This window comes from Bartonella sp. CL434QHHD (assembly GCF_042195145.1).
GTDB lineage: Bacteria > Pseudomonadota > Alphaproteobacteria > Rhizobiales > Rhizobiaceae > Bartonella.
The window spans coordinates 1-115343 of the sequence record NZ_JBHINT010000044.1 but is presented as its reverse complement, the minus strand read 5'-3'; the positions used below and the strand labels follow the sequence as shown (position 1 = coordinate 115343).

Genomic DNA, 115343 nt, shown 5'->3' with positions numbered 1-115343 from the left:
TTGCTCATTTGGAGGGACTTTGTCATATTTATATTGATAAATCGGCAGATTTAGATATGGCACGCAATATTGTTTTAAATGCAAAGCTGCGGCGAACAGGGATATGCGGTGCTGTTGAGACAGTTCTCATTGACGGCCAAGCATTAAAAAAATTTCTTCCTGTTTTAACTGCTTTACAGGAAAAGGGGTGTGAAATTCGTGCCACAGAAGATATTGTTTTTCTTATGCCAGATGTCAAATTAGCTTCTGAAGAAGATTGGTCGCATGAATATCTTGATGCTATTCTTTCTGTTAAAACGGTTGAGGGTGTTGAGGGAGCCATTTCTCATATCAAGCGTTATTCATCAGGACATACGGAATCGATTATTGCTGAGGATTTGGAAGTGGTGAAGAATTTTTTTAATCATTTAGATTCAGCTATTTTATTACACAATGCATCTACACAATTTGCTGATGGAGGTGAATTTGGTTTTGGAATGGAAATTGGTATCGCAACAGGAAAAATGCATGCACGTGGTCCCATAGGTGTTGGACAGCTAACATCATTTCAATATCACGTTAAAGGAAATGGTCAGGTTAGAGCTTGAGAACACCATTTTTTCCATGGAAAAATTGTATGCCACATGTTGAAAGATCTAATGTTGTGGGTCTTTTTGGTGGTTCCTTTAATCCACCGCATGCGGGGCATCTTCTTGTTGCAAAAATTGCCATTCGGCGTTTGCATCTTGATCAGTTATGGTGGATGATCACTCCAGGAAATCCTTTAAAGGATTGTACACAGTTGCCCTCTTTAGAGGAGAGAATGCAATTAAGTTTTAAACTTATTGACCATCCAAAAATTCGCTTAACAGGTTTTGAACAGGCTATAGGGAGCAAAGTATCAGTAGATACGATTTTTCATATTCTTACCCATTACAGTGGCGTAAATTTTGTATGGATTATGGGGGCAGATAGTTTTGCGACGATACATCAATGGTATCGATGGCATGATATCGTCTCTATGCTTCCTATTGCGATTATTGATCGTCCTTTAGGCAATCGGTCAGCACTTTCTTCTCCTATGGCACATATTTATCGCCGTTTTCGTTTGGATGAGAGAGAAAGTAAGCGATTACCTTTTATCAAGCCACCAGTTTGGACTTATTTGCATGGACCTTTATCTTTTCAATCTTCAACAAACCTTCGTTTGAAGAAGAATGATTTTTCTTGAACATTTCATAAGATTCTGCTTCTCTTTAGAGAAGTCTCTTTTTTAGATTCCACAACGATAAGAAAGGATATTGATCTGAAAAACGTTGCACACAAACACTCTTACGATATTATGCCTTCAAAAGAAAAAAAAGTTTTTTCTGTTAGTGAGAGTCTTGAAGTTATTCTCAAGAGTTTAGAAGATACAAAAGCAGAAGATATTGTTGCTATTGATATTCGAGGGAAGTCATCTTTGGCTGATTATATGGTCATAGCTTCAGCAAATTCGCAGCGTCATGTATCGTCTGTTGCTGATCATTTATTACATACTTGGAAAGATAGTGGGCAGGGGCTTGCGCGTGTAGAAGGGCTTGCTGGAGGTGACTGGGTATTGATTGATACAGGTGATATTATCACTCATCTTTTTCGTCCAGAAATTCGTCTTTTTTATAATTTAGAAAAAATATGGATGACGCCGGATTTAAACGATACAGCTTTGCTTCTCTTCGGAGATCATTAAAATGCAAATTTCTATTTTTGCAGTTGGTCGTATGAAAAGTGGGGCGGAGCAAAAATTAGTTCAGCATTATTTGGATCGTTTTTCTAAAATTTCTGGAGATGTAGGCTTTCATTTAAAAAAGTTACAAGAGATACCAGAAAGTCGTGCTCAAACAGTTTGTCAACGTATGGAGGAAGAGGGGAGAAAACTTATTGAATTTTTACCTGAAAAATGTCGATTAATTGTGTTAGATGAGCGTGGAGAATCGATTTCGTCAATTTCTTTTTCTGAAAAATTGAGGTGTTATCGTGATGAGGGCATTCGAGATGTCGTCATTGCTTTGGGAGGACCTGATGGGCATAATGAACAAATAAAGAAGCGTGCTGATTTTCTTTTATCTTTTGGTTTGATGACGTGGCCACATCAAATTGCACGTATTCTTCTTACAGAACAACTTTACCGCGCTGTAACAATTGAAAATAACCATCCGTATCATCGTTTTTAATATTTTTGTGCAATTTTTAGCACTTATTTATATGTTTATTAATATTGTTTTAGCTGACACCATTTAAAGCATCTCTAATGTATACGATGAGGTGTCATGGTTTTTGCAAATGAAAAAGCTTCTTCATAGAAAGATGCTATATTTATATGAGGAGTGCGTCATATTTGTCATTCTGCTCTTGAGTATGTTTTTTTGCTTTTCTGTATCGCGTGCGGAAGATACAATGAGGAGTACGGAAGTACATAAAGAATTGGGAGAAATTCGCCAAAATATTTCACTTTCGCGTGAGCGTGTTGCTTTTCTTATGCATCAAGTTGAGCATTTAAAAAAAGATCAACGTGTTTTGAGTGATGCACTCATAAAAGCGGCTAAAGAAGAACGTATAGTAGCAGATGATATTGCTAAAAGGGAAGAAAAGCTTAAAAAAATGATAGAAAAGCGGGTACAAGTCTATCAAAGTTTAAAAAATCGTCGTGCTGAATTTGCGGAAGTTCTTGCAATTTTGGAGCGTATGGGATTGAATCCGCCTCCTGCTCTTATGATACAGCCAGAGGACGCGTTGGCTTCTATACGTAGTTCTGTTTTATTAGGTACTGTTATTCCTCAGATGCAGGAGAAAACACGAGATTTAACAGAAAAACTCAAGGAGTTGACCAATTTGAGTAATTCCATTACTACGGAATATAAGGCATTAAAGACAAAACTGCAAAATCAAGCAGAGCAGCGAAAACGTCTAGAGCTTTTATTAGACCAAAAAAACAAACTACAAAAAAAATCAGAAAAAGAACTTACAGAACAGCAACAAAAAAATATTGCTCTTGCTAAAAAAGCGCAGTCTTTGGAAGAATTGATTTTAGAGCTCGATCGTCAGTCAAAACTTAACTCTGATGCATCAGTACAGGTACGGAAAAGTTTGCAATTGTTAGAACAGTCCAATTTTGAAAGCCGAAAAGGTTCTTTACTTTTTCCTGTTTCAGGAAAAAGAATACATCACTCTAACAAAAGTTCGCAGATTACGCGCTTTGGTGAAACGATAGAAACAGAGGCAGGAGCTGTTGTTATATCACCTGTGGATGCTTTTGTTGCTTTTGCAGGGCCATTTCGTTCTTATGGACAGTTAATCATTCTCAATGTTGGAAATGGTTATCATATCATTCTTACTGGAATGTCGAGAATTAATGTGAAACAGGGGCAATTTGTTCTTTCAGGTGAGCCTCTGGGTATAATGGAGATGCAATTTATTTCAAACAGTGTTGCATTGGATATAGGAAAAACTTCTCCAATGCTTTACATTGAGTTTAGAAAGCAGGGAAAACCTGTAAATCCAACTCCTTGGTGGCAGACTGAAAAAATAAGAAGGAGCCAAAATGATTCGTAAAGTTATTCTTTTGGTCGCTGGGGTATTGCTCGGCGCCTGTTCAATGATTATGGTGCAGTCTGTTGCTGCGAATAATGAAGATAATGCATATAAAAAGCTAGCTATATTTGGCGATGTTTTTGAGCGTGTGCGTATGCAATACGTTACAGTTCCAGATGATAAAAAGCTTATTGAAAATGCTATCAATGGCATGCTCACATCACTGGACCCTCATTCATCTTATTTGAATGCTGAAGAAGCCAAGGATATGCGGGATTCTACGAAAGGAGAGTTCGGAGGTCTTGGTATTGAGGTCACTATGGAAAAAAACTTAATTAAAGTTGTTTCACCAATGGATGATACTCCCGCTTCAAAAGCAGGTATTCTAGCAGGAGACCTTATTTCAAAAATTGATGATGTACAAACGAATGGTCAAACATTGAATGAAGCTGTTAATAAGATGCGAGGTGCTCCTGGAACGCCAATTACCTTAACAATTATTCGTTCTGGCGTTGATAAGCCATTTGAAGTGAAGATTATTCGTGATATTATCAAAGTAAAAGCGGTGAAATATCGGGTTGAGGGTGATATTGGATATTTAAGAGTTATCCAGTTTTCTGAGCAGACATTGAATAATCTTCTGGCGGCAATTAAAGATATCCAATCTAAAATTCCTGAAGATAAGCTAAAAGGTTACGTCCTTGATTTGCGGCTTAATCCGGGTGGGCTTTTAGATCAAGCTGTTAATGTTTCGAGTGCTTTTCTCAATAAAGGTGAAATTGTGTCGACTCGTGGGCGCAAAAAGAGTGATGTGACAAGATTTGATGCGAAGCCAGGTGATGTCATCAATGGAAAACCGCTCATTGTCCTTATTAATGGTGGTTCGGCAAGTGCTTCTGAAATTGTTGCGGGTGCATTACAAGATCATCGTCGTGCAACAATTTTAGGGACGCAGTCTTTTGGTAAAGGATCTGTTCAAACAATTATTCCTTTGGGTGAAAATGGGGCTTTACGCTTAACAACAGCACTTTATTACACGCCATCTGGCACTTCTATTCAAGGAACAGGGATCACGCCTGATATTATTGTAGAGCAACCACTCCCTGAAAAATATAAGGGTTATGATGTAAAAGTTGGTGAGTCTGCATTAAAAGGACATATCAAAGGAAAACGAGAGAGTAATAAAGGATCTGGTTCAGCTGCTTTTGTTCCCAAAGACCCTAAAGATGATATCCAGTTGAATGAGGCTTATAAATTGTTACGAGGTGAAATGGCAAATGCAGCATTTCCACCAGATCCCAATAAGGATGTGTTAAAGTGAGAATTGATATCTATAGCTTGCGATTTTGAGGAATATTAAATGGATGCAGGTATTAATTTGAAGGTTCTTCCATATCGCAAATGTGTTGGGATTGTTATCTTTAATCATGACGGTAAAGTGTGGGTTGGGCGTCGTTTAATGATGCCCATTCATGCAGATATTGAAATATCTCATCGTTGGCAGCTTCCTCAAGGAGGGATTGATGAAGATGAAAAACCATTAGATGCAGCATATCGTGAACTTTATGAAGAAACGGGTATTCGATCTGTGAAGTTGATTAAAGAAGCACAAAATTGGTTCCATTATGATTTTCCACAAGAACTTATTGGGTGCACATTAACAAATAAATATCGTGGGCAAATACAAAAATGGTTTGCTTTCCAGTTTACAGGAAAGCTTTCTGAAATTGCGATTAATCCGCCACCAGATGGCAATAAAGCGGAATTCGATCAATGGAAATGGATTGATCTAGAAACCCTTCCGTTGATTGCTGTTTCTTTTAAAAAGCACGTTTATACGAAAGTTGTCAGCGAATTTCGAGGTAGCCTTAGACCATTATAAAAGCTATATGATTACGAGAAAGCTTTTTTTATTAAGATGCTTTATATTATAATAAATAATAAACATGTTTCTCTTTTATGTAAAGAACAGGAATATAAAATGAAAAAGTTATTTAATTTACTTATAGTTTTTACTCTCTTGAGTATTTCATCTGTTGCATTTGCAACAAGTTCAAAACCTCCTGCATCAAAAGATGCGGCAGCGACATTGCCAAATGGAGCTTCTTCTTTGACTGAAACCTACGGTTTGTGGACTATTAACTGTGGTATACAAGAAGGGAAAAGAATTTGTTTTATGCACCGTCAAGAAGTGAATGAGCAGGGGCGTGTTGTTGTGGCTATGGGCCTTACTCTCGATGCTGAGGGTGTTGTATCTGGTAATTTAACAGTTCCTTTTGGCATTTTGGTTTCTAAGCCTGTTCGTTTACAAGTTGATGAGGGAAAAGCTGTTATCGAAACCGGTATCCGGACTTGTGTACCAGCAGGTTGTGTGGTTCCTGTCGTTTTTGACAAAAATCACGTAGCAGCTTTACGTTCTGGAAAACAGTTAAAGTTGGCGATGACAATTGCTGCTGCAGGTGAACCAGCTTTGAATGATTTATTTGTTCAGCTAGATGGTTTTAGCAGTGCTCTTAATCGTTTGACTGCTTTGCAGAAATAATTTTAAAACTAAAAGCGGCCTTTAAAAGGCCGTTTTTAGTTTGTTTGTTTTTTATATATTAATAATTAAGACGATGAGATTTAAGATTAATCCTATAAGGGATATTCAGATTTTTTGCCGTTTCTTCTATTGTATGTTCTATTTTTAATTTTGATATTTGTTTTCTAACTGCATCGTCATTAAATAGAGAGATGAAGAATTTAGATATCTGGTTTTTATTCAAGAAAAAAGAGTATTGAAATATAAAACCATTTTTTGATACACAGACCTGCTTTAATGAAGGTTTTCTATACGCTCTTCTGTTTCCTTGATTGAAAGGGATGACGCATGATTTATGCATTGCTTCGAACGATTGATTTGATTTTTGAGATTTATATTGATATTTTAATCGCTAGTGTCATTTTTTCTTGGCTTTATGTCTTTAATATCATAAATTCACGCAATCGCTTTGTTGTTTTGATAGGAAGCTTTCTAGATCGTCTTACAAATCCCGTTCTAAGCCGTATCCGGAAAATTTTACCAAATTTGGGAACGATTGATATTTCACCTATTGTAGTGTTCATTATTATATATTTTATTCGTACTTTTATGTGGCGCGTTTACGCAAACATGTATGTATAGAAATATTACTTGAGGCGAATACATGTTTTATCAAGTTGATAAAAATAACTTGATTTTGTTTGTATATCTCATTCCCAAATCGTCCGTTGACAAAATAATAGGGATTGAATGTAGGGATGGTGAGAAACAATATCTGGTTATACGCCTTCGTGCTGTTCCTGAAGATGGAAAAGCGAATAAAGCTCTCATTAAATTTCTTGCCAAGCAATGGAGAATACCATCTTCTTCTATTTCTCTGAAAAACGGTGCAATATCTCGCTACAAACAACTTTACTTTTCAACACATTTAGAAGAGCTAAAGCAGATATGGCAATCCTTTAGAGATTGCATCTCGTAGAAAAAATAAAGAATAAAGCCTATTTTTAAATAGGCTTTATTTTATTAAAATCGTTATATTTTTTTATTGCGCTCAACAGCTTGCTTAATTAATTCATGCGCAAAGTTTTTATCACGCCATCCTTCAATTTTAGCCCATTTTCCAGGTTCCAGATCTTTGTAATGCTTGAAGAAATGTTCAATTTGTTTGAGTGTAATCTCGGGTAGATCTGTATAGTCATGAATATTGATATAGCGTTTTGTTAATTTTGTAGTGGGAATGGCAATAATTTTTTCATCTTTACCACCATCATCTTCCATCATTAGAGCTCCGATGGGGCGAACATTGATAACACAACCAGGCATAAGTGGACGGGTATTACAGATAAGGACATCAATAGGATCACCATCATCTGAAAGCGTATGAGGGACAAAACCGTAATTTCCAGGATAAACCATTGATGTATGAAGAAAACGGTCAACAAATAATGCACCAGACTTTTTATCCATCTCATATTTTATTGGTTGCCCACCAAGGGAGACTTCCACAATAACGTTAATATCTTCTGGTGGATTTTTGCCTACGGGTATTTCCTTAATATTCATAGAGACATCCTTTCTGGAATATAGTGAGGCTCAATACAATTAAATATTTTATAAATATTTTACCAAAGAGATTATGAAATTAACTTGAAATTGATGTACGTGTTTTTTCAAAACGTTTACGTTCATTAGGATCAAGATAGAGTTTGCGGAGACGAATATTTTTAGGGGTTACCTCCACAAGTTCATCATCTTGTATCCACGATAAGGCACGTTCTAATGTCATTTTAATGGGAGGCGTTAACTTTACGGCCTCATCTTTTCCAGAAGCGCGCATATTGGTGAGTTTTTTCCCTTTTAAGACATTGACTTCTAAGTCATTATCTCGTGAGTGGATGCCAATAATCATACCTTGATAGACTTTCACACCCGCATCGATGATCATAGGACCACGATCTTCAAGATTAAAAAGAGCATAAGCGACAGATTCACCGTTGTCATTTGAAATCATAACACCATTAACACGACCAGCAATGTCTCCTTTATAAGGTTCATAAGCATGGAAAAGGCGATTCATAATTGCTGTACCACGTGTGTCCGTTAAAAGTTCAGATTGATAACCAATGAGTCCTCGGGTTGGTGCATAAAAGACAAGGCGGACACGATTACCTCCAGAAGGACGTAATTCCACCATTTCGCCTTTACGTTCAGACATTTTTTGTACAACAGTACCGGAATATTCTTCATCAACATCGATAACAACTTCTTCGATTGGCTCAAGAGTTATTCCATTTTCATCTTTTTGCATAACAACACGTGGGCGTGAAACACTAAGTTCAAATCCTTCACGGCGCATATTTTCAATGAGAACTGCAAGCTGTAATTCTCCTCGTCCTGAAACGTAGAAAGAATCTTTATCGGCTGATTCTTCAATTTTAAGAGCGACATTGCCTTCTGCTTCTTTTAACAATCGGTCACGAATGACACGGCTTGTTACTTTATCGCCTTCAGTTCCAGCAAGGGGACTATCGTTGACGAGAAAACTCATAGTAACAGTAGGAGGATCAATTGGTTGGGCAGTAAGGGGTTCATTGACAGTAGGATCACAGAAAGTATCAGCTACGGTACCTTTTTGCAGACCTGCAATCGCAACAATATCACCAGCACTTCCTTCTTCAATAGGTTGCCGTTCTAAGCCACGAAACGCTAAAATTTTTGAAATACGCCCAGTTTCTAAAAGTTTTCCATCTTGTCCAAGAACTTTGACATTTTGATTGGGTTTTAGACAGCCAGAATGAATCCGCCCTGTAATAATTCGTCCCAAAAACGGATCCGCTTCAAGAATAGTTCCAATCATGCGAAACGGTCCTTCTGCTACACTAGGAGAAGGGACATGCTGCGTCACAAGATCAAATAAAGGACCTAATCCATGATCTTTTGGTCCTTCAGGGGCTTCAGCCATCCATCCATCGCGTCCAGATCCATAAAGAATAGGAAAATCAAGCTGTTCATCGGTTGCATCAAGAGCAGCGAAAAGGTCAAAAACCTCATTAATGACTTCATCAACGCGTGCATCCGGTCGGTCAATTTTATTAATAGCAACAATAGGGCGCAATCCTACTTTCAATGCTTTGCCAACAACAAATTTTGTTTGTGGCATTGGTCCTTCAGCAGCATCAACAAGTACAATGGCTCCATCAACCATATTGAGGATGCGTTCAACTTCTCCACCAAAGTCGGCGTGTCCTGGTGTATCAACAATATTAATTCGAGTATCTTTCCAAACAACAGATGTCACTTTCGCTAGGATTGTAATTCCGCGTTCTTTCTCAATATCGTTTGAATCCATCATACGTTCGCTTGTACGCTGATTATCACGGAAGTTTCCTGATTGCTTGAGAAGTCCGTCTACAAGCGTTGTTTTCCCATGGTCAACGTGGGCAATGATGGCAATGTTACGCAATTGCATAAATTTTCTTCTTTTCGTTTAATGAAATTTCATTTGAGGCAAAGTCTTTACATTCTTTGCCTGACTATTAAAAAAACCTTTTACATGTTTTTTTATAGTTTTGGAAGATGGAGGCAATATTTTTATGACAAAACTATTTATCCAAGTCTTTAAGGCTCTATTAAGCTTCAATTGCTGGAGCTTCGTAAAAGGATTTTTATAGTGCGTATGTTCTATTCTCGAGCTAAGAATTATCCAAAAAATCACCGTCAACTTGATTTCTATCAATATGACACAAGGAGTTTATATAAGCTCTTGTAAGAGTAAGTAAGTATAAAGCTAGCCATATTATTGTTGTTGTTTTGCAAAGAGATTAATAAAAATCCGGAATATCTCTCAATCCATAGCCAATTTATTGACAACTGTACAACATTCTTATTCTAAATAAAGCTTTTTCTTATTCTATAACTTGTCAATCAAAATCCAGATCTAATGCAACCGTGTATTTGAGGTAAATATTGAGATGATTAAGAATTTTATAAGAAGTTCTAGCTTTTGTATGCCAGATTGGGGCAAGAGTTATATCTGTTTGATTTATTTATGAACCCGGAATACAGTCTTATTTAGAAAGAATATGAAGGCATCCAAAGAAAATTTCCATCTTTGCCGTTAATCCAATTTATGCTTTCAAAGGCATCTAAAGTAATATCTTTTAAACCATGGAGATAGTGCTTTGCCCCTCACACTTTTGTTAATCGTATTCTCTAATAGGAGCATGCTTTTCATGCCAAACAGAACACTTTAAACAGAATATACTTGTTGTTGCATATTCATGTACTTAAGAGAGATTGCTTAACGTATACTACATCCATTCCATGATAGGCTCATAAATGATATAATATACGCGAATAGTATACTATTAACGCCTTTGTGAAAAAATATAAAACTGTTGAGCATTATCATTATCATTCTTTCTCAGCTGTCAATATTGCGCCAGTTTTTGCTACGAGAAAGAAGATATAAGAAGTATTTTATTTTTTCTTGAATAGTTTTTAGCCATACACCGATCTCGTTTGTGACTGGCAAGAAGATGACTTTAATCGATTTAATATGAGAAGCTTTATGATGAGGTAAATTTACGTTATTCGGAGCTGTTATTCAAAAAAAATAATAAATTATCTATGGAGCGGTGCGCTAGAAAATAAATAATAAAGCTTATTCTCTTATGGAAAGAATCTTAGGTTACATGACAAGATCTTTCCATAAGTAAGAGTTTTTACTTTACATGTTTAAAGAAGAGTTCCTGACAAAATGAGGGAAGCTACAGAAAAATAGATTATAATGCCCATGACATCTACTAAAGTTGCCACAAAAGGAGCAGAAGCACTTGCTGGATCAAATTTTAAACCTTTAAGAATAAAAGGCAACATAGATCCAGAAAGAGAACCAAAGGTAACGATTCCAACTAAAGCTGTACCCACTGTTGTCGAAATAGCAATCCAATGTTGTCCATAGTCGTAGATACCCAGTTTTTGCCAAAGAGCAATGCGCGTAACACCAATAATTCCTAGTAAGAGACCAAGGGATAGTCCTGTTGGAATTTCACGAATGATCACTTTCCACCAGTCTTTCAACGTGAGTTCACGTAAAGCCAATGCACGGATAATAAGGGATGTAGCCTGTGAGCCGGAATTTCCTCCTGAGCTCATAATGAGAGGTATGAACAGTGTAAGAATAATCGCTTTTTCGAGTTCTGTTTCGAAATGTTGCATAGCGCTTGCTGTCAGCATTTCACCGATAAAGAGTAAAGCGAGCCATCCGCCACGTTTTTTCATCATTTCAGGAAACTTAATTTGCATATAGGGCTTATTAAGCGCTTCCATACCCCCAAATTTATAGGCATCTTCATTCATCTCATCGACCATAGTATCAAGCACGTCATCAACGGTTACAATGCCAATGACATGGTTACTTTCATCAACTACAGGCACAGAGAGAAGATCATGGCGCTGGAAAAGGCGTGCGATATCTTCATGATGTGTGAAGGGCGATATTGTAATGGGCGAGTCATGGGTAGGGACATTAAGAATTAGTTCATCAGGTGAGGCAAGAATAAGGTTACGCAGGGAAACAGCTTTGAGAAGAGTACCTGTTTTAGGGTCAATTACATAGCTGGTATAAACTGTTTCACGTGTTCGCTCGACCTCACGGATGTGATCCAAAGTTTTTTGTATGGTCCAGTTTGAAGGAACGGCTATAAATTCTGTTGTCATCAGTGCCCCTGCTGTATGGTCAGGATAACTGGTGAGTTTTTTAAGTTCAGCGCGCGTTAAGGGGTTAAGCAAGGCATAAAGTCGTGTGCGGGTTTCTTTATCCATTTCTTGAAAGACGTCTGCAGCAGCATCGGCAGACATGCCATCAAGAATTTCAACAGCACGATTTATAGGGAGAAGTTCTAGGATGGCAGCAGGTTGCTCAAGCTCTGGTTTATCAAAAAGTTCGATAACATAATCAAGAGGCAGAAGACTAAGAATAGTTACACGTTCCATGCTATCGAGGTCATTTATGATATCAATAGAGTCTGCAAAATGCTGGTTCTTTAACTTTTCAGCAAGAGCTTCAGGAGAAAAATTTTTGAAGTCGAAGGCCATTTTGATTTCAGTCATGATAAAGTACCTCCTGAAGAGTTGGAGAGTTATAAATCTAGATAATAGATGAGATAAAAACAAAAGTTTATGGAAGATTTTAAAAAAAACTCCCCAGCTATATTCCCAATTGTTAATATTTGAAGTAAAGTCAAGGGTAAAATATAAGTTATAAACAAGTTTCTGAATCACTAAAACGAGAATACAGCTTAATTTGAGGATAATATAAAAGCGTAAATGTAAAAATCAGTTCTGATTTTTACCATCATTTCTTTAATGCAGTTTTGTGATTTTCAAAAGAATCTACAGCAATATTTTGTAAAGAGTGGAGATTATGCCTTTCTCCAAGTGTTTTTGTTAATATGCAATTCTATTGTGATGTGTGAGCGAATAATCTTTATTGCTTCAATATAATATGGTTTAAAATGAAAGAACTTTGCGATTTTCAGGTTTTTTATTCAATAGCGTTTTGAAAGGTAGTTTTGAAACTCACGAGATAGTTTTAGTATGTTATCAATTTGTGTCGTAAAGATAATTGTTACAGTTTAAATTTATAATGGAGACATAAAGTATTATGGCAAAAGAAGCAGTGCTGGAGTGGAAGGGATTTTCATGTCTTCCTGATTTTTCTTCTATAAGTGATGAAGATTTTAAACCCGCTTTTGAACAGGCTCTTCAAGAAGCCGAAGAAGAACTAGAGGCGATTGCGATGGTGCAAGAACCACCAACGCTTGAGAATTTTTTACAGCCTTTTGAGCTTTGCGGCAAAGCGCTTGATCGTGTCTGTTCAATATTTTTCTTACGCACCAGTGCTCATACGAATGTATTAATTCAACAGCTAGAGCAAGAGTTCGTTGTAAAACTTTCTCGTTATTCTTCAAAAATGATGATGGATGCGCGGATATTTGCGAAAATAGATATGCTTTATAAACAGTCGCAGCTGGGCACATTTGAGAGTGAAACAACACGTGTTCTTGAATTATGGTGGAAAAAGTTTGTTTGTCATGGGGCAAAACTCGATGAAAAAGCTAAGAAACGGCTTTTGGAAATTAATGAAAGACTTGCTTTTTTAAATGCTACTTTTGGACAAAATGTCTTAAATGATGAAGCTGAATGGATTCTATTTTTAAAACAAACAGACTTATCTGGTTTACCGCAAGATCTCATTGCTTCAATGAAGGAAATTGCGTGTGAAAGAGGCAATGAAGAAGCGTATGCATTAACACTAGCACGTTCGATTGTTGAACCTTTTTTAAAATTCTCTGATCGTCGTGATTTGCGTGAGGTTGCATTCCAAGCTTGGGCTAAACGTGGTGAAAATAATAACAAGAATGATAATAAAACAATTATTGTAGAGATTGTTGCGCTTCGAGATGAGCAGGCTAAATTATTGGGATATAAATCTTTCGCAGATTTGAAGCTCGATAATACTATGGCTAAAAGTGTTGATTCCGTTATGGATTTGCTTATGCCTGTATGGGAGCGCGCAAGAGCGAAAGCTTCTACTGAGCAAATTGACTTACAAAATTTTGCCAACAATCAGGGCTGCAATGAATCTTTAGCTGCTTGGGATTGGCGTTATTATGCTGAAAAACTTCGTACTGAAAAACTTTCTTTCGATAGCGCGGAGATTAAATATTATTTTCAGCTTGATCGTATGATTAAAGCGGCTTTTAGGGTAGCAGAAAAACTCTTTGGCATTACATTTGAAGAAAAAAACGCTGTTACACTTTGGCATCCTGATGCACGTTTGTGGGAAGTAAAAAAGTCTGATGGAAGTCTACTTGGGCATTTTATTGGTGATTATTTTGCGCGTTCTTCAAAACGCTCCGGTGCGTGGATGAGTAGTTTGCAATCACAACATAAATTGGATGGCGGACAAAAGCCTATTATCTACAATGTTTGTAATTTTGCTAAACCGCCCAAAGGAGAAGTTGCTCTTTTATCACTTGATGATGCACGTACGCTTTTCCACGAATTTGGACATGCATTGCATGGTTTGCTTTCTGATGTCACATGGCCATCTGTGTCGGGAACATCTGTTGCACGTGATTTTGTTGAGCTACCTTCTCAACTTTACGAACATTGGTTAACCGTGCCAGAGATATTAAAATCTTATGCTATACATACAAAAACAGGCCATCCTATGCCACAAGAGTTGATAGATAAAGTTTTAGTAGCACAGACATTTAATGCAGGATTTTCTGCCGTTGAATTTATCTCATCAGCTTTAGTGGATATGGCTTTTCATCAAGGCGAAACAGTCACTGATCCAACAGTGTTTGAACGCCAAGAATTAGAAAAGCTGCAAATGCCTGACACAATTATTATGCGTCATCGTCCCCCACATTTTATGCATGTGTTTGCAGGGGATGGTTATGCATCTGGTTACTATTCTTATATGTGGTCGGAAGTTCTTGATGCAGATGCTTTTCAGGCTTTTGAAGAAACGGGAGATGTTTTTAATTCAGAGCTCGCTGATCTTTTAAAGCGTTGTATTTACTCCGCTGGAGGAAGTCGTGATCCAGAGGAGCTTTATAAAGCTTTTCGGGGACGGATGCCTTTACCAGAGGCAATGATTAACAAACGTGGACTATAAGATATAACGGTATGGTTAACACCATGCCGTTTTCATATTATTCGAAAGGTGCAGTTGCGAGTTATGCAAATTTCCTCTTCATTATAGCTCTGTAAACAGAGTTTTTTATCTTATTCGCTTTTTGTTTATAGAGGAAAACAGATTTTGTATTTTAAATAGACATTATGGGAAAGAAAAATCATCAGCTCGATCTTTTTGATGCCCATTTGGTGGAAACCATGATTTTTTTATAAAACTTGACTTTCTTTTGCCTAAAAGGTGAGTGTTTTGTTGTGCCATATCATCGAGGCTCATTGGAAGCTGACGCATAATTTTACTCCGCTCTTGATTCTCTGATTCTTGTATAAGTTTTTGAATAGCTTGATCGGTTGAGTAAGGATTTCCATGAGAAAAGGCATAAAAATTTAAAATATTTTTCAATGGCTTTTCTAAATAAGAGGCAAGTTTTTTCTTTCCTTCAGGGGTGAAATGCATGCCATTATTGGTGCGTAATTTGGTTATTTTCCCATTAATATCATAGCCTGAAAAAGAAAAATTTCCTTCTTCATCACTAAAGCCGCTCCAGATATCGAGAAAATACCCTCCTGCTGTTTCTGTTTCTTGTTGATAGAGCGCATTAAAAATTTTTATTTTTTGTGTCAAAAGATCATTTTCAAAAGAAGGTTGACCTATCCATATCCATGGTTTTCCAGAGGCATGAAGACTTTCAGCAATTTCGATAATTCTTTGTTTGTAGATGCGCATCCATTCTGACTGATCTGTGTTAATCATGTTATGAGAGTCTGTGATGGGTTGATTATCATTTGCACCGATCATCATGATAATAACATCGGGATTATTTTGATCAATGAGTTTAGAAATATTGCCTTGCCAAGAATAATAATCCGTTCGAACTAAGCCGGAAGCTGGTATTGTGTTGTTCATGATAACGATATCGCTATTATTTATAAAAGACTTCTTAAGTGCATCGGCAACAGCAGAAGCTGCAAAATCCCCTATGACAAGAACGCGCTTTGCATTCTCATTTTTTAGCTTTTGTATGTTTTTTTGTGTTATGATCTTTTTTTGCGGCTTGTCTATTTTTTGTTCTATAATTTGCGGTGGCTGCTGTGTCTGTTTGTTTTGTTGTGACAACCATTTGAAGAAGTTCGTTGCTTTACTTGGGGATGGCTGTAAGATCCCCACAATAGAAAGTGAAAACAACAATAATGTCAAGTATATCAGGCGAAAAGAAGACAAAAATTTAGTCTCCCTTATTGTTTGCGAAGGAGAAAAAGCACTTGAGATGATGGATATCCATTTGCTTTTAGACCGTGACGCAGTTGAAAAGCTTTAATTGCTTTGCGAGAAGCTGTTCCGATTTTTCCATCAACATTCCCTTTATAATAGCCCAGTGCACTTAAGCGAGATTGTAGTTCTTTACATTCCTGGAAAGTAAGAGGTTGAAAAGGTCTTTGCCAATCATTTACCAATCCAGGATGTCCAGCAATGCGATCAGCAAGAAGGCCAACAGCAAACGCATAACGATCTGCATTATTATAATGTTTCAGAACAAAGAAATTTTTTGTGACTAAAAATATAGGTCCTTTTGCTCCATCTGGATATTTTAATATTGCTTGTTCAGCTGATGTAGGAAGAGGGTGCCCATTTGCGTGTTTTACACCTAATTTTTTCCATTGTTCAAAGGAATACCAGCCTTCAGGAAGGTTTTTCCCCTGCGGCACTTTTACCTCTACTCCCCAAATAAGATTAGGTTGCCAGCCATTTTTGTGGAGAAGGTTAGCAGCAGTAGCCAGAGCATCTGGAACAGAGTTCCAGATATCACGCCGTCCATCTTGGTCCATATCAACTGCATAGGCGAGATAACTGCTTGGAATAAATTGTGTATGCCCCAATGCACCGGCCCAAGATCCAGTGAGTTGAGAGCGTTTAATTTCGCCACTTTGTAGAATTTTCATAGCAGCAATCAGCTGTGTATATGCATATTTTGCACGTTTTTTATCAGCATAGGCTAAAGTTGCAAGAGAGCGAATGGTATCACGCATTACACTTTTATTGGCTAAAACCTTCCCATAGTTGCTTTCCATTGACCAAATAGCAAGCAGAATATTGCGATCAACACCAAAACGTTTTTCAATTTGAAGAAGCCATTTGTTCCATTTTTGAGTTTGGCGCCGTCCTTCCTCAATTGCAATATCATGGACACGATTATCGAAATAGTTCCATGAAGGAGCAACAAATTCCGGTTGGTATGCGGCACTTTTTAGAACTTCTGGATCAATGGCATTAACACCTTTAAACGCCATATGAAACGTAGAAGGGGTAATATTGTGAGCAATAGCTATTTTTTTAAATTCTTTAATCCAGTGTTTAAATCCGCTATCAGCATATGAAAGGGATATAAAAAACATAAAAAAAGCAGAAAAAATAACGGCAGAGACAGTGAAAAGAGTTCTCCAAGTTATTGACTTCTCTAAAAAGAGAGTCTTCAATTCTGTTTTTTGCATTTTGAAATCCCCATTAATATTCAATTCATTAGATGTGCAATAACTTTATTTTGTATTTAGTTTAATCGATAATATGATCAAGAAGAGGAAAAAACTGAAATAAATAATTCGTTTTAATCCTTTCAATAAATTCTCAGACTCTTTTTACATTTTTAATTGCCCATTATAATGATAATCAAAACAATAAGATATCTTTTTTACCATTTCGTAAAAACATATGATAAATAAAACAAAAAAGTTATATGAATTCATTGAGGAGGGTGAGTGTGCGTAAAATCCGGAAAGCAGTATTCCCAGTAGCAGGTCTTGGTACGCGTTTCCTTCCTGCGACAAAAACGATTCCTAAAGAAATGCTAACAGTTGTTGATAAACCTGTTATTCAATATGTTGTGGATGAGGCGAGGGAAGCTGGTATTGAGCATTTTATTTTTGTGACTGGACGTAACAAAGCAGTCATTGAGGATTATTTTGATGCGCAAGTTGAATTATACACGACACTTGCTGAATGTGGAAAGAAAGAAGATCTTGCAAATTTATACCGTTTACAGCCATTACCAGGGTCAACTTCTTTCACTCGGCAACAGCAACCTTTGGGATTAGGGCATGCTCTTTGGTGTGCGCGTGAATTAGTTGCAGGGGAACCTTTTGCTTTGTTATTACCCGATATGTTGATACAGGCGAAAAATGGCTGTCTTTCTGAGATGATTAGTCTTTATGGAAAGGTGGGTGGGGGAAATATTATAGCAGTTCAGGAATGCGATCCTAGAGAAACACATAAATATGGTATTGTTGGGAAAGGCAAACAGATTGCAAATGGTTTTGAAATCACAAAAATGGTAGAGAAACCAGTACAAGGAACGGCACCATCAAATTTGTACATCAATGGACGTTATATTTTGCAGCCAGAAATTTTTAATATTCTTTCTACTCAAGAACGGGGAACAGGAAATGAAATTCAATTAACAGATGCTATGATACGGCTTTCAAATGAGCAAGATTTTTGGGGTTTGCAAGTAAAAGGGCGCACTTTTGATTGCGGTTCTAAAGCTGGTTTTATTGAAGCCAACGTTGCATTTTCTTTGGCACGCGCTGATATGCACAGCCACGTTTCTGCCTCATTGAAAAATTTACTGGAAACCATTAATGTTGAAAAATAATATAGATCTCTCACTTAATTTTATTGATCGAATTTGATTATGATAATACCGTCTCCTCATATGGCTTTGCAGGGTGCTGTTGTATCAGCGCTTAAAACACTTGCCAGTGAAAAGCAGGGGCTTGAAGCCCTTGAAAAAGCTCTTCTGGAAAGTCTTTCTTCTTCTTTTGAAGCGGCTGTTCAAACTATTAGAAATGCTCGTGGACATGTGGTCATTACTGGTCTTGGAAAAAGTGGTCATATAGGGACAAAAATTGCAGCAACCTTAGCCTCAACTGGAACACCTGCCTTTTTTGTTCACGCTGCAGAAGCCAATCATGGTGATCTTGGTATGATTGGATCTGATGATGTTATTCTTGCTTTATCATGGTCTGGTGAAACTCAAGAGTTAAGTGGTATTATGAGTTATGCGGCGCGTTTTCGTATTCCCCTTATTGCGATGACATCAAGTAAGCACTCTGTGTTAGGACGACAAGCTGATATTGTGCTATTATTACCAAAGATAGAAGAGGCTTGCCCCCATGGTTTAGCCCCTACAACTTCAACAATTATGCAATTGGCAATGGGAGATGCATTAGCGGTTTCTCTTTTAGAAATGCGTGGTTTTACCGCAACGGATTTCAAAATATATCATCCTGGTGGTTCTCTTGGTGCAAGCCTTAAATACGTGTGTGATATTATGCATGAGGGTGATAATATTCCTTTGGTAATGCAGGGAACATCTATGACTGAAGCGATGAATGTTTTGGTGGAAAAACATTTTGGTTGTGTTGGTGTTGTGAATCAAGAAGGTGAACTAATCGGAATTGTAACTGATGGCGACCTTGCACGTAACATTCATTTTAATTTATCAAAATTTAATGTTGACGAGGTGATGACCAAAGCTCCTAAAGTTGTAAAGCCAAATACACTTGTTGGTGCAGCAACAGCTTTTATTAATGATCATCAGATTGGTGCATTTTTCGTGGTTGAAGATAAAAAACCGATAGGAATTGTCCATTTTCATGATCTTTTGCGCATTGGCGCTGCTTAGATTAAGCTTCCTTATCAAATAAAATGTTATTTTAGGTTGAAATAGATTGCAGGATACAAAGTTATAATTTTATTGTGAGGTGGCTTTACTGATATTTTGTGGAAGAAAATGATTATTTTACGCATTTCATAATGTTTAGAAAATTCTCAGGGTAAAGATTATACCAGCCTCTTTGCGTATTTTAGAGAGGATTTTCTATCAGGAGGAGAACGGATCGCCTCCTGCTTAATGTGTGTGCTCCCTCTGTTCTTAAGAGAGGTTTCCCTTGTACTTTGTTTAAGATTTCCGCTTAAGGAAAAACTGTGCTCCTGTATGTGAGGTGCAGAGAAGTTGTGTGGCGTCATAGGACATTGTACAATTGACTCTAGAAATTGTTCCACGGAGAATAGAGCGTATTTCAATTTCTATATTTTGGGCATTGAGATAATTATATGCCCCTTCTGATAGTTTTTCTTCTGTATCTGCTGCACGCGTTTCAAAAACACCATTGTGGAAAGAAGAAATAATACCATTCTCATCAACCCATTTCCCATCAATTCCAGTTGGCATATTTGAATTATAATATTGCGAAAATTTACAGGCACTTAACAGCAAGGCGGTGATTGTAAGACATAAAATATGATAGGTATGTTTCATTTATTGCACTCTATTTAGATTATTTGCTCTCGAGTTTCTATAACATTATTAAATTACCCCATGAGTCAATATGAAAAATTTAATGAAAATCAATGAAAAAGCAAAAAAATGGAAAAAAATGCCTTAATGTTGTATTTAATTGATAGCTTGATGAAGTTCGTAAGTGAAACACAAGAGGTGAAATATTTCTTATGGTTTACAACAATTTTGATATTAAGCTGCTGAGTAGTCTCAAAGGAGATTATTGACATTATGGTTGGTCCCATTCTTGTTGCGAGTGAAGATTATGGAAGACGTATAGAACTTTCTGCTATGCTGAGAGGTTTTGGTTATCGTGTCATTGAAGCAGAAAATGGTCTCCGTACGATTGATCTTTTACACAGGCGTAAAAACATTGTGCTTGCACTCCTTGATGTCGTTATGAGTGATTTGAGTGTGAGCGATTTGATTAAAATGATTAGAGTTGCTGGTGTTTCTGTTCCTATTGTCGTTATAGCACAACAAGAGAATCAGCATTTACTCCAGAAAGCTTTAACAGCTGGAGCTATTGATTATTGGATCCATCCAGTAACATTATTACGCGTAAGAGTTACTTTGGATATTCTTGCTCTTATTTCTGCCTTGGAGCATGAGGTTCGAGATATTCGGCGAAAAAAAGAGAATCATTTACGGTTTTCTGATCTTTGCGTAAAAAGTAGAGCTATGCAGATAGTGTTAGAACAATCGAGACAAGCAGCAACTTCTTTACAGAATCTTTTGATAGAGGGGGAAGCTGGAACAGGACGTGAGACATTAGCTCGGATTATTCATCATGAGGGATTATTTTCGGAGGGTGTTTTTGTTCGCTTTCAATGTTCAGCCATCGTTGATCCAGAAGAAGAAAATCAGCAGTGGTTTAAAGAATTCCTACCATTGGTTTCTTCTCTTGAAAAAGGGACACTTTGCCTTTGTGATATTGATCGACTTGAGCCCATACAGCAAAAACGGTTTGCTCATTACCTTAAAGAGAGGGAAAGGGATACAAAAGGAGGATTTTTCCCTTTTCGGATCATTGCTATTTCAACATCGCGTTTAAAGGACTTGGTTAATGAGAACTTTTTTTTGCATAGTTTGTTTGAACAATTTTCTCACTTGTCTATTAGCGTCCCTGCTTTACGAGAATTAAGGGATGATTTTCCAGAGATTACACAACGTTTGATTGATCGCATTATCACAGAAACAGGGCGATCACATGTCCATGGTTTAGCAGGCTCTGCTCTTTCCTTGCTTATGCAGTATGATTGGCCTGGCAATAGAAATGAGCTTGAAACCTTTTTATTTCGTGCGATTTTACTCAGTGAAGGACCGTTATTAACTGTTCGAGATTTTCCGCAATTAATGGGAAATTCATTAATGAATGTTCCCAATATCATTGAGGGTAATATACAAGAAGATAATGAACAAGAATCGATAAAATTTTTGAATACTGATGGGCATGTGCGTACTTTTGCAGAGATGGAACATGATATTATAGAGAAAGCGATTAAACATTATAAAGGACATATGAGTGAGATTGCGCGCCGCCTTCATATTGGTCGCTCTACACTTTATAGAAAAATGGAAGAATTGAGAGCAATAAGAAATCAAGAACGAAAGTAAAATTCATAACAACTTTCTCTTCATGACAAGCATGAGTTTCAAAAAAATAGAGTGGATTTTGATAAAGTTCGTGGGGGAAGCTTAAGAAAACAATTATTTATTGTAAAATTTATCTATAGAGGATGATTTTGTAGATTTAAATCAAATATAAATTTTATGTGATTATTTTAATCGTTTGTTTCAATTTATACAATTTTAGTTAAGTTTACATTTATTAAAACAGAGAAGCATTTTTAAAAACTTTTAAATACTACCGCTAAAATTTTTGTATCATCAATATTAAATTTATACTCTCTTAAGCAAGAAGTGGCATTTTATCTGCTATACGATTAAGATAAAGTGATTAGTGTTATCGTTTGCATTACTGATGATGTGATAGTTTAAAATAGAAAGTTTATCCTCTTTGACTCTTTTACAGATTGTTATTGGTTTTGTCCTCTTTTTTTTTTATTGCATCTATGTTGGCAATCTACACCTATGGGCGTTTTGTGAAAAATGCTAGGGGGCAGTGTTCTTATGCGTTACCTATTCAGAAAGATGAAACTAAGCTTGATCGTATCGTCAGTCAATTAGCTGAGGAAGAAAATGGATTGGGGATTGATAAAGATGCCCTTTCCCTCATTATCAGCAATTTGGATGCGTTTTGTGTTCGTGCAATAGGAGCTGCAGAGGCTGGGCGTAGCCTTGATCTGATGTATTATATTTGGGACGATGATTTAACGGGGCGCCTATTATTAAGTGAAATAGTTGAGGCAGCAGATCGGGGTGTTCGGGTACGGCTTCTTTTGGATGATATTAATGCTCAGGCACGTGATCCAGCTTATATTGCGCTAGATAAACATCCTCATATTGAGGTGAGAATGTTTAATCCAGGGCGATCTCGTAAAGGTGGTTTACGCCGTGGTTTAGAAATTATATTACGGGCAATTACCGTAACACGTAGAATGCATAATAAAGCTTTTATTGTTGATGGCAGGGTCGCTTTTGTAGGAGGACGTAATCTTGCAGATTCTTATTTTGATGCTGGTAAAGAATCTCATTTTCGAGATTTAGATTTGATGTTAATCGGTCCCTCTGTTAAAAAGGTAGAAAGTATCTTTGATGATTTTTGGAATAGTGCTGTTGTTTTACCAATTCATACTTTGGTTGTTCCTAAAAGCGCAAGTGATCTTAGCTATTGGAAAGATAAATTACGAAAGTTTCGTGATTCCAAGGTTGCAAAAGTTTATTTAGATTATGTCAAAGAGCACATTAACTTTAATTGTTTTATCCAAACAGGAAAGCGGTTATTTTTAGCAGACAAAGTTGTTGTTCTTTCTGATCCTCCAGAAAAAGCATTGCGTAAAAAAGCAAGCAATTGGCTTATGAAGGCACTTTCAAAGGTTATTGGAAATGCCCAAAAAACGGTTCAGATTACGTCACCTTATTTTGTTCCTGGTAAGGTTGGCACGCAGAATTTTAGTAATTTGGTTTCAAAGGGTGTTGATGTCAAAATTCTGACAAATTCTTTAGCAGCTACTGATGTAGCATTAGTGCATGGTGGTTATGTACCGTATCGTAAGGCATTGTTGAAAAGTGGTGTTAATCTTTATGAATTAAAAGCGGAAGGCAATACTCATGGGTTACGATTGTTTCGATCGAGTAAGGCAAGTTTACATGCCAAAGCTTTTTTAATTGATCGTAAAACAGCTTTTATTGGATCTTTAAATTTTGATCCAAGATCAGCATCATTAAATACAGAAATGGGCATTCTTTTTGAATGTGCACCCATTACAGCAAGATTAGATTTGTTGTTTTCTGAAGAAACTACAGGGGAAATGAGCTATCATCTGCGTCTTGGTGATAATAATCGTATTTATTGGGATTTTATTGAAAATGAAAAAAAATATAGCATTGACTATGAGCCAGAAAGCAATTTTTGGCGTCGCGCATTTGCAAAAATAATAAGTTGGTTACCTATTGAATCACAATTGTAAATTTTTATAAACCACACTTAAAAAAATATTTTATTTTTCTTTTCATTTTGTTTGTAGCATGGCATAATTTTTTGCCAATCTACCATGTATGAGAACCGCAGTTGTATTTTAAAGCTCCTTGCGGTGTTTTATTATAAAAGGAATTTTGCTATGGCAAAGATTGTTGAAACGGGGACAGGTGCATTGGCACTGACTTTTGATGATGTACTTTTACAACCCGGTCATTCTCTTGTTATGCCTAGTCAAGTGGATCTCAGTACGCGCATTGCAGCGGATATTAAGCTCAATTTGCCATTGCTTTCTGCGGCAATGGATACGGTAACAGAATCGCGTTTGGCTATTGCGATGGCTCAAGCTGGTGGTCTTGGGGTTATTCATCGTAATATGTCTCCTGCAGAGCAGGCAGAAGAGGTCCGCCAAGTAAAAAAGTTTGAATCTGGTATGGTTGTTAATCCAGTCACCATTGGACCAGATGCAACACTTGAAGAAGCAAAATCTTTGATGCGCTCTCATGGTATTTCCGGTATTCCGGTTGTTGAAAATGGTGCTAAAGGTGAAACTGCTGGACGGCTTGTTGGCATTTTGACAAATAGGGATGTACGTTTTGCATCGGATCCCAAACAAAAAATTTATGAATTAATGACGCATGAAAATTTAATCACAGTGCGTGAAAATGTTCAACTCAATGAAGCAAAGTATCTTTTACACCATCATCGTATTGAAAAATTATTAGTTGTGGATGAACAGAATCGTTGTGTCGGACTGATAACAGTTAAGGATATTGAAAAAGCAAAATTAAATCCAAACGCTGCCAAAGATTCGCAAGGTCGCTTGCGTGTTGCAGCTGCAAGTAGTGTAGGGGACGATGGGTTTGAGCGGGCTGAACGATTAATTGATGCAGGTGTTGATATTCTAGTGATTGATACTGCACATGGACATTCTCAGCGTGTATTAGACACAGTTGAGCGTATTAAAAAAATGACGTTTTCTCCAGCCATTATTGCTGGTAATGTCGCAACTCCGCAAGCAACACAGGCTTTGATTGACAGTGGTGCGGATGCTATAAAAGTTGGTATTGGTCCTGGTTCTATTTGCACAACGCGAATTGTTGCAGGTGTTGGTGTTCCTCAGCTTGCAGCCATTATGAGTGCGGCAGAAATTGCTGATAAGGTCGGTATTCCCGTTATTGCTGATGGGGGGATAAAAGCTTCGGGTGATTTTGCTAAAGCCTTAGCAGGTGGGGCTTGTGCTGCTATGATTGGCTCTCTTTTAGCGGGTACAGAAGAAAGCCCTGGTGAAGTTTATCTATATCAAGGACGATCCTTTAAAGCTTATCGCGGCATGGGATCTGTTGGTGCTATGGCACGAGGATCGGCAGATCGCTATTTTCAAGATGATGTTCGTGATGAACTTAAGTTGGTTCCTGAGGGTGTAGAGGGGCAGGTGGCTTATAAAGGTCCTATAGCATCAGTTCTACATCAGCTTGCTGGTGGACTTCGTGCTTCGATGGGGTATGTTGGAGCAAAAGATCTTGTAGAGTTTCGTGAAAAAGCAACGTTTGTACGTATTACGAATGCGGGACTCCATGAAAGTCATACGCATGATGTTTCCATCACACGAGAGAGTCCAAATTATCGTGGGCCAGTTTAAAGATACAAGATCCTAATGTCATATTGCATAAATATAAAATCTTCCGAGAATAAGAAAGAGAGACTGCGCTTTTTTCTGTTTGTAATTTGGTGTAATAATCCCAAAAAGGAAAGAATTAGAGGTCAAAACTCTAATTCTTTCTGTTAAGACTATATGAAATAAGTTATATAAAATTAGAATTAACTTTTTGTTGTCTTCCGTCCAGTCTTTGACGCACGTTGGCGAGTGTTTGTCTGATCACTTTGGATGGATTTCTTTCCGTTGTTTGAGGGCATTGTATTATGACGGCTTTTAGACGAAGTTGTTTTTCCATTATTATAAGTCATTATTTTCTCCTTTTAAATTGTCTGGCAGTTGCCATTAGAGTAAAAACGGTCATGCCAAATAGTGGTTCCAAGCATTTTCTAAAAAGTTAATTTTTTGTTGAACGTAAGATGAAATTGTTTAATTTTATGAGAAGACTTTTTCTATTTTTTCAGCAGGATAGCCGTACAAAGATGGGAGATATTTGATTTTTTCGTAATGCATGGCGGAAATAAGTTCTTTATGGATGGCTACGTATCTTTTAGCATAAGAGGTAGAAGGATAAAAAGCGAATGGGCAGAAGATGAAAGGAAAAATCTAGATACTCTAAATTGGATTTTATAAAAAAGTATGATCAGATCATTTTAATATTGAATATAAATTTTTTATGGCTTTGAGAAGGTTCCATTGGCAAGAAGACGATAATATTATTTTTTTAGATGATTTAAAATTTTATTATTTTAATGGGAGAAATGAATGCGATTAGGTGGGCGTTTGCAAGCAGCAATAGATGTTCTCAAAGAGATAGAAATGAAGCATCGCCCAGTAGGAGCAGCTTTAAAGGATTGGGGGCTTTCTCATCGCTTTGCTGGAGCAGGTGATCGCGCAGCTATTGGTACAATCGTTTATGATGTTTTAAGACGACGTTATTCTTTACAATGGCGTATGGAGAGTGATGATATCCGAGATATCGTTTTTGGTGCCTTATTAGATTATGGAAAAATGACGCTGGAGCAAATTGACGGTGAGTTGGCAGAAGATCGGTTTGCACCACAGTTATTAGGGGCTAAGCAGCGTAAATCGTGGCAAGGTCAGCAATTAGTGGATGCTCCAGACTATATTCGTGGTGATATTCCACAATGGTGTCAAGCGCATCTGCGTCCTTTATTTGGTGATAATTGGATCACTGAAGCGGCTGCGTTAGCAACGCGTCCTTCTTTAGATCTACGGGTAAATAACCTAAAGGCAACACCAGAAAAGGTGCTGAAAGAATTAGCAAAAACCAAACTTAAATCTTTTCCATGGTTTGGGCAAGCTTTAAGAATTGCACCGATTGAAAAGTTTAATCGTCATCCCAATGTTCAAGTGGAACAAGCTTTTCAAAAAGGACACTTTGAAATACAGGATTTAGGATCTCAAATTGTTGCTCACCTTGTGGACGCGCAAGAGAGCATGCAGGTATTAGATTATTGTGCAGGTGCTGGGGGCAAAACATTAGCTTTAGCTTCCGATATGAACAATCGTGGACAAATTTATGCTTATGATTCCGATAAAGCGCGCTTAGCTCCTATTTTTGATCGTCTTCGACGCGCTGGTGTTCGTAATGTACAAACACGAGCACAAAAAGAAGAATTGAAGCCATTAATAGGCCAGATGGATAGAGTTCTACTAGATGCACCATGTAGTGGGACAGGAATATGGCGTCGTCGTCCAGATGCGAAATGGCGTTTAACATTAGAACAGGTGAAACAACGCCAAACAGAACAGAGGGCTATTTTGAATGAAGCGATAGCTTATCTTAAGCCAAATGGGCGCCTAATCTATATTACCTGTTCTCTTTTTACAGATGAAAATGAGGAACAAATTTCCCATTTCCTTCAACAACATTCTCATTTTTCTCCAATAGATATGCCAGCGCTTTGGCAGAAACATTTTAGTTTTTCTCCTGTGCAACCAGTTTTTTCAAATTATGGACTTACTTTGTCGCCAGCCACAACACAAACAGATGGGTTCTTTTTATCTGTGTTGCAAAAAAAACATTGATCCATATTTTTGCACTTTTTATCATAAACTTTACGAGAATAATCTTTTTCTTAAGAAAACAGGCTTGTGAAAAGAGAAAGATTAAATCATAACTCTCATGAGTTTTCTTTTACAATTGTTGATTGGTTTTCTATGAGCATATCACATCCAGACACTGTTCTTATTATTGACTTTGGTTCACAAGTTACACAACTTATTGCACGACGGGTACGAGCAATGGGGGTATATTGTGAAATTGCTCCTTTTCAATTGGCTTTAGAAGTTGTGCGCCGCATAAATCCTAAAGCTATTATTTTATCAGGGAGTCCTTATTCCGTTATTGATGAGGGCTCTCCGCGTGCTCCAATGGAAATTTTTGAGGCGGGTATTCCGATTCTGGGTATTTGCTATGGTGAACAAGTCATGTGTGTTCAGCTTGGAGGAAAGGTTGAAGTTGGGCATGAGCGTGAATTTGGGCGTGCTTTTTTGGAAGTGCAAGAAGAGAGTGCCCTTTTTGATGGAGTGTGGAAAAAAGGTTCTCGTTATCAAGTATGGATGAGCCATGGTGACCGTGTGGCAGCTTTACCAGAAGGTTTTCGTGTCATAGGAACCTCAAAAGGAGCTCCCTATGCGGCTATTGCGGATGAAAAAAGACATTTTTATGCGGTACAGTTTCATCCTGAAGTTATCCATACACCGGATGGTACAAAACTTTTGCAAAATTTTGTTCATAAGATCTCTGCTATTACAGGCAATTGGTCAATGGCTTCTTATCGTGAGCAGGCAATTGCTACGATACGACAAAAAGTTGGGAAAAGTCGTGTGATTTGTGGTCTTTCAGGGGGAGTGGATTCATCTGTTGTAGCGGTACTCCTTCATGAAGCTATAGGAGATCAACTGACATGTATTTTGGTAGACCATGGGCTGATGCGCAAGAATGAAGCTGAAGAAGTTCTCACGCTCTTTCGTGATCACTATAATATAGAGCTTATTCACGTTAATGCTGCTGATGTGTTTCTTAATGCTTTAAAAGGTGAGACAGATCCAGAAAAAAAACGCAAAACAATTGGTCGCCTTTTTATTGAAGTTTTTGAAGAAGAAACGAAAAAAATAGGAGGTGCAGAGTTTTTAGCACAAGGAACACTTTATCCAGATGTTATTGAGAGTGTGTCTGCTATTGGTGAAACGGTAACCATTAAAAGCCATCATAATGTGGGTGGGCTACCAGAACAGATGAAGATGAAACTTGTAGAACCGTTACGTGAGCTCTTTAAGGATGAGGTTCGCTCGCTAGGACGAGAGTTAGGGCTACCGGAGCAGTTTATTGGTCGCCATCCTTTTCCAGGTCCCGGCCTTGCAATTCGGTGTCCAGGTGCTGTAACACGTGAAAAATTAGAAATTTTACGCGAAGCAGATGCTATTTATCTTGAGGAAATCCGTAAGGCCGGTCTTTATGATGAAATTTGGCAAGCTTTTGCTGTTCTTCTTCCAGTTCAAACTGTTGGTGTTATGGGGGATGATCGCACTTATGAATTTGTTTGTGCTCTTCGCGCTGTCACATCTGTAGATGGAATGACCGCTGATTTTTATCCCTATGATATGGCATTTTTAAGTAAGACAGCAGCACGTATTATTAACGAAGTTAGAGGGATTAATCGTGTTGTATATGATGTAACCTCAAAGCCTCCTGGTACTATTGAATGGGAATAATTGAAATGAAGAATAAGCCTTTATCTGACAATCTGTACGTCAATATCGTTTAAAATTGAGAAGTGTGGGATTTTGCATGTCTGAGAAAAAAATTGTTGCACACCGTGGAGGAGCTCATCTTTATCCTGAAAATACCCTTTCAGCATTTAATAATGCTATAGCGTTAGGTGTTGATGAAGTTGAATGCGACGTTCATTTGCTGAAAAGCGGTGAAGTGGTTGTCTTTCACGACTTCCGTTTAGACCAATTGGTTGGGAAAAAGGGGTATATTCACGACATTGATAATGAAACACGCAAACAACTCTGCGTGAAAGGAAGCCAAGAAGCACCTCCCTTATTAGAAGAAGTGCTTGATCTTTTAGCACCAACGAATGTTGCGTTGCATCTTGAAATCAAAACATGTGGTGAAGTGGAGCGTGAAACAATATTATCCCAAAAAGCGCTTGCACTAATAAAAAGCCGAAATTTATTAGAACGGGTTTCTGCAATTAGTTTTGATCCTTTTATCCTTCGTCCTTTTATTGAAGCAGGAATACCATCTGGTCCATGTGTTGATAATTTTGAAGGTGATATGTACCGTCATTTTTCTGAATGGAAGCAATTAGGTTATTCTGATCTAAGTTTAGATGGCTCCATTGTTTCACAGAACTTTATTGAATCAGCTCTTGAGGCTGGTTTTACTGTAGGGGTATGGACAATTAATGGAAAAGCTCGGTTATCACATTGGCTTGATATGCCTGTACATTACATTACGACAGATCAACCTGATCTCGCATTGCAATTGCGTGCACAAAGGTAAAAAACACATCAACACAAAAGGAACTATATATTTTCATAAAGTTAGCGTAATAAAAGAATAAAAATTATCTAATATATAACAATAATACATTGATTTATAATGATAATTAATGGTTTATTCATGTGAATAATAGACCTTAATACATAAGATTTTCTTATTTCAAATCTTTTTACAATGAATCAATCAAAATCATTCCTTTGCACATTACAAGCAGGGTTGGTGTGTGGATAAAAAATGATTGAGAAAAGAATAAAAATATTCATTTAACGTATTTTAAATGCAAGATTTGTTGAAGCATTAGGGTCTCACATGATGATGTCGTTTTGCACTTTTATGAAGTGTAAAAGTGATGGTATACAAAAAGTCTTATATACTTTAGTGGAGAGGCTTTATGGCTTATATTATAGGAGCTATCACGAAATGTAGATGTATTGAAAGATTTTTTAACAGCATGGAAATTGGTCATACATTGTCATTTTGTTTTGCGTGAGGGGCGTGATCTTGTTACAGGGAAAGAGACTATTAAGCGCTCAAAATGATTTTTAATTTTAAGAAAAGTTTTATTTGTCTCTTCGTTAATACATAAGAATGCTTATAAAAGAAAATGAATAAATTTAAACAAATTCATTTGACCTTTTGGTGGTTCCTGTTTAAATGAGAGAATATGTTTCTGAAATAAAACTGTCATAGCATGTTCATGTGTAATACTATAAATTTAGGGGTAGTTTGTATTCCATCACTTCAGAAAGGGTGAACCATGAGTCGTTTTTATCTTTCCATAGCGGCCACGGTTGCTATCATAATGTCCACAGCGGGAATAACAGCAAGTTTTGCGCAGACAAAAATCAGCTTTTGGCATTCTATGAGTGGTGAATTAGGAAAGCAAACTGAAAGTCTCATTAACGATTTTAATGCAAGTCAATCTGAGTATAAAGTTGTTTCTTCATATCGCGGTGAATATGAAGAGGGGTTGATTTCACTTATTGCAGCATTTCGTGGAAAGAAACAGCCAGTACTTGCCCAAATTTATGACGTTGGTACTGGAACTATGATGGCTGCAAAAGGCGCAATCTACCCATTTTATCAACTTATGGCTGATACAAAACAAGAATTTGATCCTACAGATTATTTCCCTGCTATTAGTGGTTATTACTCCGATGAACAGGGGCGTATGGTTTCTATGCCATTCAATATTTCAACACCCATCCTTTATTATAACAAAGATATCTTTAAAAAAGCAGGGCTTGATCCAGAACAGCCTCCTAAAACGTGGCAAGATATAGAAAACTTTTCCAAAAAAATTCTTGAGACTAAAGCAGCAACTTGTGGTTTTACAATGGCTTATGCCGCTCAATGGATTGGTATAGAAAATTTTTCAGCGTTGCATAATGTTCCGTTTGGAACAAAGGAAAATGGCTTTAAAGGACTTGATTCAGAACTTACATTTAATGGACCTTTACAAGTGCGTATGTGGACTGACCTGAAAAAGTGGTCTGATCAAGGTATTTTCCGCTATGGTGGTCCAGCAGGTGCATTAGATTCAACACCAATGTTTATGGCACAAAATTGTGCAATTTTTATGCAATCTTCAGGATCACATGCTGGAATTGTTTCTGAAGCTCAGTTTAATGTGGGGGTTGGTATGCTACCGTACTATAAGGATACAGAAGGAGCACCACAAAATTCAGTTATTGGGGGAGCTTCTATTTGGGCGTTTAAGGGCCATACCCCAAAGGAATATGCAGGGGCAGCCGCTTTTCTTAAATTTCTTTCGAAAACAGAAAATCAAGCAAAATGGCATCAGGAGACAGGTTATCTTCCAACCACAAAAGCAACTTATGAATTGAGTAAAAAACAACATTTCTATGAAAAAACGCCAGGTGCGGATATAGCTATCAAACAGATTAATCTTAATCCACCAACAGTTAACTCAAAAGGGATAAGATTTGGTAATTTACCACAAATCCGTGCCATTCTTGATCAAGAGTTGGAAGCTGTTCTTAGTGGTTCAAAAACGCCGAAAGATGGTTTAGATGAGACCGTTGAACGTGGAAATAAACTCTTGCGTGAATTTGAAAGATCTAATCATTAATTTCGTTTTATTGTTAAACATTAAAGACTCAACAAAAACAGTTGAGTCCTTTTTGTTTACCTTTTTAAAGTCTCTACATTTAAAGAGCCCTACGAATGCAAGAAAAACATGCATATTTTAAAAATAATCTACTTTCTTATGGACTGCTTTTTCCTCAGCTTTTTGTGACTTTTTTGTTTTTCTTTTGGCCTGCTGCTCAAGCAATAAAATCATCTTTTGAGCGTGAAGACCCTTTTGGCTTTACAACAACCTTTATTGGTTTTGAGAATTATCTAACCGTTCTTTCTGATCCTACTTATCGGCAATCGCTTCTTACAACCGCAGTATTTTCCATCTCAGTTACTGTCGCTTCAATGACAATATCACTTCTCTTAGCTGTCTGTGTTGATCGTGTCATCCGTGCAAAAAAGGCTTATACAATGCTTTTGCTTTGGCCCTATGCTGTTGCTCCAGTATTGGCAGGTATATTATGGCTGTTTATCTTTCATCCCACCATCGGAATTATGCCTTTTCTTCTCGAGAAAATAGGAGTGCTATGGAATTATCGTATTAATGGCACTCAAGCAATGATTCTTATTGTCATTGCGGCTAGTTGGAAACAAATTTCTTACAATTTTCTCTTTTTTCTTACAGGTCTTCAGTCTGTTCCGCGTTCTCAAATAGAAGCAGCCGCCATTGATGGTGCTGGTCCCTTTAAACGATTTTGGACAGTGGTCTTCCCGCAAATTTCACCAACGACGTTTTTCCTTCTTATTGTCAATGTCAATTATGTTATGTTTGATACTTTTGGTATTATTGATAATACAACTTCTGGAGGTCCTGCGCGTGCAACGAGCATACTCGTCTATAAAGTATATGACGATGGCTTTAGAAATCAAATAATCGGTGCATCAGCAGCACAATCAACAATATTGATGTTGATGGTTATTGTCTTAACGTTTATCCAGTTTCGCTGGATTGAGCGCCGTGTACAATATTAGGAAACAAATTATGGTTGAAAATCGCCCTGTTTTGAAATTTCTAACCCATATTACTCTCATTGTTGGTATTATCATTATTTGCTTTCCAGTTTATGTTGCTATCATTGCATCAACTCATAGTTCAGCAGCATTTAACTCAGGAACACTTCCTCTTTTGCCTGGGAAATACGCTCTGGAAAATTATAAAACAATCTTTGGTGATGGCCTTGCACGGCTAGGTTTGCCCAACCTCTGGCCACTCTTAATGAATTCATTCATTATGGCTCTTGGGATTAGTATTGGAAAAATTATTATTTCACTTTTGTCTGCTTATGCAATTATTTACATGCGCTTTCCCTTCCGAAAAACTGCTTTTGTTCTTATTTTTGTTACATTGATGCTCCCTGTCGAAGTTCGTATTCTTCCAACCTATGAGATTGTTGCAAAATTGGGGATGGTTAACACCTATAGTGGAATGATTATTCCACTTATTGCATCTGCAACCGCTACATTTTTATTTCGCCAGTTTTTTTTGACTGTTCCAGATGAACTCTTAGAGGCGGCACGTGTTGATGGTGCAGGTCCAGTTAAATTTTTTAAGGATATCCTTCTTCCTCTTAGTAAAAGCAATATCGCTGCTTTATTTATCATTATGTTCATTTATGGATGGATACAATATCTCTGGCCTCTTATCATCACAACGGATCAAAATCATCAAACGATCCTTATTATTTTAAAACAGCTTATTGTCGAATCACTTCAACATGATCCTCAATGGAATATACTCATGGCAGTATCGGTTGTTGCCATGGTTCCCCCTGTTCTTGTTGTTATCTTCATGCAGCGGCTTTTTATCAAAGGCCTTATTGAAACGGAGAAGTAATTGTGGCCATAATCCAGTTATCAAATATAAAAAAACAGTATGACAACGGCATTCTGGTCATTGATGATTTAAACTTAACTGTTGCCGATAAAGAACTTCTTGTTCTTGTCGGTCCTTCAGGGTGCGGAAAATCGACCTTATTACGTATTATAGCAGGACTTGAACAAGTTACCTCAGGTGAATTATGCATTGATAACGAATGTATCAATGATCGTGAACCAGCTGATCGTGATATCGCTATGGTTTTTCAAAATTATGCCCTTTATCCCCATATGACAGTTCGTGGAAATTTAGAATATGGTCTTAAAAATCGTAAAACCCCTAAAGAAGAAATTAAAAAACGTATCGCACATGCTGCAAAGCTTTTGGAGATAGAACCATTTCTTGATCGTAAACCACGACAATTATCAGGAGGACAACGTCAGCGTGTTGCAATGGGGCGTGTGATTGTACGTCAACCCCGTGTTTTTCTCTTTGATGAACCTCTTTCAAATCTTGATGCAAAATTACGGGCGCAAATGTGTATTGAAATAAAAACACTACAGCGTTCATTAGGAACAACGAGCCTCTATGTTACCCATGATCAACTAGAAGCTATGACATTAGCTGATAGAATAGTCGTTTTGAATAAAGGAGCTATCGAGCAAATTGGAACACCAATGGAAATTTACGATACTCCAGCAACAACATTTGTTGCTGATTTTATTGGTTCTCCTCCTATGAATTTTCTTGATCGCCATGTCTTAGAACAACATTTAGGGCATTCATTTACTTATGGCGAAGAAACTGATCTTTTAGCATTCAGACCTGAAATAATCTTATTGGGCGAACATCCAGATAAAGGACCAGTCTTTCACACAAAAATTGAGCTTATCAAGCCTATTGGAACGGGTTGCCATGTTTTAACGCGTTGGAATGATATCATCTTTACGATTGAAATAAAAGAACGCTTGACATACGAATATGGTCAAAAACTAAGTTTCACAGTTGCTCATCAGAATTTTCATACTTTTAATAAAAACACAGGAAAGCGCACAAATAATAAGTAAGCATTAATTGATGTGACACGACTCTCTTTTATGCTGCGTCATGATAATGTTGCTTTTTGACTTTCTCGATTACATTTACAAAATCAGGTTGTAACCGGCGGGATTAAAAACAAAATTTTAATAGTTTTGGTAATGATCCATTGTCCCATGGCGCTGAGAATGTCAAAACATTTATATGAAAAAATTTTGCGGTTTCACGGTCTGTAAGAAGAATATTATTTTCAAACATCATTTTCATTATAAAAAACAACATATTATCATATGTTTCTTGATGTAATAATTTATGTATCTTATAAAAAGTAAATGAGAGAAATAGAGAGAAAAAATGCGTCACAGATAAGGGAGGATGCACCCCATATCTTAGCTTTGATCCCTAACATAAGAAGTCTATTTGATCCACAAAATACGACGCTGTTCTAAATAGTCTGTACGAGAATAGGCGCATTCTATTTTACCGCTGACCATATGATCTAAAATGGTTTCAGAGCTCCTATAAGAAGCATTTGTTTTTTCTACCAATCACATAAATTAGAGAGAAACCTATGCGCGCATGCTACAAGTTTATTTTTTCTCATGTAAATCACTATGCAATTCTCAGCGAGGGTATCTGATAAGTTGCAAAAAATCACTGAGATATAGAAGGCGTGCTTGTTTTAGAATTTTCATGACTGTTAACGATAAAAGCAGATGAAACACATCTGTAACATCTCATCGATCTTTCTATAGTCTTGAGTTAAAAATTGCCTATAGATCATCCTAAAACAGATCTTTATGAATATAACATAAGGGATTGGTGCGAACACCTATAAGAATCAGCAGAGACAAAGACAGTTATATTATTGTTTTGCAAAGCATTTTATAAAATCTGGTATATTTTTTCAATATATTGCCAGTCTATTAATGGTTTTATGATATTACTTTCTTATAAAGCGCGTGCTTTTTTGTTGCTTATAAATCAACCTAAACTTTATACAGCAGTATGTTTGAGACAAATATGAAGACGGTTCGGTGCTGTATTCAGTTTTTGTATGTCAGAGTGGAATAAGCTTGTCTTCTTATGTAATTTCTAAAATGAGGAGACAGCTTAATTTAGGGAGAATATGAAAGCATCAAGATAAAAAATAGTTTCTATCCTTAGCCTCATCTTTTAATTTAGTATTGCGATTTTCAAAAAAAAATCTGAGCCAATGTCTCTTACATAATGGAGATTACGCATTGCTGAGCACATTTTTTTATTACGTTCTTTGAATAGAGTTGCACCTCTCATACAAAACAGAATACCTAAACAGAAGGCTATTGGGTTGCCAATTCACGCACTTGTTTTAAAAAATATCTTGCAAGGTTGTTCCAACTATTTTTTCACGCAGTCTTTTATGAGTGGTATAACATAAAATCCACAGTGTATCGCCATCTTTATGCTTATAAAAGTGCAAGCTGGGGACATCATCATACTCTCTTTCAGTCTCCAACATTGCAACAATTATTGTGTTGAGACTCTTTAGAAGAGGCATTTTTTCTTCAAGTGGTTTTTATTCATACGCTAATCCCACTTGCATGTTATAAATGGAGTTGGATAGATAAAAATATTTTAAGAAAGAAACACCAAATGCTTCTTATGAATCGTTTCAAGTGTCGAGAGTTATTGTAAAAGAATCATTGAAAAGTAGAATGCTACTGCTAATGGTTTGGGCACCATGAGGTAATAAATCCACTTACTTTATCTATCTTAGAATCTATAGAATATAAATTTCTCTGTAAAAGTCACTTTATTTCATATCAATGTTATCAATTATAGATGTTGGGCATCATTAGTAATATAATCATAGACTTATGATTTTATGAACTCTTTTTTATCTCTTTTGTAGAAGATCTTAATGTTTTGTGATGGCATCAATGATGGTATTCACATTATGTTCCATCATATCGAGATAAGTTGCTGCTGGACCATTTTTGTTTGACAATGCATCAGAATAAAGTGTTCCACCAATTGTTAAACCTGTTTCTTTTGCAATCTGTTTTATGAGACGGGGATTAGAGATATTTTCAACGAATAGTGCAGCTGCTTTATTCGCTTTAATTTGTTTGATAAGTTTAGCAACATCGGCTGCGGATGCTTCAGCTTCTGTTGAAGCACTTTGAGGGGCAAGGATAGTAAAACCATATTCCTTGGCAAAATAGCCAAAGGCGTCATGAGATGTGATAATGATACGTTTATCTTTAGGAATAGTAGCAATTTTTGTTTTCAGGGTATCTTGTGCTATTTTAAGTTTTTGAATGTAGGTTTCGGCATTTTTTTTGTAGCTGGTGCAGGATTGTGGATCGATTTTACAAAAAGCAGCAGCGATATTCTTCACATAGATTTTGACATTGGGAATGGTTTGCCAAGCGTGTGGATCAATAACGCTGTGGTGGTGATGGGCATTATGTTCTTGATTTTTCATTTTGAGGGAGGGAATGTTAGCGCTAACTTCGACAAGAAGTGCTTTTGTACCACTTGCTGTAATGAGGCGATCAATAAATCCTTCTAAATGAAGCCCGTTGATGAAAATAATTTGAGCATTTCTAAGAGCTTGAGCATCATGGGGGGTAGGTTCATAAGTGTGGGTATTCGCATTGGGACCTACAAAAGTGGTCATAGAGATATGGTTGTCTCCTACATTTTTGACGAGATCTGCGAGAATAGAAAAGCTCGCAACAACTTTGATTTTATTGTGTGCAGAAGCAGAAAATGGAGAAAGGGCAAGCAATAAAGCTCCAAGAAGAGCAAATTTTTGAGCAAACTTAGGCACATTTTTTTCCTTAAAGTGAGGAGGTATAAAAGAGGTGGGGAAACCATGTTACAATAAAGCCACGTGGACTTATCAAACAGGAAACAAGATAAATAAATCCTGCGGCAATGATGATAGCAGGGCCGGAGGGAAGTGAAAGATGAAAAGAAAGCAGAAGACCACATACGCTAGAAATGATTCCAAAAAGAGTGGAAAGCGCGCAAATAGGGCCTAGCCGTGAAAACCAAAAACGGGCTGTAATGGCTGGAATCATCATAATGCCAACGGAGAGTAATGTTCCTAGTGATTGAAAGCCTCCAACCAGATTCAACACCACAAGTCCAAGCAATGAAATATGAATATATTTACTCAATGGAGAGAGTGATTTAAAAAAGAGGGGGTCAAAGCTTTCTAAAACGAGTGCACGCCAAAAAATACAAAGGCTGCATAGTGTAATCAGCATTATAGTAGCGATTAACCAAAGGGCTTGTGCATCAAGTGCAAGAACCGATCCGAATAAGAGATGAAGCAGCTCAATTGTTGAGTCTTTCAGTGAGATAATAATGACACCTGCCGCGAGTGCAATAAGATAAAAGACGGTCATGGATGCATCTTCTTTCTGAAAGCTGTTTCGTGAAATCAAAATGGTTGCTAAAGCAACAATAAGACCAGCGAAGATGCCACCAAGTGTCATAGATATGAGGGAAAAACCACAAATCAGAAAAGCAGTTGCAACACCAGGAAGAATGGCATGAGAGATAGCATCTCCTGTCAAGCTCATTCCACGGAGCATCAAAAACACACCAACAGGACAAGCGCTAATAGACAGGAAAATAGAACCGATAAGGGCGTTTTGCATAAATTGGAAATCAACAAAGGGGGCAAGAAAAAATGCATACACGTCTTATAACCTAAGAAAGAGAGGATCATTGATGGGAAGATTTTGTTTTTGTGCGCTAACAGGGAAAGAATTGGATGAGAGAGGTGGCATAACGTGATGAATGGTGTTGTTTAAAAACTGTGTTGTTTCTCCATAAAAGGCGTTTTGTTGATCAATTTGAATCATTTGGGGGAAAAATTCTTGCACGATGAGAGGGTTATGGAGTGCGGTGAGAATTGTGCGTCCTTGCTGTTGCCAGTATGTGATCAGTGCAAGAAGGTCTTTTTGGGTACTATGATCTACACCATTGAAAGGTTCATCAAGCAAAATAATATTGGCATCTTGCACAATGATACGTGCAAAAAGAGCGCGTTGTAATTGCCCGCCTGATAATGTTTCAAGTGAACGGGGTGCGAGTTCTGTAAGCCCAACCATTTTAAGCGCATTTTGAATCTTAGAATCATAAGGGCGTTGATTTTTCCATAATCCACAAAAAGACCACAGTCCTGTTTTTACAAGCGTTTTCACATCAATTGGAAATGTTTGATCTATATCACATTGCTGAGCAAGATAAGCAATGCGACTTTTTTTTTTGTTTTATAATTTTTCCCTTAAGAGGTTTAATCAATCCGGCGATGGCTTTTAGCAGTGTCGATTTTCCAGCGCCATTATCACCTGTTATTGCGACCAATGAACCAGCTTTTAACTTTGCTGAAAAGTTCTTTATTGCTATTCTATTCCTATAGCCTAATGTTGTCTTATTGAAGAGCAGATCCATATTTTTTACCATCGTTGCTTATTATTTTGGAAACTATGTAATAATATAACGTTTGTCAACAAAATGTTATATTATTACATAGTTTTGAGTACTGAAAATTTTAGTGGGAAGATCGTGGAAAATTAAAAATAATAATTGAATTCACCTTGACGAAAGAGAGAGAGTATATACTATATATAGTATCAAAATGATTGGTGATTCTAAATAAGCACAAGAGAGGGTGTTAGTGTGTTTCGTTTGGTATCTAAGTTATTTCCATTATTGTAAAGAGTTTATTGACCAAGGGTATAGCAGTATTTTTGCTGAAGGATCTCTTTTGGAAGGATTCCCTTTCATTTTTGTAATTGATTTTTGCCGTAAAAGAGTAAAACAGAGCTCTTGGAAAACGGTAGTTTAGAACGTTAGTTTTTTAGACAGCAGGAGGGAATTGTAATGCAAGCAAAAGATTGTTTTATAACTAGGGGACTTTGCCATTTAAGTTGTAGAATAATCTCTTATTCTCATCATAGTCTTTGAAGTTATTTGATGAGGAATTCTGTTATATTCAGGAAGCTGTGTACTATTTGAAAAATAACCACATGCTTTGCGTACAATTTCTATTTTTTGTTATTCTTGAGTACCTATAAAATTATTAGATTGACCTTTGAGGGTTGATTGTTTGGAATTGTGAAAGTTGAAGAAAATGTCGATCACTATTTATAGTAAACCATCTTGTGTCCAATGTGATGCTACACGCCGCGCTTTTGATGCAAAAGGCATTCGTTATCGTGTTGTTGATATTTCCTGTGATGAACAAGCATACAGTTTTGTTCAATCTCTGGGGTATCGTCAGGTTCCTGTCGTTGTTTGTGGTGAAAATCATTGGTCTGGTTTTAGACCAGATATGATTAGTGGTCTTTGTGCTTAATGGGGCTTATTGTTTATTATTCGAGTGCAACGGGTAATACACAGCATTTTGTCTCGCAGCTTGGTCAACGACTCTTCAAAATTGATAAAAGAAAGCCTTCTGCATTGGTTGGTGAACCTTATGTACTGGTTGTTCCTACATATGCAGATGGTGAAGGAAGAGGGGCAGTGCCGAAAGCCGTTGTCCAGTTTCTTAATGAAGCTGAGAACCGAAAATTAATTTGTGGTGTTATTGGCGGTGGGAATCGTAATTTTGGTCGCTATTATAATTTAGCAAGTAAAATTATTGCTGAAAAATGTTGTGTACCTTGCCTTTATCGTTTTGAGCTGCGTGGAACTGATGAAGACGTTATTTATGTAAAAAAGGGATTGGAAATATTTTGGAAACAATTGGTATAGGACAATCGCAGAAATCGGATCAGATTACTGATTATCATGCGCTGAATGCAATGCTTAATCTTTATGATGAAAATGGTCATATTCAATTTGATATGGATCGGCTTGCCGCACGGCAATATTTTCTTCAGCATGTTAATCAAAATACAGTTTTTTTTCATAATCTGAAGGAAAAAATAGATTACTTAATAGAAGAAGGTTATTATGAAAAAGCTTTATTTGAGCTTTATGATTTTTCTTTTATTAAAAAACTTTTTAAACGTGCTTATGCATTTAAGTTTCGTTTTCCTACCTTTTTAGGCGCATTTAAGTATTATACCAGCTATACACTGAAGACTTTTGATGGGAAACGTTATCTTGAACGTTATGAAGATCGCGTCTGTCTTGTAGCTTTATATTTGGCACAAGGGAATAAAGCTCTTGCTGAAAATTTTGTGGATGAAATTATTACAGGACGTTTTCAACCGGCAACACCGACATTTTTAAATGCTGGGAAAAAACAACGAGGTGAATTGGTTTCGTGTTTTTTGCTACGTGTTGAAGATAATATGGAATCGATAGGTCGTGCGGTTAATTCGGCTTTGCAGCTTTCAAAACGTGGTGGAGGTGTGGCGCTTTGTTTAACGAATTTGCGGGAAGCAGGGGCACCAATTAAGCAAATAGAAAATCAGTCCTCAGGTGTTTTACCGGTGATGAAACTCTTGGAAGATTCTTTTTCTTATGCCAATCAGCTTGGGGCACGACAGGGGGCTGGAGCTGTTTATTTGCATGCTCATCATTTAGATATTATGAAATTTTTGGATACAAAGCGTGAAAATGCTGATGAAAAAGTTAGAATTAAAACGCTTTCGCTTGGTGTCGTTATTCCTGATATTACTTTTGAGCTTGCACGGAATAATGAGGATATGTATCTCTTCTCATCGTATGATATCGAGCGTGTGACAGGTAAGCCTTTTAGCGATATTTCTTTAACGGAGCATTATCGTTCTTTTGTTGATAATGCAAAGATTCGTAAAAAGAAAATAAGTGCACGCGTTTTTTTCCAGACATTAGCGGAAATTCAATTTGAGTCCGGTTATCCCTATATTTTATTTGAGGATACTGCTAATCGATCGAATCCGATAGCTGGGCGCATAAGTATGAGCAATTTATGTTCAGAAATTTTGCAGGTGAGTGAGGCGAGTGAACTGGAGACAGATTTAACTTATCGCACGATTGGAAGTGATATATCCTGTAATCTTGGATCCATGAATATTGCCAAAGCAATGGAAAGTCCTGATTTTGGACAGACCGTGGAATCTGCTGTTCGTGCTCTTACTGCTGTTTCGGATATGAGCAATATTGCCTGTGTGCCTTCCATTGCGAAAGGCAATGCTGAAAGTCATGCGATTGGTTTGGGACAAATGAATTTGCATGGGTTTCTAGCGCGTGAGCAGATCTATTATGGGTCTCCAGAAGCGATTGATTTTACCAATATCTATTTTTATATTGTGACATATCATGCCATACGGGCTTCCAATTTAATTGCGCACGAACGTCAAGAAATGTTTGCAGGGTTTGAAAAATCAGCTTATGCAGATGGAAGTTTTTTCGAAAAATATATTGAAAAAGAATGGAAACCGCAATTTGCGCTTGTGCAAGAGCTTTTTGCACGGAATAATATTGTTATCCCAGATCAAAAGGATTGGCAGGAACTCAAAAAATTAGTTATTGAGTATGGGCTTTATAACCGCAATTTGCAGGCAGTTCCACCTACGGGATCTATTTCCTATATTAATCATGCCACTTCTTCTATTCATCCAATTGCTTCAAAAATTGAAATTCGTAAAGAGGGAAAAATTGGACGCGTTTATTATCCCGCTCCTTATATGGATAATACGAATTTGAATTTTTACCAAGATGCTTATGAGATTGGCCCTGAAAAAATTATAGATACCTATGCTGCTGCAACACAGCATGTTGATCAAGGTCTTTCATTAACATTATTTTTTCCTGATACAGCGACCACACGTGATATTAACCGCGCACAAATTTATGCTTGGAAAAAGGGTATCAAGAGTATTTACTATGTACGGTTACGGCAAGTAGCATTAAGTGGAACGGAAGTTGATGGCTGTGTTTCTTGCAGTTTATAGGAGATCATCATATGACAAAGATTACAACCAAAAATCCTGTTGTGTGCGCTGTTAATTGGAATAGATTACATGATGAGAAGGATCTTGAAGTATGGAATCGCTTAACTGGGAATTTTTGGTTACCTGAGAAGGTTCCACTTTCCAATGACATTCCCTCATGGTCAAGCTTAACGGATGAAGAACGTAAATTGACAATTCGTGTTTTTACAGGACTAACGCTTTTAGATACAATTCAAAACACTGTAGGGGCCATTTCGCTTCTGGCTGATGCGATAACAGAGCATGAGGAGGCAGTTTTGACGAATATTGCCTTCATGGAAGCGGTTCATGCACGTTCTTATTCCTCTATTTTTTCAACCCTTTGTTCGACGGTAGAAGTTGATGACGCGTTTAGATGGTCAGAAGAAAATATTCATTTGCAGAAAAAGGCTAGATTAGTACTTGAGCGTTATGAAGCAAATGATCCACTTAAGAAAAAAATTGCTTCGACTTTGCTGGAAAGCTTTTTATTTTATTCTGGTTTTTATTTGCCCATGTATTGGGCCAGTCGCGCTAAGTTGACCAATACAGCAGACCTCATTCGACTAATCATTCGTGATGAAGCAGTCCATGGTTATTATATAGGTTATAAATTCCAATTGGGCTTTGCAAAGCTTGATGAAGCCAAAAGACAAGAAATTAAAGATTTTGCTTTTAACCTGCTCTTTGATCTTTATAACATTGAGTGCAAATATACTGAAGATCTTTATGATGCGCTTGGATTGACAGAAGATGTTAAAATTTTTCTTCATTATAATGCAAACAAGGCTTTAATGAATTTAGGTTTTGAAGCTCTTTTCCCCCCTGAGGTTTGTCGTGTTAATCCCGCTATTTTGGCAGCTTTATCACCAAACTCTGACGAAAATCACGACTTTTTTTCAGGGGCAGGTTCTTCTTATGTCATCGGCAAGGCGGTTGCTACCACGGATGATGATTGGGAATTTTAATGTTTGCATGCAAATAGAAGTGCGCGGGGTATTCCACTTAGATCTTTGCGCACTTCTAAACATTGAAAACCATTTTTTTCGAACAAATTGCAGACTTCATTTTCTTGAGAGAAACCAATTTCAACAGCGATATAGCCGTTTTCTTTTAAGTAGTTGGCTGCTTCATGGGCGAGTTTTCGATAAAAATTAAGTCCATCTTCTCCTCCTATCAGAGCGCGCAATGGGTCATGTAAGCGCACTTCTTTTGCAAGTTTTTTGATATCTTTTGCGGGAATATAAGGTGGATTGGAAACAATAAAATCAAAGCGATCTGCGACAGAATCAAACCAGTCGCTAAGAAGAGGTGTGAAGCGGTGTGCTACTTCAGCATTTTTTGCATTTTTTTTTGCTGTTCTAAGGGCATCTTCAGAAATATCGACTGCCACCGCATAGGATTGGGGAATTTGTTTAAGGAGTGCAATAGCAATGGCGCCACTTCCTGTTCCCATATCAAGGAATGTTGTTTTTCTCGAATTTTCGACCTGTTTTTGGAGAAAAGGGAGAACAAGATCTATCAGCGTTTCTGTATCAGGGCGAGGTTCTAACGTCTCTTGAGACAATGTAAAAGATATACCATAAAATTCTCGTGCTCCTATAATACGGTAAACGGGTTCGCCTGCAATACGCCGTTGTAAAGCTTGTTCTATTTGTATAATATGCTCAGAAGATAGATGCATATCTGGTTTAGAAATTCTTTCAGCAGCATTTATTCCTGTTATCCATTCAACGAGTATTTTCGCATCGAGATCGGCTTCAGCAATTCCTTTCGTGCGCAATTTTTCTTGCATTTGTTGGATGACATTCTTGAAAGAATATTTGCTCAATTATTATCCATTTCCATCAGCAGTGTTGTTTGATGATCTGAGATGAGTGCATGAAGAAGCTCATCAAGATCTCCCTCTAGAATGCGATCAAGCTTATACAAGGTTAGATTAATACGGTGATCCGTGACACGTCCTTGTGGAAAATTATAGGTACGAATACGTTCTGAGCGATCACCAGAACCAACTTGGCTTTTACGAGAAGCTGAACGTTCACTTTCCGCTTTTTGTCGTTCGATATCGAATAAGCGTGCCCGTAAAATTTGAAGGGCTCTTGCTCGGTTTTGATGTTGTGATTTTTCTGCTTGTACGACCATAATTCCTGTTGGAATATGCGTGATACGAACAGCTGAATCCGTTGTATTAACATGCTGTCCTCCTGCTCCGGATGCACGCATTGTGTCGATACGAATATCTTCAGGACGAATATCAATATCAATATCTTCAGCTTCTGGAAGCACAGCAACGGTAGCAGCAGATGTATGGATACGTCCACCTGTTTCTGTTTCAGGGATGCGTTGCACACGATGAACCCCTGATTCATATTTCAATTTAGAAAAGACACCTTTTCCTGAAATGGTAGCAATAATCTCTTTATATCCGCCAACTTCCCCCTCACTAAGTGAAATAACTTCTACTTTCCAATGGTGAGCATGGGCATAACGTTCATACATGCGGAAAAGATCACCGGAAAAAAGTGCTGCTTCTGATCCACCCGTTCCTGCACGAATTTCAACAATAGCGTTTTTTTCATCAGCAACATCTTTAGGCAAAAGCAGAATCTGGAGTTCTTTTTCAAATTGCTCTACTTTTTTATATAACGATGGTAGCTCTTCTTGGGCAAGATTACGCATCTCTATATCTGTTTGTTTATCGTTGATAATCGTTTCTAATTCTGTAATCTCTTCGTAAAGAGCATTTAATGCGCGTATAGAGGCAATAACGGGTTGTAGTTCTGCATATTCAGAAGCTAATTTAACATATGTTTCAGCATTTGGATTCGTCGTCATTTGGCTTTCAATTATTTCAAAGCGCTTTTCAAGCTGTCTCATACGATCTTGTGGCAAGGAAACCATGATAATATTGGCCTAATTTTTTATAATACAATTTTTTATAATATTTTGTTGCAATGATTTTTTGTTATAATATTGGCAATGAATTACCGTATAGCATCATACAAAGAGGGGTAATAAAGCAATTCTTTTTTTTTTGCCAATGAAAACTATTATATTTTAAAGGTAAATTTTTATAAAATTTGATTTGCCTGAGGTCTTTTATCTAATGATATATGATCACTTTTTTAAGAGTTTTTTTTTCCGTAAAGTTCAAGGCGGTGATGAATAATATCATAGCCAAGAGATTTTGCAATTTCCTCTTGTAGCTTTTCAATAACATCAGAATGAAACTCGATGACTTGTCCTGTTTCTATATCAATGAGATGATCATGATGTTGCCCATCTGCTTGCTCAAAACGAGATGGACCACCACTAAAGCTATGGCGATGAATTGTTCCATTTCCTTCTAATATTTTCATGGTTCGATAAACAGTTGAGAGTGAAATATTCGAATCTATTTTGTTTGCACGCTGAAAAATTTCAAATGCATTGGGATGATCATTTGTATCAGTCAAAATATCAAGAATAACTCGTCGTTGACGTGTTACTCTTAAACCAGCGGTGCGCAATTCTTGCTCATAATTTCGCTTTTTATTCATTTGCATAATTTGCTTTTCAAATCAAGGCTCCATGACAGTGTTTGTATTTTTTCTCTGAACCGCAAGGACAACGCTCATTACGTCCAACTTTTCCCCATGTGGTTATATCGTTAGGGTCACGATCTTGTGGATTAACAAATCTATTTTCTTGTGATCGTGCCGATAAGGTGGGAGCATTTTCTTGACTTTGATCATTAAAGACAGAAGAAGCAGCATCAGTTTGCTCAGGTATGGTCGGTTCTGTGGGGTGTTGAATGATTTCAAAGCGCATAAGCTTAGAAGTGACAATTCGGCGCAAATTTCTCAACATACTTTGAAAGAGTTCAAATGATTCTGTCTTATATTCATTGAGCGGATCCCGCTGCGCATAACCACGAAAACCAACAACAGAACGCAAATGGTCTAAACTCACCAGATGTTCACGCCATAACGTGTCAATAGTTTCGAGCAATACTGCTTTGTGAAAATAAGCCATAACTTCTGGAGAATATCGTTCAGTACGCTCATTTTCAAGTTTTGTAACAGCATCTGATACACGCTCTAGAATTTGCTCCTCGGCAATTCCATCTTCTTTTGCCCATTCTTCCACTGGAAGCTCAAGATTAAAGAGTTGTTGAAGCTCTTCTTCAAGAGTTTTTGCATCCCATTTTTCAGAATATGTCCCTGATGGAATATAAGCCTCTACGAGATCCTCTACGACTTCATTGCGCATTTCAAGGATCATTTCTGATAAATCATCTGCGTTCATGACCTCCATACGCTGTTCAAAAATAACCTTGCGTTGATCATTCATGACATCATCATATTTTAGCAGATTTTTACGAATTTCAAAGTTTCGTGCTTCGACCTTTTTTTGTGCTTTTTCAAGGGCTTTATTAATCCATGGATGGATAATAGCTTCATTTTCTTTCAATCCAAGTTTTTGCAGCATACCATCCATACGGTTAGAGCCAAAGATACGCATAAGATCATCTTGAAGAGAGAGAAAGAATTTTGAGCGACCAGGATCGCCTTGGCGACCAGAACGTCCACGAAGCTGGTTATCAATACGACGGCTTTCATGACGTTCAGTAGCGATAACGTAAAGCCCTCCAGCCGCTAAAGCTTTTTCTTTAAGCTTCTGAACATCTTTTTTTATTTCTTCAATTTTAGCTGTTCGCTCTGGACCTTCGGGGATATCCTGTAACTCTTGTCGGATGCGCATTTCAACATTACCACCAAGCTGTATATCCGTACCGCGTCCTGCCATGTTGGTTGCAATGGTGAGAGCTCTAGGAACGCCTGCTTGCGCAATGATATATGCTTCTTGTTCGTGATAGCGAGCATTTAAGACTCTAAAATCGGTAATACCTTCTTTTCGCAAACGCTCTGCCAATTGTTCTGACTTTTCAATAGAGGTTGTTCCAACAAGAATAGGCTGTTCTTTTTCGTGCGCTTGACGGATATCACGCACAATTGCCCGATATTTCTCTTCTGCTGTTCGATAAATCTCATCATCTTCATCAATACGTTGTATTGGCAAATTTGTAGGGATTTCGACAACGTCAAGACCATAAATATTTCTGAATTCTTCGGCTTCTGTTGTTGCAGTTCCAGTCATGCCAGATAATTTCCTATACATACGGAAGTAATTTTGGAAAGTGATGGAAGCAAGTGTCTGGTTTTCTGGTTGAATAGCAACATGCTCTTTAGCTTCTAACGCTTGATGAAGTCCTTCAGAATAACGCCGCCCAGGCATCATTCGCCCTGTAAATTCGTCAATAATAACGATTTCATCATTGCGAACAATGTAATCTTTATCGCGAGCAAACAGTTTATGAGCTTTTAGAGCATTATTGACATGATGAACGATAGCGACATTTTCTATGTCATAAAGACTCTCACCTTTAAGATGCCCAGCTTGTTCGAGCATTTTTTCAATTTTTTCAGTACCAACTTCGGTAAAGGTCGTTGTTTTTTGTTTTTCGTCTATTTCATAGTCTTCTGGAGTTAAGGCAGGAATAAATGTATCAATAAGGTTATAGAAGTCAGTACGATCTTCTAGAGGACCAGAAATAATAAGGGGGGTACGGGCTTCATCAATAAGAATCGAATCAACTTCATCGACAATTGCGTAATGATGTCCACGTTGGACCATTTGACTACGATCGAAGGCCATATTATCACGCAAATAATCAAAACCTAGTTCATTATTTGTGGCATAGGTGATGTCGCATGCATAGGCCTCTCGGCGGGCATCACTATCAAGATCATGAAGAATCACGCCTGTTGTAAGCCCTAGAAAACTAAAAATTTTTCCCATTGTTTCAGCATCACGACTGGCGAGATAATCGTTTACTGTCACAACATGAACGCCTTTACCTTCCAATGCATTGAGATAAATTGGTAGAGTTGCCATTAAGGTTTTACCTTCACCAGTACGCATTTCAGCTATGCCGCAATCGTGAAGGACCATTCCACCAATAAGTTGTACGTCAAAAGGACGCATGTCATAAACACGTTTTGCGGCTTCACGAACAGTCGCGAAAGCTTCTGGTAAGAGCAAATCAACACTTTCACCTTCACTAAGACGTTTACGAAAGGCATCTGTTTTTTGGCAAAGCTGCTCATCACTTAATTTTACGAATTGTTCTTCCAAAGCATTAATTTGTGCAACTTTTTGGCGGAGTGCTTTGAGATGTCGCTCATGAGCTGAACCAAAAAACTTACGGGCAAAAACACCTAAACTGACCATCTCTGGCCCTTTCTTTTAATTGTTGTCACTCTTGTTGGGAAATTCATATGCTCTCCCCATACTCTACATTTCCTTCAGGTTGTCTGATATCATTGGAGACATCATGAAATGCAGACGGTACCATTATACTTGCTGGTGTGCAATTTTTCACTCTAATTGTAAAGTAGAGATAAGAGGCTAAGCGCTTTATGTCAACTTTAAGTATGCTATTTAACTGATACAATACAAAGTAATTTAAGATACAATATGTCATTTTTCTCTATTATCATGTTTTTCATCTGCATTAGATAGGATTGGAGAAACTGAGATAAAAGGATGATTTTATACTTTTTTAAAATAAAATTACTAATTTATTTCTCTATGTTTAAAGATTAAAGTGTTATGGTAAAGAAAATTGGAATCTTGAACCTGCCTTCATTTTTAAGGAGTATATTTATGAAATTTAACTTTATCACGCTTTTTTTAGCATCAACTTTATTGGCAAGTACAAGTTTAGGGGTGAGTGCTCAAGAAGGTTTGAATTCATCGTCGAGTGATTTAAAGACTTTAGAGAAAGCTTCTGAAAAAGCCGTTTCTCCTTCTCATGTTATGGCGGTTATTGATGGGAAAAATATTACAGCAGGCCAATTGGATGATTTAGCGCTTGAAATAAATCCTAATTTAGCACGTTTTCCTGATGAACAACGCCGTATGATGGTTTTAAAAGCTTATTTAGATATGCAGGCACTCGCAAAAGCAGCAAGAAGCAAGGGTCTTGATAAGACAGAAGCTTACGATAAACGTATGGCAGTCATGCGTGACAATGTTCTTCAACAGCTTTATTTTAAACAGGAGATTGTTGATAAAATATCGGATACTGATTTGGAAGCTCTTTATAAGCAAGAAGTTGCTGCTTTACCTAAAGAGGATGAGGTTAAAGCGCGTCATATTTTGGTCAAAACGAGAAAAGAAGCAGAAGCTATCATTAAGCATTTAAATAAAGGCGAAAATTTTGAAGAGATTGCAAAGAAAAGTTCAACAGATGGTTCTGCTGCCGTTGGGGGTGATCTTGGTTATTTTAGCCATGGTCAAATGGTCAAGCCTTTTGAAGATGCCGCATTTGGTTTGAAAGTTGGCGAATACACAAAACAACCCGTTGAAAGTCCTTTTGGTTGGCATATTATTAAATTAGAAGATCGTCGTGTAAAACAACCGCCTGCATTTGATGATGTTAAAGAGATGTTGCGGACACAGCTAATAAAAAAGCGCTATCAAGAACTGATTGTTGATTTGCGTAGCAAGATAGATGTGAAATACCCTGATCCTAATGTTACCAAAATCATGGAATCGCTTCATCAAAATGGGACGCTACTTCCCGATGAGACATCAGATGAAGAAGATACGGAATAGCTAGGAAAAATAGATAGCCTCTTTAATAGATAATTTGCTAGGTTAGTTTTGTTCAAAAAGCCTAGCAGTTTTCTATGAGAGGTTATTGATCTGCAATCATTTCATTTTTTATAGAAAGCATATTGTGGTTTTGAAAATCTCTCCTTTGTCGCCTCAAAAGATCCAAGAGCTTTCTCCATTATCTGGTGTACGGATAGCAACAGCTGAAGCTGGGATTAAATATAAAGATCGTACAGATCTTCTTTTCATCATATTCGATAAGCCAGTGAGTGTGGCCGGTGTTTTTACTCGTTCAAAATGTCCATCTGCCCCTGTAGAGCATTGTCGTGCATCGCTTCCTCATGGGGTTGCGAGGGGTGTTGTTGTGAATTCTGGAAATGCAAATGCTTTTACAGGAAGCAAAGGAAAGCACACAACCGATGCAATTATTTGTGCAGCAGCGAACGCTTTAAAGGTTAGAGAAGATGAAATTTTTATAGCTTCTACGGGTGTTATTGGTGAGCCAATGGATGCATCGGGTATTGTCAATCTTTTACCAAGTATGGCAGAGACAGCAGAAGAGGGCAATTGGTTGGAAGCTGCAAAAGCCATAATGACAACGGACACATTTCCAAAACTTGCGACGCGCACTTTTGACTGTGGGGGAGAGCGTGTTACCATTAATGGAATTGCAAAAGGTTCTGGTATGATTGCACCAGATATGGCGACAATGCTGTCATTTGTGGTTAGTGATGCGACTATTTCTTCGGATGCACTCCAATCCATGTTATCAGAGGCAGTTGAGGGTTCTTTCAATTCAATTACTGTTGATAGTGATACCTCCACTTCAGATACGCTTATGTTGTTTGCGACAGGAAAAGAACATTTTCCATGTCTTACAAGTAAATCTGATCCGCGTTATGGGGTTTTTGTGAAACAATTGAGTGCACTTCTGCATGAACTTGCACTACAAGTTGTTTGTGATGGTGAAGGTGCTCGTCATTTAATTGAGGTTAATGTGATGGGCGCTACAACAAACAATGCAGCTAAAACTATTGCTTTATCAATTGCAAATTCACCGCTCGTAAAAACGGCTATTGCCGGTGAAGATGCGAATTGGGGGCGGGTCGTTATGGCAGTTGGGAAGGCCGGTGTTGAAGTCGATCGTGATCTATTGACGATTTGGTTTGGTGAGCATCGTGTGGCCGTGAATGGCGTACGAGATCCTGAGTATTGTGAAGAGACAATAGGTGCTTATATGCAAGGTAAACACATCACAATTCGTGTTGATATCGGTTTGGGTAAGAGCACGGCGACGGTTTGGTCTTGCGATTTAACAAAAGAGTACGTTATGATCAATAGCGATTACAGAAGTTAATGGATGCACTTTATATTTAACAGCTTATTATTTTTCAGAGCAAATGGGGTATGTGAGCTCTTTTAGGAGCAGAGGGGATATGATAGGAAAGTCAGTTATTTTTATGTTCCCTATTGGGGAGTGATATGTGTATGAAAAGTTCTATTCTTCTTGTTGTTGCATGCGCATTGTTCGATCAGAATAATCGTGTTTTGCTTACACAGCGTCCTGAAGGAAAATCACTGGCTGGTTTATGGGAGTTTCCTGGTGGCAAGGTTGAGCAAGGTGAAACTCCGGAAGCATCATTGATTCGTGAATTAGAGGAAGAGCTTGGTATTTATGTTCAACTAAATAATTTACACCCTTTAACATTTGCAAGTCATAACTATAAAACATTTCATCTCTTAATGCCATTGTATCTTTGTGACCATTATGAGGGTGTTGCGCAAGGACGAGAGGGGCAAAATTTAGAATGGGTTTTTATTAATGATCTTGATAAATACTCTATGCCTGATGCTGATAAACCATTGGTTCAGGTATTGAAAAATCATCTTCTTTAATGTGTTATAAGAAGAAAATATAATTCAATATATTGATTTAAAATGATAATTTATAATTTTTTATGTTGAATGGGGAAGTCCAGAGTCGTAAAAAACTTTCTCATTTCAAATCTGTTTTATGTTAAATTAATCAAAACCATTCTTTTGCACGTTCCAAGCGGGGAGGGTTATGTGGATAAAATTATTTAAGAAAGAAATAAAATACGTGCTGAAAGAACACTCTCCAATAGCCAAGGGTTATCGCAACATTGAGAATTGGCAAAGTGTATAACGATGTCTTTACACGATTCATAAGTATAAAGATAGTGGTAGACAATGTATGTTACACTTTTCACGTGTATCATTGTGAGATGGGTTGGGGTGCACTGAGAGGTATAAGGGGTATTTATTTCATGAGATATCGATAATAGGAAAAATTTCAAAAAATGTTGCTTTTGATTAAGAGGGGTACGTTCTTTACGTAATGTAGAATGGCATTGTGTTGCATATTCACGAGCTTTTTTAAAAGAGGCACCTCGCAATGCTCCAAAGCCCATTTCGCGACGGTGCCCGGAATGATATAACGTTAAAGTCCCTATGGAAATAATGTAAAATCTATTGAGCGCCACTATCTTTACGCTTATGAAGAAGTAAGCTGGTCCCAATATTACGATAGCTCTTGGCATTTGAGGGCATTCAGAAGGAATATTTTTCTTTTCATAATCATTTTTACTTATACATCAATTACGCTTGTGATGAACAGACAAGCGGCTTTGATTGATCCAACATAAAAACAGATTTGAAATAAAAAATTTTACGATATTTAGAATGCTTGACGCAGAGTGAATGATGGATAATTATCCTTATAAATCAATATATTGTATAATAAAACATTCAATTAATTTTTTATAGGAGGCATGTATGAAGTTTCTTGAATTGGACGGCGTTTTGCGATGGGATATTGATTTTTTTTAGCGATACGCGTAATTGCGTTTTCCAAGGGCTCAATCATAACGTCCATAGAAAAACCATTTGCGTGAATAATATTTGCGTGATCGACCATAATAGCAACATGATCTTTCCAAAAAATTAAATCGCCTCGTTGAAGTTTATCAGTATCTGTAAGAGGACTGCCTATAGTTTCTTGCTGCATATCGGTGTCACGTAAAACTATTTGATCGGTCATCATCATAGAGAGCTGAATGAGTCCCGAACAATCAATTCCAAAACCGCTGACACCACCCCAAAGATAAGGTGTACGGATAAAGGTTTCTGCAACTGTGACATAATCTTCATATACGCGTCCAATGGGGCTGAGATGGCTCGTAATGATTGCTGTTCCATTTTCAAGAATAGAATACATTGTGTCACGGACTTCAATTTCATCAACAACACTGACTTTGCTTCCCATAGATAAAGGGGACACTATTGGTCCACGTAAGTCAGCGTGTAAATATTTAAATGTACGTGGTACTGAAACCACATGCGTTTGTTTTATGGTTGATGTACAAAGAACTTTTGTATCAATATAACCAACATAACCATCTTTGAGTGATTGTCCCCACGACATTGTTTCCACTTGTTCAAAAATGAGAAGTTCTTCTCCGAATAAGCATTCTGTTTGTCTTTCACTTTTTTTACTATTTTCTTTAAAAAGTCCAGCGACCGCTGTATTAACACGTCTTTTTTCACCTTGAACAAAGCGCTGAGCTGTAATTTCTGTTTCAAGACGTTGATCTGCTAGATCATCTCTGAATGCATGAAGTCTTGGGTCTTTAGAGATCATCTCTTTGCTTTCCATTTTGTTATTTCTTACCTTTAAACAAACTCATGAAAGCTGTATTGGTAAGATTTTTATCCTCAAACAAAACTAAGAACACTGTGTAAGACCAATTATTCTTTAAGCTGCAAAATTGTCCATTTTTGTGGATATTTTGTGTCAAAATTCATTTTTTAAAAATATTATAAAGGGCACGAATAGTTTGTGCTGATCCACCAATAGGGTATCCTGGTTTTTCTTTTGGAATCCATCCATAAAGGTCAAAGTGCGCAAAATGTTCAGCTTTTTCAACAAAAGAATTAAGAAATAAAGCAGCTGTTATAGAACCAGCAAAGCTGTTTCCAGTTACATTGTTAAGATCAGCAATTGGTGATGATAACATCTCTTGGTAAGGTTTCCAAAGGGGCATTTGCCAAAGAGGATCAAAGACAGCGTGAGCAGATTCAGAAATTTGTTGTGCCCATATTGAATCATTACAATAAAATGCGGGAAGATCTGGTCCTAATGCTATACGCGCTGCCCCTGTTAAAGTAGCCATACAAAGCATGAATTGTGGACTTTCTTCATCACCATAGGCGAGTGCATCGGCAAGGACAAGGCGCCCTTCAGCATCTGTATTACCTACTTCAACACTTAAACCTTTACGACTTCTGAGGATATCACTTGGTCGGTAAGCATTCGCAGAAATTGCATTTTCTACAGCTGGAATCAAAACACGTAGACGGAAAGGCAATTTTGCATCCATGATAAGTTTAGCCAATCCCAAAACGTTTGCTCCACCCCCCATGTCTTTTTTCATAAGCAACATGTTATTGGCTGATTTAATATCGAGTCCTCCAGTATCAAAAGTTACGCCTTTGCCCACCAACGTTATTTTAGGATGATGTTCTTTCCCCCAGAGTAACTCAATCAGTCGTGGTGCAGTGCTGCCTGCTCGTCCTACAGCATGAATCATCGGAAAGTTATGGGTTAAGAGATCATCTCCACAAATACTTTTGATGTGAGCACCGTAGGTTTTTCCTAGTTTTCGAGCTTCTTTTTCGAGAGCATCAGGGGTCATATCATTGGCTGGAATATTAATGAGATCACGGACGAAAAAGACAGCTTCATAAATTCGTTGGAGTTCATTAAGATCAACGGCCTCATTGACATGGATGGATAATGATTTGAAAGAAGAATTTTGACGATAGCGATTAAATTGATAGCTACCGAATGCTAATCCAAGATAGGTATTTATTTCATCAGAGGTTGTACCTTCTAAATGCCATTGGCCAGCAGGAAGTTTTTGAGCAAGAACTCCTGTGATAAAAGGATCGCTATTATTGCCAATTCCAAATAAAACTTTTTTTAAATGCCCCGTTTCGTGAGGAACAAAGAGTATTTGTCCCGCTTTTCCAGTAAAGTCATTAACTTTTATCCATGCTGTTGTTGACGCATCAAGTGATAAGTTAGCAAGATTTCTTTGGTTTACCAAGATGATAGGGCAACTGTTATCGATACGCGTTGAGGTAAAATGAATGTGGTGGTGCTGCATAGTTATGAGATCCTTATAGTCGTCTAAGTGCGACATATTCGACCAAATGATTTTTTCCCTTTCGTAGAATGAGATTGGACCGTGGTCGTGTTGGCAATATATTTTCCTGTAAATTTTTTAAATTAATCGTTTGCCAAAGATCCTCAGCGATTTTTGAGGCTTCTTTTTCATTGAGGTGGGCATAACGATGAAAATAGGATTCAGGATTTTGAAAAGTTGTTTTACGCAAACGTTTAAAGCGCTCCAAATACCAGTGACGAATGACTTCTGTTTCGGCATCGACATAGATTGAAAAATCAAAAAAATCTGATACGAAAGGAATAGCTTTTCCATCTTTAGGAAGATCACTGACCTGTAATACATTAATACCTTCAACAATTAAAATATCAGGACGATCGATGGTAATTGTCTGATTTTCTAGAACATCATAGGTCATATGTGAGTAAAGTGGGGCACGGACATTTCCGATACCTGCTTTTATAGCCGAAAGAAAGCACAGCAGCTTTTTAATGTCATAGGAATCAGGAAATCCTTTACGATTCATACGATTTTTTTGCTGTAAGATTGCGTTAGGATAGAGAAAACCATCCGTTGTGATTAGATCAACTTTAAGACTAGATGTCCAACGTTTCAACAGTTCTTGAAGAATGCGAGCCGTGGTTGATTTTCCTACAGCTACAGAACCAGCAATTCCAATAATAAAGGGCGTTTTTCTACTCTCTTCTTGATGGAGAAACTGCTGACGTTTGTGGAAAAGTTCCTGTACTGCTTCAACATGGCATGATAACAGACGCGATAAAGAAAGATAAATGCGTTGGACTTCTTTAAGATCGATAGGATCATCAATAGAGCGTAAACGCTTAATTTCATCAAAAGTCAAAGTAAGAGGTGTGTCTTCACGAAACTCTGACCATTCTTGTGCAGTAAAAACACGATAGGGTGAATATCGGTCAGAAACAGATTTGACCAGATTATCTTTCTGATTAATTTTTTGTATAGTTGTATCAATCATTTGTATTTGTCGAGATTTTTTTGCAGCAGCAATTGATTAAGAGCAGACAGAAGAGCGGCTTTATTTTCAAATAAATTTTGTTTTGCATGCTCTCTTCTTTTAAGATAATAGATCATTTTTCATTAACTTATAGTCCAGTCATTCCAGTTTGCACGGATTTGTGCTAATGAGTGCCCTTGCGCCAAAAAAGCCCATAAAAGTAGACGCGCTTTTACGGCTGATAAATAACCAGACATGAGAGCACCAGAAGCAATCATATCGATTTCGGAGCCTTTATAGCCATAAGTTATACGAGTTGTTGAGCCATTACAACAACGACTAGCAATAATGATTGGTATTTTTTGTGCATATTGTTGTACAAGGTCTGCTTCTTGAAAACTACAGTGCCCCGCACCAAAACCAGCAATAACAACTCCAGCATAATACCCACTTTCAAGGCATAGTTTCATTAATTGTGCACCAGATGATAAAGAGGAATAGAGGAGTGCAATTTGATGATCATGATTTTGGGGAAGATCAAACGTTGTCGGAAAAAATTTTCGATCATTGAAATAAATAAGTTTTCCCTCTAAAATAGTTCCTAAAACACCTGCAAGACCTGATTGAAATGTTTCGACTTTGACGGTATGGCTTTTATAGAGCCAATAAGGTGAATGAATTGCATCATTTATGACAACGAGAACGCCCCTGTTACGACTTTGTGTGGCTGCTGCGACACGAGTGGCTGCTAAAATGTTTGCGGGGCCATCCGCGCCTGCTTCATGAGGCATGCGCATAGCGCCGGTTATGATGAGTGGTTCAGCCTCCTTCCAATAAAGAGAAAGAAAAAAAGCTGTTTCTTCCAGAGTATCAGTCCCTTGTGTTAAAACAATACCTTCTGCACCAGCGTTTATTTGTTGTTTTGCCCACTTAATTATTTCAAAAAGCATTTGAAACGATAAAGATCCACTTGGTATTTGCATTAATGTTTGTGCATGAATATCAGCAACGTTATTTAAATCAGGAACACTTTTTATAAGGTTATCTGAAGTTAAAGTCGGTTGCATGTGACCAAAACTATCAGCAGTCATTGCAATTGTTCCACCTAAGGTCCCTATGGCTATTTTTTTCATAATTTTCCTCTAAAAAGCACAAACTGTTTATATAAAGCTATTTAGCAGTAATTTACATTGACAACAATGATATCATTTTTCCATTTTCAACAAATTGAGTTATGCTGAATCATTGTGTTTTGCTGTATATGTTCTTAAATAGGACAATAGTAATTGAGTTTTACATTGTATGAAAAGAAATCAATATTAAAAAGTAAAGTTAATATTAAGGAGTTTCCTTATGACAGAACATAAGCCAGACATAATGTATGGTACAACAATTATTACGGTACGAAAAGGTGGAAAAGTCGTGATGGCCGGTGATGGTCAGGTCTCTCTTGGACAGACAATTATGAAAGGCAATGCACGTAAAGTGCGTCGTCTTGGAAAGAACGGAGTGGTTATTGCTGGTTTTGCAGGTGCTACGGCAGATGCTTTTACATTACTGGAGAGATTGGAAACAAAGCTTGAACAATATCCTGATCAGCTTATGCGTGCCTGTGTAGAACTTGCAAAAGATTGGCGAACAGATCGCTATTTGCGTCGTCTCGAAGCAATGATGCTCGTGGCTGATAAGAAAGTAACTTTGGCTTTAACAGGGCTTGGTGATGTCTTAGAACCAGAAGATGGGGTTATGGCAATTGGCTCTGGAGGAAATTTTGCTCTTTCAGCAGCGCGTGCACTCATGGATTTGGATTTGGATGCAGAAACTATTGCTCGTAAAGCTATGGCTATTGCCGCTAAAATTTGTGTTTACACCAATGATCATTTTACGATTGAAACATTGGATGCAGAATTATCTTCTTTAGAGAAAGCTATTTAAATGTGTGTTGTATTTTCCCCTCGTGAGACTGTTTCTGAACTTGATCGTTTTATTATTGGCCAAAATGATGCCAAACGCTCTGTAGCTATTGCATTGCGCAATCGGTGGCGTAGGCAACAGCTTGATGAGCCGATGCGTGAAGAAGTTATGCCAAAAAATATTTTAATGATAGGGCCAACAGGTGTTGGTAAAACAGGAATCGCACGTCGATTAGCAAAACTTTCTGGAGCACCCTTCGTTAAAGTAGAAGCGACGAAATTTACTGAAGTTGGTTATGTGGGACGTGATGTTGAGCAAATTATTCGAGATCTTGTTGAAATTGCCATTTCTCTTGTACGTGAAAAGAAACGAGATGAAATAAAAGAAAAGGCTCACGTGAATGCTGAAGAGCGCGTTTTAGACGCCCTTGTTGGTAAAACAGCAAGTCCTGCTACCCGTGATAGTTTTCGTAAAAAATTGCGTGAAGGTGAGCTGGATGAGAAAGAGATTGAAATTGAAGTCGCCGATAATAATAGCAATAGTGCTTCAACCTTTGATATTCCTGGTATGCCTGGGGCACAAATGGGTATTATGAATTTATCAGATATTTTGGGCAAAATGGGCAGTCGTACAAAAGTCCGTAAGACGACGGTAAAGGATTCTTTTAAACCGCTCATTGATGATGAATCTGAAAAACTCCTTGATCAGGAGCAAATTATTCAAGAGGCGCTTCGTGTTGCTGAAAATGATGGTATTGTTTTTATTGATGAGATTGATAAAATTGCAACTAGAGACGGTGGAGCCAGTGCTGCGATTTCGCGTGAGGGCGTTCAACGTGATCTTTTGCCTTTGGTGGAAGGAACAACAATTGCTACAAAATATGGGCAAATCAAAACAGATCATATTCTTTTTATTGCCTCAGGTGCATTTCATGTTTCCAAGCCATCTGATTTATTACCGGAACTTCAAGGACGTTTGCCCATCCGTGTGGAGCTCAATCCTTTAACAAGGGAAGATTTACGACGCATTCTAACAGAACCAGAAGCCAGTTTGATTAAACAATATATTGCTCTTATGGCAACGGAAGAGGTTCATTTGGAAATTACCGATGATGCAATTGATGCTTTAGCAGATATTGCTGTAGATTTAAATGCAAGGATTGAAAATATAGGGGCACGTCGTTTGCAAACAGTGATGGAGCGCGTTTTGGATGAGATTTCTTTTACGGCGCCAGATAAAGCTGGAACATCGTTTAAAATTGATGCTGCTTACGTAAGAAAATCTATTGGCGAGCTTGCTGCGGATATCGATCTTTCCCGTTTTATTCTTTGAAAGTTATTGCTTGTTTTGTTTATCTGCGCGCTTCGATAATTTTGAAACCATGGGCTTGTTCATGTATCAACACTGTGCGGAAAATATTTTTTAATAATGTTTCATAAGGCAGGTGGCGGTTTGCAACAAAAAGCAGACTGCCGCTTGGTTTTAAGCACTTTGCAGCATTTATAATAAAATTTTTTCCTAATGAAACATCTGTCGTTTGTTGTGTGTGAAACGGTGGATTTGAAATGATTGTGTCATATAGATTTGTGATAGGTTCATGTACAAGGTCATGCCAATAAAAATGAATTGGAAAAGGAGCTGTTATGGATTTAAGGTGCCGTTTTGCTGCTCTCAAAGCGTTGTAGTCGGCTTCATAAAGGTCTAGAGCGGTGAGTTTTTCACTTCTTTCAAGTGCAACGTGAGAAAGATAGCCCCATCCAGCACCAAAATCAGCCGTTTTTCCAGAAATAACTTTGAACATATAAGACGCAAGCGCAGCAGATCCTGGATCAATACGTCCGTGTGAGAACATACCAGAAGCGGTTTGAAATTTACCAAAAGTGAGCGGTGGTGAGCGCAATTGCGCAATGTTATGTCTCTCAATTTGTTGAGGAACTTGCACCCAAAATACAAGACCATGATTTTTAGATAATTTATTGGTGATGGGAACAATTGTTTTGACCCATTTCATCATTGAAGCAGCACCAGCAGTTTTATTCCCACTGATTACAATCCATCCATTGGGTTTAACGCATTCTAATAAATCAAGAAAACAATTTTGGTTTAAACCACGATATTTGCTCAAATGTAAAAATGCACCATCATAGCTGAAGGTTTTATCTATTTGAGGAGAGCAGTGAAATTGAGTATCGACAAATTTTAAAAAATCTGGTCGCCAAGGCGTAATAACTCTTAAATTTTGTGCCCATTCTTGAGCTGGGATTTCTGTTAAACCAAAACTTAGCCAACACTGGTTTGGATCAGGATACGGGAGTTCATGATTTTCAAAAGGCAAAAATAATAACACATATGACTCTTTCAAAGAAAAAAATGCCACTCCAATATTGGGATGGCATTTCATGATACGATAAGAAGAAAAACTTACTCTTCTTTTTTCTTACGGCGGCGCTTATTTTCAGGTTGTTTTTTTTCATCCACGCACTTTTCTTCATTTATCGCTTTATCACCGGTGATTTCCTTGCCGGTTGTTTGATCAACGACCTTCATTGATAACCGAACTTTTCCACGCTCATCAAAGCCCATTAATTTAACCCAAACTTTGTCACCTTCTTTTACAATATCGGTTGTTTTGCTGACGCGTTCTGATGCAAGCTGAGAGATATGAACGAGTCCATCACGAGAACCAAAGAAGTTTATAAATGCACCAAATTCTGCAGTTTTTACAACTGTTCCTTGGTAGATAGCACCAACTTCAGGCTCATCGACAATAGAATGGATCCAGCGTTTTGCCGCTTCAATGGTTTTAGCATCAGCAGAAGCAATTTTAATGGTACCATCATCTTCAATATTAATTTTTGCTCCAGTTTGTTCCACGATTTCCCGAATAACTTTACCACCAGAGCCGATAACATCACGGATTTTATCGACAGAAATATTCATAACTTCGATTCGTGGAGAAAATTCACTCAGCTCAGCACGTGCACTGGTTAAAGCTTTCGCCATCTCATTAAGGATATGAATTCGGCCTCCTTTGGCTTGTTCAAGCGCGATTTTCATAATCTCTTCGGTAATACCATCAATTTTGATATCCATTTGCAAGGCAGTAATACCATTTTCTGTTCCTGCGACTTTAAAATCCATATCTCCAAGATGATCTTCATCCCCTAAAATATCAGAAAGAACAGCAAAGCGTTCTCCTTCTTTAATCAAGCCCATAGCAATACCAGCAACAGGGCGTGCTAGAGGAACACCAGCATCCATAAGAGCAAGTGAGGTTCCACAAACCGTTGCCATAGAAGAAGAGCCATTGGATTCAGTGATTTCTGAGACAGCACGAATGGTATAAGGAAAAGATTCTTTCGTTGGCAACATGGGGTGAATTGCCCGCCATGCCAATTTACCATGTCCAATTTCACGACGACCAGGAGAACCAAGGCGTCCCGTTTCACCCACTGAAAATGGTGGGAAATTGTAATGGAGAAGGAATGTTTCCTTATACATTCCCGTTAAGGAATCAACATATTGTTCATCTTCACCAGTTCCTAGCGTTGCAACGACAATAGCTTGTGTTTCTCCACGGGTAAAGAGTGCTGATCCATGTGTGCGGGGTAAAATACTTACTTCTGATTGGATAGGGCGCACGGTAGAAAGATTGCGTCCATCAATCCGCTTTTGGGTATCAAGAATGTTCCCACGAACAATTTTTGCTTGCAACTGTTTAAATACGGTTGCAATTTGATCGGTACTAAATTGACAGTCTTTTTCTGTTTCTGGCATAAATTTATTGAGGATTTCTGTCTTTAGTGCATCAATTGCAGCATAACGTTCTTGCTTATCAGTAATTGTGTAAGCCTTTCGTATATCCTGTTCTGCCATTTTCTGCATCGCTTTTTCAAGTTCAGAAAGATCTTCAGGAACAAAATCACGAGGATCTTTTGCAGCAACTTCAGCAAGCTTTATAATGGCATCAAGGACAGGTTGAAGGCCTTGGTGACCAAACATCACGGCCCCCAACATGATATCTTCCGGTAATTCTTGTGCTTCTGATTCAACCATCAAAACAGCACTTTCTGTTCCAGCAACAACAAGATCAAGTTTTGATTCAGGCATTTCATCGATATGAGGATTAAGAACATATTGTCCATTACAATAGCCAACGCGTGCACCAGCTATAGGTCCCATGAAAGGAACACCTGACAGGGTCAATGCGGCAGAAGATGCAATCATCGCAAGGATATCGGGATTGTTTTCGAGATCATGCTGTATAACGGAAACAATAACTTGTGTATCATTTTTATATCCCTCAACGAAAAGGGGACGAATTGGGCGATCAATCAAACGTGAAACCAAAGTTTCATTTTCACTTGGTCGACTTTCACGTTTTAAATAGCCTCCAGGTATTCTACCAACAGCATAGAATTTTTCTTGATAATTAACAGTGAGTGGAAAAAAGTCCTGGTCTGGTTTTGGGTTTTTGGCCGATACAACGGTTGCTAAGACAATAGTTTCTCCATAGGTAGCAATCACTGCACCATCAGCTTGACGCGCTATTTTCCCTGTCTCAAGGGTGAGAGGACGCCCAGCCCATTCAATTTCTATCTTGTGCGTTTTGAACATTTTTTATCCTTAATGACCAGTGTTTAAATCTTTGATTGCTTACATTCTGGTTGTGCGCAGCATATTTGCAAGTTTTGGGGTGGAGAACAAATTACTTCCTTTGTTGCGAGAAGAGAGAAGTAAATCGCATTAAATGTGAAACGATGAGCAGTCCTATCCCATAATAACTTATCAGTTTTTAAAATTTTTAATTAAAAGCAACACATTGAAAAAATGGGTGGTTTTTTTAAATACCACCTCCATTTTTCTTTTAGCGACGTAAACCTAACTTCTTTATAAGTGTCTGATAACGATTTTGGTCAACTCCTTTAAGATAATCAAGAAGACGCCGGCGTTGAGACACCATCTTCAAAAGACCACGACGAGAATGATTATCCTTTTTGTGAGATTTAAAGTGGTTTGTTAAATTAGAAATACGTTCAGAAAGTACAGCAATCTGTACTTCTGGTGATCCTGTATCACCAACTTTGTTTGCGTATTCTGCGACAAGAGCTTGTTTACGTTCAGCTGTAATCGACATCGTATTATCCTTTCCAAAAACGAAGAAACATAAAGTCACCCATAGCCGAGATGTCGTTCAGCTAGGGTCTGTGAGAAAACAGGAAAAGTCGAAGACTCTTACCTAATTTCGTTCTTATATAGGAAAGAAGGTTAAAATACTAGTCCTTGACAGCATTTTGAAGTCTTTCTTTAAATAAAAGCTTTTGTTTTGAAATATTGATTTAAATAGAGTTTTATGAGAAGTTTTTTAAACAATTATGCATCCTTTTGATACAAAGATTATGAGCGTGTGTGTGTGGTAACAAAAGTGATAAATACCGTTGGAGGAAAAAGATGCAGAGCATTTCAACATTAAAACTTTTTCGTAATTCGGTATTTCGAAATTTATGGTCATCTACTCTTATTTCTAATTTAGGGGGGCTGATACAAGCTGTTGGAGCAGGGTGGTTAATGGCGTTGATTAGTTCTTCGCATTCCATGGTTGGGCTCGTTCAAAGTGCCACAACATTACCACTTGTTATGTTTTCTTTGATGGCAGGGGCATTAGCTGATAATTTTAATCGGCGTCAAATTATGTTGTGTGCACAGATTATGATGATGGTCATATCGATGAGTTTATCTGTTTTAGCCTATATGGGATTTCTAACACCTTGGCTTTTGTTATGTTTTACGTTTTTGATTGGATGTGGCACAGCTTTTTATAATCCTTCTTGGCAAGCAACGATAGGAGATATTGTGAGCAGGGAAAATATTCCTGCTGCTGTTAGTTTGAATAGTGTTGGCTTTAATTTGATGCGGAGTGTTGGTCCTGCTATTGGGGGTGCCATCATTGCAACTTTAGGGGCATCGGCTGCTTTTTTGTTTAATGCTATAAGCTATATTCCTCTTATTGGTGCGTTGTTTTTCTGGAAGTCGAATTATGAAAACAACTCATTGCCACGAGAAAGGCTGTTAGGAGCTGTCTCAGATGGTTTGCGTTATGTTGCGATGTCACCTAATCTCCTGAGCATTATGGTTCGAGCGTTCCTTTTTGGTATAGGAGCAATTTCTATTTTAGCACTTTTGCCAATTGTTGCGCATAAAGTTCTTGGAGGAAGTGCCCTTCTTTATGGTACATTGCTTGGTTGTTTTGGGTTAGGAGCCATGACAGCAGGCATTATTAATGCAGTTGTACGGCATCATTTTCGTTCAGAAACAATTATTGCAAGTGCATTTATTGGTTTCGCCTTTTCTTGCTTTTTATTGGGAATCAGCCGTTCACTGATTATAAGCCATATTGCTTTATTTCCTGCAGGTTTATGTTGGGTTTTGGCCTTATCATTGTTTAATACATCTGTACAACTCTCTACACCACGCTGGGTTGTTGCACGTTCTTTAGCTCTTTATCAAACGGCATCTTATGGGGGGATGGCTATTGGAAGTGCAATCTGGGGAGGTTTAGCTGATGGTTATTCTCCAACAATTGCTTTGAGCGTTTGTTCTTTATTCTTGATTTTTGGTGCTCTTGCAGGGGTAAAATTTAGAATTCAAGAAATTCCTCAGATAGATTTAAATCCTCTTGATCATTTTAGAGAGCCGGAATTATTACTCGACCTCAAAGCAAGAAGTGGCCCGATCATGATAATGATTGATTACCAAATTCATGAAAATGAACTCGAAGAGTTTCTCAAAGTGATGACGCGTCGACGCCATATTCGATTACGTGATGGTGCGCGTCAGTGGGTCCTTTTACGAGATCTTGAAAGACCTGAATATTGGACAGAGGCTTATCATATGCCAACATGGGTAGATTATTTACGCCATAATCATCGTCGTACAAAAGCAGATGCAGAAGTCAATAAGCGTCTGCGTCATTTAAATTGTGCTCCTAACGGTATAAGAGTGCACCGCATGATTGAACGCCAAACAATACCTCAAGCCAATGAGATGCTTTTAAAAGTTTCCTCTGATCATCTCCCTTAGGGTTAAAACAGTTTTTGTAAATATTAAATATGTTAATATTATTTCGATCAATTTGTTAGCTTAATCATAACAAAAAATTGCTGTTTCAATAGTTAATAAATTGATTTATAACGGTTATTTACAATTTTTCATGTTGAGTGATAGTTCTGAAAGTCTTAAGCTTTTCTCGTTTCAAATCTATTTAGAGTAAATCAGTCCACATCTTCGCTTGCACATTACAAACGAGGGCTAAAGTGTGAGTAAAAATGATTGAAAAAGAAATAAAAAGCCTCTTATGAATCCCTTCAAATGCAAGGATTATTGCGACATTAAGAGGAAAAAGTGTGTGGTGGTGTTAGCTTATAGCACTGACTTAAATTTTGATATGAATACGGTAAATATAGACAATGAAAAGCACCATATTTTTCTTAATTGATAGAGAAAAATATCTTTTCGCAAAAGGTGGTTGTGGAAAAGAATCGATTAAATTGTGAAAATCCGCTTTGGTTTAAATAGACCTTTGTCGAGAATGCCAATAGCAAGAAGTTGTTCCTTATAGAGGACACAAATTTCCTCTTCATCAAGAGGTACTTTGTGATGATTCAAGAGGATAGAATGACCCTTGATAATTCTCTGTGCTTGAGTTTCATTAAGGATATAGTGAGGGAGGCAATCTAATGCGGCACTTGTGTCAATTAAGAGCCCATCGAGTGTTGAGAAGTTTTTTTCAAAAGAACGATTATTTTCATCTGTAGTGTTTTTATTTGGCGGAATGGCCGCTTTTAGTTCCTCCCATGTAATGAGATCTTCTTCATCAAAAGGTGCGACGGCAATACGTCTTAAATCAGCAATATGCCCATAGCAACCGAGATCACGTCCCATATCGCGTGCTAAAGAGCGCACATAAGTTCCTTTTCCGCAGGTTATTTCAAAGACAGAATGCTCTTTGGTAGGCATTTCTAATAACTTGAAAGTTTCTATTTCCACTTCACGGGGCGGAATTTCAACAACTTCCCCTTCACGCGCTAAATCATAGGCACGATTTCCAGCAATTTTGATTGCTGAAAATTGTGGAGGTGTTTGCAAAATAATACCCGTATATTGAGGAAGAAGAGCAAGTATTTCTTCTTGTGTTGGACGTATGAGAGAAGTTTTCGTTATTTCTCCTTCTAGATCATCTGTTGAGCGCTCTTGCCCCCAAGCAATATGAAAACGGTAAGTTTTTTTGCCTTGCATCACGTAAGGAACGGTTTTGGTTGCTTCGCCCAATGCAATAGGAAGGAGACCAGAAGCAAGAGGATCAAGTGTACCCGCATGTCCTGCCTTTTGAGCATGAAAGAGCCATTTGATTTGTGAGACAGCTTCTGTTGATTTCATTCCTTTTGGTTTATCAAATATGACCCAGCCAGAAACAGGACGCCCTTTTTTCTTGTGTTGCCGCGCCATATCTTTAATCCTCATCTGTATCACTATGGTGAAGATCGCGTGCAACCTCAGGCGAGCGAAGGAGGGCATCAATTTTTGAAAAATTATCAAAACTATTATCAAGCCGGAAACGCAGTTCTGGCATATATTTCATTTGTCGCAACGCATGACTGATTTCTCCACGGAGAAAACGACTATGTTTATTGAGGGTATCAACAACATCAGTATGAGAAGCATTTTTAAGAGTGCTGAGAGGTGATACAAAGCAAGTAGCAATTTTTAAATCTGGTGACATGCGTACTTCAGAGACAGAAATAACAATATCTTTTAAGATATCATCAAGCAAAATATCACGCTGTAATATATGCGCTACTGCATGACGTACTTGCTCTGCTACTCTAAGTTGCCGTTGTGATGGTCCTGCATTTTTCATCAAAGTTTTATCCTTGCTACAAGATCTCTTTTTTTGACCATTTAGATAAGGAAAAAAAGATATTGTGTATAAAATCTAATAACTTTTTCTCATTTTATAACAGAATAAGGTTATTGGATTATTTTATAATGTGCGATTAATATGTTCGATACGGAAGGTCTCAATGATGTCCCCTGCGCGCATGTCGTCATAATTTTCAAAGGCTATTCCACATTCTTGACCACTTTGCACTTCACTGACTTCATCTTTAAAGCGTTTGAGTGTTTTCAGCTTTCCTTCGTGAATAACGATATTATCGCGGATAAGGCGAACACCGGCTCCTCGTTCTATTTTACCTTCTGTAACACGACATCCTGCAACTTTTCCAATTTTTGTAATGTTAAAGACTTCTAGAATTTCAGCATTACCAAGGAAAGTTTCACGCTGTTCTGGTGAGAGTAATCCAGACATGGCAGCTTTGATATCGTCAACAAGATCATAAATGATGTTATAATAACGAATTTCAATTCCTTGTGTTTTAGCAAAATCACGTGCCTGCTTATTGGCTCGAACATTAAAGCCAATTACAGCAGAGTTAGAAGCTTCCGCAAGAGAAATATCACTTTCGGTAATTCCGCCAGCACCAGAATGTACAATACGCGCACGAACCTCATCATTTCCGAGTTTTTCCAATGCTGAAGCAATTGCTTCAATTGATCCTTGCACATCCCCTTTTATAATAAGAGAAAACTCCTTAACACCAGTCGTTTGCAATTTTGTCATCATCTGTTCAAGAGAACCACGCGAACCAGTTTGCCGCGCAACAGCTTTATCACGTGCTAATCGTTGACGATATTCAGAAATTTCACGTGCTTTTGCTTCATGTGTGACAACAGCAAAACGGTCTCCGGCTTGTGGTGTTCCTTGCATGCCTAAAATTTCAATCGGTGTAGAGGGAACGGCTTCTTTGACATGGCGGCCATGGTCGTCAATCAAAGCACGCACACGACCCCATTCATTTCCGGCAACTATAATATCAGAAGGGTGTAATGTACCTTTTTGAACAAGAACTGTTGCAACAGATCCACGTCCGCGATCCAATTTGGCTTCAATGATAACGCCCTCTGCAGTTCGTTGAGGATCTGCTTTCAGATCAAGCATTTCAGCCTGAAGAAGGATAGCTTCGAGAAGTTTATCAAGATTTTGACCAGTTTTAGCAGAAACTTCAACGTCCAAAGTTTCACCGCCCATAGTTTCAACAAACACTTCATGTTGTAGAAGTTCTGTACGTACTTTTTGTGCATTCGCAGCTGGTTTATCAATTTTGTTGATAGCAACAATGATAGGTACACCAGCAACTTTCGCATGATTGATTGATTCAATCGTTTGGGGCATAACACTATCATCAGCGGCTACAACGAGAACAGCAATATCAGTAACACGAGCTCCACGTGCACGCATAGCCGTAAATGCAGCATGACCAGGTGTATCAATAAAGGTAATTTTTTGACCGTTTTGTTCTACTTGATAGGCACCAATATGCTGCGTAATACCTCCTGCTTCGCCAGAAACAACATTTGCTTTACGAATAGCATCCAAAAGAGAAGTTTTTCCGTGGTCAACATGGCCCATAATGGTTACAACAGGGGGACGCTGCTGCATGTTTTGAGGATTATCTTTTATATTAAAGATACCTTCTTCTACGTCAGATTCTAAAACACGTTTAACAGTATGGCCAAATTCAACAGCGATGAGTTCGGCAACATCTGCATCAATAACATCGCCAGGTTTCATCATTTGTCCTTGTTTCATCAAGAATTTAATCACATCAACAGAACGCTCCGTCATACGTTGTGCGAGCTCTTGAATGGTAATCGTTTCAGGAAGAACAACTTCGCGAGAAATTTTTTCTCTTGGTTCTTGATTTTGTGCACGCTTAAACTTTTCCTGTCTACGCCGCATTGCAGCCATTGAGCGCCCACGTGCGTTTCCTTCTTCATCCAGTGCACTATTCAGAGTTAGCTTTCCGCGTCGCCGCTCATCAGCTCCTTTGACAACTTTTGGTACACGTATTTCTGATTTAGCAGGATTAGCACGTCGACTATGCCGTTCTTCCTCTTTATTGTCATCTATTTTGCGTTTTTCAATCACGGTTGTGTTTTTAGGCGCAATAGGAATATCTGTCTGTTCAATGAGAGGGGGAACAGGTGGAGTCTGTACTGGTGATATTTCTTCTTCTTGTTGGAGATGTATTTCTTTTTCTTTACTTTCTTGCTGTAAAATTTCTTCACGCTCTTTAGCGCGTCTTGCTTCTTCTTCGGCTTGTTCTCGCGTTATTCTTTCTTGGATATGTGCTTCTTCTAACGCGCGAAGTCTCGCTTCCATTTCAGTTGATGAAAGATTGCTTTTGGCCACAGATTCTTGAGGCTTTTTTCCCTCAAAACGCGGTTTAGAACGCTGGGGGGCCACATGCGGCTTTGTAATGGGCTGTAGGGTTTCAGCTTTTTCATCAGGTCGCGTAATTTTACGCCGTTTGGTTTCGACAACGACAGCCTTCGTACGGCCATGACTAAAATTTTGTTTAACCGTGCTCGTTTCCAAGACAGACCTCTTGAGAGTTAGTGTCTTCTTGACGGTTGTTTTGTCGTTGTTATTTTCACTCATTGTACTTCCTTCACGGCTTGTGCCGTCATCTCACTAGACTTACTATGCTTGTCGTCACGATAGCTGATCAATTTACATGTCGTTTTGAGAAATCCTTCAGCAGCCTTTGTGTCCAGTAAGGCCGCGTGCATTACAGGATTAGAGCCAAAAGCCACTCGCATTTCATCACTTGTAAATAAAGATATGGTTTTTATAGTCCGATTTGTTTGTTGTTGTATTGAATGGATGGCCTGTGCAATTTTTCGTTTCCCATCTTCTGTTGTTTCTTTAGCATGAAGTACAAGAATAACTTTACCAGAGCGGATAGCAGCGTCAACCTTTGTTGCTCCCATAACAATTGCTCCCGCTTTTCGTGCCATGGAAAGGCTTGAAAGAGCGGCTTTTAGTAAAAGCGTATCAATAACATGCACAAGATTTGGTGCAACCTCAACATCTGTTTTAAAATTTCTATGAAAAGCTTTCTGTTTTATTGCTTTCTCAATAACAGCGTGATGGGCGGAAATCCAAACGCCACGCCCTGGTAAATTCGCTTTAAGATCAGGAACAATTTGGTTATTGGGACCAATAACAAAACGGATCAGCGTTTGTGCTGAAGCATTTTTTCGGGTCACAATGCAAGTCCGTTCATTCATTTAAAGTGTATCCACATCCAAATCATCTATTTTTTCATTTTCTGTAGAATTTTCATCTTCTACAGGATTTTCTGTAACAAGATCAGCTTGGTCTATCCAGCCTGCTTGTACACGTGCGGCTAAAACCATAGCTTCTGCATCTGCGCGTGTAATGTCAAAAGGGGTTAAAATACCAGAAAAATTCTGTGTTTGACCTTCTTTGCGTTCTCTCCAACCAGCTAAATCATCAACGGCATAGCCAGCAAAGTCTTCTATCGTTTTTACACCATCCTCACCTACAGCAACCAACATAGCACTTGTCATTCCAGGAAGTGTTCGCAATTCGTCAGAAACTCCGAGCTTCTTGCGTTTTTCATCAAGTTCTTTTTCTTGATGATCAAGATATTCGCGGGCACGACTTTGGATTTCAGCGGCGGTATCATGGTCAAAACCATCAATAGAAGCGATTTCTTCAAGATCAATATAGGCGATTTCTTCAATAGAAGAAAAACCCTCTGATGCCATAACCTGTCCGATCATTTCGTCAACCTCTAAGGCTTCCATAAACAATTTACTCCGTTCAGTAAATTCTTTTTGACGATTTTCAGATTCTTCCTTTTCCGTTAAAATATCAATGTTCCATCCTGTTAGCTGTGAAGCCAAGCGAACATTTTGCCCACGTCGTCCAATAGCAAGGCTAAGTTGATCATCTGGCACAATAACTTCAATCCGTTCAGCATCTTCATCAAGGATAATTTTAGAAACTTCAGCAGGTTGCAGTGCATTAACGACAAATGTTGCCGCATCAGGCGACCAAGGAATAATATCAATTTTTTCGCCTTGTAATTCAGCAACAACAGCTTGTACACGACTTCCTCGCATTCCAACGCATGCTCCAACAGGATCAATGGAACCATCGCGTGAAACAACGGCGATTTTAGCCCGTGAACCTGGATCACGAGCTACAGATTTGATTTCTATAATACCATCATAAATTTCTGGCACTTCCATAGTGAAAAGTTTTACCATAAATTGGGGATGTGTGCGTGAAAGGAAGATTTGCGGCCCACGCGTTTCACGGTGTACATCATTGACAAAAGCACGAATGCGATCTCCATAGCGGAATGATTCACGAGGAATTAATTCATCACGGCGCACAATAGCTTCACCGCGCCCTAGATCAACGATGACGTTACCATATTCCACACGCTTAACTGTACCAGAAATAATTTCACCAACTTTATTTTTGAATTCCTCATATTGCTGATCACGCTCTGCGTCGCGTACTTTTTGTACAATAACCTGTTTAGCAGATTGTGCTGCGATACGTCCAAAATCCATAGGAGGTAAAAGATCAGCAAAAAAATCACCAATTTTTGCTTCTGCTTGATGTTTGAGAGCATCAGACAAAGTAATTTCCGTTGTATAGTCTTCAACGACATCAACGATTTTAAGCAGGCGCTGTAATTTAATTTCACCTGTTTTAGAATTGATTTCAGCACGGATATTGGTTTCTTGACCATAACGAGAACGTGCTGCTTTTTGAATAGCATCAGCCATCGCAGAAATGACAATTTCACGGTCGATTGACTTTTCACGTGCAACAGCATCTGCAATTTGCAGAATCTCAAGCCTGTTAGCGCTTGTAGCCATCAATTTTCTCCTTCTTTGTGCCACACGATGGGTATTCCCCTGTGATATTATTTTTTGAAATTGAGCGTCTGTATAGAGTCGTTAGCGTTCTCTTCGGCAATGAATTGTTGACTTAAATCTTTATTTTGTTTCAATGCATCGCGAATAAGCTCATCGGTAAGCACTAAATGTGCATTTATGATATCACAAAAGGAAATAGGGGTATACATGGCTTCTCCATAAGCAGCTTTATCAGTGTTTAAAATAAATCCATCTTGCGTGATATTTGTAAGTGTCCCGCGAAATTTTCGGCGCCCATCAATTATTATTTTTGTTTCAATTTTTGCAAGATGCCCTTGCCAATGAAAAAAATCAGATTTTCTTACCAATGGACGATCAATTCCAGGTGATGAGATTTCTAAATGATATTTGCGTTCAATAACATTTTGGACATCAAGGAGTGGGGAAACAGTTCGACTAACAGTTTCACAATCTTCTATGGTCATAGAACCATCGGCACGTTCAACCATAATTTGAAGTGTTAAACCATTTTGACCAAGGAGTTTTACACGAACCAAACGAAAACCTAAAGGTTTAAGTAGTGGTATGACAAGAGCAGCAACCTGTGCTTCGATACCCTCTTCTTCAAACAAGCGCGGTTCGTCAAGATTGCTTATTTTTTCAGCTTCGTTCATACATTTTATCCAAGTTGTTTTCATCAGTTTTATGATATTAAAAAAGAGCGGGTCCAACGGCCCACTCTTCATCATAAGACCAAGAATTTAACTATTGATACTCTTAAATTCAAAATTTTTCAAGTTGTTTATGAGAAAAGCGCTTGATCATTTATTTCTTGATAAAGGTAAGATAGGCAGGCGTTCGTCCTTCGCGTAAAGCTTTTGCTTCATAGCGGGTTCCACTCCATAGTGGATAAGGGAGTTTCCAGTCTTGAGGGCTTTCTGCTTTCCATTCAAAGTGATCATGTTGTGCACAATGGTACAAAGTCCAGTTTACATAACTGTCTATATCGCTAGCAAAGCGAAAAAATTTCCCTATTTTAAGAACACGAGCAAAACGGTTAAGATTTTTTATGTTGATGAAACGTCGTTTCCAGTGTTTCTTTTTCGGCCAAGGATCAGGATAGAAGAGGTCTATTCCATCAAGCGAGTTATCAGGGAGCCAATCAAGGAGGCGTGTAGCATCATCATTATAGAGGCGAAGACGATTTTGATGGTTTTGATGCTGTTCAAGAGACAACAATATTTTTGCCATGCCATTGATAAAGGGCTCGACGCCGATAAAACCGGTTTTTGGAAAATATTCCATTTCATGAAGTAAATGTTCACCTCCACCAAAGCCGATTTCAAGTCGAATTTCTCTTACTTTGCTTGAAAATAAGGATGTAAGGTTTGAAGGAGGAGGAACATTTAAATCAATATTAAAATTGGGGAGAAGCATTTTTATACGTGTAAGCTGACTGTTTCGAAGTTGTTTTCCTTGTCGGCGTCCAAAAAATGCTTCACTCTTACGTATATTATGTTTAATCATGGGATTTGGATCATTGTTTGAAGCGTTTTCACGAGATCAGTTTTTTCCCATGAAAACGAACCATCGTTTTTTGGTTTACGACCAAAGTGACCATAGGCAGCTGTTTTTGCATAAATAGGTTTATTGAGGTCAAGATGTTTTCGAATGCCGGTAGGTGAAAGGTCCATTATTTTGCGGATGGCTGCTTCAATAACTTTTTCATCGACTTTTCCTGTTCCATGAAGATTAAGATAAATAGATAAAGGTTGTGCAATACCAATTGCATAGGAGAGTTGAATGGTGCATCTCTCTGCTAAATGAGCAGCAACAATATTCTTAGCCAGATAGCGTGCCGCATAGGCAGCAGAACGATCAACTTTTGTTGTATCTTTTCCTGAAAAAGCACCGCCTCCATGGGGTGCTGCACCTCCGTAAGTATCCACAATAATTTTGCGTCCCGTTAATCCGGCATCGCTTTGAGGTCCTCCAATAACAAATTTTCCTGTTGGGTTAATATACCAACTGCATTGAGCTGCAATGGGAATGTCATGTAAAGCTTGGCGAATGTAAGGCTCAACCACTGTACGTACTTTATTGGAATCCCAGCTTTCATCAAGGTGCTGCGTTGAAAGAACGATGGATGTGACCTCTATTGGTTTTCCATTTTTATAGCGTATGGTTATTTGGCTTTTAGCATCTGGTCCTAATTTTCCAGTTTCTCCCTCTCCTTTATGTCGGGCTGCGGCAAGAAGTTTGAGAATTTTATGCGCATAATAAATTGGTGCAGGCATGAGATCAGGTGTTTCACGGCAAGCATATCCAAACATGATGCCTTGATCACCTGCTCCTTCTTCACCGTGCCGATCCGTAGCATTATCAACCCCTCTTGCTATATCAGCTGATTGGGGGCGCAAAAGAACATCAATTTTAACAGTTTTCCAATGGAATCCTGCTTGTTCATAGCCAATGGTACGAATAGCACGGCGCGCTGCTGTACGAAAACGTGTAGGATTAATGAGTGGAAAGCTAGTTTCATCGTAGATGAATTCTTTATTTTTATCTTTTTTTAATAGCGTATCGGGAACACGTACTTCACCAGCGATAACAACACGGTTGACACTGACGAGCGTTTCACAGGCAACGCGTACTAACCATGGATCAGTACCAGTCTTTTCAGCTTCTTTATAGATCATATCAACGATTTCATCGGAAATACGATCACAAATTTTATCAGGATGTCCTTCCGATACCGATTCGCTCGTAAAAAGATAATCTTGATGCGGCATAGGAACTCCTTCAAAAAAGAAAACCAACGATTTAATTAATTGCTTACTAAAGTCGCTACCATTTGCTAATTCTGTAGCAAATCGTCAATGCAAATTTATATGAATAAAAGAGAAAAGATATAATTTTAATTTATAACTTATTTGTCACATCTTCCTCAGAAAGTGCTTTTGCCAAGTCAATAATTTTTCGACGCACTTTAGCATCAGATATATTTGTAAAAGCGCGCATGAGCTGAATCCCTTCGCTGCTAGAACAAAAGTCTATAAAATTGTGATCACTTTCGGCAAAACCCTCTACTTGTTGGGAGGTAATACCTTTATCAAAAAAGTAAGAAACAGGAACATCCATAATTTCTGCTATCGCTTGAAGACGACTGGCACCAATACGGTTTGTTCCTTTTTCATATTTTTGGATTTGCTGAAAAGTAATTCCTAATTTTTCACCTAGTTTCTCTTGAGTGAGTCCTAAAATATTACGACGTAAACGGATACGAGTTCCAACATAGATATCTATAGGGTCAGGTTTTTTTCTAGTTTCGGTCATAATGCAACTCTTTATTTCCAGCACTTTTCTTCTAAATCAACATCATATTTATGCGAAGCTGATTTATCATATAATTAAAACAATATGTAATATTTTTTCCCAATACTACTGGTACACGCAACATAATGCCGTACAAAGGGCACTTGAATCATTTAAGCTGTTTTGTAGAACCAAAACCAACACGACACAATAGCATAAGGATGAATAAGATAAAAGTAGAGAAAGTTCTGTATTCATTGCTTCCTATAGGGGTAATGGATGATGGAACTTGTGAATCAATAATGCCCACAGCATTTTGTCGAAGAGCTACAACGATTCGTCCATAAGAATCAATAACAGCTGATATGCCATTATTAGCTGCCCGTATGAGGGGGATTCCCAGTTCAACGGCACGAAGCTGTGCTTGTTGAAGATGTTGATAGGGTCCAGGTGTTACACCAAACCATGCATCATTTGTAATATTAATAATTGCTTGAGGCGGGGAGCCTTGAAAAGTCATTTCATGGGGAAATATTGCTTCATAACAAATTAAGGGTAGATAAGAAAATCCGTTTGGCATTGTAACAATTTTGCGCACACTTGCAGTACTATATCCACCAATATTATCGGCAAGGGTACGCAATCCAATTTTTTTCAATAAATTCTGATAAGGAAGATACTCACCAAAAGGAACCAAATGAAGTTTATCGGAGGTATTTAAAATATTACCTTGAGCATTAATGACTGCAATTGTATTAAAATATTGTGTTTGGGAATGAGGTAGATCATTGCTGGCGCGTATTGCTCCGATAATAGCCCATTGTTTAGGTTTTAAAAGAGAGGCAATGCGCATTGTGATAGATGAGTTATCATAAAGAAGGTAAGGAACGGAAGCTTCCGGCCATATGATAAAATCGGGTTCTGAATTTTGATCGGTTGTTGGTGTTGCACTTAGCTTCATATGCGCTTCCAACATAGCTTCTCGTGTATTATCACGCAATTTTATATTTTGTTGGATGGACGGTTGAACAATACGCACCCAATAAGCACTTTTTTGATCTTCAGCTGTGTTTTCTATAGTATGAAGACGATAAAACCCAAAACCACAGTGAATGAATATAAGTGATAAGCAAAGAGAAAGTGCCACTTTCTTTTTTTCATTCGTTAATAAAACAGTTGGCAAACTGTAGGCTAATACAGCAAGAATATTCATTCCGTAAAGTCCTACGATTGCATCAGATTGCATGAACATTGGGGTTGGCATGGCTGTATAGCCAAGAGAATTCCATGGAAATCCTGTGAATAAAAACGCACGCAACCACTCGGATAATCCTAATGCAAAGGCTAAAACAAAAAAGCGTGCTATTCCTTTTGTCCATAATAAACCGACAATGAAACCAGAAAAAAACCAATAAAGAGAAAGGTAGAGTGGAGGGAATAAAATGGCTAATGGGACTGCCCAACCAAAAGAATCTGGATCTGTTAACAAAGCATTGCATAGCCACCAAAGGCCGCAAATAAAATAACTAAAACCAAAGGTTCCACAGCTTAAAGCGTAAGTAAAAAAATGTTTTTTATTGTTTTTGGTGGCCCGTATTGAGTCAAGTAAAACAATAAAGAGAGGGAAAGTTAAAAAGCAAAGAGGTGTTAAATAAAAGGGTGGAAGTGCAAAAGAAGTAAGAGCACCACACAGAAATATCCATGCTTGGCGCTTCCAGCCTGTAACAGAGAACAAAAAAACGATGAAATTGTTTAAAAACGCTGGACTATTCTTTAGGGATGGCATTGTTCTCAAGATTCTCATTTTTGGGAATGCGAAAAATGCGCAATCGTTTAATCCGGCGTTTATCAGCTTCTAAAATACGAAATCTATAGCCAGGTACAGCTTCGACAATTTCACCTTTAGCAGGAATGCGATCAAGAATGGAGACGATCAAACCACCAATAGTATCAACTTCATCACCATATTCCCCTACGATAAAATCAGGACCAAGAGCTTTCTCCACATCTTCTAGTTCAGTTCTTGCATCAACGAGCCATTTATTATTTGGTTCACGTACGATAGCATTGTCGACATTATCATGTTCATCTTCGATATCCCCAACGACTAACTCAACAATATCTTCCATTGAAACGAGACCATCTGTTCCTCCATGTTCATCAATAACTAAAGCCATTTGAGTTCGTGTAGTTTGCATCCGTGTTAATAATTTGCTCGCAAGCATAGAACTGGGAACAAAGAGAACTGTTCGGATCAAATCCAATTCACCGATTGGAGTATGCAAGTCTGTATGGTTTAATTGAAGCAAATCGGATTTTTGTTCGGTTTTTGTTGGGTTGATAATAAAGCGAGTGATGTAGTTAAGAATATCGCGGATATGGATCATGCCGCGCGGATCATCTAAAGTTTCAGCATAAACGGGTATACGAGAATGACCAATTTTTGCAAAACATTGAAGGGTTTCTCCAAGAGAGGTGTTTATTTCTAATGCTTCGATTTCAGAACGAGGTATCATAACATCATCCACGCGTGCTTCACGTAAGCGTAAAATGTTATGCAGCATAGTACGTTCTTCAGGTGAGAAGAGGGCGGTATCTTTTTCATTGTTAGTCGTGAGTGCAACGGTAAGATCATCGCGCAGTGACGTAGATGCACAATTACGACCCCGTAAGAATGAAAATAAATGATTCATCAGGGAATATTTCTCTGTATGATTCGTCTGTTGAGAGGGGTCTTTTTCATTATTAGAAGATGCTTGACTATTATTTTGTGCATTTATTTTGTTTGCCATGGTTTTGAAATCTTTTAGACTTTCTTTTTATAACAGATAAATAAGAGGCTTTAAATGGTATGCTGGTAATATTGATTTTAAAAGTTAAATTTTATCATTGATAGACAATTATGCGTAAGGATCTTTTATGGAAAGCTTTTGAAGAATTTCTCTTTCGAGCTTTTCCATTTTATATGCTTCATCATCAGTTTCATGGTCATAACCAAGCAGATGTAAGATACCATGAACAATCATATGCGTTAAATGATCTTGAAATGTTTTTCCTTCTTTCTCTGCTTCGAAAACAACAGTTTCTCGGGCAATAATAATATCACCGAGCATGGGACCAGGTTGATTTCCAGCTTTAAGTGGAAAAGCAGGAAAGGATAATACATTAGTGGATTTGTTTTTGTTGCGCCATTGTGCATTGATTTGTGCCATATGTTCATCATCCGTAAAAAGCAGGCTAATCTCGCTTACAACATTTTCCAATGAAACATGATGCATAGTTGCCATTAATGCTTTTTCAGTGATATTATAAAGCATTTTCTCATCATTCCACCCTGCGCTTTTAATCATTATATCAATAATAATCATGACGAATCAAATTCATTTTTTAATGCATCGCATGCGAATGATTTTTTTTTATTTTGTATTTCGGAATCACGATCATAAGCACGAACGATAGCAGCAACAAGTGGGTGTCGTACAACATCTTTTTCATCAAAATGCACAATTGCAATATTTTCTACATTTGAAAGAATGCGAATTGCTTCAATGAGACCTGATTTTTGCCCTGTAGGCAAATCAATTTGGCTTACGTCACCGGTCACAATCATACGCGTTCCTTCTCCAAGACGTGTGAGGAACATCTTCATTTGCATGGGGGTAGTATTTTGTGCCTCATCAAGAATAACAGCAGCATGGGCAAGTGTTCGTCCCCGCATAAAGGCGAGAGGAGCAATTTCTATGACACCAGAAGCTAAAATGCGTTCTATTTTTTCAGCGGGCATCATATCATAAAGAGCATCATAAAGTGGTCGTAAATATGGGTCGACTTTTTCTTTGAGATCACCGGGAAGAAAACCAAGATGTTCTCCAGCTTCAACAGCTGGACGTGAGAGAATAATTCGCTCAATGATACCACGTTCTAGAAGCATTGCAGCATGAGCAACAGCAAGATACGTTTTTCCTGTTCCTGCTGGTCCTACACCAAACACAAGTTCAGTATGCTCCATAGCGCTTATGTAAGCGTCTTGTGTTGGAGTTCTTGCATGAATTATTTTTTTATGGGTACTCAACCGTGCTGGTATACGTTTCGTTGCAGATTTGTGTGTTATTGTGTCTTCTTTCTGCTTCTTTGGTATATTTACCATAGCAATCGCTCCTTTTATATCTGATAAAGTGAGCTCTTGATGTGTTTTGGCACGTTCATAAAGCTGCTGCAATACATATTGCGCATGTTTTATAACAGAAATATTTCCACGGATTAAGACTTCATTACCACGCGGATGAATACTAAGTTCGAGTTTTTTTTCGATATAAGCGAGATTTTCGTCAAATTTACCAAAAACTGCTTTTGCATATTTATTATTTTCGAAAATCAAAACAACTTGGCTCACATCTGAAGCGCTTGTTTGTTTCAAGGTATCAGCCTTTTCAAGGGACATATTTACTTTTTCTTTAATACGCTTTATTTTTTCGGTTGAAGCTTTCAGCCTATTCTCCATATCTACATAAACATTGCACATTTTGTTAAGTAAACTTTATAAAAGACAATTTTTACAAAAAGTGCACGCTTTAGATGTAATCATTTTCTTTTAAAATAAAAGAGTTTTCAAAAATATTTATTTTTGAACAAGGTGTTAGAGGCATGTTTATCTATTTGTCACTTCACCAACAAAACTGTTTGAGCTGGCATTTTTAATATGAATTTCTATCACGCTACCTGTAGAGGCTTCTGTATCGACAACAACAGGTAAAAGCCAAGGGGAACGCCCTACCATTTGCCCTGAGTGACGTCCAGGTTTTTCGATGAGAACGTTCGTTTTCTGATCAATTTTAGAACGCAAAAACGTATTTTGTTGCTCAAGGAGAAGGGCTTGTAAATGTTGAAGTCGGGAATCTTTTACAGATTCATCAACATGATTTTTCATTGTGGCTCCCACTGTTCCAGGACGGGGGGAATATTTAAAAGAATAAGCTGAACTGTACTGTACTTGTTGAATAAGTTTAATGGTTTCTTCAAAGTCTTCATCTGTTTCTCCTGGAAACCCTACAATAAAATCGCCTGAAAAGGCAATATCTGGCCGTGCGTTTCGAATTTTTTCGATAAGATGAAGATAATGAGAGCTTTTGTGTTGTCTGTTCATGGCTTTTAAGATGCGATCTGAACCTGATTGAACAGGAAGATGGAGGTAAGGCATTAACATATCAAGATCTCGATGCGCGGCAATAAGGCTATCATCCATATCACGTGGGTGGCTGGTTGTGTAACGCAAACGCTTTAAACCATTGAGTTTTGCAAGATGATAAAGAAGATCGCCAAGACGCCAAGTTTTGCCATCAGCACTTTGTCCATGCCAACCATTGACATTTTGTCCAAGCAGCGTAATTTCTTTGACACCCGCTTCGATGAGTTGGCGGGCTTCCTCGGTAATTTGCTCGACAGACCGTGATATTTCAGCACCGCGTGTGTAAGGAACAACACAAAAAGTGCAAAATTTATCGCAACCTTCCTGTACTGTTAAAAATGCGCTAACACCTCGTTTTCTTACCGCATGTTTATTATGGGGCGGCAAATGAGCAAATTTATCTTCAACAGCATAGTCTGTTTCGATAATTTTTTTTCCTTGTTTTGCTTTTTCTAACAATTCTGGCAAGCGATGATACATTTGCGGACCAATGACAAGATCCACTGTTGGAGCACGGCGCAAGATTTCACTTCCCTCAGCTTGTGCAACACAACCTGTTACACCAACCATCAGGGGTTTATCAGGTGTGCGCTCTTGACGCATAACGCGCAAACGACCAAGATCAGAATAAAGTTTTTCTGCTGCTTTTTCACGAATATGACAGGTATTAACAAGAATAAGATCGGCATCATTGGGAATTTGTGTTGTCACATAGCCTTGCGAACTGAGGCTATCAGTCATCCGTTGGCTATCATAAACATTCATTTGACATCCATAGGTTTTGATAAAAACCTTTTTAGGAGCAACAGGAGGCGTATTTTTAGGATTTACTTTATTCATAGCGCATGTGTAAATGTTTTTTACACAAATCTCAATCTATTTGCTTAAAAGTTTTTTGCATGATAATTGCATCACCACGACCATTTTTTGACGCGTAGTAGGCAAGACGTTCAGAAATTTTTTGAAATTCAAAGCGTTGATAAAGGTTCAAAGCAGAAAGATTTGTGGCTTCTACTTCCAAGAATAATTTTATAGCGCCCTTGTCGTGAAGATGGTGAACTGTACGATCGATAAGAAAGGTACCAATTCCTTGTTGACGATAATGAGGATGAACAGCAATTGTGATGATTTCTGCTTCATCAAGGATGAGACGGCATAGGCAAAAGCCTAAAATTTGATCAGAGCGATCAATGAGAAAAACTTTGTATCCGAAGATAGAGTGATCTGTTAAGAAATTATCAAAAGCTTGTTTTTCCCAAGAAGGGGTAAAACAATGTTGATGAATTTGATGAAGAGAAGCACTATCATTAACTTGTAGCGGAGCAATTCCAAAAATCTTTTTTGTCAATGAAAATTTGGGCATTATTTTTTTTTGTGGCAAAGCAAAATTGGTTTGTTGTTTTGCATCAGCGCTGCGTAGATAGAGTGGGCGAGGCGAATTTTTTGATTGTTTGTTTGCAGCAAGATAAGCATAGTTTACAATATCGGCCGCTTCGCAGGGGATTTTTTCTAGGACAATTTTTTCGTGTATTTTATGGTTTTTAATATGCTCCATAACGACATCAGCAGCTGGGCCAGTCAGTCGGGTTTTTTTTGGCAAATCTTCGAGGATATTTTCAATTGTTTTTAATCCCGGCTCTCCCAAAGGTGTGAGATCATTATGAAAATTTTGATGGTAGAACATTCCTCTCCCTGCTTCAATGACAACAGTAATTGCCGATACTGTACTTTTACTGTTTATGACTTGTGCTGCTAACGCTTCAAGAGCACTCACTCCAACAGCTGGTATTTCAAGTGCTAATGCCAAAGCGCGTGCTGTTGCAACACCGACACGTACACCAGTAAATGATCCAGGTCCAATATTGACAGCAATACGCTCAACTTGATCAAGCGTCATATTGGCTTGTTTCATTATTTGTGTAATCTGCCCAATAATTTTTTCGGCATGTCCTTTGTTCATGCGTTCATTGATACGCGCAATAACAGATTTATGACGAATAAGCGCAACAGCACAATAAATTGAAGCAGTATCTATAGCAAGGATAAGCATAAAAATATTTTAGTTGAATAAAACGATAAATAAAAGTCCTGCTGTATTTTTAATCTTTTCATTATCGTATATTTCATTTGTAAGAAAGTTACTAGTGCCAATAAGCAACAATATCTTTTTATGAGATAGAACGAGATGTTAATTTAATCCTTATTATTTCACTTTTTGAATGAGTACCTTGAGTATTGTAAGATTCTCTTATTTTAAATTTACTTATGGTGAAACAATTAAATTTATTAGCTTGTATATTACAAGCGGAGTTAGCGTATGAATCAAAAATCCTTTCACGAATCATTTAAATGTAAGGGTTGTCACAACTTTTAAGCTATCAAATAGTACGTTGATGCCACTTGTATCACATAGTAAGTAAAAGTAATTTAAAAGAGGAAAAGTCATGACCTCACATTTTTTCCAAATAAGAATATATTTTATCAGTCTTTGTATAAAAACCTCAGCGTAATGAGAGCAGATGAAAGAAATGGTATTGTTTTGTATGAGTTACGTATTTTGATACTACCCCGTTGCAAATCATTATGGACTGAAAAGCAAAATTGACAGTTTTCACTTAAATATCAGCTCTTTCAATTTTTTGTATAGAATAATGAGCAATATTTTAGAACTTTTTCTGGTTTATGAAAGAACTGATTTTAATAATAATGAGGACTTTGGGTTGATTGCATACTACGTTGAAAAATAATAATCAATGCACATTTTAAAATGTTATATGATTTAAATCATTCAATTGTATCATAATAAGGCTACAAATACCGAGAATAATTATGGAGCAGGTTGAAGCCAAAATGACGCGCCATCCTGCTTTTTTTAGTGATCGGATATCAACACCTAATCCTAGTGCAGCCATTGAGATAACAGTAAACAACTGGGCAATAAATTTGATGGGATTGATAGCCTTTTCAGGGATAAGACCACTTGAGCGAACAAGCATCATGATAATAAAGCCAATGATAAACCATGGGACGAGGGTATGTAAACGCAAGCGTGTTTCTGCTGATCGGCGATAAATGATTGATAGAGTAAAAATAACAGGGCCTAACATGAGAACCCGTACTAATTTGACAATTGTTGCAATTTGAACACTTAGAAAAGAGATAGGTGCTGTTGCTGCTAAAACCTGTGGTACAGCATACACAACCATGCCAGCAAGCACACCATATTGGCTAAATGACAAATTCAGAGATGGATGTAAAAAGGGTAGAAATAAAATAATAAGAATTCCTAAAAGAGCAGTGAAGGCAATTGACGCGGCTACATCGTCATGTTTTGCTTTTATAACAGGTGCAACGGCGACAATAGCTGAATTGCCACAAATAGCATTCCCACAAGCGACCAGCATTGCCAAATGTGTAGAAAGCCCGAAAAGTCGGCCGATGGCAAAGCTCAGGATAATCGTTACGAATATCACGAATATGATACTAGCAAGCAAATTCCAGCCAGCTGAAAGGACTGCGTTAATGCTAATGCTTGCTCCTAGAAGAACGATAGCAATTTCGAGAAGTGTTTTTGCACAAAAGGTGATACCTTTTTGAAAATATGTTGGCAAAGAAAAACAACTACGGATAATTGATCCTAGAAGAATTGCCAAAACAAGGCTTTCAAGCCACGCTTCCGTGAAAAGCTGTTTTTCTACAACTTCTAAGCCATAAGCTAAGGCTGATATGAGTAAACATACTAAAACACCAGGACCAAAGTCGTTTAAAAGTGAGAGATTTTTCTTTATCATTTTAATATTCCCCCGTCATTAAAGAGCTAAAGGTTAAGAAGAAAAAGCTTTAAAGATTTGTTCTTGCTTGTACAGCTGCTGCTAAAGTTCCATCATCAAGATAATCAAGCTCACCTCCTACAGGAACACCATGAGCAAGTCGCGTAATTTTAACTGGAAAATTAGAAAGCTGATCAGTGATATAGTGAGCAGTTGTTTGACCTTCGACAGTCGCATTGACAGCAAGAATAATCTCCGTAATAGGGTTTTGTACAACACGCTGTATTAAGGTGGCAATGTTGAGTTCGTCAGGACCTATTCCATCTAAGGGGGAGAGTCGTCCACCCAACACATGATAACGTGCGGCTAAAGTTTTTGCGCGCTCAAGGGCCCACAGATCAGCAATATCCTCAACAACGATGATTGTTGTATCATCGCGGCGCAAATCTGTACAAATTGAACAAGGATCAATGGTATCGACATTTCCACAAACAGAACAAATGCCGACTTTTTCGATAGCTGCTTGTATAGCCGCTCCTAAAGGCTCCAGCAAAGTCTCCTTTTTTTTGATAAGATGCAGTGCAGCACGACGCGCTGAACGTGGACCAAGACCTGGTAACCGTGATAAAATCTGAATGAGACGTTCAATCTCAGGTCCTGCAATGTATTTAGACATATTTTTGTCCCACGGAAAAAATCCGTTTCATTAAAATGGAAGCTTGAAACCTGATGGGAGTGGTAGCCCTGCCGTTATACTTTTGGTTCTTTCTTCTATTGCGATTTCGATTTTTGTTCTTGCTTCATTATAAGCTGCCATAATGAGATCTTCAAGAATTTCAGCTTCTTCAGGTTTGAGTAATGAAGGATCAATTTGAATTGCTGTTATAATATTTTTGCCATTTAAAGTGATATTGACGAGACCACCCCCTGCAGTGCCCACAGCTTGCAGATTAGCTATTTCCTCCTGAATCTTCTGCATTTTTTCTTGCATTTCTTTGGCTTTTTTCATCATGCTCATCATTTCACGCATAGGAATAGGTATCCTTATTCATCATTGATATCATTTTTATTTTTAAAAATATCAGCATTTTTAAAGGTATTGGAGAGTAAATCAAGATCATTTTCTTCTTTATTGAGTCGAATATCGACAATTTTTGCTTCTGGGAAATGATTGAGGATTTTCGCAATATCAGGATCTGTTTCTGCATTAGAAAAAAGAGTCTTTTGAATCGCTATACTTTCCTCCTGTAAGGTTGGGCCACCTCCTTCATTAACAAAAGTTATTGTCCAGCGTTTTTCTGTCCATTGAGATATCTTTTTTTCTATATCATGAGCAAGAAATTGTGGGGTATTTTCAGAAAGTCTTAAGGTAATATGCCCAGCTTCAAAAGAAACAGGATGAACAAATTCTTTAATAAGGAGTTTGAAAGGAGTGTCATTATGCTGTTCGGCTAATTGAACAATATCGTGCAAAGAATTAATCACGAGAGTTTTAGGTTCAGTAATCTTTTCTGTTGTTTGCGTGACAGAATGCGATAAATTTACAATCTTTTCAGAAAGATCAGTAGATGGAGAAGTTTCTAGAATTTCTGTTACTTCTTGGGCGTTGATTTTGTCATGGTTTTGATTTTTAACTAAATTTTCCGGTTGTAAGGAATGATCTAATTGGTTTTTCAAAGAGCTTTTAAAATCTGATTGATCGGGTAATGTATTTGAAACGCTCGAGGAAGCATGGGCTCCGACCATTGTTTCTTTTGTTATATTATTTGCATTTGTAGATTCTTGATGAGAAGAGTTTTTAACCAGTGTGAGAGGCGTTTTTTCTTGCGTAAGCTTTTTTAAAGCCTCATCAAGAGTTGGTAAGTCAGCCGTGTGAGCAAGACGAATTAAAAGCATTTCAGCGGCTTGAAGAGGACGTGCAGTTTGATTAACTTCCTGTAAACCTTTGAGTAACATTTGCCAGTTTCGGGATAAAATAGGAACGGAAAGTTTTTTTGAAAAGTCTAAACTTCTTAAACGTTGTTCTTCAGTTAGAGAAAAATCTTCCACTATTTCTGGTGTAAAACGTAAACGTGTGACCAGATGATTAAAATCGGCTAGTTCTGTCAATATAGTAAGAGGATCAGCACCTGCTTCATATTGACTGCGTAATTCATGTAACGCATTGACAACATCGCCCTTCATAATAAATTCAAAAAGATCAATGATACGTGCTTGATCCGCTAATCCTAACATTGTACGCACCGCAATAGCATTAACATTGCCATTGCTATGGGCGATTGCTTGATCAAAAATGGATAATGCATCACGTGCTGATCCTTCTGCAGCACGGGCAATCATAGAGAGTGCTTGATCTTCTACTTCTACCTTTTCATATTTCGCAATTTGACGCAAATGTGCACTCAAAGCTTTTGATTCAATACGTCGCAAATCAAAACGTTGGCAACGCGAAAGAATTGTAATAGGAACTTTGCGAATTTCTGTTGTGGCAAAAATAAATTTCACATGGGACGGTGGTTCTTCAAGAGTTTTCAATAAACCATTAAAGGCTTGTGTTGAGAGCATATGTACTTCATCTATAATATAAACCTTATAGCGTGCAGAAACAGGACGATAGCGTATTTGTTCAATAATTTCACGAATATCATCAATGCCCGTATGAGAAGCGGCATCCATTTCTATAACATCAATATGGCGTCCTTCGATAATTTGTGTGCAATGTTCTCCAAGAGAGTCCAATACGGTTGTTGGTTGATCAATATCTTTTGTTTTATAATTAAGCGCACGTGCCAAAATACGTGCTGTTGTGGTTTTACCTACGCCACGAATCCCTGTTAACATCCACGCTTGTGCAATACGACCTTTTTCAAAGGCGTTGGTGAGAGTACGCACCATAGCTTCCTGACCAATGAGGTCAGAGAAGTTTTTTGGTCGATATTTACGAGCAAGAACACGATAGGCTGTTTCTACCGGTAAATTTTCCATGAGTATTTCCAACTTCGAAGTTCTTTATGCGTACATTTTGATAATACAAAAGCATAGATCAATACTGTAGTCTCATATAAAAGGATTTTTTCTTAATCAAATTATTTATGGGACAATTTGTTTAAAAATAACAAAACCCCTTTATTTGCTGCATACAAATGCTGCTCTGAAGATTAAAAATACCTCGCTAAAAGACAGCATAAAAAATAATTTCTTCAGCAAAATAGGAGGTTGGAACGATGACCCGTACCAGAACTCGTTGGGGCTGCTTCTTTCCAGACCTGACCCAGTTGGCGAGTAGTTCGTCCACCACCAACCTCCCAAGCTCATATTGTCGATTTGGAATGAAAAATCAAGATCAGAAACGAAAAATATCCTAAGAACGACGAAGAATTTTCCTTTGCGTTTAATTTATTGACATATAAACAACAAAGAGATTGTGGATTTACCAGTTTTTATAGCAGTAGCTCTTCATATTTATTTGGTATGAAAATATTTTTTCGCTTAAGATAGTCTGAATGTATAATTATTCTCATTCGCTGAAACATGTAAGAGTTTTAGGATAGATACATCTGTTCTAAAACTACGAAATTGAATCATCAAAAATTTACAACAGTCAAAGAAGCAAATAAAGCAGATAGATCATGTAATTGGCTAACATTCGAAAGTCAGGGGGGAAGAGTGCTATTTAAAGAATTATAAAATATTGCTTTAATGGTGTTGCTCCTCTATACAAAACAGAACATCCCAAACAGAATACATTTAATGTTATACATTCACAGGCTTTTTAAAGAGCGATTGCTCAATACTCTTAACTATATTTCAAACGCCACTCATAAATAGTATACATGCTTCCCTTGAGTTATAAATCTATTGTTGCGCTACCCTCTTTATGCTTAATACAAAGTATAAATTTTAGCCCTCATGCTATTTAACAACTCCCAATGTTGCGATCCCTTGTACTTGAGAGGCTTTATAAGAAGCATTTTTATTCCTTTTTTTAATCATTTTTACTCACACACCAATCCCATTTGTAACTTTCGAGGAAACGATTTTAATGGATTCAATATGAGATTTAAGATGGGAGGATCTTACTTTATTCGTGGTTTTAATTCAGTGTAAGAAAATCAAAGTCGTATAATGATAAGCCAGTATCTTAAATATCTTATAAGAGCACCACCTCTTTTAACATAATATAAATATATAAATACTGAGTAGATGTTATCGCTCTTTTTTTGCGTGCTTGTTCTTTTAATTAAAAAACATTGATGTTCATCACAAGGTGGGTCAATATATGAAGTTTCATTATTTGAGAAAAGATTTCATATATTTTTAAAGGGGCTGTACTCATACAAGAGGAGATGCAACATTCAACGCTATAGAAATAAGGGGATACGGATTTTATAAGCATAAAAATGGTTCTTATTCGATATAAGCGACATTTTATAGTTTCAAATAATATATTCTTTAATAAGGAGGGAAAAGCGAGATAATTTTTATAAAAAGCTGAATGAGTATGACTTAAAGTGCAGTGAGGAATGCATCTGTAGAGCAAATTTTACTTTTCCGTTTATCTAAGTGATTTGGGTACGATGTGCTTTATATCACTTAAAATGAAGCAGTTGCGAAGAGAGAAGCATATTCTTATTAAAAAAATAGCTCTGATAGTAGAAAATACAGAACAATTTAAATTTAGTCTTTTAGTTTTCGCAAAAGTTCCTTAATATCTAACCTTATGAGCAACTTAAGGTTTGCCATATTAGGATAAAAACACCTCTTCAGCGATAAGTTTTAATGGCTTATTATGCTGTATTTTGAAAAAAAATAACTGAAAAAAATAAATCTACTAAAATTTAGATGTTATAGAAATATTGTTAATCATAATCTCCTGTGTCACAATTTGTTCCAACAACTTTTTTCTTCGTAATATTTTTAAAAATATAATGTCCTGACGAAGGAAAACTTATATGAAGAGATTTTATATTTTTTAGGATAAAGATCTTCTTTTCTTTATCATGGGTTATTTTTTTTTCATCATCAACAGCAATTCTCAATTTGTTTAAATCAGAAGGGGTAGAGTACGATAAAGTAAAGGATACTTTCTTTGGTTCAAAGATACTACAAGAGTATTCAGCTCCTTGATGGATTGTATCGGATGGGATGATCACAACACTTTCATCCAGCCCAAAATTCCATTTTCTCTCACCAAAGCCAGCAAACGCACCACTAGAGTAGGCGAGAATATTTGCGGCTAATAATCCTTGCATGAAGATTTTTTTCATTATCTTCTCCTTTTTCTAAAGTGAGGTGAATCATAAATCAATTTTTATAAAGATAAAAGCTCAAACTTAACGCTAAAATCAGGGCTAAGTTGCATTTTCTAGTTTTAAACCATGTTCAGACTGATATCAGTCTAAGAAATTTGAATGCTCTATCATGTATAATAATTTGAATTGTTTTGAGAGCTAATTTAGAAGTTCGTTATCTTTATTGGAATATTGTCAGAGGAAATGACTTTTCTCAAGAAGCTCTCTTTGAAGATATAAAGGGAAATAGATGGTACAAGCGTTTTTATTTTTGGTTACTGTGTTTTTTTACACTGGTTTTTATACAAGTTGAAGTGCTTTTTATCATGATATAATTTGTGAAAAAATATTATGGAAATAATTTATATATTCTTTTATGAGCCGTTTTTTCTTCTTCAGTGTTTATGAAGGGTGTTGAGTAGAAAAAAACGAGCTCTTTCAAGATACGTTGCATTATGAAATTTTTACGATGCTCTTTGATATCAGCAAAGAATGATAGCAGCCTAATTGCTTTTATATATACGATGTTCGATCGTTTTGTGCTGGATAAGTACCGATAATACGCAGTTCTGCAGAAAAGAAAGATAATTCTTCTAAGGCAAGTTTCATCATCGGGTCTTCAGGATGCCCTTCAATATCAACAAAGAATTGTGTTGCATTGAAATTTCCACCAATTTGATAGCTTTCTAATTTTGTCATATTGATACCATTCGTTGCAAATCCTCCCATAGCTTTATAGAGAGCAGCGGGGACATTGCGCACTCGAAAAAGAAGACTGGTGATGATTTTTTCGCCATTTTGAGGTTTGGGGACATGTCGTTTGGAGCGTGAAAGGATGACAAAACGGGTAATATTATGAGGGTTATCTTCAACATCTCTTTCAAGAATATCAAGTCCATAGAGTTCTGCTGCGATTAAAGGTGCTAAGGCAGCCTGTGAACGTTTAGCATTTTTTTTAATAAATTTTGCAGCTCCAGCGGTGTCAGCAGAAACAACAGGTTTCCAACCGTTGTTTCGTATGATTTTTCGGCATTGTGCAAGGGCATGCGTATGGCTGTGGACGGTTTTAATTTCGTCATGTGTAACGCCGGGTAAAACCATGAGTTGAAAATGGATAGGTAAAAAATATTCATCAATAATATAAAGAGATGACTGCGGTAAAAGATGATGAATGTCTGCAACGCGTCCCGCAAGGGTATTTTCAATAGGGATCATAGCAAGATCAGCTTTCCCGCTTTCCACTAAATTAAGGGCGTCTTCGAAAGTAGCAGAGGGAACAGCATCCATATTGGGGAACATATTGGAGCAAGCAATATGGGAATTAGCGCCGTATTCTCCTTGGAAAGAAATTTTATTGGTTTTTTTAAGTATTTTCATGCTAAAATCTCACAAACTCTATCGAGATCATGTTGTGTGTCTACACCTAAGGGAATTGTATCGACTATTTCCACATCAATACGCATGTTGTTTTCTAATGCACGTAATTGTTCAAGTTTTTCACGTTTCTCAAGTGGTGAGGGTTTGAATGATACAAATTTCTCAAGTGCTTCGCGCCTATAGGCGTATATTCCAATATGGTGATAAAGAGGACCGTCTCCATAGGGTGCTGTGGCGCGCGTAAAATAAAGAGCACGAAGACGATTTTGAGAAAGCGGTGTACCAATGATTTTGACAACATTGGGATCTCTTGTTTCATTTTCTTCAATGATTTGGGCGCCCAAGGTTGCAATGTCAGTAAAGCTATTTTCTAAAGGGCGTAGCGCACGAATGATTTCACGAGGCATTATTGTTGGTAAGTCACCTTGTATATTTAAAATGGCATTGTAACGTTGTTCCGGATCAATGCGCATTAAAGCTTCATAAATACGATCAGATCCAGACTTATGATCACCTCGTGTTATGATATATTCATGTCCATAATCTGCAACAGCTTTAGCGATATCATTATGATCTGTTGCAACGATTGTACGTCCTATTGCAGCTTTTTTAGCTTGTTCTGCGACATGAACAATCATCGGTTTTCCGCCAATTTTAGCGAGAGCTTTTTGAGGAAGACGGGTTGAGCCTATACGGGCAGGAATAAGAATAATTGGTTCAAGAGCCATTGTAAGATTCCAAATGTCATCTGTGATGCATTTATGATGTTGTGTGTTATAAAGAAAAAGCTTAGACTAAAAATGGTAATGAAACCGTGAACATTTGAGTTTTTATGAATCGCCGGAGATTTATTTATTTTATTTGTGCTTGTTTATGTGTGCTGGTCGCTGTTGTGGGGATTTCCACACTCAGCAATATAATTTACGATCATCCTACATCAGTCCAATATCATCATACAGTTGCCAAGAATGATATATTTCAAGAAAAACAAAAAGCACCTGATGTTTCCCTATCACTAAATAGCCGCCTTCAACAAGGCAATTTTGAAAATGGCCGTAAAGTTTTTCGCCAATGTGCCATATGCCACACATCTGGACGCAATGCAGCAGGGCGTGTTGGTCCAGTCCTCTGGGAGATTGTTAACCGCCCTTTGGCATCAGCAGCAGGTTTTGCTTATTCACGGGCATTACGTGCTCATTCTGATCAAAAATGGGATTTTGTAACGTTAGATCGTTATTTACATTCTCCACGTGAAGCTTTTCCTGGGACCATTATGTCTTTTCGTGGAATTAAAAATGATCAAGATCGTGCCGATCTTTTGCTTTATTTACGCAGTTTATCCGATCATCCTGTTCCTTTACCAATGGATAATAATAAAGCGAACGAGCCAAATTAACTTATACCATAGATGTTAATTTTAGAAAGAAGTCTGACTTTTTGTAATTTTAGTTTCACGGTTTTATAAAAAGAGCTCTTATTGATGTTTTGTTAGGGGGAACGCCCCTCACGCAAAACAGAACACATTTAACATTGCATATTTACTCGCTTATTTTAAAGAGATCTTTTATAAAAATGCACTCTTTACGCTGTCATCTGCAGATTGGTTTTCAAGATTTGTTTGCTTCACTTTTTCTACATATACTTGTCTGTGAAATTATTGCTGAAGGATTATCAATTCATGAGCCGCAACTTTCTGCTTCTGAATGCGATAATTATGTAATTAAAGCTCTCCATGAGGTTTATCTCAATCCTTCTATACACATCAATCCCTATGTACTTTTACATCAATTCCCATGTATTTTTCTTATGAACAGAAACAATTGATTGTTCTTATACGTGCAATAATCCTAAGCTGCATTTTATGATGCTCGATGAATAGACGTTTTCTCTTGAGGTTAGAGATGTACGGACAGATCATTGACCTTCTATAGTATTAATCACTAAAATGTGACTTAGATTATTTATTTATAGGTTATGGTTTGAAGTAAGCACTTTCATGTGAAACAATTTTTATGTGTGAATAGTAAAATAGTTGAATAGAGTTCTGCTGATTGTATTTTTATCTACGTCGAAAATTTTTTACACAAGAATACTGATAGCAGCTACGTTCCCACGAGTCTCTGTCCATTTATAGACGATGACATGAAATTATACTGATAATCCATTATAGAGAATTATTTTTTCACAAAAGGTTTTCAACATTTGTGATAAATCTAATAGTTTCAATTGGTTACAGTGTTTCGATGACTTGCGATAAAATATTAGTATTTCAATACATATTGCGAGAGTGCTAAAAATTAGTGGAAGAGAGGACATAATCATAATTCTCCAAGCTTCTTAATAACTATGGCATTTTCTTTATAATTTGAGCGTTTATAAGTAATAATATTAAATTGCGCTAATAATCCATTATAGAGAAGAATCTTTCCTACTAATGGCTCTCCGATGTTTGTGATCATTTTAATAACTTCCATTGCTTGTAGGGTCCCAATAACGCCAGGTAAAACACCGATTATTCCAGTTTCAGCGCATGTTGGGATAGTCCCGTGAGCTGGAGGGGTGGGAAATAAATCGCGATAGTGAGGATTATTGTCTTTATACGGCATAAGGACGGTTAATGAGCCATTAAAACGTTCTACAGCACCACTTATTAAGGGTTTTTTGCATTGGGCAGCGTGATCAGCAAGAAGATAGCGCGTCGTAAAATTATCACTTCCATCAACAATGATGTGGTAAGCATTAAGCAGTTTATCCACATTACTTTTATCTAAGCGTAGGGTGTGTTTTTCAACTACAACATGGGGATTTATTGCTTTTATAGTGGTTTCAGCACTGTCTGTTTTGCTTTTGTTTATTGCATTTGTTTTATGAATAACTTGGCGTTGTAAATTGGAAAGTGAAACGATGTCGTTATCGACAATTCCAAGGGTTCCTACACCTACGGCAGCCAAATAGGTTAAGACAGGAGCACCAAGACCACCAGCACCCACAACAAGAACACGTGCTTTTTTTATCTTTTGTTGTCCTACACCACCAATCTCAGGCAAAATGATGTGGCGTGCATAGCGTTCGATTTCTTTGTTGTTTAATTTTGTATCTGTTTCTTTTGTCATAAATTTTCTCTTGTCATAGTTCTTTTATTGTTTACTAAGTTTATGATGCTTAGACCAGTCTGCTTTTAGGATAGGGAGGATTTATTTATGAAAATTGCCATTCAGATGGATCATATTTCAACAGTTCGGATTCAAGGAGATACGACATTTGCACTCGCTTTAGCAGCACAAGAACGTGGACACTCTCTCTTCCATTATACACCAGATCGTTTATCTCTGTATGATGGTTGTGTGATTGCACGACTAGAGCCATTGATTGTACATGATAAAGAGGGAAGCCACTATCAATTAGAAAAGCCTGTTCGCACGGAATTAACAGATATGGATGTGGTTCTTTTACGCCAAGATCCACCTTTTGATCTCAATTATATCACAACGACTCATTTGTTAGAACGTATTCATCCTAAAACACTCGTTGTGAATGATCCGGCATGGGTACGCAACAGTCCAGAAAAAATTTTTGTGACTGAATTTTCTGATCTGATGCCAGAAACATTAATTACCAAAGATATTGAAGAAATAACAGCTTTTAGAGAGACATTTGGCGATATTATTGTTAAACCACTTTATGGAAATGGGGGCGCTGGTATTTTTTATTTAAAACAAGATGATCGCAATTTAGCATCATTGTTGGAAATGTTTTCAGAAATTTATCACGAACCTTTTATTGTTCAGCGCTATTTAGAGGCAGTACGAAAAGGAGATAAAAGGATTATTTTGCTTGATGGTACACCTGTTGGAGCTATTAATCGAATTCCGACAGAAACAGATGTGCGCTCTAATATGCATGTTGGAGGCCGCGCGGAAAATGTTGAGTTAACAAAACGTGATTATGAGATTTGTGAACGCATTGGTCCAGCTTTAAAGGAACGAGGTCTTCTTTTTGTGGGGATTGATGTGATTGGAGATTATATAACAGAAATTAATGTGACGTCTCCTACGGGAATTCGTGAAATTAAACGCTTCTGCGGTACAGATGTTGCTCATTTGTTTTGGGATGTTATTGAGTTCAAGCGTTCAAATGAATTTATTTGACAGAGGACAAAAACATGGTTTTAAAAAATGATCCATGTTGTTTTTTATATTTGTTATGTTGCAAATGTGAACTAGAATGACCGTATGATATAAATTAAGAGGCTTTATCCTCAATTTTTAGGGAGCTTATAGATGAACAGAGTATTATCAATTGGAGTGGGATTGTTTTTTGCGCTACTGCTGTCAGCAAATGGAGGCAATGCGCGCGATCAAATACAGATTACTGGTTCATCTACAGTTTTACCTTATCAAAAGATTGTTGCTGAAACATTTGGAGAAATTTATCCTCATTTTAAGGTTCCTGTTATCGAATCGGGTGGAACAGGAGCTGGTATTAAGGAATTCTGCCGTGGTATTGGGGAGAACACTGTTGATATTGTTAATGCTTCGCGAGCAATGAAACCGAGTGAATTACAGTCTTGTTTTGATGCTGGTGTAAAAGATGTTGAGGAAATACGTATTGGGTATGATGGCATTGTTTTTGCAACTGATATTAAGGGACCTGATTGGAAATTACAGCCAGTAGATGTTTATAAAGCCCTTGCTGCTCGAATTATTATAGACGGAAAGTTGCAACCGAATAATGTTTTGAAATGGAGTGCAGTCAATAGTGCTCTTCCTGATTGGACGATAGCAGCGTATATTCCTGGGGAGAAGCATGGGACACGTGAAGTTTTTGAGGAAAAATTACTTACTAAGGGGTGTAAAGAGAGTGGGGCAGTTGAGGTGATGAAGTCTTTAGGAATGGATGATAAGGAGATACACACTGCTTGTATTGCGGTACGTAAGGATGGAAAAGCGGTTGATATTGATGGTGATTATTCTGAAACATTTGCGCGTCTAACTTCTAATAAAACAGGGGTTGGTATTTTTGGTTTGTCTTTTTATCAAAATAATGCTGATAAACTAAAGGTTGCCGATATTAACGGTTTTGCGCCAACAGTTGAGACGATTTCTAGTGGACAATATCCGGTTTCTCGTCCGCTTTTTTTCTATATTAAGAAAGCACATTTAGGTATTATTTCAGGTTTGCGAGAGTATGTTGATTTTTTTCTTTCTGATCAAATGATTGGTCCAGAGGGTCCTTTGGCTGAATATGGTTTGATTGTTTCTCCTGAAAAGGAGCGTCAAGCACAGCGTTCTGATTTTTCTGCTGGTCGAGTAATGACATTGAAATAATTTGCAGGGAAAAATTGTTGGATTTCTGGGATAGGAAATTTGGATGCTATTTTTTTATAAAAACTGAAAGATAAAATGCGCATTTCCTTTATTATTTTGTTATTATTGATTTTTGGATTTTGTGGTTTTTGTATTTCTTATATGCGAGCACGCATTCTTGAATACAGACAACATAAAATGCATTCTCGTGCGTATTATTATGGCTGGTGGACATTTTTGATTACTGTTATTCCAGCTTTTATTTTTTTAATTGTTTGGGATGCTGGGAGTACAATTTATTTAGAATATAATGCCTCTCGAGAGCTTGAGGCGTATAGTGCGCATGTAACAGAGCCTGTAAATCACGATCTACTTTGGGAGACACTTCGAAGTCTCGTCAAAAAGATTCATCGTTTTGAGGGGAATCTTTCTAGCGCTTCCTATAAGGAAGTGCAGGCACAATTACTCGCGAAGGGATTGATTTTACCCGATGAATCATCGGATGATGTGTTCAAAATAGCACAGTCGTGGGTATTTTCTTCTGAAAAGCTTAAATTTATAGGTTATGTTTTCCTTTTTGCTATTGCGTCCTTTGGTTTTATCTGTGGAATGATGCAAATTGCGCCTCATCAACGTGCGCGTAATAAGGTTGAATCTTTTATTATTATTGGATTGATTTGTGCATCTATTGTTGCAGTCTTGACAACAATAGCCATTGCGCTTTCTATGCTTTTTCAGACAGTAAGCTTTTTTCAGTCTGTATCCTTTTCAAATTTCTTTTTAGGAACAGTTTGGGATCCACGTTTTTCCGCGAGCGGTTCAGGCGATGAAGTAGGGCAATTTGGTTTAATACCGCTTCTTGCTGGTACGCTTTATATTGCATTTGTTGCCATGCTTTTTGCTGTACCTATAGGACTATTTTCAGCTCTTTATATGGCTGAGTATGCTTCTGCGCGATTGCGAGCAATTGTAAAACCATTATTGGAAGTTCTTGCTGGCATCCCAACCATTGTTTATGGTTTTTTTGCTTTGAAGGTTGTAGGACCATTTTTACGTGATCTTTCTGTTTCTCTCTCAGGTGGGGTTGGTTTTATTATGGCACAAAGTGTTTTGACCGCTGGAGTTGTGATGGGAATTATGTTGATACCTTTTGTTTCCTCTTTATCGGATGATGTTATTACGGCTGTTCCACGCATTTTACGTGAAGGTTCTTATGGTTTAGGCGCAACACAATCTGAAACAATTAAAAAAGTTGTTATACCAGCAGCGCTTCCAGGGATTATGGGGGCTATATTGTTGACGGCATCGCGTGCAATTGGAGAAACAATGATTGTGGTTTTGGCGGCAGGTGTTGCAGCAAACTTAACACTCAATCCTTTCGAAGCAATGACTACGATGACTGTTAAGATTGTTAATCAATTGACCGGTGATTTTGAGTTTAATTCTCCACAAACTCTGGTGGCTTTTGCCTTAGGGATGACGCTTTTTGTTATGACACTTTTGATGAATATTCTGGCTCTTTATATTGTGCGTAAATATCGGGAACAATATGAATGAATGAAGATTTTTTTCCTCGTCGCAATATTAGTCTCAAGCGTCGATATTGGGCTGAACGTCGTTTTCGTGCCTATGGTTTGATTGCCATTTTTATTGGTTTGTTTTTTTTATTTGCGCTTTTATGGTCTATCATTAGTCAGGGTTATACAGCTTTTTTTCAAAGTGAAATGACATTGTCGATTTATTTGGATGAAAAGATCATCGATCCAAGTGGTCAACGTAAAACAAAACCACAAGTTCTCATGACGGCGAATTATCCACTTCTTGTACGCAATGCTTTAGCGAAGAAACTTAATATCAATCAAAATGATCGAGCCTCTCTTCGGGACGTTAACCGTATGTTTTCAAATGGTGTCCGCGTTCAACTACGTGAAATGGTGACAAAGAATCCAAAATTGATTGGCACAATGCAAAAAGTTAAAGTTTTGGCATCTGCGGATATTGATTCTGCTTATAAGGGACAGATTGATCTGCGTGTAGCAGAAAAAAACCGTAAAGTTTCTAATCGACAAGTGGAATGGATAAAACGTTTAGCGCATGATGGTACGCTTCATAAAACATTTAATATTGGTTTTTTTACATTTGGCGCTTCAAGTCGTCCTGAGACTGCGGGATTAGGTGTTGCGATTATTGGTTCTCTTTATATGATAGGCATCGTTTTATTAGTTTCACTTCCAATAGGCATAGCAACGGCTCTTTATTTGGAAGAATATGCACGCAAAAATAAATTTACAGATTTTATAGAGGTTAATATCAATAATCTTGCAGCTGTTCCTTCGATTGTGTTTGGTCTTTTAGGACTCTCTTTTTTTGTTAATTTTTTAGGATTACCACGTTCAGCCTCCTTTGTTGGTGGTCTTGTTTTAGCGCTCATGACTCTTCCCACGATCATTATTGCAACACGTTCTGCTCTGCGTGCTGTTCCTCTCTCTATTCGTGCAGCAGCTTTAGGACTGGGAGCATCAAAAACACAAATGATTTTTCATCATGTTGTTCCTTTAGCAGCGCCTGGCATTTTGACAGGCACAATTATTGGAATTGCTCAGGCTTTGGGTGAAACAGCTCCTTTGCTTTTGATTGGAATGGTTGCTTTTGTTGTTAATATTCCTACGACCCCCATGGATCCAGCAACGGCTTTGCCTGTTCAAATTTTTATGTGGGCGGGGGAAGCAGAGCGTGCTTTTGTTGAAAAGACATCAGGTGCTATTATTGTATTGATGATTTTTCTTGCGATCATGAATATTTCTGCGGTTTTTTTACGACGACGATTTGAACGCCGCCAGTAATTTTAATAAAATAACAACTTTGATAAGATTTTTGTAAGGTGAATTTTTGTAATGAAGATTAAAATGCGTGGTGAGGATGTGAAGGTTTCTTATGGAGACAAAGAAGCACTCCACGGTATTACACTTGATATTCCTGAACATCAAGTAACTGCTTTGATTGGTCCATCAGGATGCGGAAAGTCGACTTTTTTGCGTTGTTTTAACCGTATGAATGATACGATTGAAGGCGCTAAAACAACCGGTCTTATTACCTTAGATGGGGAGAATATTTATGACACACGGATTGATGTTGTAGAATTGCGCGCTCGTGTTGGAATGGTTTTTCAAAAGCCCAGTCCTTTTCCAAAATCTATATTTGAGAATGTTGCGTATGGTCCACGCATTCATGGTTTAGTAAAAACGCGCTCTGAATTGCATGATGTCGTTGAAAAGAGTTTGAGGCAGGCAGGTTTGTTTGAAGAAGTAAAAGACCGTCTTCATGATCTTGGAACAAGTTTATCAGGGGGACAACAACAGCGTTTGTGTATTGCACGTGCTATTGCGGTTAGTCCTGAAGTTATTTTGATGGATGAGCCTTGTTCAGCTCTTGATCCTATTGCGACAGCACGGATTGAAGAGCTTATCGATGCATTACGGCAAAATTATACAATTGTTATCGTAACGCATTCTATGCAACAGGCTGCACGTGTTTCTCAATATACGGCTATGTTTCATTTAGGGCATTTGGTAGAAGTTGGTGCGACTGAAATGATCTTTACCTCACCAAAAGAGCAACGGACACAAGATTATATTACGGGGCGTTTTGGATAGGTGAATTGAGGAGTGTAAGATATGTCTATGAACCATACTGTCCGTTCTTATGATGCAGAACTAAAATATTTAAGAGCAAGGATTATAGAAATGGGGAGCCATGCAGAAAGGATGATTGAACGTTCTGTCGCATCGGTTGTGTGTAGTGATCTTCAACTTGCAACGACAGTGATTGCCGATGATGTATTTTTAGATGAAGCAGAACGTGACATTGATGAAAAAGCGGTTGCTATTATTTGCAAACGCCAACCGATGGCTGTCGATTTGCGTGAAATTATTGGAGCCATTCGTATTTCTTCTGATCTTGAGCGGATTGGGGATATGGCCAAAAACATTGCTAAAAGGACGGTTGCACTTTCAGAAATACGACAATCTGCTTCTGTTTATCATGGGCTTGAAACAATTACAGCTTTAGCACTCAATCAATTAAAAGAAGTCTTAAATGCTTATACGAGTCGCCTATTAGAGCGTGTTGACGCGGTGCGTGAGCGTGATGAGAAGATTGATGCTTTGTATACTTCTCTTTTTCGTGAACTTTTGACGTATATGATGGAAGATATGCGCAATATTACGGTTTGTACGCACTTACTGTTTTGTTTAAAGAATATTGAACGAATTGGTGATCATGTTACTAATATTGCTGAAATGCTGCATTATATCATAACGGGTTACCATATGTCCTCTGATCGTCCTCGCGATGACCTTACTTATAAAGTTGGAGTAGGTGAGAAGAAAATAGATTAAAATTTTTCTTATATGTATAAAATAAGTTTGTAGATATGTGAGTATTTTCTTACAGTGCAGCTATAGAAAGAATAAGATAACCGTCTTATGGAAAAGCACAAAGAAGCAACAAAGAGTTTTTTCAGAGAAGCGTGGCAGATTGCTAACTCTTGGTTTGACATATTTGTATATTAGATGATATCATCACTCGTATTGTGGCCGGAGGGGAGTTTTCTAGGGGAATTTCCTTTCAGATCATTTTGTTAAAATTTTATATTAAAGGGGATATCTGTATTATTTTTCGTATGTAGAAGAAATGGATAGCGTTATTTTACTATAATTGAAACGTATGGGTTATTATAGCCTATATTGAACCATGAATAATAACAATATTGATCTGTAAATTAAGAGTTTTTTATTTTTTATTTTGCATAGATACTTTTTGATTACCTCTTGTATTAAAATTTTGCTGAGTGGTAACAATTAGCTATGTACTTTATTGAGAGATACATTTAAAGCTCATTTCAAGACTTGAATATCTCAGAGATTATAGGAATGTGTTGCATAAGATGAAAAAAAATCGTTGGAATGTTTTTGTTACCTGTTGTGTAGCGCCGTTAGTTGTTGTGGGATGTGCTTCAAGTCATTTAGATGCTGGAAAAATAAATAATAATAAGACAAAAACGGTTACATATCCATTGACAGAGCGTCAATGTCTTATGCGAGCGATGTATTTTGAATCAAATCGCACAAGCCGTGAAGGAATGATTGCCGTTGGAACGGTTGTTATGAATCGTGTTAATTCGACCGCCTATCCTAAGACGATTTGTGGTGTTGTTGGTCAATATAGGCAATTTGCTCCTGGTGTTTTAACGCGTCCTATGACGGAGAAAGCATCTGTTGCTCGTGTAAGAGAGGCAGCTGATGCCGTTTTACGGGGTGAACGAGATAAGAAAGTTAAACACGCTAAGTTTTTTCATACCGCTGGTTTGTCTTTTCCGTATAAAAACATGCATTATGTTCAGGTTGCAGGGGGAAATGCTTTTTATGAAAAACGATCACGTGATGGGGAACTTCAAGTTCCTACAAATAATCGCCCTTATGATGTTGCTTATGCTTTTGCTCAAGAACGTTCTGGTCATGCGCCAAGCTTTATAGATGAAGGCTTAGAGAGTAGGGGCGTAAAGGCAGAGAAAAGTACATCTCCTTCGACAGAAGTAGCACAGTCCAAGATGGCACATCCTGCGCCTTTTGCTATGGTACAGCTTGATAAAGTTCCTATCCCTGCCTATGCACCTCAACATCTAGCTAGGAAAGAGGAAAATAAAACGATTATGGCTTTACCTTCATCTGATCAGTTAAATGCAATTGTTGCAATGTTAGAAAAACGACACAGAAACTGGTAAGTTTTTCATGACCAAAGAAGGGTTATACACCCATTGCGGTTTATGAATTAAGTGAATTTTAGCGATAATGATATGCATAAGTATACGTAATGATATGCATAAGTATACGTAGAGAAAGTGAACTCAAAGGATCTGAAAAACAATTTATAATATGACGACATAAAGAACGCATTTTATTTAAAGAAGGGTATTGGTAATGTACTTTGATATTCATGAGACAATTTCGCCTGAAATGCTTAATCGTCTTGCAGAAATTACAGTGAAAGTGGGGTTGAATTTACAAGAGGGGCAAGATCTTGTTTTAACTGCTCCAGTTTCAGCGTTACCTTTTGTTCGGCGTATTGCATATCATGCTTATAAGGTTGGTGCTGGTGTCATTACACCAATTTTTAGTGATGATATGTTATCGCTTACACGGTTTGAAAATGCTCATACAGCTAGTTTTGATTGTGCTCCTTCTTGGCTTTATGAGGGAATGGCAAAGGCTTTTGAAAATGGGGCAGCGCGTTTAGCGATTGTTGGTGATAATCCTTTGCTCCTTTCCAATCAGGATTTTGATAAGGTTGCACGTTTAAATAAAGCCACTTCAATAGCTTATCAGCCGGCACTCAAGCAAATATCAAATTTTGCTATGAATTGGTCGATTGTTGCTTATCCAACAGCAGGGTGGGCTGAGGCGATGTTTCCTTCTTTATCGCTTAATGAGGCGATTAAAAAATTAGCTGATGCAATTTTTTCTGCTTCACGTGTTACAGAAGAAGATCCGGTACAGGCGTGGACTGTCCATAATGCACATTTGAAGAAACGATCATCTTGGCTTAATGAGCAGCGTTTTTCTGCCTTACACTTTACAGGGCCAGGAACTGATTTGACGGTTGGTTTGGCAGATGATCATGAATGGCATGGCGGTGCATCTATTGCTCAAAATGGTGTTATTTGCAATCCGAATATTCCGACAGAAGAAGTTTTCACGACTCCTCATGCTCATAAGGTTGAAGGTTTCGTTCGCTCAACAAAGCCCCTTTCCTATCAAGGAACTCTGGTTGATAATATTGAAGTACGTTTTGACGCAGGGCGTATTGTTGAGGCTCGTGCATCAACAGGCCAAGAAGTTTTACAGCAGGTTTTGCAAAGTGATGAGGGTGCAAGCCGGTTGGGTGAAGTTGCCCTTGTGCCCCATTCTTCACCAATTTCTAAGAGTGGCCTCCTTTTTTATAATACCTTATTTGATGAAAATGCTGCATGTCATATTGCTTTAGGGCAGTGTTATTCCAAATGCTTTTTAGATGGGGCATCATTGACGTCAGAAGAGATTGCAGCACGTGGTGGGAATAAAAGTGTCATTCATATTGACTGGATGATTGGTTCTGGTGAAATTGATATAGATGGCATTACCCAAGATGGTGTAAGAGTTCCTGTATTTCGTAAGGGTGAATGGGCTTAATTTTGTTACCATAAAACACGGTCATTTGAGGTGGGGTGGGATGTAAGCCTCATTGATACGTTAAGTATTTTAGAGTGTGTGGTATATATTCAAGGCAGGGTTTGTCCATAAAGCCTTTAGTTAAATGATTCACATGAGTAGGAATCCAAGTAAAATCCACTCATCAAGAATTTGTTTAGTAGATGTAGAGGAAGTCTTCGTTCTTTGAGGGGGGTGGGAAGAAGTCAATTTATCAGAGATACGATTGGAAAGTGTATAATTATTAAAGAAGAGTAATGCCTGAGCTTCCTGAAGTAGAGACAGTTCGTCGTGGACTTGAGTCCGTTGTAACTGATGCAAAGATAGTATCTGTCAAACTTAATCGTAGAGATTTGCGCTTTCCTTTTCCTGAGGCTTTTTCTGAGCGCCTTATTGGCAGAACAATTATAGAACTTGGTCGGCGTGCAAAATATTTATTATTTCATCTTTCTCAGAATGAAACGATTTTAAGCCATTTAGGAATGTCTGGTTCATGGCGTATAGAGAATGATCTTTTAAGAACAGTTTTTTCAACGACAAGTAAATTGGTTAAGCATGATCATTTTGTCATGGATATTCAGACAAAGAATGGTGAAGTTTATCATCTTATTTATAATGATGTGCGTCGCTTTGGGTTTATGCTTTTAGTCGATACGGATAAGCTTTATGAACATCCACTTTTAAATAAGCTAGGTCTTGAACCTATGAGTAATTCGTTTTCTGGTCGTTATTTACAAAAGGCTTTTGTTAATAAAAAAATGTCTCTCAAGGGTGTTTTACTTGATCAGTCTATTGTTGCAGGTCTTGGGAATATTTATGTTTGCGAAGCACTTTGGCGGAGTCGTTTGTCTCCACAACGTGGTGCATTTACATTGGCATCACAAACGGCACGGGCACGTGAATTTGCAGATTCTTTAGCACAAAATATACGTAATGTGATTTCTGAAGCCATTTTGTCTGGTGGCTCTTCTTTACGTGATTATATGCATATAGATGGTTCACTTGGTTATTTTCAGCATGCTTTTTCAGTTTATGGACGAGAAGGCAAGCAATGTTTGGAATGTGGAGCGCCTATTATGCGCATTTTACAGGCTGGACGTTCAAGTTTTTACTGCTCACAATGTCAAAAATGAATAAGGCGTCTTGCAAAATCTTACAAGAGGCTTAAAGTCATCGTATCTATAATATAATTACACAAGGCTTGAAAGGTTTTTTTTATGCTGAATAAAGTACTAACACATCTTGATGGAAATATAGAGAAGAGCCTTGAACGCCTTTTTTCTCTTTTACGTTTTCAATCGATTTCTACAGACTCGGCTTACAAGGATGCATGTCGTAAAGCAGCTGATTGGTTAGTAGAGGATTTAAAAAGCATCGGTTTTGAGGCTTCACGCCGTGATACACCGGGGCATCCAATGGTTGTTGGGCATCATCCTGGACCTTCAGATGATTGTTTGCATGTGTTGTTTTACGGACATTATGATGTTCAACCTGTTGATCCATTGAGTTTATGGGAGGATGATCCATTTACACCTTCTTTAAAAGAGAGAGATGGAGAGAAAGTTATTTGTGCTCGTGGAGCTTCAGATGACAAAGGTCAGTTGATGACTTTTATTGAAGCATGTCGTGCATTTAAGAAAGAAACAGGGCAGCTTCCTATTAAAGTTACTATTTTATGTGAAGGCGAGGAAGAGAGTGCTTCTCCTTCCCTTATTCCTTTTTTAAAAGCAAATACAGATGAACTTAAGGCAGATTATGCATTGGTTTGTGACACGTCAATGTGGGATGCGAATACTCCATCTATTGCTCTTTCTCTTCGGGGAATTATGGCAGAAGAGATTATTATCACAGCAGCTAATCGTGATTTGCATTCTGGTTATTTTGGAGGAGTAGCAGCTAATCCCATTCGTATTTTAACGAAAATCTTAGCAGGACTTCACGATGAAAATAATAGGGCAACACTTCCTGGCTTTTATGATGGAGTAGAAGAAACACCTCCACATATTTTACAATCATGGAATGCGCTTAATTGTACTGCTGAAAATTTTCTTGGTCCTATAGGACTTTCCGTTCCAGCTGGTGAAAAAGGGCGGAGCATTTTAGAGCTTGTATGGGCACGTCCTACCATGGAAATTAATGGTATTAGTGGCGGCTATGAAGGGGAAGGGATGAAAACGGTTATTGCTTCTCAAGCGAGTGCAAAAGTATCGTGTCGTTTGGTGCATAAGCAAGATCCAGAGAAAATACGCCAAGCGTTGCGTGATTATGTACGTAGCTCAATTCCTGCTGATTGTAAGGTTGAATTTAAGAATCACGGTTCTTCTCCGGCACTTCAGATTTCTGATGATTCATCTTTTATCAAGGAGGCGAAGGATGCCTTATCACAAGAGTGGGAAGTGCCTGCTGTCTTGACAGCCATGGGGGGCTCGATCCCAATTGTAGCAGATTTTCGGTCAATTCTTGGCATGGAAACTCTTTTGGTTGGTTTTGGACTGGCTGATGACCGTATTCATTCGCCTAATGAAAAGTATAATTTAAAATCATTTCATAAGGGGCAGCGGTCTTGGGCGCGTATTCTTGCAGCTTTAGCAAATAGGAGGGTAAATGGCTGAGATTCGTGTTCATCAAGGTGATTTACCAAACTTAGATAATTATCAAACTGATGCTGTTGCGATTGATACCGAAACTTTAGGATTACAACCCCATCGTGATCGTTTATGCGTTGTTCAGCTTTCTTCTGGAGATGGTACTGCCGATATTATACAGATTGCTAAAGGACAAAAGAATGCACCTAATTTGGTCAAGCTTCTTAAAGATAAAGCAGTCGTAAAAATATTCCATTTTGGGCGTTTTGATCTTGCTATTTTAGCACATACATTTGGTGTTATGCCAGAGGCTATTTTTTGTACAAAGATTGCTTCGAAACTCACGCGTACTTACACGGATCGTCATGGCTTGAAAGAAATTTGTAATGAATTGCTGAATGTGAATATTTCTAAACAGCAACAATCTTCGGATTGGGCGGCAGAAACGTTATCACAGGCGCAAATTGAATATGCTGCGTCGGATGTGTTATATTTGCATCGTTTAAAGGTTATATTTGAAGAACGTTTAAGACGTGAAGAGCGAGAAAATGTTGCCAAGGCATGCTTTCAATTTTTGCCTATGAGAGCTAGGCTTGATCTTTTAGGATGGGCGGAAGTTGATATTTTTGCGCATAGCTAACTTTAAAATTGGCTTTTTAATGGAGTTAATTATTGATGTGAGAGGACAAAATGCTTGTACATTATGGACATTTTATCCTCTCATCTTTTCTGATAAGAATTATAATAAATTCTTAAGTGCTATTTCATTTGAAGTTTAGGTAATAAAAGTACTTTTGCGAATTCATATTTTTTATTTTTGTAACAGCTTTTATTTGAAACAAAGCAATTTTGAGGAGAGGCTGAAAACATACGGTAGGTTGGAAGACTTAAATCTCTGCAACCGGTATACAGCCTAATTGGGGGAGAATATGAATGTGTAAATGTAAAAAACAAATCTCATCTTTACCATCATTTTTAATTCGGCTTTACGACTCTCACAAGTATTTAAAGCAATGTCTGTTAAATAATAGAGATTACGCATTGCCTCATGTTTTTAATGGATTTACGTTCTTCGTGTAAAACAGAACGCCCTAAACGGAATATATTTGTGTTGCTAATTCATGTGCTTTTTTAAAGAAACCGGCACCCAAATCCATTTTACAGCGGCGCTTATGAATGGTATAACGATAAAGCCCCCAAAAATATGATATAAAATTCATTGAGCACTCCCATTTTTACGCTTACGGAGTAACAAGCTGCTACCATCACACCACTTTGCCAACTCCCAATGTTGTGTAGCCCTTGGCACGGTTCATAAGAGACATTTTAGTTTTTTAGTGTTTTTTATCCACACAGCTCTTCCAACTTATAACGTGCAAACAAATGGTTTTAATTGATTCAACATGAAAAAGATTTTGAATGAGAGAATCTTATGATGTTTAGGGTTCTCAGTCAATATGAATAACGCTAAATTATCATTATAAATCAGTATATTATATGAAGTTCGTATAGTTTATTATTTTCAGACGATACTTCGTGCCTTTATTTATTACTCAATAAGTAATTTCTATGTTGGCAGAGCAGGGCAATTTGCTTTTATTTTAAAAGCAAAATGCTCCAAAGCTTTATTTTTAAGGATTTTCACTTTTTATCTATAAACATATTATTTTTCTCTAGAAATTTGCAATGAAGGTACTAGATAAAATCCATTATGAATATTTGATGAGGTTAAATTTATGAATATAAAATATTTTATTACAGCTTTTGCTACTTTTGCTTCAATCTCTATGGCTCAAGGTGCAAGTTTTTTAGCGTCTCAAAACCTTATACAGAGAGCATCTTCGGCTGTTCCTCCAATAGGTCTTTTTTCTGCTGAACAGCTTCGCAAGTTATTATCTGAAGTTTTTCAGATAGAACTTTCTTGCACAAATAACAGCGAATGTATAACAGCAGCTAAGTTAGTACCTGTGTTACATTCTGGTAAAAAAAGAGATCATTATCCTAAAAGAAGACCAGGGAAAAGAGGACGGCCAAACCCATTTGCACGAGGTCCAATGAGTTTTTAAAAAGTGAAAAAACAACATCAAGAAGTATAATATATGCTTTGAAGTTGAAAAAGAGGGATATTTTTTCTGCCAAATTCATGATTTTTAAAGCAAGGGGTGGTTTGAAAACTTTAAGAAAGATTTCTCATTTTTTCAGCTTTAAGGAGATTTCTATATAAGTTTTAATGTTTATCATACCGGTTGTTTGTCTTTAGGTATTTTTTTCAATTTCGTCTTGTAAAGGAGTATGAAATGATAGCCTACAAATAAGGCTGAAGCTCTGAAAAAGACTTTACTATAAGGTTGAGAGAAGAAAAAAATGGTAAGTATGTCAAAAAGGAATAAATGCCTAAATTAAAAACAAAGAGCAAATGTAATGAAATTGCATGTAATCTTGTTGCAGTTCATAGGGTAGTGGAGATCTTGTTCTGTCGGGTACAAGCATTCTTTACAGTGATGAAAAAATAATCAAAGAGCTATTCACATTTGGTTATACGCAGGATGAAGCTAAAAACGTTGTTTGTATGAATTTAAATGGAACAGTTACATTTAGCTGCTCTCAATATTGTAACGGTCTTCACTATTACAATATTGAGAGTATTAATAGGAAGCATTTTAGCTTTTAAATAGTTTTATTTATTCACACACTTGCACGTTTGTGAGGTGCTGGGGGGCTTTAATATAAAAAGGCTTAAGATAAGAACATCTTCAATATTGCAGACGAATTAATATAAAAGATATTTTTTCATTATAAATCAATATATTATATTTTTATGTCAATAGCACACGCTTTACACGGAGGGTACTGTGGCGCAGTTTTTTTATCAAAATGATAAAGGAGAGAAAACGTGAGGAAAAGAGATCATTTGTGCATGGGCATAGTTTAATTCTCATTTATTACAGATCAAGCAATTAAGGGTACTTTGATTGGCTTTTTGTTTTTTTTATAAGTGTATCATTTTTGCTACAGATATCTGAAGATGGGGCTCTATATGAAATGGTGTGTTCAAATAAATATTCAGCTATGGAGAGAAAATATGAATATGAAATGGTTAATAACAGCTTCTGCTTTCGCTTTTGTTTCAGCTTCAGCAGCTCAAGCAGCAGATGTTATTGTTCCCCCCAGTCCAACACCTGTTGCTCCTGTTATTGTTGCTCCAACTTTTTCTTGGACAGGTTTTTATGTTGGGGGGCAGATTGGTGGTTTTTCGGGTAAGACGAAAATGGATATTCTCAGTAACGGAAAAAAGATTCCAGCACCTGATGACCTTTTGCCTAAACTATCTGGTTTCATGGGTGGTTTTTACGCAGGTTCCAACGTTGATCTCGGCAATGGCCTTATTTTAGGTGTTGATACAGATATCATGTGGTCTAATAAAGATGACACGAAGACAGGAAAAACATATGTTATTCTTCCAGATCACATAAATTATATTAAGAAGATATTAACAGAATCTGGAATTAATATTGGTAAAGATGCGCTTGTACCTGGTGATAAACGAACCCACAGTTTCACTTTTAAAGAAAAGTGGGCTGGTGCGACACGTGTACGTATTGGTTTTGCAGCTGAACGCATTATGCCTTATGTTGCTGGTGGTATCGCCTATACACAGCTTCAAGATAGTGCATTGATTTCAATAACAGGGAAAGATTCAGATAAAGTAATAGCTTCTGGTACTCTGTCTGATGAAACAAAGACCCTTGTTGGTTACACGCTTGGTGCTGGTGTTGATTTAGCCATGACCAATAACGTTATTGTCCGTGCGGAATATCGTTACTCAGATTTTGGTAAAAAGAAATTCTCAAATGATAAATATGAGACATCTTACAAAACCAATGACTTCCGTGTTGGTGTTGCTTACAAATTTTAAAAGATGGTAAGTAAAATAACAGAGGCTCTGTCAAAGATAGAGCCTTTGTTATTCTTTGTTGCTATATTATCACACAATACATAATTTATTGTGGATGTGAAAAGATATTATTCAGATTTTCTTAAAAAAATTCATAGACAACAAACAAGAATTACATTTAAAAATCAATAATATATATATATATATATATATCTTTAGGTTTCTCGTACAAAATCAAGTTATGAAGCAATTTTGTCTGGGATGTGCCCTCCATTTTCTGTGACTGTATCATTTTTACTACAGCTTTTCTTTCTGTAATCTTGTAGCACTGTGCTCATAAATAAATTAGGAGCAAAGTTTATGAATATAAAATCTTTAGTAACAACTTCTGTTATCGCTATAGCGGCAGCTTCTGCAGCACAAGCTGCTGATGTTGTCATCCCTCATGAAACAGCCCCAGCAGTCATCGCAGCAGCCCCTTCATTTTCTTGGACAGGCTTTTATATCGGTGGTCAAGTTGGTAACTTTTCAGGTAAAGTTGATGAATATGATTCAGAAACAAAAAAGAAAATTACAGATAAAGACTGGACACCTAAGCCTTCCGGTTTCATGGGGGGTATTTATGTAGGTTCTAACGTGGATCTTGGAAATGGCCTCATTCTAGGTGTTGAAACTGATGCCGTCTGGGCTGACCGCGAAGATTCAAAAGCGCATTCAGCAGTCATTGGAGCAATTGGCCTTGATGCTTTCAAAGATGAGCTTATAGCAGCGAAAGCTACACCTGCTACAGGAAAAAATATTGCTGGTATCGTGGCGACTGACAAACGTGTAGATAGCACCTCTATAAAAGAAAAATGGTCTGGTGCTACACGCGTTCGTGTTGGTTTTGCAGCCGTTGATCGCATTATGCCTTATGTTGCTGGTGGTATTGCTTATACGCAGCTCCAGATAGTCGATTCTCTTAAGGCGGAAGGAGCTGATGGTGCCGAAATCGCTTCTGCTAAAGTGTTTGATGAAACGAAAACGATGGTTGGTTTCACTGTAGGTGGTGGTATTGACTTTGCAATGACAGACAATGTTCTGTTGCGTGCAGAATACCGTTACTCAGACTTTGGTAAAAAAGCATTTGTAAAGGACGGGGATAAAATAGCTTACAAAACCAATGATTTCCGTGTAGGTGTTGCATACAAATTCTAATTTCGTCAACAACGAAATGATGAAGATAAAATAAATTGTCATGAGGCTCTGTTAAAGACGGAGCCTCTGTTATTTTTCTATTGTTATATTATTACACACTCCATATTTATTGGCGGTGTAAAAGATATTATTCAGATTTCCTTAAAAAGATTTTTATAAACGACAGGCAATAATTACGCGGTAAAATCAATGAATTATACGTATTCATAACTTACAATTTCTTGTGAAACGTGAAGTTATGAAATGACTTTATCTTGCGTCAGCTTTCGTTTCCTATGATTGTATCATTTTACTACAGCGTTTTTTTGTAGTCGTATAATACTGTGCTCGTAAATAAATGAGGAGCAAAGTTTACGAATATAAAATCTTCAGTAACAACTTTTATTATCGCTATGACTACAGCTTCTGCGGCACAAGCTGCTGATATTGTCATTCCTCGTAAAAAAAGCTCCAACAGTTATCATAGCTCTTTCGTTTTTTTAGACAGGTTTTTATCTTGGTGGTCAAGTTGGCAACTTTTCAAGTCAAAGTTTATGTATTTGATTTAGAGACAAAAGAAAAAAACTTCAGATAAAGATGCACTACCTAAGCCTTCAGGTTTCATAGGTGGTATTTATTTTAGGTTCCAACGTATATCTTTGAAATGTCCTCATTCTAAATGTTGAAACCGATGCAGTCTGGGCAGACTGAGGAGAGACGAAGACGGTCTCAAAGATTCTTGCGATTGATGAATTTGATGATTTTAATGATGAATTTAAAGATGCTGGTGTCACATTGGATGAAAATGAAAAGTTTCAAAAGGGTGACACAGCAGTGTATTGCATTGGTTTCAAAGAAAATGGTCTGGTGCAACACGGGTTCGTGTTGGTTTTTCCGTCGCTGACAGTATTATGCCTTATGTGGCTGATGGTATTGCTTATGCGCAAATACAGGGTGTTGGTAAAGTTTCAGGAACAAACAAAATTGGCAAATGGGTAAGCCAAGTAAAGAAGTTTCTGCTACAGTATTTGATAAAATAAAAACGATGGAGGGTTTCACCCTTGGTGGTGGTATAGATTTCGCGATGACAGATCATGTTCTGCTTCGTGCGGAGTACCGTTACTCAGACTTTGGTAAGAAGGAATATAAAAAGTATTACCTTAAACTAGGCTACACAACCAATGACTTTCACGTAGGTATCGCTTACAAGTTCTAATTTCATCAAAAGTGCAATTATGAATAAAAAGTATTAATAAAAAATTAAATTTCCAAAAGATATTGACTTTTACAAAAGCGCTGTTTTCTGGGCTTTTATTTGTACGACTGTGACATTTTTACTACAGCTTTTCTATTTATAATCTTGTAAGGTCGTTTTGTAGTTAATTTAGGAGCAAAATTATGAATACAAAATCTTTAATAGCAACTTCTATTGCCGCTTTAATTTCAGCTTCTGCAGCACAAGCTGCTGACGTGGTGATCCCTCGTGAAACAGCCCCAGCAGTTATCGCGGCAGCCCCTTCGTTTTCTTGGACAGGCTTTTATCTTGGTGGTCAAGTTGGTAACTTTTCGAGTAAAACTAAAGTAACTATTCCAGGAGAAGATAAAGAACTTGTCAAAAAAGATAACACACCTAGTCCTTCTGGTTTCATGGGTGGGATTTATGCCGGATCTAACGTAGACCTTGGAAATGGTCTCATTCTCGGTGTTGAAACCGATGCAGTTTGGGCAGACCGTGAAGAATCAAAAACAGCCCGTGAATTGACTCTTACTAAAGAAGATGTGGCATTTTTTAATAATGCCCTTGAAAAAGCTAAGGTTGAATTAAAAGATCAGCAACGGTTTGAAATAGGTGACAAGGTAACGGAAAAGCACAGTTACAAAGAAAAATGGTCTGGTGCTACACGCGTTCGTATCGGTTTTGCTGCTGTTGACCGTATTATGCCTTATGTTGCTGGTGGTATTGCCTATGCGCAGGTACAGGGTATTCAATCAGTTACAGGAAAAGGAGAGAGAGTTAAAGTTGAACAGAAAGCTGATGTGGTTGAAAACCCATCAATTAAGCAAAATGTAGATTTGACTGGTGGTACTTGGGCTGATGACACGAAGACAATGGTTGGTTTCACTATTGGCGGCGGTGTTGACTTTGCAATGACCGACAACGTTCTTTTACGTGCAGAATACCGTTACTCCGATTTTGGTAAAAAGAAATTCGCCAACGATACACGTGAATTCAACTACAAAACCAATGACTTCCGTGTAGGTGTCGCTTACAAATTCTAATTTCGTAAAAATGAAATTATTAGCACAAAAAATACTAAGGCCTCGTTTAACGGGGCCTTTATTTTATTAGCTCTCTATTTTATTTCTCTTAATCTCTTTTATTTTTTATTGGTATCATTTTGTATTATAAGGCTTAAAAAAGTTTTATATTATAAAAGGCGAATTAGTAGTATGCAGCGATTTTATAACTACTTATTACATAAAATCTTATATTACGGCTATCATTTTACACTTAAGTGAAAAGTATTTAATTAATCTCAGAAATAGGACAATATCATAACCAGTGGCGAACTTTAGTCTACTTTTATATACTAGATTAGAGCGAGCATACTACATATATCTGTTAGAGTAAGTTCTGAAACGGGAATACAGCCTCATTGGGGAAGAATATAAAGTTACAAAGAGAAAAACTAGTTTCCAACTTTATCATCTTCTTTTAATTTAGCTTTACGTTTTTGTTTATTGCATTTCTTAATGGGATCATACTCCTCATGCAAAACAGAACGCCCTAAACGGAATACACTTGTTGTTGTGTATTCACACATTTGTTTTAAATAAATATTTTTCAAAGTACATCAAGCCCACTTCTCTCTGGAAAAGATTTGAATATTTTAGGCTCTGATGTTCAAGCAACGGATAAACTTCTCTTGCAAGCTGAGAGGAATGTTTCGATTGATGCCACACGCAACAGCATGGACAATCAGAATGGGAGTGAAACATCTCATGTTGCTTTACACAATGGCTCTCATTTAAGTTCTGGAAAAGAGACCACTGTTCTCTCTGGAAAAGATATCCATATTGCTGCTTCCGATATAGATGCCAAGGGTAATGTTGGTCTTGGTGCCCAAGGGGAGATAACAATAGGGGTGAGAAACGATGAGATGGAGTATCATCTTCGCACCAAAAACACGAAAGTGGACATGCAAGCCTCTCATGCCGTTGGCTCTTCGATAAAATCGGGAGGTGATACCACTGTCATTGCAGGGCAGGATGGCAAACCGCATGATCTTAGCATCACAGGTAGTTCCATTGCGGCTGATGGCAAGGTGGGGCTGAAAGCCAGCAACGATATTCTCATCAATAATGCAGAGGATAGCTTACATTATGAGATGTCGTATCACAAAGAGGGTGGGGTGTTTAGTAGCAGCAAATCTGAGCATAACAAGATGGATGTGCGCCAAGTTGTGGGGTCAAGCATAACAGGGGGTGAAGGCATTGCCATTGATTCCGGAAACAACACGGAAGTTGTAGCCTCGACGCTCGTAGCCGGTAAGGCAGAGGAAACGTCAGGAGAGAAAGCACCAGGAGAACAGAAACAAGCGGATATTACCATTCACTCTGGGGGAAAGATTGTCATAAAAGGCGCCCAAGAACACTTGGATCAGCAAGCACAATCGTCTTCAAGTGGCTTTTTGCATGAGAAATCTTCCGATACATCTCAATCGCATACCACAACGGTTTCCTCTATCCTTGGGGCGACGGGCAACATCGTGTTAGACGCACAAGGAGAAGCCAAGATTTCTGCTTCTCATCTGCTTTCCGGTCAAGATATCAATGTG

General features: G+C 37.6%; 93 protein-coding genes, 1 other RNA gene and 6 pseudogenes (1 of these 100 running past the window's edge). 52 read left to right on the top strand and 48 right to left on the bottom strand.

Features of this window, described 5'->3' with window-relative positions; translation table 11 throughout:
* From ACFILN_RS08355 to ACFILN_RS08310, 10 genes are all read left to right on the top strand, one after another.
* Positions 1-587, top strand: partial view of a glutamate-5-semialdehyde dehydrogenase gene (locus ACFILN_RS08355; protein ID WP_375671266.1) — the 3' end only. 670 nt of this gene lie to the left of the window's left edge; the window shows 587 of its 1257 coding nt (coding positions 671-1257); its start codon lies off the left edge, out of view; it ends in the stop codon at positions 585-587.
* Positions 588-616: 29 nt separating this feature from the next.
* Positions 617-1210 carry a nicotinate-nucleotide adenylyltransferase gene (locus ACFILN_RS08350; protein ID WP_273790637.1) on the top strand — a complete coding sequence of 198 codons (594 nt, stop codon included), beginning with the start codon at positions 617-619 and terminating at the stop codon, positions 1208-1210.
* Between the two features lie 111 nt (positions 1211-1321).
* Positions 1322-1708: a ribosome silencing factor gene (gene rsfS, locus ACFILN_RS08345; RefSeq protein ID WP_273790636.1), complete on the top strand. Its 387-nt coding sequence runs from the start codon at positions 1322-1324 to the stop codon at positions 1706-1708.
* 1 nt (position 1709) lies between these two features.
* Complete coding sequence (gene rlmH, locus ACFILN_RS08340) at positions 1710-2192, top strand: 23S rRNA (pseudouridine(1915)-N(3))-methyltransferase RlmH (RefSeq protein WP_273790635.1); 483 nt, start codon at positions 1710-1712, stop codon at positions 2190-2192.
* A gap of 133 nt (positions 2193-2325) precedes the next feature.
* Positions 2326-3570 (top strand): murein hydrolase activator EnvC, encoded by a 1245-nt coding sequence (locus tag ACFILN_RS08335; RefSeq protein WP_273790650.1) that lies wholly within the window; start codon positions 2326-2328, stop codon positions 3568-3570.
* Positions 3560-4870, top strand: a complete 1311-nt coding sequence (locus ACFILN_RS08330; RefSeq protein WP_375643375.1) for a S41 family peptidase — start codon at positions 3560-3562, stop codon at positions 4868-4870. The genes ACFILN_RS08335 and ACFILN_RS08330 overlap by 11 nt, the downstream gene beginning before the upstream one ends.
* A gap of 39 nt (positions 4871-4909) precedes the next feature.
* The gene (locus ACFILN_RS08325) at positions 4910-5431 is read left to right on the top strand and encodes an RNA pyrophosphohydrolase (protein WP_273790633.1); all 522 of its coding nucleotides are present in this window, start codon (positions 4910-4912) and stop codon (positions 5429-5431) included.
* A 99-nt stretch (positions 5432-5530) separates the two neighbouring features.
* On the top strand, positions 5531-6091 hold the full coding sequence (locus ACFILN_RS08320) for an invasion associated locus B family protein (protein ID WP_273790632.1): 561 nt from the start codon (positions 5531-5533) through the stop codon (positions 6089-6091).
* Positions 6092-6418: 327 nt separating this feature from the next.
* A complete protein-coding gene (locus ACFILN_RS08315) occupies positions 6419-6712 on the top strand; it encodes a YggT family protein (RefSeq protein WP_273790631.1) in 294 nt (97 codons plus the stop codon).
* Positions 6713-6734: 22 nt separating this feature from the next.
* Positions 6735-7049: a DUF167 domain-containing protein gene (locus ACFILN_RS08310; protein WP_273790630.1), complete on the top strand. Its 315-nt coding sequence runs from the start codon at positions 6735-6737 to the stop codon at positions 7047-7049.
* Between the two features lie 53 nt (positions 7050-7102).
* Here the strand turns inward: ACFILN_RS08310 and ppa are convergent, their stop codons facing one another.
* The 3 genes from ppa to mgtE form a co-directional block, all read right to left on the bottom strand.
* A complete protein-coding gene (gene ppa, locus ACFILN_RS08305) occupies positions 7103-7633 on the bottom strand; it encodes an inorganic diphosphatase (RefSeq protein ID WP_273790629.1) in 531 nt (176 codons plus the stop codon).
* Positions 7634-7712: 79 nt separating this feature from the next.
* Positions 7713-9539, bottom strand: a complete 1827-nt coding sequence (typA, locus tag ACFILN_RS08300) for a translational GTPase TypA (RefSeq protein WP_375671264.1) — start codon at positions 9537-9539, stop codon at positions 7713-7715.
* A 1268-nt stretch (positions 9540-10807) separates the two neighbouring features.
* Entirely contained in the window at positions 10808-12184 is a 1377-nt protein-coding gene (gene mgtE / locus ACFILN_RS08295; RefSeq protein WP_375666903.1) for a magnesium transporter, read from the bottom strand.
* A 553-nt stretch (positions 12185-12737) separates the two neighbouring features.
* On the opposite strand from mgtE, the gene ACFILN_RS08290 reads away from it, so the two are divergent.
* Positions 12738-14762: a M3 family metallopeptidase gene (locus ACFILN_RS08290; protein ID WP_273790626.1), complete on the top strand. Its 2025-nt coding sequence runs from the start codon at positions 12738-12740 to the stop codon at positions 14760-14762.
* 162 nt (positions 14763-14924) lie between these two features.
* Here the strand turns inward: ACFILN_RS08290 and ACFILN_RS08285 are convergent, their stop codons facing one another.
* Both ACFILN_RS08285 and ACFILN_RS08280 read right to left on the bottom strand, forming a co-directional pair.
* Positions 14925-16001: an SGNH family hydrolase gene (locus ACFILN_RS08285; protein ID WP_375671262.1), complete on the bottom strand. Its 1077-nt coding sequence runs from the start codon at positions 15999-16001 to the stop codon at positions 14925-14927.
* A gap of 14 nt (positions 16002-16015) precedes the next feature.
* Complete coding sequence (locus ACFILN_RS08280) at positions 16016-17269, bottom strand: lytic murein transglycosylase (RefSeq protein WP_375671260.1); 1254 nt, start codon at positions 17267-17269, stop codon at positions 16016-16018.
* A gap of 266 nt (positions 17270-17535) precedes the next feature.
* Here ACFILN_RS08280 and ACFILN_RS08275 point away from each other — a divergent pair, with 266 nt between their 5' ends.
* Complete coding sequence (locus ACFILN_RS08275) at positions 17536-18426, top strand: UTP--glucose-1-phosphate uridylyltransferase (RefSeq protein ID WP_375671258.1); 891 nt, start codon at positions 17536-17538, stop codon at positions 18424-18426.
* A 39-nt stretch (positions 18427-18465) separates the two neighbouring features.
* Positions 18466-19458 (top strand): SIS domain-containing protein, encoded by a 993-nt coding sequence (locus tag ACFILN_RS08270; RefSeq protein ID WP_273790622.1) that lies wholly within the window; start codon positions 18466-18468, stop codon positions 19456-19458.
* Positions 19459-19734: 276 nt separating this feature from the next.
* Here ACFILN_RS08270 and ACFILN_RS08265 read toward each other — a convergent pair whose 3' ends face one another.
* Entirely contained in the window at positions 19735-20094 is a 360-nt protein-coding gene (locus ACFILN_RS08265) for a hypothetical protein (RefSeq protein ID WP_273790621.1), read from the bottom strand.
* 252 nt (positions 20095-20346) lie between these two features.
* Here ACFILN_RS08265 and ACFILN_RS08260 point away from each other — a divergent pair, with 252 nt between their 5' ends.
* From ACFILN_RS08260 to guaB, 3 genes and pseudogenes are all read left to right on the top strand, one after another.
* Positions 20347-21732 (top strand): sigma-54-dependent transcriptional regulator, encoded by a 1386-nt coding sequence (locus tag ACFILN_RS08260; RefSeq protein ID WP_375631094.1) that lies wholly within the window; start codon positions 20347-20349, stop codon positions 21730-21732.
* 403 nt (positions 21733-22135) lie between these two features.
* A pseudogene (locus ACFILN_RS08255) lies at positions 22136-23708 on the top strand (phospholipase D family protein).
* Positions 23709-23858: 150 nt separating this feature from the next.
* Positions 23859-25358, top strand: coding sequence for an IMP dehydrogenase (guaB, locus tag ACFILN_RS08250; protein ID WP_273790618.1), 1500 nt, complete (start codon positions 23859-23861; stop codon positions 25356-25358).
* 179 nt (positions 25359-25537) lie between these two features.
* Here the strand turns inward: guaB and ACFILN_RS08245 are convergent, their stop codons facing one another.
* Entirely contained in the window at positions 25538-25684 is a 147-nt protein-coding gene (locus ACFILN_RS08245; RefSeq protein WP_375631092.1) for a hypothetical protein, read from the bottom strand.
* Positions 25685-26138: 454 nt separating this feature from the next.
* Between ACFILN_RS08245 and ACFILN_RS08240 the strand changes: the two genes are divergently transcribed.
* From ACFILN_RS08240 to ACFILN_RS08210, 7 genes are all read left to right on the top strand, one after another.
* Complete coding sequence (locus ACFILN_RS08240; protein WP_273790617.1) at positions 26139-27425, top strand: RsmB/NOP family class I SAM-dependent RNA methyltransferase; 1287 nt, start codon at positions 26139-26141, stop codon at positions 27423-27425.
* Between the two features lie 132 nt (positions 27426-27557).
* Entirely contained in the window at positions 27558-29114 is a 1557-nt protein-coding gene (gene guaA / locus ACFILN_RS08235) for a glutamine-hydrolyzing GMP synthase (protein WP_375663296.1), read from the top strand.
* A gap of 76 nt (positions 29115-29190) precedes the next feature.
* On the top strand, positions 29191-29913 hold the full coding sequence (locus ACFILN_RS08230; protein ID WP_273790616.1) for a glycerophosphodiester phosphodiesterase family protein: 723 nt from the start codon (positions 29191-29193) through the stop codon (positions 29911-29913).
* A gap of 757 nt (positions 29914-30670) precedes the next feature.
* Positions 30671-32005 (top strand): sn-glycerol-3-phosphate ABC transporter substrate-binding protein UgpB, encoded by a 1335-nt coding sequence (gene ugpB, locus ACFILN_RS08225; protein ID WP_375663560.1) that lies wholly within the window; start codon positions 30671-30673, stop codon positions 32003-32005.
* Positions 32006-32100: 95 nt separating this feature from the next.
* Positions 32101-32985 (top strand): sn-glycerol-3-phosphate ABC transporter permease UgpA, encoded by an 885-nt coding sequence (gene ugpA, locus ACFILN_RS08220; protein ID WP_375643385.1) that lies wholly within the window; start codon positions 32101-32103, stop codon positions 32983-32985.
* A gap of 10 nt (positions 32986-32995) precedes the next feature.
* Entirely contained in the window at positions 32996-33847 is an 852-nt protein-coding gene (gene ugpE / locus ACFILN_RS08215; RefSeq protein WP_375637593.1) for a sn-glycerol-3-phosphate ABC transporter permease UgpE, read from the top strand.
* A gap of 2 nt (positions 33848-33849) precedes the next feature.
* Entirely contained in the window at positions 33850-34896 is a 1047-nt protein-coding gene (locus ACFILN_RS08210) for a sn-glycerol-3-phosphate import ATP-binding protein UgpC (protein ID WP_375631088.1), read from the top strand.
* A gap of 28 nt (positions 34897-34924) precedes the next feature.
* Here ACFILN_RS08210 and ACFILN_RS08205 read toward each other — a convergent pair.
* From ACFILN_RS08205 to ACFILN_RS08190, 4 genes and pseudogenes are all read right to left on the bottom strand, one after another.
* Positions 34925-35125 (bottom strand): annotated as a pseudogene (locus ACFILN_RS08205) (DNA-binding protein).
* 1642 nt (positions 35126-36767) lie between these two features.
* Positions 36768-37685 (bottom strand): metal ABC transporter solute-binding protein, Zn/Mn family, encoded by a 918-nt coding sequence (locus tag ACFILN_RS08200; protein ID WP_375631087.1) that lies wholly within the window; start codon positions 37683-37685, stop codon positions 36768-36770.
* Between the two features lie 10 nt (positions 37686-37695).
* Entirely contained in the window at positions 37696-38565 is an 870-nt protein-coding gene (locus ACFILN_RS08195; RefSeq protein ID WP_375631086.1) for a metal ABC transporter permease, read from the bottom strand.
* A gap of 3 nt (positions 38566-38568) precedes the next feature.
* Positions 38569-39322 (bottom strand): annotated as a pseudogene (locus ACFILN_RS08190) (ABC transporter ATP-binding protein).
* A gap of 682 nt (positions 39323-40004) precedes the next feature.
* Here ACFILN_RS08190 and nrdH point away from each other — a divergent pair.
* The 4 genes from nrdH to nrdF are packed head-to-tail and all read left to right on the top strand — an operon-like array spanning position 40005 to position 43745.
* Entirely contained in the window at positions 40005-40229 is a 225-nt protein-coding gene (gene nrdH / locus ACFILN_RS08185; protein WP_273790608.1) for a glutaredoxin-like protein NrdH, read from the top strand.
* Positions 40229-40627, top strand: a complete 399-nt coding sequence (gene nrdI, locus ACFILN_RS08180; RefSeq protein ID WP_273790607.1) for a class Ib ribonucleoside-diphosphate reductase assembly flavoprotein NrdI — start codon at positions 40229-40231, stop codon at positions 40625-40627. Before nrdH ends, nrdI begins: the two co-directional genes overlap by 1 nt.
* A complete protein-coding gene (gene nrdE, locus ACFILN_RS08175) occupies positions 40609-42759 on the top strand; it encodes a class 1b ribonucleoside-diphosphate reductase subunit alpha (RefSeq protein ID WP_273790606.1) in 2151 nt (716 codons plus the stop codon). The genes nrdI and nrdE overlap by 19 nt, the downstream gene beginning before the upstream one ends.
* 11 nt (positions 42760-42770) lie before the next feature.
* Entirely contained in the window at positions 42771-43745 is a 975-nt protein-coding gene (gene nrdF / locus ACFILN_RS08170; protein ID WP_273722534.1) for a class 1b ribonucleoside-diphosphate reductase subunit beta, read from the top strand.
* Here nrdF and prmC read toward each other — a convergent pair.
* The 4 genes from prmC to secA all read right to left on the bottom strand — a co-directional run bounded on the left by prmC (position 43742) and on the right by secA (position 49053).
* Positions 43742-44608: a peptide chain release factor N(5)-glutamine methyltransferase gene (prmC, locus tag ACFILN_RS08165; RefSeq protein ID WP_375671257.1), complete on the bottom strand. Its 867-nt coding sequence runs from the start codon at positions 44606-44608 to the stop codon at positions 43742-43744. The genes nrdF and prmC overlap by 4 nt on opposite strands.
* Complete coding sequence (gene prfA / locus ACFILN_RS08160; RefSeq protein WP_375631085.1) at positions 44605-45681, bottom strand: peptide chain release factor 1; 1077 nt, start codon at positions 45679-45681, stop codon at positions 44605-44607. Before prfA ends, prmC begins: the two co-directional genes overlap by 4 nt.
* Positions 45682-45905: 224 nt before the next feature.
* Positions 45906-46325, bottom strand: coding sequence for a Fur family transcriptional regulator (locus ACFILN_RS08155; protein WP_375606771.1), 420 nt, complete (start codon positions 46323-46325; stop codon positions 45906-45908).
* A gap of 10 nt (positions 46326-46335) precedes the next feature.
* Positions 46336-49053, bottom strand: a complete 2718-nt coding sequence (secA, locus tag ACFILN_RS08150) for a preprotein translocase subunit SecA (protein ID WP_375671255.1) — start codon at positions 49051-49053, stop codon at positions 46336-46338.
* A 435-nt stretch (positions 49054-49488) separates the two neighbouring features.
* Between secA and ACFILN_RS08145 the strand changes: the two genes are divergently transcribed.
* The 3 genes from ACFILN_RS08145 to mutT all read left to right on the top strand — a co-directional run bounded on the left by ACFILN_RS08145 (position 49489) and on the right by mutT (position 52338).
* The gene (locus ACFILN_RS08145; RefSeq protein WP_273790601.1) at positions 49489-50442 is read left to right on the top strand and encodes a peptidylprolyl isomerase; all 954 of its coding nucleotides are present in this window, start codon (positions 49489-49491) and stop codon (positions 50440-50442) included.
* Between the two features lie 124 nt (positions 50443-50566).
* Complete coding sequence (argJ, locus tag ACFILN_RS08140; RefSeq protein WP_375659968.1) at positions 50567-51799, top strand: bifunctional glutamate N-acetyltransferase/amino-acid acetyltransferase ArgJ; 1233 nt, start codon at positions 50567-50569, stop codon at positions 51797-51799.
* Positions 51800-51924: 125 nt separating this feature from the next.
* Positions 51925-52338 carry an 8-oxo-dGTP diphosphatase MutT gene (mutT, locus tag ACFILN_RS08135; RefSeq protein ID WP_273790599.1) on the top strand — a complete coding sequence of 138 codons (414 nt, stop codon included), beginning with the start codon at positions 51925-51927 and terminating at the stop codon, positions 52336-52338.
* Between the two features lie 877 nt (positions 52339-53215).
* Here the strand turns inward: mutT and ACFILN_RS08130 are convergent.
* The 4 genes from ACFILN_RS08130 to ACFILN_RS08115 all read right to left on the bottom strand — a co-directional run bounded on the left by ACFILN_RS08130 (position 53216) and on the right by ACFILN_RS08115 (position 57755).
* A complete protein-coding gene (locus ACFILN_RS08130) occupies positions 53216-54103 on the bottom strand; it encodes an NlpC/P60 family protein (protein ID WP_375671253.1) in 888 nt (295 codons plus the stop codon).
* Between the two features lie 160 nt (positions 54104-54263).
* A complete protein-coding gene (locus ACFILN_RS08125) occupies positions 54264-55631 on the bottom strand; it encodes a M17 family metallopeptidase (protein WP_375671252.1) in 1368 nt (455 codons plus the stop codon).
* Positions 55632-55644: 13 nt separating this feature from the next.
* Positions 55645-56643, bottom strand: a complete 999-nt coding sequence (gene coaA / locus ACFILN_RS08120; protein WP_273790598.1) for a type I pantothenate kinase — start codon at positions 56641-56643, stop codon at positions 55645-55647.
* A gap of 122 nt (positions 56644-56765) precedes the next feature.
* Positions 56766-57755 (bottom strand): asparaginase, encoded by a 990-nt coding sequence (locus ACFILN_RS08115; protein WP_375637596.1) that lies wholly within the window; start codon positions 57753-57755, stop codon positions 56766-56768.
* Positions 57756-57975: 220 nt separating this feature from the next.
* On the opposite strand from ACFILN_RS08115, the gene hslV reads away from it, so the two are divergent.
* Both hslV and hslU read left to right on the top strand, forming a co-directional pair.
* Positions 57976-58557, top strand: coding sequence for an ATP-dependent protease subunit HslV (hslV, locus tag ACFILN_RS08110; RefSeq protein WP_012754621.1), 582 nt, complete (start codon positions 57976-57978; stop codon positions 58555-58557).
* A complete protein-coding gene (gene hslU, locus ACFILN_RS08105; protein WP_375631079.1) occupies positions 58558-59868 on the top strand; it encodes an ATP-dependent protease ATPase subunit HslU in 1311 nt (436 codons plus the stop codon).
* 19 nt (positions 59869-59887) lie between these two features.
* On the opposite strand, the gene ACFILN_RS08100 is transcribed toward hslU, so the two are convergent.
* From ACFILN_RS08100 to rpsO, 3 genes are all read right to left on the bottom strand, one after another.
* Positions 59888-60883 (bottom strand): class I SAM-dependent methyltransferase, encoded by a 996-nt coding sequence (locus ACFILN_RS08100; protein WP_375671250.1) that lies wholly within the window; start codon positions 60881-60883, stop codon positions 59888-59890.
* A 74-nt stretch (positions 60884-60957) separates the two neighbouring features.
* A complete protein-coding gene (gene pnp, locus ACFILN_RS08095) occupies positions 60958-63153 on the bottom strand; it encodes a polyribonucleotide nucleotidyltransferase (protein WP_375671248.1) in 2196 nt (731 codons plus the stop codon).
* 250 nt (positions 63154-63403) lie between these two features.
* A complete protein-coding gene (gene rpsO / locus ACFILN_RS08090; RefSeq protein WP_005774142.1) occupies positions 63404-63673 on the bottom strand; it encodes a 30S ribosomal protein S15 in 270 nt (89 codons plus the stop codon).
* A 314-nt stretch (positions 63674-63987) separates the two neighbouring features.
* Here rpsO and ACFILN_RS08085 point away from each other — a divergent pair, with 314 nt between their 5' ends.
* Positions 63988-65616 carry an MFS transporter gene (locus ACFILN_RS08085; protein WP_273790593.1) on the top strand — a complete coding sequence of 543 codons (1629 nt, stop codon included), beginning with the start codon at positions 63988-63990 and terminating at the stop codon, positions 65614-65616.
* Positions 65617-66078: 462 nt separating this feature from the next.
* Here the strand turns inward: ACFILN_RS08085 and truB are convergent, their stop codons facing one another.
* The 24 genes and pseudogenes from truB to ACFILN_RS07965 all read right to left on the bottom strand — a co-directional run bounded on the left by truB (position 66079) and on the right by ACFILN_RS07965 (position 92026).
* Positions 66079-67041, bottom strand: a complete 963-nt coding sequence (gene truB / locus ACFILN_RS08080) for a tRNA pseudouridine(55) synthase TruB (protein WP_375643393.1) — start codon at positions 67039-67041, stop codon at positions 66079-66081.
* A 4-nt stretch (positions 67042-67045) separates the two neighbouring features.
* Entirely contained in the window at positions 67046-67453 is a 408-nt protein-coding gene (gene rbfA / locus ACFILN_RS08075; RefSeq protein WP_375637598.1) for a 30S ribosome-binding factor RbfA, read from the bottom strand.
* A gap of 123 nt (positions 67454-67576) precedes the next feature.
* Positions 67577-70096, bottom strand: a complete 2520-nt coding sequence (infB, locus tag ACFILN_RS08070; protein WP_273790590.1) for a translation initiation factor IF-2 — start codon at positions 70094-70096, stop codon at positions 67577-67579.
* A complete protein-coding gene (locus ACFILN_RS08065; protein WP_273790589.1) occupies positions 70093-70728 on the bottom strand; it encodes an RNA-binding protein in 636 nt (211 codons plus the stop codon). The genes infB and ACFILN_RS08065 overlap by 4 nt, the downstream gene beginning before the upstream one ends.
* Positions 70729-72360, bottom strand: coding sequence for a transcription termination factor NusA (gene nusA / locus ACFILN_RS08060; RefSeq protein WP_375631074.1), 1632 nt, complete (start codon positions 72358-72360; stop codon positions 70729-70731).
* Between the two features lie 47 nt (positions 72361-72407).
* Positions 72408-73058, bottom strand: a complete 651-nt coding sequence (rimP, locus tag ACFILN_RS08055) for a ribosome maturation factor RimP (RefSeq protein WP_273790647.1) — start codon at positions 73056-73058, stop codon at positions 72408-72410.
* Between the two features lie 127 nt (positions 73059-73185).
* Entirely contained in the window at positions 73186-73887 is a 702-nt protein-coding gene (locus tag ACFILN_RS08050) for a tRNA (guanine(46)-N(7))-methyltransferase TrmB (RefSeq protein WP_375631073.1), read from the bottom strand.
* Positions 73884-75152 carry a methionine adenosyltransferase gene (gene metK / locus ACFILN_RS08045; protein ID WP_273790586.1) on the bottom strand — a complete coding sequence of 423 codons (1269 nt, stop codon included), beginning with the start codon at positions 75150-75152 and terminating at the stop codon, positions 73884-73886. Before metK ends, ACFILN_RS08050 begins: the two co-directional genes overlap by 4 nt.
* A 130-nt stretch (positions 75153-75282) precedes the next feature.
* On the bottom strand, positions 75283-75696 hold the full coding sequence (locus tag ACFILN_RS08040) for a helix-turn-helix domain-containing protein (protein WP_273790585.1): 414 nt from the start codon (positions 75694-75696) through the stop codon (positions 75283-75285).
* 148 nt (positions 75697-75844) lie between these two features.
* On the bottom strand, positions 75845-77479 hold the full coding sequence (lnt, locus tag ACFILN_RS08035) for an apolipoprotein N-acyltransferase (protein ID WP_273790584.1): 1635 nt from the start codon (positions 77477-77479) through the stop codon (positions 75845-75847).
* Complete coding sequence (locus ACFILN_RS08030; protein ID WP_273790583.1) at positions 77442-78467, bottom strand: hemolysin family protein; 1026 nt, start codon at positions 78465-78467, stop codon at positions 77442-77444. Before ACFILN_RS08030 ends, lnt begins: the two co-directional genes overlap by 38 nt.
* A 108-nt stretch (positions 78468-78575) precedes the next feature.
* Positions 78576-79043, bottom strand: a complete 468-nt coding sequence (ybeY, locus tag ACFILN_RS08025; RefSeq protein ID WP_375637600.1) for an rRNA maturation RNase YbeY — start codon at positions 79041-79043, stop codon at positions 78576-78578.
* The gene (locus ACFILN_RS08020) at positions 79040-80164 is read right to left on the bottom strand and encodes a PhoH family protein (RefSeq protein ID WP_375637610.1); all 1125 of its coding nucleotides are present in this window, start codon (positions 80162-80164) and stop codon (positions 79040-79042) included. The genes ybeY and ACFILN_RS08020 overlap by 4 nt, the downstream gene beginning before the upstream one ends.
* A 159-nt stretch (positions 80165-80323) precedes the next feature.
* On the bottom strand, positions 80324-81700 hold the full coding sequence (miaB, locus tag ACFILN_RS08015) for a tRNA (N6-isopentenyl adenosine(37)-C2)-methylthiotransferase MiaB (protein ID WP_375671246.1): 1377 nt from the start codon (positions 81698-81700) through the stop codon (positions 80324-80326).
* Between the two features lie 31 nt (positions 81701-81731).
* On the bottom strand, positions 81732-82223 hold the full coding sequence (gene rimI / locus ACFILN_RS08010) for a ribosomal protein S18-alanine N-acetyltransferase (protein ID WP_273790580.1): 492 nt from the start codon (positions 82221-82223) through the stop codon (positions 81732-81734).
* A gap of 3 nt (positions 82224-82226) precedes the next feature.
* Positions 82227-82910, bottom strand: a pseudogene (gene tsaB / locus ACFILN_RS08005) (tRNA (adenosine(37)-N6)-threonylcarbamoyltransferase complex dimerization subunit type 1 TsaB); the annotation flags it as partial.
* Positions 82911-83622: 712 nt separating this feature from the next.
* Positions 83623-84651, bottom strand: a complete 1029-nt coding sequence (locus tag ACFILN_RS08000) for a YeiH family protein (RefSeq protein WP_375654452.1) — start codon at positions 84649-84651, stop codon at positions 83623-83625.
* Between the two features lie 49 nt (positions 84652-84700).
* The gene (gene recR / locus ACFILN_RS07995) at positions 84701-85306 is read right to left on the bottom strand and encodes a recombination mediator RecR (protein WP_273790577.1); all 606 of its coding nucleotides are present in this window, start codon (positions 85304-85306) and stop codon (positions 84701-84703) included.
* Between the two features lie 30 nt (positions 85307-85336).
* Positions 85337-85660: a YbaB/EbfC family nucleoid-associated protein gene (locus ACFILN_RS07990; RefSeq protein ID WP_273790576.1), complete on the bottom strand. Its 324-nt coding sequence runs from the start codon at positions 85658-85660 to the stop codon at positions 85337-85339.
* Positions 85661-85674: 14 nt separating this feature from the next.
* Positions 85675-87615 carry a DNA polymerase III subunit gamma/tau gene (locus ACFILN_RS07985; protein WP_375654453.1) on the bottom strand — a complete coding sequence of 647 codons (1941 nt, stop codon included), beginning with the start codon at positions 87613-87615 and terminating at the stop codon, positions 85675-85677.
* A 223-nt stretch (positions 87616-87838) separates the two neighbouring features.
* An RNA gene (ffs, locus tag ACFILN_RS07980) (signal recognition particle sRNA small type) lies at positions 87839-87936 on the bottom strand.
* A 1553-nt stretch (positions 87937-89489) separates the two neighbouring features.
* Positions 89490-89897 carry a hypothetical protein gene (locus ACFILN_RS07975; protein WP_375613320.1) on the bottom strand — a complete coding sequence of 136 codons (408 nt, stop codon included), beginning with the start codon at positions 89895-89897 and terminating at the stop codon, positions 89490-89492.
* A 537-nt stretch (positions 89898-90434) separates the two neighbouring features.
* Positions 90435-91298, bottom strand: coding sequence for a prephenate dehydratase (locus ACFILN_RS07970; RefSeq protein ID WP_273790573.1), 864 nt, complete (start codon positions 91296-91298; stop codon positions 90435-90437).
* A complete protein-coding gene (locus ACFILN_RS07965; protein ID WP_375631064.1) occupies positions 91295-92026 on the bottom strand; it encodes a 3-deoxy-manno-octulosonate cytidylyltransferase in 732 nt (243 codons plus the stop codon). Before ACFILN_RS07965 ends, ACFILN_RS07970 begins: the two co-directional genes overlap by 4 nt.
* Positions 92027-92130: 104 nt before the next feature.
* On the opposite strand from ACFILN_RS07965, the gene ACFILN_RS07960 reads away from it, so the two are divergent.
* Positions 92131-92694 carry a c-type cytochrome gene (locus ACFILN_RS07960; RefSeq protein WP_375657909.1) on the top strand — a complete coding sequence of 188 codons (564 nt, stop codon included), beginning with the start codon at positions 92131-92133 and terminating at the stop codon, positions 92692-92694.
* Between the two features lie 922 nt (positions 92695-93616).
* Here ACFILN_RS07960 and ACFILN_RS07955 read toward each other — a convergent pair.
* On the bottom strand, positions 93617-94411 hold the full coding sequence (locus ACFILN_RS07955; protein ID WP_375671245.1) for a molybdopterin-synthase adenylyltransferase MoeB: 795 nt from the start codon (positions 94409-94411) through the stop codon (positions 93617-93619).
* An 87-nt stretch (positions 94412-94498) separates the two neighbouring features.
* Here ACFILN_RS07955 and gshB point away from each other — a divergent pair, with 87 nt between their 5' ends.
* The 11 genes from gshB (at position 94499) to ACFILN_RS07900 (ending at position 107073) form a co-directional block, all read left to right on the top strand.
* Positions 94499-95446, top strand: a complete 948-nt coding sequence (gene gshB / locus ACFILN_RS07950; protein WP_375631061.1) for a glutathione synthase — start codon at positions 94499-94501, stop codon at positions 95444-95446.
* A 132-nt stretch (positions 95447-95578) separates the two neighbouring features.
* Entirely contained in the window at positions 95579-96625 is a 1047-nt protein-coding gene (locus tag ACFILN_RS07945) for a substrate-binding domain-containing protein (RefSeq protein WP_375631060.1), read from the top strand.
* A 75-nt stretch (positions 96626-96700) separates the two neighbouring features.
* A complete protein-coding gene (gene pstC / locus ACFILN_RS07940; RefSeq protein ID WP_375667900.1) occupies positions 96701-98161 on the top strand; it encodes a phosphate ABC transporter permease subunit PstC in 1461 nt (486 codons plus the stop codon).
* Complete coding sequence (gene pstA, locus ACFILN_RS07935) at positions 98158-99447, top strand: phosphate ABC transporter permease PstA (protein ID WP_375631059.1); 1290 nt, start codon at positions 98158-98160, stop codon at positions 99445-99447. The genes pstC and pstA overlap by 4 nt, the downstream gene beginning before the upstream one ends.
* Before the next feature lie 51 nt (positions 99448-99498).
* A complete protein-coding gene (gene pstB / locus ACFILN_RS07930; protein WP_273790565.1) occupies positions 99499-100257 on the top strand; it encodes a phosphate ABC transporter ATP-binding protein PstB in 759 nt (252 codons plus the stop codon).
* A gap of 21 nt (positions 100258-100278) precedes the next feature.
* On the top strand, positions 100279-101001 hold the full coding sequence (gene phoU, locus ACFILN_RS07925; protein ID WP_273790564.1) for a phosphate signaling complex protein PhoU: 723 nt from the start codon (positions 100279-100281) through the stop codon (positions 100999-101001).
* 548 nt (positions 101002-101549) lie between these two features.
* Entirely contained in the window at positions 101550-102386 is an 837-nt protein-coding gene (locus ACFILN_RS07920) for a cell wall hydrolase (RefSeq protein WP_375671243.1), read from the top strand.
* Positions 102387-102582: 196 nt separating this feature from the next.
* The gene (locus ACFILN_RS07915; RefSeq protein WP_375671241.1) at positions 102583-103830 is read left to right on the top strand and encodes an aminopeptidase; all 1248 of its coding nucleotides are present in this window, start codon (positions 102583-102585) and stop codon (positions 103828-103830) included.
* A gap of 275 nt (positions 103831-104105) precedes the next feature.
* Entirely contained in the window at positions 104106-104981 is an 876-nt protein-coding gene (gene mutM / locus ACFILN_RS07910; protein WP_375631056.1) for a bifunctional DNA-formamidopyrimidine glycosylase/DNA-(apurinic or apyrimidinic site) lyase, read from the top strand.
* Between the two features lie 84 nt (positions 104982-105065).
* Positions 105066-106460, top strand: a complete 1395-nt coding sequence (locus ACFILN_RS07905) for a M20/M25/M40 family metallo-hydrolase (protein WP_273790560.1) — start codon at positions 105066-105068, stop codon at positions 106458-106460.
* On the top strand, positions 106453-107073 hold the full coding sequence (locus tag ACFILN_RS07900; protein WP_273790559.1) for a ribonuclease D: 621 nt from the start codon (positions 106453-106455) through the stop codon (positions 107071-107073). The genes ACFILN_RS07905 and ACFILN_RS07900 overlap by 8 nt, the downstream gene beginning before the upstream one ends.
* Before the next feature lie 250 nt (positions 107074-107323).
* Here the strand turns inward: ACFILN_RS07900 and ACFILN_RS07895 are convergent.
* Positions 107324-107758: pseudogene (locus ACFILN_RS07895) on the bottom strand (integrase); the annotation flags it as partial.
* Between the two features lie 411 nt (positions 107759-108169).
* Between ACFILN_RS07895 and ACFILN_RS07890 the strand changes: the two are divergent.
* The 7 genes and pseudogenes from ACFILN_RS07890 to ACFILN_RS07860 all read left to right on the top strand — a co-directional run.
* A complete protein-coding gene (locus tag ACFILN_RS07890) occupies positions 108170-108499 on the top strand; it encodes a hypothetical protein (RefSeq protein WP_375660868.1) in 330 nt (109 codons plus the stop codon).
* Between the two features lie 1016 nt (positions 108500-109515).
* Complete coding sequence (locus ACFILN_RS07885) at positions 109516-110349, top strand: outer membrane protein (protein ID WP_375631054.1); 834 nt, start codon at positions 109516-109518, stop codon at positions 110347-110349.
* Positions 110350-110688: 339 nt separating this feature from the next.
* Positions 110689-111525, top strand: a complete 837-nt coding sequence (locus tag ACFILN_RS07880) for a porin (protein WP_375657906.1) — start codon at positions 110689-110691, stop codon at positions 111523-111525.
* Positions 111526-112343: 818 nt separating this feature from the next.
* Entirely contained in the window at positions 112344-112544 is a 201-nt protein-coding gene (locus tag ACFILN_RS07875; RefSeq protein WP_375660865.1) for a hypothetical protein, read from the top strand.
* A complete protein-coding gene (locus ACFILN_RS07870; RefSeq protein WP_375660864.1) occupies positions 112496-112720 on the top strand; it encodes an outer membrane protein in 225 nt (74 codons plus the stop codon). The genes ACFILN_RS07875 and ACFILN_RS07870 overlap by 49 nt, the downstream gene beginning before the upstream one ends.
* 182 nt (positions 112721-112902) lie before the next feature.
* Complete coding sequence (locus ACFILN_RS07865) at positions 112903-113784, top strand: outer membrane protein (RefSeq protein WP_375631052.1); 882 nt, start codon at positions 112903-112905, stop codon at positions 113782-113784.
* Positions 113785-114359: 575 nt separating this feature from the next.
* Positions 114360-115343, top strand: a pseudogene (locus ACFILN_RS07860) (hemagglutinin repeat-containing protein); the annotation flags it as partial.

Excerpts from the sequence above, each read along its gene's own strand:
- ACFILN_RS08240 (WP_273790617.1), top strand. The coding sequence starts at position 26,139 with ATGCGATTAGGTGGGCGTTTGCAAGCAGCAATAGATGTTCTCAAAGAG.
- hslV (WP_012754621.1), top strand. The coding sequence starts at position 57,976 with ATGACAGAACATAAGCCAGACATAATGTATGGTACAACAATTATTACG.
- ACFILN_RS07945 (WP_375631060.1), top strand. The coding sequence starts at position 95,579 with ATGAACAGAGTATTATCAATTGGAGTGGGATTGTTTTTTGCGCTACTG.
- ACFILN_RS07885 (WP_375631054.1), top strand. The coding sequence starts at position 109,516 with ATGAATATGAAATGGTTAATAACAGCTTCTGCTTTCGCTTTTGTTTCA.
- ACFILN_RS08050 (WP_375631073.1), bottom strand. The coding sequence starts at position 73,887 with ATGATTAAACATAATATACGTAAGAGTGAAGCATTTTTTGGACGCCGA.
- ACFILN_RS07915 (WP_375671241.1), top strand. The coding sequence starts at position 102,583 with ATGTACTTTGATATTCATGAGACAATTTCGCCTGAAATGCTTAATCGT.
- ppa (WP_273790629.1), bottom strand. The coding sequence starts at position 7,633 with ATGAATATTAAGGAAATACCCGTAGGCAAAAATCCACCAGAAGATATT.
- ACFILN_RS08260 (WP_375631094.1), top strand. The coding sequence starts at position 20,347 with ATGGTTGGTCCCATTCTTGTTGCGAGTGAAGATTATGGAAGACGTATA.
- ACFILN_RS07985 (WP_375654453.1), bottom strand. The coding sequence starts at position 87,615 with ATGGAAAATTTACCGGTAGAAACAGCCTATCGTGTTCTTGCTCGTAAA.
- ACFILN_RS07960 (WP_375657909.1), top strand. The coding sequence starts at position 92,131 with ATGAATCGCCGGAGATTTATTTATTTTATTTGTGCTTGTTTATGTGTG.
- ugpB (WP_375663560.1), top strand. The coding sequence starts at position 30,671 with ATGAGTCGTTTTTATCTTTCCATAGCGGCCACGGTTGCTATCATAATG.
- ACFILN_RS08130 (WP_375671253.1), bottom strand. The coding sequence starts at position 54,103 with ATGATCTCTAAAGACCCAAGACTTCATGCATTCAGAGATGATCTAGCA.
- ACFILN_RS08145 (WP_273790601.1), top strand. The coding sequence starts at position 49,489 with ATGAAATTTAACTTTATCACGCTTTTTTTAGCATCAACTTTATTGGCA.
- ybeY (WP_375637600.1), bottom strand. The coding sequence starts at position 79,043 with ATGATTATTATTGATATAATGATTAAAAGCGCAGGGTGGAATGATGAG.
- ACFILN_RS07900 (WP_273790559.1), top strand. The coding sequence starts at position 106,453 with ATGGCTGAGATTCGTGTTCATCAAGGTGATTTACCAAACTTAGATAAT.
- mutM (WP_375631056.1), top strand. The coding sequence starts at position 104,106 with ATGCCTGAGCTTCCTGAAGTAGAGACAGTTCGTCGTGGACTTGAGTCC.
- rpsO (WP_005774142.1), bottom strand. The coding sequence starts at position 63,673 with ATGTCGATTACAGCTGAACGTAAACAAGCTCTTGTCGCAGAATACGCA.
- lnt (WP_273790584.1), bottom strand. The coding sequence starts at position 77,479 with ATGAGAATCTTGAGAACAATGCCATCCCTAAAGAATAGTCCAGCGTTT.
- secA (WP_375671255.1), bottom strand. The coding sequence starts at position 49,053 with ATGGTCAGTTTAGGTGTTTTTGCCCGTAAGTTTTTTGGTTCAGCTCAT.
- phoU (WP_273790564.1), top strand. The coding sequence starts at position 100,279 with ATGTCTATGAACCATACTGTCCGTTCTTATGATGCAGAACTAAAATAT.
- ACFILN_RS08065 (WP_273790589.1), bottom strand. The coding sequence starts at position 70,728 with ATGAATGAACGGACTTGCATTGTGACCCGAAAAAATGCTTCAGCACAA.
- ACFILN_RS08155 (WP_375606771.1), bottom strand. The coding sequence starts at position 46,325 with ATGCAAATGAATAAAAAGCGAAATTATGAGCAAGAATTGCGCACCGCT.
- pstA (WP_375631059.1), top strand. The coding sequence starts at position 98,158 with ATGAATGAAGATTTTTTTCCTCGTCGCAATATTAGTCTCAAGCGTCGA.
- guaB (WP_273790618.1), top strand. The coding sequence starts at position 23,859 with ATGGCAAAGATTGTTGAAACGGGGACAGGTGCATTGGCACTGACTTTT.
- ACFILN_RS07870 (WP_375660864.1), top strand. The coding sequence starts at position 112,496 with ATGGGTAAGCCAAGTAAAGAAGTTTCTGCTACAGTATTTGATAAAATA.
- ACFILN_RS08085 (WP_273790593.1), top strand. The coding sequence starts at position 63,988 with ATGCAGAGCATTTCAACATTAAAACTTTTTCGTAATTCGGTATTTCGA.
- ugpE (WP_375637593.1), top strand. The coding sequence starts at position 32,996 with ATGGTTGAAAATCGCCCTGTTTTGAAATTTCTAACCCATATTACTCTC.
- typA (WP_375671264.1), bottom strand. The coding sequence starts at position 9,539 with ATGCAATTGCGTAACATTGCCATCATTGCCCACGTTGACCATGGGAAA.
- mgtE (WP_375666903.1), bottom strand. The coding sequence starts at position 12,184 with ATGACTGAAATCAAAATGGCCTTCGACTTCAAAAATTTTTCTCCTGAA.
- ACFILN_RS08040 (WP_273790585.1), bottom strand. The coding sequence starts at position 75,696 with ATGACCGAAACTAGAAAAAAACCTGACCCTATAGATATCTATGTTGGA.
- ACFILN_RS08280 (WP_375671260.1), bottom strand. The coding sequence starts at position 17,269 with ATGCAAAAAACAGAATTGAAGACTCTCTTTTTAGAGAAGTCAATAACT.
- pstB (WP_273790565.1), top strand. The coding sequence starts at position 99,499 with ATGAAGATTAAAATGCGTGGTGAGGATGTGAAGGTTTCTTATGGAGAC.
- ACFILN_RS08325 (WP_273790633.1), top strand. The coding sequence starts at position 4,910 with ATGGATGCAGGTATTAATTTGAAGGTTCTTCCATATCGCAAATGTGTT.
- rimP (WP_273790647.1), bottom strand. The coding sequence starts at position 73,058 with ATGAAAACAACTTGGATAAAATGTATGAACGAAGCTGAAAAAATAAGC.
- nusA (WP_375631074.1), bottom strand. The coding sequence starts at position 72,360 with ATGGCTACAAGCGCTAACAGGCTTGAGATTCTGCAAATTGCAGATGCT.
- gshB (WP_375631061.1), top strand. The coding sequence starts at position 94,499 with ATGAAAATTGCCATTCAGATGGATCATATTTCAACAGTTCGGATTCAA.
- guaA (WP_375663296.1), top strand. The coding sequence starts at position 27,558 with ATGAGCATATCACATCCAGACACTGTTCTTATTATTGACTTTGGTTCA.
- ACFILN_RS08350 (WP_273790637.1), top strand. The coding sequence starts at position 617 with ATGCCACATGTTGAAAGATCTAATGTTGTGGGTCTTTTTGGTGGTTCC.
- ACFILN_RS08265 (WP_273790621.1), bottom strand. The coding sequence starts at position 20,094 with ATGAAACATACCTATCATATTTTATGTCTTACAATCACCGCCTTGCTG.
- ACFILN_RS07975 (WP_375613320.1), bottom strand. The coding sequence starts at position 89,897 with ATGAAAAAAATCTTCATGCAAGGATTATTAGCCGCAAATATTCTCGCC.
- infB (WP_273790590.1), bottom strand. The coding sequence starts at position 70,096 with ATGAGTGAAAATAACAACGACAAAACAACCGTCAAGAAGACACTAACT.
- ACFILN_RS08125 (WP_375671252.1), bottom strand. The coding sequence starts at position 55,631 with ATGCAGCACCACCACATTCATTTTACCTCAACGCGTATCGATAACAGT.
- miaB (WP_375671246.1), bottom strand. The coding sequence starts at position 81,700 with ATGAATAAAGTAAATCCTAAAAATACGCCTCCTGTTGCTCCTAAAAAG.
- ACFILN_RS08245 (WP_375631092.1), bottom strand. The coding sequence starts at position 25,684 with ATGACTTATAATAATGGAAAAACAACTTCGTCTAAAAGCCGTCATAAT.
- ACFILN_RS08330 (WP_375643375.1), top strand. The coding sequence starts at position 3,560 with ATGATTCGTAAAGTTATTCTTTTGGTCGCTGGGGTATTGCTCGGCGCC.
- metK (WP_273790586.1), bottom strand. The coding sequence starts at position 75,152 with ATGCCGCATCAAGATTATCTTTTTACGAGCGAATCGGTATCGGAAGGA.
- ACFILN_RS08030 (WP_273790583.1), bottom strand. The coding sequence starts at position 78,467 with ATGGCAAACAAAATAAATGCACAAAATAATAGTCAAGCATCTTCTAAT.
- rimI (WP_273790580.1), bottom strand. The coding sequence starts at position 82,223 with ATGCCCAAATTTTCATTGACAAAAAAGATTTTTGGAATTGCTCCGCTA.
- ACFILN_RS07965 (WP_375631064.1), bottom strand. The coding sequence starts at position 92,026 with ATGGCTCTTGAACCAATTATTCTTATTCCTGCCCGTATAGGCTCAACC.
- ugpA (WP_375643385.1), top strand. The coding sequence starts at position 32,101 with ATGCAAGAAAAACATGCATATTTTAAAAATAATCTACTTTCTTATGGA.
- ACFILN_RS08115 (WP_375637596.1), bottom strand. The coding sequence starts at position 57,755 with ATGAAAAAAATAGCCATAGGGACCTTAGGTGGAACAATTGCAATGACT.
- coaA (WP_273790598.1), bottom strand. The coding sequence starts at position 56,643 with ATGATTGATACAACTATACAAAAAATTAATCAGAAAGATAATCTGGTC.
- pnp (WP_375671248.1), bottom strand. The coding sequence starts at position 63,153 with ATGTTCAAAACGCACAAGATAGAAATTGAATGGGCTGGGCGTCCTCTC.
- prfA (WP_375631085.1), bottom strand. The coding sequence starts at position 45,681 with ATGGTTTCCTTGCCACAAGATCGTATGAGACAGCTTGAAAAGCGCTTT.
- ACFILN_RS07905 (WP_273790560.1), top strand. The coding sequence starts at position 105,066 with ATGCTGAATAAAGTACTAACACATCTTGATGGAAATATAGAGAAGAGC.
- rbfA (WP_375637598.1), bottom strand. The coding sequence starts at position 67,453 with ATGAAAAATGCAGGACCATCACAACGGCAACTTAGAGTAGCAGAGCAA.
- ACFILN_RS07920 (WP_375671243.1), top strand. The coding sequence starts at position 101,550 with ATGAAAAAAAATCGTTGGAATGTTTTTGTTACCTGTTGTGTAGCGCCG.
- mutT (WP_273790599.1), top strand. The coding sequence starts at position 51,925 with ATGTGTATGAAAAGTTCTATTCTTCTTGTTGTTGCATGCGCATTGTTC.
- ACFILN_RS08335 (WP_273790650.1), top strand. The coding sequence starts at position 2,326 with ATGCTATATTTATATGAGGAGTGCGTCATATTTGTCATTCTGCTCTTG.
- ACFILN_RS07955 (WP_375671245.1), bottom strand. The coding sequence starts at position 94,411 with ATGACAAAAGAAACAGATACAAAATTAAACAACAAAGAAATCGAACGC.
- ACFILN_RS08320 (WP_273790632.1), top strand. The coding sequence starts at position 5,531 with ATGAAAAAGTTATTTAATTTACTTATAGTTTTTACTCTCTTGAGTATT.
- pstC (WP_375667900.1), top strand. The coding sequence starts at position 96,701 with ATGCGCATTTCCTTTATTATTTTGTTATTATTGATTTTTGGATTTTGT.
- ACFILN_RS07880 (WP_375657906.1), top strand. The coding sequence starts at position 110,689 with ATGAATATAAAATCTTTAGTAACAACTTCTGTTATCGCTATAGCGGCA.
- ACFILN_RS08230 (WP_273790616.1), top strand. The coding sequence starts at position 29,191 with ATGTCTGAGAAAAAAATTGTTGCACACCGTGGAGGAGCTCATCTTTAT.
- ACFILN_RS08270 (WP_273790622.1), top strand. The coding sequence starts at position 18,466 with ATGATAATACCGTCTCCTCATATGGCTTTGCAGGGTGCTGTTGTATCA.
- truB (WP_375643393.1), bottom strand. The coding sequence starts at position 67,041 with ATGGCGCGGCAACACAAGAAAAAAGGGCGTCCTGTTTCTGGCTGGGTC.
- ACFILN_RS08315 (WP_273790631.1), top strand. The coding sequence starts at position 6,419 with ATGATTTATGCATTGCTTCGAACGATTGATTTGATTTTTGAGATTTAT.
- rsfS (WP_273790636.1), top strand. The coding sequence starts at position 1,322 with ATGCCTTCAAAAGAAAAAAAAGTTTTTTCTGTTAGTGAGAGTCTTGAA.
- ACFILN_RS07990 (WP_273790576.1), bottom strand. The coding sequence starts at position 85,660 with ATGCGTGAAATGATGAGCATGATGAAAAAAGCCAAAGAAATGCAAGAA.
- ACFILN_RS07970 (WP_273790573.1), bottom strand. The coding sequence starts at position 91,298 with ATGAAAATACTTAAAAAAACCAATAAAATTTCTTTCCAAGGAGAATAC.
- ACFILN_RS08290 (WP_273790626.1), top strand. The coding sequence starts at position 12,738 with ATGGCAAAAGAAGCAGTGCTGGAGTGGAAGGGATTTTCATGTCTTCCT.
- nrdI (WP_273790607.1), top strand. The coding sequence starts at position 40,229 with ATGGGGCTTATTGTTTATTATTCGAGTGCAACGGGTAATACACAGCAT.
- nrdF (WP_273722534.1), top strand. The coding sequence starts at position 42,771 with ATGACAAAGATTACAACCAAAAATCCTGTTGTGTGCGCTGTTAATTGG.
- rlmH (WP_273790635.1), top strand. The coding sequence starts at position 1,710 with ATGCAAATTTCTATTTTTGCAGTTGGTCGTATGAAAAGTGGGGCGGAG.
- ACFILN_RS08310 (WP_273790630.1), top strand. The coding sequence starts at position 6,735 with ATGTTTTATCAAGTTGATAAAAATAACTTGATTTTGTTTGTATATCTC.
- ACFILN_RS07865 (WP_375631052.1), top strand. The coding sequence starts at position 112,903 with ATGAATACAAAATCTTTAATAGCAACTTCTATTGCCGCTTTAATTTCA.
- ACFILN_RS07890 (WP_375660868.1), top strand. The coding sequence starts at position 108,170 with ATGAATATAAAATATTTTATTACAGCTTTTGCTACTTTTGCTTCAATC.
- hslU (WP_375631079.1), top strand. The coding sequence starts at position 58,558 with ATGTGTGTTGTATTTTCCCCTCGTGAGACTGTTTCTGAACTTGATCGT.
- ACFILN_RS08000 (WP_375654452.1), bottom strand. The coding sequence starts at position 84,651 with ATGATAAAGAAAAATCTCTCACTTTTAAACGACTTTGGTCCTGGTGTT.
- nrdH (WP_273790608.1), top strand. The coding sequence starts at position 40,005 with ATGTCGATCACTATTTATAGTAAACCATCTTGTGTCCAATGTGATGCT.
- recR (WP_273790577.1), bottom strand. The coding sequence starts at position 85,306 with ATGTCTAAATACATTGCAGGACCTGAGATTGAACGTCTCATTCAGATT.